Genomic DNA, 96,960 nt, shown 5'->3' with positions numbered 1-96,960 from the left:
ATTAGGCACGCCGCCAGCGTTCGTCCTGAGCCAGGATCAAACTCTCCGATAAAGTACGATGACTAATCATCAAGTTTGATGTCTCTGACATCAAAAAGTTAAAAATTTGTTTCATTGACGGGATATTATAAAATATCCCACTTCGCTTGGCTTTTTGTTTAGTTTTCAAAGGTCACTTAACGAAATTAAGTAAATAAGTTATCGTTTCTAGTCGTTTTTTAGCGACTTACTTATCATAACATGGCGACTTGATGTCGTCAATAGTTATTTTCATAAGTTGTTTTTGCTACATCGCTGTTTTCTTAGCGACAAGTAATAATATATCAAAATAATAAATGTTTTGCAATACTTTTTTCAAAAAAACTATTATTATTTTTTCGCTAATCACTGCGACCTGATCAATTATATCTATCCACTACGTTCAAGTCAACACAAAATTAAAATACCGTTATAAACTATAACGGTACCCAGTGATCCCAAACAAATTTAATTAAACAGAGTATATATGAGGTAGTGGATCTACATCAAAATAGTCTGCAAAATCCCAATCATAAAACGATACTTTATGATTATCTGTATATCTTTCAAAGAGATCGTTGCCCTTAAACCCAATGATAGAAAGTGGCCCTTTTATTGAAAAGACCGTAGACTGGCGTTTTTTTCTTTTAAGGGGGGGTGTGAAATGAAAGTTGTCACCCTCTCGCTCATAAAATACAGGAATGTTTAAAAGCTCCTTTCCTTTGCGTTTAATAGTAGTCATTAATATAATGGAACGAAGTTTTTGGATAGCAACTTCTGATTTTGTCATACTCATTGCTAACCAATGATAGCTTTGACTAACAGAACTAAGCTTTTCATAAAGCTCCTCGATTACACTTTTCAATAATCCCGTCTCTGCGGAAACTTTCTCAAGTGAGTAGTCTTGTAAAAATTGCCTAAAGGCATCAAATGTTCTGTCACCCTCTGTAAGATAGTCCGGAATATATTTTTGTTCATTGATAATAAAGTTCATGTAGCCTAAAGACAACCATCCTTCTGTTCCATTTTTGATATGGTATTCAGAACAGTATCTTATATGAAGCTTTTCTTTACAGCTATTAATTACTATTATTTTCTTACGGTTGCTATACCACGTTTTTATTTTACGTCGAACAGAAGGTATATATTTTTCATCATTAATCCAAACGATCATTTCTTCAGCATCCTCTATCTCTAAACGTTTTGCTCCAGATGGATAAACCATATACATCACTTCATCAATTAATTTGTGTGATGAAGTGCCCTTAGTTGATATAGCGCCCCTATCTCTTAAACAAGTTGACTGATTATCTGATAAATTAATCGGAGAATAGCTTTTATTAATCAAAAGAATTCTCCTCCTCTCTTTTATATTATGTTCATATATTCACATGTGTAGTTTTAGTAAAATGAACTCATTAATAGAACTTCTCCAAACAAATAAACAGTTAATCTTTTTTTAGCAGTTTGGAAAGTCTTACTCATTATCTCCTCAAGGAACACAACACTAGTGTTTATATTGAGGGTAGCTTTGGATTGAAGCTAAAAGAATATATTGATTATCGTAACACGATAATCTTCATTTTCTAGCTCGGAAAATGAACGCTCTGTGAAGATTGAAAAGCCAAATTAAAAACTGGGGTTCAACATTGCGTTGACAATTGAAATAAAGGATCTTATGATAATGTTAACTTGTATTTTATTTTAGTTTACAATCAGAGGAGAGATGAACATGACTAGCAATCAATTTCGAGTGGTGGATTTAACAAAAGGAGCAATATTTATTGCCCTCATGGCAATTGGAGCAAACTTGGCTGCATTTATCTCTTTAGGTCCTGTACCATTAACTTTTCAAACAGTTATCGCTATTTTAGCAGGGATATTACTGGGTAAGAAATTAGGTACTTTTTCCATGATCGGTTACTTTTTCATTGGATTAATAGGTGTACCAGTTTTTGCTGGGTTTACTGGAGGTTTTCAAGTGATTGCCTCTCCCACTTTCGGTTTCATATTATCTTTCATCCTCATTGCCTATGCCACTGGTACTTTAATGGAAAAATCTAATCCAAATAATTTGATCACTTTTTACAAGGCCTGCTATTTAGGACTAATAGTCAATTATGTGGTAGGTGTTCCATATTTATATTTCCATAGTTCCATTATTCTCGGACTCGATGGAATTGAATTCTTTCCTATTGTAGCTGGCATGACTCCATTTTTTATCAAAGACTTCATTTTAGCTACATTTACCGCTGTTTTGGCACCTCAATTAATGAAGGCCGTCTTTAGAACCCCCCAGTATAACCAAGCGTCGTGACACAAGCGTGTTGATCAGTTTAATTTAAAAAAAGTTGCTATAACCGCCCTTACTCCTAAGAGTTGAATACTTAAAAACAATGACCCATACGAAAATAATTGAAATACAAAAAGAGTGAACGCCCATACGTTCACTCTTTTCTATCCGCTTTTATAAAATCATAGCCGCTAACCAACCGAAAATAATTAGTGGAATATTAAAATGCAAGAAGGTAGGTACACAAGTATCCCAAATATGGTTATGTTGTCCATCGGCATTTAAACCAGCTGTAGGACCTAATGTGCTATCCGATGCAGGTGAACCAGCATCCCCAAGAGCACCCGCCGTTCCTATTAACGCAATCGTAGCCATCGGTGATAAACCGATCGCAGCGGCCAACGGAACAAAGATCGCTGCAATAATAGGTATAGTAGCAAACGAAGATCCAATACCCATTGTGATAAATAATCCAATGATAAGCATGACGATGGCAGCTAAGCCATGATTATTACCGATCCAACCAGATGTAGAATCTACGAGTAAATCTACATGACCCGTTTCTCTAATGACCTCAGCAAATCCTCCGGCTGTAATCATGACAAATCCGATAAAAGCTAACATTTTCATTCCGCCGGTCATTAACTCTTCTGATTGATTTAAACTAAATTCTTTCTTTATATGAAGATAACCGAAATAAACATATAAAATAATCAAGCCTGTAAGGGCTCCAAATACCATTGAATCTGTTTGAATTTGTGCGATAAGCACAGTTAAGATCGCAATGATTCCAATAACCACGCCTGGAAGAGTGTAATGATAAGTAGCCGCCTCTTCATTCGAGGTAAATTCTCTATTTTCATAGCGCCGACTTTTCTTGTAACTGATAAAAATGGCAATTATTAACCCTACAACCATCCCGGAAACAGGAATCATTAACGCCTGCGGTACCATGTCCATGTTCACTGACATACCGTTTTCTTCCATATTTGTCACTACAATGTCATGGAAGATGAGTCCATAACCTGCAGGAATAAGAATATAGGGTGCCTTTAACCCGAATGTCAAAGCAGTAGCAGCCGCTCTTCGATCTAACGCCAACTCATTAAACACTTTTAATAAAGGAGGAATTAATATAGGTATAAAAGCAATATGCACCGGGACTAAATTTTGTGAAAATGAAGCCACAATGGCGATTACAAATAGCAATAACACTTTGGTCATCGTTTTCTTTCGATCTTCTCCTTCTCTGCCTACTACTTTAATAGCGAATTTAACTAATAGATTCGGTAACCCTGTATAGCTTATCGCCACAGCAAAGGCTCCGAGCATCGCATAGCTTAATGCCACACTAGCGTTTGCACCTAAACCACTCGTGAATATTTCCACAGTTTCAGTGATCGAAAACCCTGCGGTTATCCCGCCTATCATGGCACCACCGATTAAAGCAATCACAACGTGAACACGCATTAAACTTAAGACAATCATTACTAATACAGCTAAGATGACAGCATTCATTTTACAAACCCCTTTAATTATTATACTTTATTGTGATAAAACTCTAATGTACGAAAACAGTATTTAATCTATCATTTATTTAAACTTGTGTCAACGATATTCGTAAGCCATTAACGATTTTTAATAGGACGATTTATGATTGCTTTATCTTTAATTAAGTAAGGAAAAGAAAAACAAACAGATGCACATAATATTCATCCAACACTAATTGACGCAACAAAAAAGCCAGGAGTAATCTCCTGGCTTTGCAATAACCTCTATTAGTTACCTTGCGCTTCATCAATTTCATCTAAAAGCATATCTAAAATTCTACCTGCGTCTTCTCCATTGTTTTCACGGAAGAAGTCACGTACTGGTAAAGCTAACTCTCGGAATGCTTCACGCTCATCTTCAGAAAGTTCATAAACTTCCGTCGGGTTGTCAGTATCTTCTTCAATAACTGTTAAAAACTCTTCGTTCATCTCGTCTTGTAGATCATAGCCTACTTCACGCATTTCTTCTATTGTTTCATCGATCATTTCTTGAACATCTTCAGGAAGTTCATTATAGAAATCTGTATTTACTACAGTCATGGCAACGTAGTTGTTGTGATTTGAAATGGTCATATGATCTTGAACTTCATGAAAACCAGCGTTTTCAATAAAGAAAATAGGGTTTTCTTGACCGTCAACGACACCTTGGTCTAAACCTGTGTACAACTCTCCCCAGTCCATAGGCGTTGGATCCGCATCATACGCTTCATAAGAAGTGTTGATTAATGGTGAGTTTTGTACACGAATTTGGAATCCATTAAAGTCTTCTGGCGTGCGAAGTGGTTGGTTACCAGTCCACTGCATAGCCCCTTCTGTCCAATAAGCAAGAGGAGTCATTGAATGCTCTTCATACTTTTCTCGAAGTTCTACATTTAAAGCTTCACTTTCATTTAAAATCTGTTGAGTTAATTCAATGTCATCCGGGAACAAGAAGTGTAAGGCAAAGATTTGAGCTTCTTCAACCATTGTTCCTGTGAAACCTGGAGAAACGATACCAAATTCAGTAGAACCCATCATCAGTTGTTCTGCTTGGTCAACCCCATCACCTAAACCACCGTATTCATAGACAGTCATTTCGATGTTTCCATCTGACTTCTCTTGAAGACGCTCAGCGAATTCAGCAGCATATTCATATTGAACTTCACCTTGCATTTCCTCTGTAACGAAATCCCACTGATATTCAGGGTCTCCTCCACCATCAGCACTGTTACCGTTATTACCATTATCATCGTTATTACCGCCGCAAGCTGCTAAAACCAAACTTAAACTCACTGCTCCACTAATTAATAAGCCTTTTTTCTTCAACATATCTAATATTACCCCCAAAGATTTTTTTATTTAAAGGATGACCCTCAATCCCCTTATCTATCTAATTAAGAAAAGAGAGATATCCTCAAACAATATAACTAAAATAGCTACTATCACTAACATTACGATGTAAGGAGGCGTACCTCTAATAACGTCTAAATAAGATTTATTAAAGACCGCACTTGCGGTGAATATATCTACCCCGAATGGAGGCGTAGCCGATCCTAATGCAGCTTGGAACACAATGACGACGCCTAAATGAACAGGGTCTACACCTGCAGCAGTTGCTACTGGTGCAAAAATTGGCGTTAATATTAAAATAACCACAATTGGGTCTACAAACATACAACCGATAAAGAAAAATAGTGCAACAATAAACAATATAGTTAAAGCTGATGGATCAGGTCCTAATACAGCATCAGTTAATGTATGTGGTATTCTTGCTCGGTTAATAGCGACCGAAAAGGCTTGTCCAGCGGCCACTAGTATAAACACAGCGGAAGTTACCAGGCCGGTTGAAAGGGCGATTTTCGGTAAATGAAAGATTTTAATCGACCTAAAAACTAAAACTTCTAGAATAAGTGCATATAGTACGGATACACCAGCGGCCTCAGTAGGTGTGAAATATCCCATATAAATACCGCCAACGATAATGACAGGAAAACCAAGTGGCAATAATGCCTTTCTAGTAAATGTGAATCGTTCTGACCACGACGCCTTTTCCACACGTGGTATATTATGAACCTTGGCATGAATAACTGCATAGACGGCAAAAAATAAGAATATTAGTAGACCAGGTCCAATACCCGCTATAAACAGATCACCTACAGAAGCATCAGCCACTAAGGCATAAATAATCATACCAATACTTGGAGGAATTAATAACGCAATATCACTAGCATTAATAATAAGTGCGATGGCGCTGGAATCTTTGTAACCCATTTTTAGAAGTCGTTGTCGCATCGGAGTCCCTACAGCTACAACCGTCGCTTGAGTGGAACCGGAAATGGAACCAAATAACGTACAAGCCGCTGCAGTCGTGATGGCATATCCTCCACGCATATGACCAACAAAGGAACCTACAAAATCTACGAGGCGATTAGATGTTTTTCCTGTAGACATGATATCAGCTGCAAAAATAAATAAAGGGACAGCTAATAAGGAATACGGAACAATTCCTGTCCTCATTTGCTGAATAAGGATATAAGGGTCTATATTATCAAGGAAGAAAAAAACTAAAATCATTGCCCCTGAAATCAGAGGAATCATCATAGGAAAGCCCATGAGCAAAAGTAGCACCATGGCTACCAATATTATCCATTCCATTATGAAATCCTTTCATTACGTATTTTTATTGTTCATCATAATCTTTTTTCTCTTGTGCTAAATAAACTTCTTTATTAACAATATTGATCCACATATTCCTCAAAAACTGAACTCCGCCTAGAAAAAATCCTATAGGCATGAACATAACCATGACCCAATATGGAATTTCTAATGAAGAGGTTACTCTCGTTTGACCTGCAGTGTACACATAAGCGTAATAACATAAAACAAACAAAATGATCGCTGTTACAAGAGGATTAATGATGGATAAAGCTTTTTTCACTTTTTTAGGCGCCATATCAAAAAATGCCGACATACTAATATGTCTTCCTTTTCTTGCCGCATAACTGATCCCCATGAATGTTGCCATGATAATAGCAATCTCACTTATTTCTGCAGCAAAGCCCCAACTTCGGCCAGTTATTTGTCGAACGACAACATTACCAAATGTCATAATGGAAATAATAATAATCGCCCAACTAAGAACAAGTATCTCAAACTTAATGAGCAAGTAATCAATCCAGCCGATTATTTTTTTAAATAGACTAAGTACGTTCAACGTACATACTCCTCCTTGTTCGGAATACGAACTCTTAACACTGAGTTTCCGGTTTTTAGTAGTCGGACTTAACCCTCTGAGATAGATGAACTGAATTACACAAACCTATGAACTATCTCTTCAATTGAAGTAAAATGTAAAAATAATGAATTGCATTCAGTTTAATTGTTTTTAATCCTCCCCTCTCATGTAATTAATGATATAGTGAGATAGGCATAATAGATCAGAATGCTTTTAAAAGAAATCATAAAGACGCAACAAAACTTTTTCTGAAAAGTAAATTACCAATTTTTTCGTCTTTTGTGCTATTAAATAGCATATCGGAATCCTACTTTTATCACAAAACCGGCAAGAATACGTATCAGCGAATATATACTTATTTAATGCTTTAATATAATATCACCTAACTACAATGGCTTTATCCTTCGACCAACTCTTAGTTAAAGCATTTTTCACAGACTTCAAGTTATTTTACGATTTCCCTTATCTTTAAATACTTAAACACTCATTTTGAGGTTCATTTTGTATTTTTACATACTTGGGCTTTAATATCCTTGATTTATCCAGTTCAAATTAGCTAAGATGACGTCAACTTCCTCTTGCAATCGATAGTGATTTGGATCTTTCGATTTGTTCAATCTAGTGTAGAATACATCAATATGAAGCCACGTCATATGACCTGCTGTATCGCCTAAGCTTACCACTTCTTTTAACTGTCTTCCCACAGGGTGACCATTTCGCTTAAACGGGAGGAACCACCATTTCTGTTCGAATGAATCATTTGATTTCATACGGAGATACTCAAGTTTAGGATCGTTCGTCAATGCGATTTGATATCCCCCCCCTATTTCAAAATGTAAATCCTTCAGAAACGTTCCTAAAGTGATCACAGTATCTGCTTTTTCCTGTTTGGCAAAACTCACACAATCAGATAATTTCATCTTCAGCTGACCGACTGAGTCTTCACTTTGAATGATTTCTTCATTCATTAATCGAACCATTTCTATTGCTTCAGCAGATTTGTCGAACGTTAGAGGACATAAGATCGATAATTTAATGGGAAGTTTCTTTTTAGCAATCTGTTCGAAGATTGACAATGCAAGCAGTGCACCAACTCTGTCTGTGTAAACCCTTTGAGTTTGACCTTGATTGTTTCTAATATATTCGACTTCTTTAGTGATTCTTCCTGCTCCTATAAGAAAAAATCCGGCCCCATCTTTTTCCAACTTACCTGGATTATAATCAAGTTTCACCAGCGACGGCGAGGTGTTTGTCTTTGCCGCAGAGGCGAGAATCCCCCCCATACCTAAAGCATGCAAGTCTTCATGATCAAAAATGTCTGAGTGGACATTCTCATAAGATGATAAACGCTTAAAGACCTCTAACAGTTTCGTTTCATCCATTAATTCGTAAGGAAGTTCTAATAGCTGCTGATTTTTTTTCAACATTTCAGATAAATAACTAGTTTCAGCAAGTTGCTCTTGAAAACCTTTGCCGTCACTTTCTTCATTTAGGACAAATGAAATCTCTGTACGCCAAGATGTTTCATCTAAACAGGAGTAAGACCCTTTTAACATTACTTCAAAAAGCTCAAGCTCTACCTCTTTAGAATGATCATTTATGAACGTTGGCCAGTAAACCGCCGTATAATGTAATCGCTCATGTTTTGACAGTCGGGACAATGTTTTTCCTACATTAAAATAGGCAGTAGCTGAAGAATGTTTCTCTCTTCCCAATCCAATGACATAAATAAATTTTACGGAGCTCTCCTTTTTGTAGACAGGAAGGGAATGCCACTCTCCTTCGTTTCCCCAATGTTGGTAAGTTTGCAGCCAGTCAGATACCGGGACATCAAACGCTTCTTCCATCCACTGATAAAGATCTCGATTCTTTTTACCTCCAGCAAACTTTCCAATCACAAGTACTTTCTTTTCATTATCACTTAACAAATCTGACGTGAATTGAATCACCTTTTCACCTCTTTTACTAACGATAGATAAATGAAGCTAAATCCCTTCGTTTACATTCATACTGAGTAGGGGAATAGTATGATATAATGAGGAATACGCCTATAAACTCTCGGCTTTAAGGTCTACTATTTTCGACTGGCCGATAATATGTATATATTTGATAGTACATGATCAGATCACTCACTACAAAGTTTAATGCAGAAAGGATCTTGACCACACATGGAATTATTTATAAATTTCCCTTTGTGGGCAGCACTTTTTTCCATCGGTTTTGCCCAATTTATTAAAGTACCTTTGCAATTTGTCGCTTCAAGGAAGTTTGACTGGACTCTTCTCACAAGTACAGGTGGTATGCCTAGTTCACATTCAGCTGCCGTTACAGCCCTTTCTACAGCCATTGCGTTAGAACACGGGTTGGAGTCACCATTTTTTGCTATATCTGCTGTGTTTGGAATTATCGTCATGTTTGACGCAACAGGTGTTCGTCGTCATGCCGGCGAGCAAGCAACTGTGATTAATCGACTGGTGACTGATTTCAATAAAGCTGTATCAGAAATGAAGCATTGGCAAGAAAAAAAAGAACAAGAGAAACGAAAAGAGTTAAAAGAATTACTTGGACATCAGCCCATTGAAGTATTTTTTGGAGGGTTGTTAGGAATTATTCTAGCTCTTGCCTTGCATGCCATGTTTATGTAAAAATCACATTATTTAATAAAAATATAAAAAGTTGCTGACTATAGATGTCAGCAACTTTTTATTTTGTCCTATTACGAAGCAGAAGTATATTGATTTCTAAAACTTTGAACTTCTTCAGCTTCATTCAATTCGATGATATCTTCTTCAGTAATTTGACCATTTCCTTCTTCAACTACATAAACTTCAACATTTTTTTTACCCCATAATTCATACACTTCATCCACGGTCTCATAATATAAATCAATTTTATCCCCTTTAATAGCCGAGCCGGTGTCCGCCACAACACCATACCCGTATCCTGGGATAAAAAGAATTGTCCCTATAGGGAAAACATCAGGATCAGCAGCAATCGTAGAATAAAGATCCCGTTTTACTTTTACTCCTGAAAAAGTAATGCCATATTGAGGATGACCTTCTGATTTACCCGTTGATTCAACCCCAGCAGTATACCCTGTTGCCAAAACATTGGTTGAAGGATATTCAGACCAGTCTACAGCCTCTTCTACTGTTTCCGGTTTCGTTTCTTCGGACGAAAACAAGTTAGGTTCAATATTAAGGGCTGTTGCAGTATCATTATCAAGCTCAGCTTTCTCCTGAGAATCAGTCAGTGGAATTCCTGTCCACCATTCTTTTAATTGATCAATACTTACATTAGTTATTGTTGTGTAAGTTGTGAATACAGCTGTAGTTAATAAAAGCAACATACCTATTCGTTGTAATTGCTTCTTTAGTGAAATCATTTCTCACACCCCTCATCCACAAAGGATGTCCAAAAAGAAATCACATTATACTAATGAAGGCTCATAGATATCAAGCAATCTCCTTCTATTTACATGTAAAAAAACTCTTCCCGGAAGAAGAGTTTAAAACATTTGATATCCTCGTGATCTTAACATCCGAATAGCAATACCTGATAATATAGCGCCAACCATTCCTGCAATAAGGATAATCACATCAGCAGTCGTTAGTGCTGTAAGACTATTCCACAGGTCAGAAAACGAACTTGAAGGTTCTCTAAAGTAACTAAAGAAACCCGACTGATCCACAATAAAGAAAATAACAATTGGATATATGACTGCCATCGTCCACGTAGAACGTAGAAGCATATTTAAAATAAAACCAATACCAAAAAACAACACAAAATAAAGAAGTATGGCAATAATTAATTGCGGCAAATTTAACACGTTCTTGTTCACCCCCATAAGATCAAACTTTAGTTTACTCAATTCTGACCATAACGTCAATGACAAGAGCTTATCTTGATGTCGGGAATGTTAGCAAAACAAAAAGACTTCCAGCATGAGCAGAAGTCATAAAAAATGTTTATTTGGCTACGTTAAAGACGGTCGTTGATTCAATAAAACATGCAAGCGTCCCGGATGTATTTCCTATTACATCAAGTATGTGCCCTTGGGACGCAAGCCTGCATCATCACCATATAACAGAGCCATTTATTTTCTCACAGAGCTTTGTTTCACTCAACTATGTTTCCTACCCGAACCTTGGCACTGATAGCACGTTTCAGAGCCACCTAATAACAATTGGTAATACCCTTTTCCAGTACAGTAAGGGCAATCACTCAGTTTTAATTTTTTCTTCGAAAATGTCATGATGACTCCTCCTCCCTCTAATTAAAGATTATTCTGAAGTTTCTGATAATATATCAAATATCTTTCTTTTTGCAAAGTGTTATATTACCTCACAATCGTTCGTGTAAGCGCAAACATTAATGAAATACTCTCTATTTCTGAGGATTCAGGAGACTTTCTTCCTTTTTAATTTCATTCATTTAAAGCGGCAAATTTTTAATTAAAACGGGCAAATTCTTGGTGTTAGCAAACTCAATGAATGGATTCTGCTCCGCGTGAATTCATCCTTGTCGACGAAAAAGTAAGTCTCTTGATTAACCTATGAAGAAGGTAGGAAGAGGACAATCTTCAAAAGTTAACTCAACCTATATAAAAAAAACTAACTCAAGGAGATTACTCCGAGAGTTAGCCGGTTTATTAAAACAAGTTTAATTTACCTTTTTTAAGAACTAATGGCATTCCACCAAGTAAGAAGAGATAACGGTTATCAATTAATTTCTTGACAGCAGAAGCAGAGTTCCCGTAAAGTTTTCTGTCTCCCACAAGTCCGATAGCTTCTTTTCCACCTAGAGATGCGACGGTTCCTTTAATGTCAGGTTTGAATTCTTCAAGCTCTGTCTTACCTTCAATAAGAGCTTTGATGTTATTTGAGCAAGTATATGCTTGCTGAATAGCAATTTGTGCAGTTGGTGGATAAGGACGATTAATTTCTTCGTTAATAATTAGTGCACAGTCTCCAATAATGAACACATCGTCATGATCCGGTGCACGAAGATCCTTGTCTACTTTCACTCGGCCGCGCATTGTTTCAAATCCAGAGTTTTCAATAATAGAACTTCCTCGAATTCCTGTCGTCCAAACGATCGTTTGAGCTTTGATTTCTTCGCCGTCTGCAAGTAAGACTCGACCATCTTGTACTTCTTTAATAGGAGTGTTAATTTTAAATTCCACGCCTCGGCTTTCAAGCAGATTCATGGCATATTCAACAAGTTCTTCGTCAAATCCAGGTAAAGCGCTCGGGGCCGCTTCAACAGAATAAACTTTTACTTTTTCACGAGCAATGTCATACTCTTTGCATAATTCCGGAATCCGCTCAGAAAGTTCTCCAACAAATTCAATTCCAGTGAATCCGGCACCTGCAACGACGAAAGTTAACACGTCTTCGTGTTTTTCATCTTGCTTGTTGTAACTGGCAAACATGTACTCAATATGTTCACGAATTAAACGAACGGAGTTTACACTGCGAATGGAAAACGCGTTCTCGGTTACACCAGGGATTCCGAAAGTTTCTGGTTCTGATCCAAGTCCGATTACAAGGTAATCGTAATCCAACTCACCTTTTTCAAGAATGACTTTTTTCTCATCTTTCTTGATTTCGACAACGGAATCTTTAATAAATTGAATTTTGTTTGTGTCAATGACACTATCAATTTTCATTCGCGTCTTATCATGGTGAAGAGTTCCTGCTGCTGGCTCATGTAACCATGTGGTTTGATAATGATAATTGTGTTTATTAACTAAGGTGATGTCCGCGTCTCGGTGAGCGTTTGACTTTTGTAAACGCGAGGCCGTCATCATTCCACCGTACCCTGCGCCCAATATAACTATTTTTGGCTTTTTTTCCATTCTACTCACTCCAATTTAGTTGTTATTCTCCAGTTTTCCCGACAATCGTCCATGTCAAGCGTGTATTTTCTTACCATCTAAAACATAAGATTGTGATATAATTCACGTATAAGTGCATAAAAATATGATGATTAGATAGATTGTAACATTAACACGGAGAATATGTTTGATTTCCTCTATCATCATATGATTAATGGCATCGTTTTTCAACTGTTTTTTGACGATTTCATGAACTTTTTATCTTATTTTTGAATGAAGACATTTATATAAACTATATTTTTCCTATTATAACGTTTCATACGTTTGTAAACTTGATGAGAGTTATATTGAAAGAATCTTTCGACTTATTCGATTAATTGACGTCGAAACCTTTTCTTAACCAGAGATAATGACTATAATATTAATTGAGACAGCTGTCTAATATAAGAGTGGAGGTGTGGGGTTTGTCACAAGAAAAAGAAATATATGATATTACGATCATTGGGGGAGGACCTGTCGGGTTATTTACGGCCTTTTATGGTGGTTTAAGACAGGCTAAAGTCAAAGTCATTGAAGCAATGCCTCAGCTAGGGGGGCAACTATCAGCGCTCTATCCAGAAAAGTACATATACGATATCGCTGGTTTCCCAAAGATACGCGCTCAAGAATTAGTGGACAATTTAGAAGAACAAGCGAAACAGTTTGATCCTACCATTGTATTGGAACAAGCTGTAGAAAAGGTTGAAAAGGGAGACGACAACATTTTCACCCTGAAAACAGACAAGGAAGAACATTACACAAAAACCGTTATTATTACTGCTGGCGTCGGTGCATTTAAACCTCGTCGTCTTGAGGTTGAAGGCGCTGAACAATTTGAAGGCAAAAATCTTCATTACTTCGTCAGTGACTTGAATAAATTCGCCGGTGATCGCGTCGTATTAGCCGGAGGTGGTGATTCAGCTGTAGACTGGACGTTAATGTTAGAAGATATCGCTGAAGAAATTACTATCGTCCACCGTAGAAATAAATTCCGTGCACATGAGCACAGTGTCGAACAACTAATGAACTCTGAAAAAATCACAGTTCGCACTCCATTCGTAGTAGAAGAACTGCATCATGATGGAAATAAAATTAATGCTGTTACGCTCAAAGAAAAAAATGGAGAAGAAACACATAAAGTGGATATTGACACATTAATTGTTAACTATGGCTTTATTTCAAACCTAGGACCGATTAAAGAATGGGGCTTGGAAATTGAGAAGAATTCAATTGTTGTAAATTCCAGTATGGAAACAAATATTAAAGGGATCTATGCTTGCGGAGATATCGCTACTTATGAAGGAAAAGCAAAACTTATTGCCTCCGGTTTCGGTGAAGCACCAACTGCCATTAATAAAGCAAAAGTTTATATCGATCCAACAGCAAGTGCTACAGCTGGGCACAGCTCTAGCTTGATGTAAGGTCTCTTTCGAACATTTTTCCGAAGCTATTTTTTGGTAAAACAAGGTGAACAATTCAACTAAAAATCAATTGGATAATGATGCTCTGGAGGACAAACTGACAGTTGTTTCGAACGGGGTTAGAAAATATTCAATTCTTTTTGTTTCATAAAGGTCCTTATCATCACTGATGGTAAGGATCTTTTTGTTGACAATTAAATAACCTTTGAAACCTGCGTCAGAACCCTTCAAACCGACTACAGAACGGCTTACGGGCTACAGAACCTCTCAGACCGGACCCAGAACCATCCAAACCGAGTAAAAAAACGCCCTGAGTGCAAAACCTCTTAAACCAACTATATTTCCTCTACAAAAAAACAGCTTCTCATTGAGAAGCTGTTTAACATTTATTCACTTAGCAATCTTCCGGTGTTCCTGCATTGGTAGCTGTTCTAAATGATGATCCACATCCACACGAGGCAATTGCGTTCGGATTATCGAGAGTGAATCCGCCACCCATCATATTTTGCTTATAATCAATTTTCACGCCTTCAAGCATCGGAATGCTTTCTTTATCTACTACAATAGCAATTCCTTCTATTTCCAATGATTTATCATCATCATGGACTTCTGTTTCAAAGCCCATGCCGTAAGATAGACCGCTACATCCCCCACCTTGTACACCAACTCGAAGGTATTTCGCTCCTTCTTCTTGTGCCAGCATTTCTTTCACTTGATTAGCAGCTGCTTCAGTAATAGTTAACATGGTCGTCCCTCCTCACAATTTAGTTCTTACTCTTATTATAACGACTAATATCTTTGCCTTCAAGAATCGTCAATGATTGAACCCAGTTGTCACTTATCATCTTATGCGAAATCTGTAGAATGAGGAATCTTCTGTTTGGCACACTTACCAAAATGATGGTAAGATAAAGGGAGTTTCGAGAAGCGAAATGAGAATGCTCTTCAGTTTTCAACAGAGCTGAATAATAGAGAATATAGACTTTTAAAGGTAGGGGATTGGAATGAGTACGATTTTGCTTGACCAAGATCTACAAGGAATTAAAGACAAAGTAATGAATGGTGAAAGGTTATCTATTGAAGATGGCTTGAAGCTTTATGATACAACCGATTTACTCACAGTGGCTCAATTAGCCAATCACGTGAATGAACAAAAAAATGGGAAGAATGTTTACTTCATTCAAAACATGTACATTAATCCAACGAACGTATGTGAAGCAAGTTGTACTTTCTGTGGTTTTAAGCGTAAGCCAGGCGAAGAAGGCGCGTATACGATGGATGAACAAGAACTCCTTAAGTATGTAGAAGATCGATGGAATGATAACATTCGTGAGTTCCACATTGTTGGAGGTCACAATACAGAAGTTCCATTCGATTACTATTTAGATACGATTCGAGTATTGAAAAAACATTACCCTCAATGTACAGTCAAGGCGTATACAGGAGCTGAAATCGAATTTTTCGCCAGACTTTCTGGTCTATCCATGAAAGAAGTCCTTGAAGAATTGGTGAAAGCTGGACTTGATACATTACCTGGAGGCGGTGCAGAAATATTAACTGAACGCTACCGAGCCAAAATGAGTCCTGAAAAAGCTTCAACTGATGAATGGCTCGAAGCACACGAACTTGCTCACGGTCTTGGGTTAAAAACACATGCCACGATGCTTTACGGTTCCATAGAAAAAAAGGAAGAACGGTTAATACACATGGATCGCCTGAGAAAGCTTCAAGATAAAACAAACGGTTTTATGGTCTTTATTCCATTAGCTATGCAACCAAAAAGTGTAAATGCAGGTCTTAAGCGACGGACATCGGCTTATGACGACTTACGTACGATCGCGATTAGTCGACTAATGTTGGACAACTTCGATCACATTAAAGCTTATTGGATTAACATTGGCCCACAACTTACTCAAATGGCTTTATCATTTGGGAGTTCAGATATTCATGGCACACTCATTGAAGAAAGAATCTCCCATTCAGCTGGCGCTCTTACTTCACAAGGGTTAACACGTGAAGAGCTGATTCACTTAATTAAAGGCGCAGACAAGCAACCAGTAGAACGGGACACTTTCTACAATGTCATTCAAAGATATTAAATAGCAAAAAACGAAGCCGAGGTAACTCTCGGCTTCGTTTTTTCGTTTTACTATTATTTACTTACTGCGATTACCGTAGTCTTTCATTCGTCCAGAAATAATCCTCATCTGCTTCTAAAATCACCATTGTTTTTAGACAACAAGGCATATTAGCTCTCACTTTAAATCCTTCTTTAGCTTTCTCAAGCGACCCCTTTGTCATATGAAGAGAAATATTCTCTTCTGAACAATAAGGACAGCTAGACAAATAGATATCTCCCATTTGCTTTTCATAAGGCCATGTATGATCAAAAGGGATAGGTTTCATAGGAAAAGCCTCCAATTCATTTAATTATGTAACAAGCTATCCCCAATTATTTTCAGGTAAGCTTATAAAAAATAGCCGGCATGAAGCAGGCATGCACGGCTTATTCATTAGAACATTGGATTTTCGTCGAGAAATTTATAAATATTTTCAAGTAAATCATCATTGGTGTCCCCAGTGATCACTTCCCCATTTACTAGAGCAAATCGACTTCTCGAACATTGACCACAAAAGCTTAAGCAACCATACTCGATCACATCAAGATCAGGGTCTTTTTCCAATTCTTCTTTCACTTTCTGCGTTCCACTTGCTAAATTACTCACGCAGAATTCTATTATTGGTTTCATTTCATTTCACCTCGGTTTATTAGAACACTTACCTCGTTAATGCTACCTGCCTGTTTTTTAACTGTCAACAGTTTAACACCGTATCAATTATAGCAATAAATACAAACGCTTTCATTTCCCGTTGTAGAATTCGCCAAAAACTGATATATTTAGATTGTCATCAATTTGTCATAAATACATCGTAGTGAGAAGAGGTAAGCGTTGTAGGAAGCAGTTCGTTTACTCTCCTTTGAACGATTAAAGGGGGTTAATCCCGTGCAAAACCTTGTTATTTTAGGTGGAGGTTACGGAGGGCTAAGAGCCATTCAAAAACTTTTAAACGAGAAAGATGTCAAACAAGTATCCATTACATTAATTGAGAAGGAAGCTTATCACAGTCTAAAGACAGAATTTTACGCTCTGGCGGCTGGAACAGTAGCTGATCGCCACTTAAGAATGTCCTTTCCAAATGATGTTCGCTTGGAATTAAAGTTTGAACCAGTAAAAAGTATTCATTTAGACGACAATAAAGTAGAATTGGAATCAGGTGATTTTATCCCCTATGATGATCTTATTATTGGATTAGGCTGCGAGGATAAATATCACGGCGTACCAGGTGCTAAAGAAAATACTCTCAGTATTCAAAGTATGCGCAGAGCGAGGAAGACTTATCATGTTCTCCAAGGTGTTCGTCCAAATGGCCGAGTAGCCATTGTCGGCGGAGGACTTAGCGGAGTTGAACTTGCTAGTGAACTTAGAGAAAGTAGACCTGATTTAGAGATTCTTTTGTATGACCGAGGTGAAAATATTCTATCCATGTTCCCAGCAAGGTTATACAATTATGTAACGAATTGGTTTAATGAGAATGATGTGACCATTATTAATCGGGCTAACATTACGAAAGTTGAATGGAACGTCTTGTATAATCATGATGAACCGATAGAAACAGATGCCATTATTTGGACGGCGGGCATTCAAGCTAATAAAATTGTCCGTGAACTAGATGTTGACAAAGATCAAATGGGTCGCTTATTCACAACGAAACATCATCATTTGCCTAATTACGAAAACGTCTTCGTGGTTGGTGACTGCGCAGCCTCTACTCATGCTCCTAGTGCTCAGTTAGCTGAAGCACAATCAGAGCGTGTAGCTATGCTTCTAAACAAAAAATGGAAAGGTGAGCCCTATCCAGAGGAAATGCCTAAAATGAAACTAAAAGGAGTCCTTGGTTCATTAGGTAAAAAACACGGTTTCGGTTTGATGGGCGAGAAATCATTAACGGGAAGAGTCCCTCGCGTACTCAAATCCGGGGTCTTATGGATGTATAAGCATCATTCAGGACATTAACACTTCTTCATGTAAAACATTGAAAAAAGTAGCCTTTAACTGAGGCTACTTTTTCGCTGTCTCTTCAATTTTTCTAAAAATAACGGGTAATCGTGGGTTGCCTTCTGCAACGACTTCGCTATTGATTACAACTAGTGGATAAAAGTATTCGTCTTCAAGGATCTTTTCTGAAAAGGACTTTTCTTCTTCCGTCGTTGGTGAGTAAATATCACAATATGTAACCTCGTACTCGTCCTGTGGAAATTTCCGCTGAATTGCTGCATCGAGCCATTCTTTTGTTTCAAGGGCACTCGGCAAATGAATACAACTAGCACATTTGACTTCTGCACCATAAACAGTAATATGAATATTGGTCATCCTCGTCACCTCCTAATTAGTCTTATTTTAACATGGTTTACCGAACAAAGGAGGTTTTCACCTTTCACACATTGGTCACGGTAGCTAGAGAAAAATTAATGCAACATCATGGATTTTTTCTGTCAATGATACTATAATAGATGTAAAGAAAGGAGTGTTTCTATATGACAACAGAAACAATGGAATCACAAGTTCAAGAAGTGCTCGATAAATTACGTCCATTCTTATTAAGAGATGGAGGGGACGTTGAATTAGTTGATATCGAGGATGGCGTCGTTAAGGTACGTCTTATGGGAGCTTGCGGCTCTTGCCCGAGTTCAACAATTACCCTAAAAGCAGGTATTGAACGTGCCCTTTTAGAGGAAGTACCAGGAGTAACAGAACTAGAACAAGTATTTTAAGTTACGATTTAAATGATCAAAGGGAGTTGCAGCCAACTGCAACTCCCTTTTTTTATTTTAATATGTCTCCATTTACGATCGCTTCAGGCCTGTCCCCTTTAATGACATTTACAATATTACGACTGGCAAGAGCCGCCATAGCAAGCCTAGTCTCTATACTAGCACTGCCGATATGTGGAAGAGCGACAACATTTGATAAACTTAACAATGGATGGTCTGTTGTAATCGGTTCTTGCCGAAACACATCAAGCCCCGCTCCTGCAATCTTTTCTTCTTTCAATGCTTTTATTAAATCTTCTTCAACGACAATGCCCCCTCTTGAAGCATTGATAAAGATCGCTGATCGTTTCATCTTCTCAAACACGTCATAAGTAAACAAATCTTTTGTATCATCGGTCATTGGGGCTAAGCAAACAACATAATCGGACCGTTCAATCAATTCATCGAAAGAAACAAAAGTAGCTCCTAACTCTTTTTCTGCTTTCTCATTATGAGACCGGTTGTGATATAGAATCTCCATCTCAAAACCAGTCGCTCTTTTAGCAACAGCAGAACCAATTCTACCCATACCTAAAATTCCAATTGTTTTATGATGAATGTCCGTCCCCGCCAGAAGCAGCGGCGCCCAATTATTCCATTTTCCTTCTTTTATATATTGTGCAGCTTCGACAATCCTTCTACTTGTAGCCATTAATAGGGCAAAGGTTAAATCAGCGGTGGTGTCTGATAATACTTCCGGTGTATTGCAGACAGCAATCCCCTTCTCTGAAGCCATGTCCACATCAATATTATCAAAACCGACAGCTAAATTAGCAATGACTTTTAGATTCGCCGCTCGATTAAGTAATTCTTCATCAATGCTGTCAGTTAGCATGGTATACAATCCAACTGCCTTTTCTGCTTTTTTAAGAAGTATTTCTCTCGGTACAGGTGTTTCTTTTTCAGGCCATACTTCCACTTCTGCCATTTCTTTTAAAGCGGTCAGGCTCACTTCAGGTACTTGTCTCGTTACGAATACAAATGGCTTAGACATATTAACGTAAATTCCCCTCTCCAATGAAATGATAACGCATACACCTATAGTATACATCAGATCATCGGATCATCAATAATTTCCTTTTTAGATCTCTTTTGCTACCCACTTAGGTATAACAGGGTTAGATAAGCTTGCAGGAAAAAAGGTTGAAATGGAATGAATAAAAGTCTCATATTCTTCTGTCTGAGAATAAAGAGTTGTTAATTCATCTTCAATTCCTGCTTTTACTTCTTCATCTACGGTGCGATAATATTTTTCAATTTGATCCAAGTAATGAACTGGAAAGACCAATCTTGCCATAAGTAAATGAATATCTTTCATTTCCAGAGGCCGGACTGTTTGATAACGAGATAAAAAATTTTCAGTTCTCTTTATTTTCCGACGAAAGGAAAGGTCTCCTGCCCCAATATGTCTGACATACTCTGCAAGATCACGTGTGAAGTGATCATAATAAAAATCGGCTGGTACTTTGTATTTTGCTACTTGGTGTTCATCTAAGGTGAGCCAACACCCTTCATGGAATCGATAATGGCAGATCGTATTTCCTCTTTCATCTCGTATAGCAAAGGGATCGTTGATCAACAAATCAGTCATCATTTGAATGGCATTTTCCGTTAGACCTAAAAAGTAGGGGAAACTTAGTAAAAACAGCTCATCCATTTTCCTTTTATACCGTTCGTGCTGGATCTTCACATACCAATTTTCTAGTTGGTCCAACCGTTTTATCCAACGCTGCCTCCAAGAATACCAAGTCCCTTGTGAAAGGTGCTGCTCAAAATACTCTCCTCGTATATGAAATTGGGCTAACCTTCTAGCGATAGACTTTTCCTCTTGGAAAGAAGGTTCACGCAGTTGATCAGATGGTAATTCACAAATGATCACTTCTTGCCCATCCACAACCGAGATCGCCTTGCCCGTACTCGATAAGATAGGAATGACTACATCACGTTCTTGCTGATAGGTTAAATACTCAGCCATCCTTTTTTGTTCTAAAATCCTTTTATCATTTAAAAGGGATCCTTGACGCAATAAATATTTCTTGCCATTTCCATCAATAATAAGGTCATTTCCTAGATGCATGGTCTTTTCTAAATGAATGCGAAAATGTTCGTACAAGTGTCTCTCAAGCACCGAGCATCCCCCCTGAGTCTGTGAAATGAAATCTCCTTTACAAAATAGACTATGAGGAAGGCGCCCAAATTGTTCCACAGCAGGGAATATCTTTGATGGCTATGAATACACTAAATCAAACAAAATACAATCTGAAAGCAGGAGGAAATGATGAAAAATCATCCAGGCATCGTTGAAGAAACAGCTAAAAAGTGGCTTTCTGAACGTGGAGTAGCGTTGGAGGATATAGCAGATTTGGTTTACACACTCCAATCAGGTTATTATCCTAAATTAACAAAAGAGGAATGTTTAGACAACGTCAACCGAGTTCTTAGTAAAAGAGAAGTGCATAATGCCATATTAACAGGGATTCAAATTGACCGACTAGCTGAGGAAGGAAAGTTAGCCTCCCCTCTTCAAGAAATCATTGATCGTGATGAAGGGCTTTACGGCATTGATGAAATCATCGCCTTGTCCATCGTCAATGTTTACGGTTCAATCGGATTTACTAATTACGGATATATCGACAAAGTGAAGCCAGGTATCTTAAAAAAGTTGAACAACAAAAATTACGGTTGCCATACCTTTTTAGATGATATTGTCGGTGCGATTGCTGCCGCCGCCTCAAGCCGATTAGCGCATAAAACAGAAGAATCTTAGATCTTTGTAAAAAAACGTTGTAACAAAACCAAAATAAAAAAAGCTTAAGACGAATGGATCTATCCTTTCTCTCCAGTCGTCTTAAGCTATTTGCGATTCAGCAACACGTTATACTTCCCAGTCATCTAATGACTTAATGGACCAAGTCGGCTGGATATTTTCTTTACTCAACTGTTCTTTTGAAGTGACACCTGTATGAACAATGATTGTGTCCATATTTGCTCGTATACCCGCGAGAATATCCGTCTGATAATTATCTCCAACCATGACTGTTTCATCGCGGCTCATTCCTAATACTTCAAGAGCTTGGTCAACAATGATCGACTCCGGTTTGCCGATAAAGGTTGGTTTAACCCCCGTGGAGACTTGAACAACAGAAGTGAGAGAGCCGTTACCTGGAAGTAGCCCTCGCTCTGAAGGAATGGCTACATCCCCATTTGTCGACAAAAATGCCGCTCCCTTTCTTACCGCAAGACAAGCGGTGGTAAGCTTTTCATAATTAATTTCTCGGTCAATCCCCATAACTATCACATCTGCATGTTGGTTTACCAACTCTAGTCCTTGCTTCACTAAAGCATCTTCTAATCCTCTTTCTCCAATCATATAAACTTTTGCTTTTCCATATGTTTGATCTATGTACTGCGCTGTAGCCATACTCGTAGTGAAAACATGACCCTCAGTAGCAGGAATGTCCATTGAAATAAGCTTATCTGCCACTTCAGCTGGCGTTCTCGAAGAGTTGTTAGTGACAAATAAATAGGGTATGTTTTTATGTTCTAACTTTTTAACAAATCTCGAAGCAGCTTCGATTTTCTCTTCTCCACGGTACATCGTTCCATCTAAATCAATTAAATAGCCTTTATATTGTTTCATAATGAACATCTCCTTACATCATCTCTCTGTAATACTTGGCGGGGTCGCATTAGATAAAATTTTCCAGGGGGATCTTAGTGGAATATTCTTCAACCTGGAAAAAAGAAGCGCCACTCCTATAGAGTGACGTTTACATTGTCTCAGATTGTTTGATTTTATAACAGCAGTGACCTTCTTGTCCAGTAGCCATGCATGTTTGACAATCTACATGGGCGGTTTTTAATAGGTCTTTAAACAATTCCATTTCCGCCTTGCAAACGACGGGAAATTCTTTTGCTACTTCGGCAATTGGACAATTATATTCCTTAAAGGTATAAGTTCCATCTTCATTTTTCTCTACTTCTACCATGTAGCCTTGCTCATTTTGAATGGTTTGTAATTCATGGACACGGCTATCAAAGTCCTTTAAGAACATCCGCTTTTCATAGCGAAGTCTCATCTTTTCTTTCCGTTGATCAAATAGTTCTTGAACTTTTTCTAGTCCCTCAATTTCTTGAATATTTCTCAATAACTCTATCGTTAAGTCGCGATAATTTCTAGGGAATAACTCTTGACCTTCGGCTGATAGTTGATACACATTCGTCGGTCTTCCCATTGCCTGTCTCAACAAGCTCGTTTCAACTATATGATCTCTCTCAAGCGTGTTCAGGTGCCGCCTAACTGCCATCTCTGTGATCGCCAACTCTTTTGCCATACTTGATACTGTCATTTGTTTTTTCTTTTTCAACAAGCTTAGAATTTGGTCTCGTGTTGAGGTGGTTTTCGTGGTCATATCCTCACCTTCCTTTATTCTAGTTTATCGAAGGTTTCCATAACAGTAAATTTAATATCAACAAAGTTTCTAAAATTGACTTAATCCGTTCATAATTTGTTCACTATTTCACTTACTACACACTCAGCCTTTTCTTACTCTTTGTTGGGAAGAAAAGCCGACACTGGACCTAACTCATTTTCAACATACTTACGAATTTTACCCGGAAATTGGAGAAGTGTGCTGGACTGCTTTCTAAAAGAATGGTACAAATCAGCTGTATTTAAATCAATATAATGATGGATCAATTCTTTCCTCCATGGAATGAGTGTTTCAAGTCCTTTACCCTCATCTTTAGAAAGTACTTTTTCATCCACAAGAATATGTATTATGTCTTCGTAACTACCAGGATCTCTCATAATAAAACCATCGATCATTTGGTTACCGATGTCCATCATCACTTCAATCATCATATGACACATTCTTTCGAGAGCCAGTTCTGATTCTGAAGTTTCTGGAAGTTTCATTTTACTAAATTCTTCAATCATGCTTTCCAAATAAGAAAGTCTTTTTTCCATCAATTTACCATCTACAAAGTACATTGAAACCACTCCTATAAAAATTAAATTAGTATAACATATTGAAAGGGCTTTCTTTAAAAAAAGTGCACTAAATATCAAAATAAGATTTATTTTGTATGTATTTTTTGTTATTATGATGAAGGATTTAGAAGCTGTATGTATAGTATAACCCGAATCAAACAAATATTGGAGGAATCATTGTGGATAGAGAACTTGCAATGGAAATTGTACGAGTAACAGAGGCAGCTGCATTGGCTTCTGCCCAGTGGATGGGAAGAGGATTGAAGAACGAAGCGGATGACGCTGCAACAACGGCTATGCGCACGATGTTTGACTCCGTAAATATGAGGGGAACTGTCGTTATTGGTGAAGGCGAATTGGACGAAGCCCCAATGCTTTATATTGGAGAAGAATTAGGGTCCGGTCACGGTCCGGAAGTAGATATTGCTGTGGATCCTCTTGAAGGCACTAGTATTGTAGCCAAAGGACACCCTAACGCTATGGCTGTTATCGCTGTTGCAGACAAAGGGACCCTCCTTCATGCGCCAGACATGTACATGGAGAAACTCGTTGTTGGTCCCGAGTCAGCTGGATTAGTTCGATTAGACGATCCGATAGAAAAAACCATTGATATCGTAGCAAAAATGAATAACAAACGTGTCCGCGACATGACTGTAATCATCCAAGAAAGAGAACGCCATCAAGAATTAGTCGAACGTGTTCAAAAGAAGGGCGCTCGTGTTAAACTATTTGGAGACGGTGATGTAGGCGCATCGATTGCGACTGCTTTGCCACGCACAGGTATTGATTTATTTGTAGGTACTGGTGGAGCACCTGAAGGGGTCATTTCAGCAGCAGCGATCAAAGCTCTTGGAGGAGACATGCAAGCTCGACTCGTTCCAATGAATGATGATGAGTACAATCGTTGTAAAGAAATGGGATTGGATGATCCAACGATGCTCCTTACTTTAGATGATCTTGTGAAAAGTGATGACGCGATTTTTGCTGCAACTGGCGTTTCTTCAGGTGAACTTCTAGAAGGAGTTCGTTTTCTTGGAGGAGATTTAGTTGAAACAGATACTATTGTGATGAGAGCCAAAACAGGGACGGTTCGTTACATTAAAGCCCATCATCAGTTAAACCAGAAACCTCACTTAGTCATGCCCGAGCATACTTAATTAGACAAGGGAGCGATTTCAAATGTCCGAACGTTTTTTTCTATATGATGAAGCAGAAGATACTAAAACACGCTTTGTCAGTTTCATGGGTGAACAGCAGCGATTTGATTTAGCTATCACAACAACCACACGGTATTATGGAAAGAAGCTCGTTCTCAATATGCAATCTAGTCGTTATGCGATTATTGGCACAGATGATTTAGAAGAAGAAGGTTATTTAGAAACCGTTTTTCAGTTAGATGAAGACGACGGACGAGAGTTAAGAGAATTTCTATATGAAGTCATTTAATCGCTAACGTTAACTGAAGACATGAATACATGAAACAGCACCTCGTTATCACATACTAGTGACATGGAGGTGCTGTTTTTGTACTCAAAAGATGAAGAATATGAAGATTTTGCTGCTGTCGAGAAATACCGTCATGAAGTATTGCCTGAAATCACTCCTGAAGGGGCGTACGGTTCCCCTATTGAACCCCCTCTTGGTAAAAGTTCCCCATGGCAACCTGGACAGCGTTCGATTAGTGCTTTCACCTATGAAAATCGCGAGCTTCATGAAGGGTTACAACGTAAAGATCCAGGATCTCACCCACCACATGATGATCCGAAGAAATAAGTAAATATCATTTTATTTATTGCTTATGAATCGTCATGTCACTTTATCCCAAAACCTACCTTATTGAACTTAAAGAAGATGCCCCAAGCTTCAGGGCATCTTCTTTAAGATTTAAGAAGGCTGCTTTTGCTCTTTTACTTTCTTTACAACAAAATAGGCACAACCAAAATTACAATATTCATATAAGTATTCCGGCAAGAAGCTAATCTTCGCATCGGGAGCTGATTTACGATTATTTTCCTCGAAAAATCCTTTTAATCGTAATTGCTCATAGCCCCAATCACCAACAATATAATCGTACTTATTTAATACATCACTATATCTTTCTTTAAAGGCTTCTTCAGACCAACCATCCCGAACTTCTTCAACTACTTCATACGTTTGACCCTGAATTTGAACCATTCACAAACACCTACCTTCACTACTTCTATGTTGCCTTAATTTACGAAAAATTTCAATGTTTACTTCATTTAACTACCCACTATTTACCACAATGTGAGACTCATCAATTGTACATCCTACCATTAAGGAGGTGGATACCAATGATATTAAAAACAAAAATGGCCTTTCTGCTTGTAGTAATCTCACTAGTCTCTGTCGCCTGTGGCAATACAGGTAATACTGACGATCAAACTTTTGATTTTATGAGAGGGTATGGACGGGATGATCAAAGTCAAGCTATCAATAAAGAAGAAGTGCGTAGCAGCGATCCTTACACGCAATATGGCTTTCAACGTAATACGAAAAATTCTGTTAGACAGGAAGGAAGCATCCCAGGATATTCCGTATACGACCGCTCACTTTTAGCTGAGAGCATAAGTGAAATGGCTGCAATGATTAAAGATGTAAATGATGTTGGGGTTCTCGTTACAGATCAACATGTACTTATTGCCTATGCGAGCAATGCTCAAGGTTCGCCTGAACGTGAAAAAGTGGCCGATCAAGTAAAGAAAACAGCCATGTCTGTCGTTCCGTCATACTTCGACATCTACGTAGCCGATTCCCCTGAGTTCATGGATGAAATCGAGCGGTTTAAGGGCAGTTCTTCAAAAAACAACACCCATGCTAAAGCATTAGAACAAACCATTGAACAAATGAAAGAGTTCCCTCAAGGCCAATCAACGGATTCAGAAAATAAAAAGATGCGTAATGAAATGTCATCACACATGAATGATTAGCTATTAATTCATTTGAAAGAAATCGTCACGTATCTGTGACGATTTCTTTCACTTTATCTAGCTTCTGCTGCTGCATTCACTTGCTCATCTGCATGGTAAGAGGAGCGGACAAGAGGACCTGACTCACAGTGCTTAAACCCTTTTTCCATAGCAATTTCTTTTAGTTCAGCGAACTCTTCTGGTGTCCAGTATTTCTTGATTTTCAAATGCGATTTCGTTGGTTGTAAATATTGACCTAGCGTTAAAATATCCACATCAACTGATCGCAAGTCATCCATCGTTTCCATCACTTCTTCTTTCGTTTCTCCCAGTCCAAGCATAAGACTCGATTTAGTTGGAATATTCGGTTTGATTTGTTTAGACCGACGTAATACTTCCAACGTTCTTTCATACGTAGCTCTTGCACGGACGGTTGGAGTGAGTCTGCGAACCGTTTCTACATTATAATTAAATATATTTGGATTGGCTTCGATTAGTGTTCGCAAGTTCTCTTCTTTTCCACCCATGTCTGAAGGAAGAACTTCCACGGAAGTAAATGGACTCTTTCTACGAATTGCTCTCACAGTTTCGGCAAAAACTTTCGCACCGCCGTCTTTTAAATCATCCCTTGCTACCGCAGTGATAACCACATGTTTTAAATCCATTAATTTCACTGAATCAGCCACTCTCTCTGGCTCTTGTTCATCTAATTCTGTGGGGAGCCCTGTTTTCACTGCACAAAATCGGCAGGCTCTTGTGCAAATATCTCCTAAGATCATAAAGGTAGCTGTTTTTCTTTCTGCCCAACATTCATGAATATTTGGACACTTTGCTTCCTCGCATACTGTATGTAAGTTTTTTTCCCTCATCAGCTTTTTTAAGCCTTTATAGGAATCATTTGTATTTAATTTAATTTTTAACCATTCAGGTTTTCGGACATATTCTTCTTGCTTTCCCAATTCACCCACACTCCTTTATCCTCTTTGCATGATTTAAAACGTACGAATCTTTTGTAAGATCATGCTAGTTTTTACTTTAACACGTTATAGAATAGATCTCAAAGGTCTATTTTAGTAGTTATCTTACGTATGAAAACAGCTGTTTTATCAAAGTATAAGGAAAAAGTACTCGAGAGGAGACGATCTTCGTGCCTTTAAGATTGATCATATGTTTTCTAATTTTGATCATATGTCTACCATTTATGCCCTCATCAACCTCAGCGCAAAGTGTTGGGGACATGTCGTCAGAACAACTTGACCAAGAACGGATGGCTTTGTATTTGAAAACAGAAGCTTCCACTTCTCTACCTTGGTATTATTTTGCTGCAGTCGATAGTTATGAACGGGCGCTTCGCCAAGCAAGAAGGGATTTGCCACAAGAAGAAGGCCTAATTGCCATTCATATCTCACCTGAAAAATGGAAAGGGATCACAAATCCTTTGCAAGATGACCAAAACCCTCAGTCGATTGCCTATCATGATGGAATTGGGAAAGACGGTAACGGGGACGGAGTTGCTGACCCAACAAACGACGAAGACCTTTTGTTCACCTTTGCAGATATTCTCTCTTCTTATGGATTTAATGAAAAGGATATTAAAATAGGGCTGTGGGATTATTACCAACGAGATAAAGCTGTAGAGTTGATTCTAGGCCACGCTAAAACTTATCGCACTGCCAACACACTTGATTTAAGAAAACGTGCTTTCCCAGTGCCATTAGGAGCCAATTACAGCTACCGGAGCACGTGGGGGAATGCTCGTGGTTGGGGTGGCAAGAGAATTCATGAAGGAACAGATATATTTGCTGGGCATGGACTTTCAGTCAAAGCAACCACTTATGGCATCGTCGAGCTAAAAGGCTGGAATAAATATGGCGGATGGCGAATTGGCATACGTGACACCAATAACGTTTATCACTATTATGCTCATTTAAGCGGCTTTGAAAAAGGTGTTGAGCGAGGCACTGTTGTTCAACCTGGTGACATCATTGGTTATGTAGGGAGTTCAGGCTATGGAAAAGAAGGAACGCAAGGGAAATTCCCCCCTCATCTCCACTACGGAATGTATAAAGATAATGGGTTTTTTGAATGGTCTTTCGATCCGTACCCATCACTTAGAGCTTGGGAGAAGGCTGAGAGAAGTAGGAAGAGCTCCTGATGCAATAGGTCATTTCCCAGCCAGCACCAACATGATAAGTATTAAAAAATTTCCTATGAAAAGAAATAAGCTCAACGTCTTTAAAGACGTTGAGCTTTCTCTTTGATTTTTTATGAGAAGATATTCAAGAACAGAATCCAAGCAATACCTAATGGTGCTACGATGCGAATAAACCATAACCAAATCATACCTATAACAGAATCTGTAAGTCCTGTTTCTTTCAAGGCATCGACTTGATTCCATCCCCAACCTACGAATAAGGCGATGATCATACCACCGAGAGGTAACGTGTACTTATCTGTGATCGTATCAATCAGATCAAGGAAAGGAAGATCAAAAACGGTAAAAGTTAATGGTCCACCTTGACTGAGTGCTGATGGGACACCAAATAATGTAACAACTACCCCCGCAATGATTGTAGCTTTACGACGTTCCCAATTCATCTTACGCATTAAATAGGATACACTAACTTCCAATAGTGAAATAGCTGAAGATAAAGCTGCAATGGCTACAAGGAAGAAGAAGAAGATCGCGAATATTGTTCCACCCGTACCCATTTGATTAAATACTTCCGGCAACACAATAAAGATCAATCCCGGCCCTGCATCAGGTTCAACATTAGCAAAGGTAAATACTGCAGGGAAGATCATAATCCCGGCAATGATCGCAAACAATGTATCAAGAACAACGACGCCACCTGCTGCACTTGGGAGTCTTGTCTCTTTTGGTAAATAACTACTGTACGTAATCATGGCACCCATACCCAGTGATAAGGTAAAGAATGCTTGACCGACGGCTGCCGCATAGACACTTGGCTCTCCAAATGCACCCCAATCAGGAGTAAATAAGAAGCTTAGCCCTTCTCCCGCACCGTCTAACGTTAAACTATATCCTGCCAAGATGATTAAAATAAGAGCTAGTAAAGGCATGAAAATACGATTTGAAAATTCTATTCCTTTTTTAACACCGAAGAAAACAATGGCTATAACTAACGCCATAAAGAAGAACTGCCAGAATACTGGCCCAACGGAGCCCCCGATAAAGTTCAAGAAGAAATCTGCATAACCACCTTCTTCTACCGCTCCGGCAGAACCGGTTATATAGCTATATAAGAAGTAAACAACCCAACCGGCAATAACACCGTAAAAAGATAAAATTAAGAATGATGTTAATACTCCTAATACACCACCGATCACCCAAGGTTTGCCTGGAGCAATTTTATTAAAGGAGCCAACAACATCTGATTGTCCTCGGCGTCCGATGGAAAATTCAGCGAGTAGTACAGGAAGTCCAACAAGAAAGATACATAATACATAAATTAATAAAAAGGCCGCTCCACCACTATCTCCTGTTACATACGAAAATCGCCAAATATTCCCTAAACCAACTGCGGAACCTACGGCAGCTAATATAAAGCCCATTTTCGTAGCCCATTGTTCCCGTCCTTTATTCATCTCTTTAACCCCTTTCAGTCTCTTTTCCTAGTTACTTGTTAGTAGATCTATTTTTTTATCAATTAGGCCCCTTCTCTTCTTCCCCCCCTTGTCTGAGCCTCTAACTTATATATATTCTGCCTTTACTATCTTATTATAATTATCTGACAATTACTTGTCAAAGTTTTTTCTGAATATTCTATAAAAATTTGAATATATGCACAATAGAGAGACTTTATTCTTGGGTATGTATATTTTTTTCACCATGTCTTTCCACAGCTTAGAAATATTTTCAAGTCATAATTTATACATTCCTTTATACAAAGAAACCCACACCGATAATAGATGTGGGTTCGTAATTATGCTTCTTTATATAACCATTTCGATATAACCAGCTTCAGACCAAATACTGTTAATACAAAGACAACGAGTCCTGTAAGTAAACCGGCCCATACGCTACCAGTAAACCCTAAGACAAGGAAAGACACCGTTGATATAAGCCCTACAATGATCGCATAGGGAAGCTGAGTCAAGACGTGATCAATATGATGACTTCCTGCTCCAGTGGAAGAAAGAATCGTTGTATCAGAAATTGGGGAACAGTGATCACCGAAGATGGCCCCTGCCAAGACCGCGGCTAACACCGGCAACATTAATGTGATATCTGTCACCGCAGCTATTTCACCCGCAATAGGTAACATAATCGCAAATGTGCCCCAAGACGTTCCTGTACTAAATGCCATGAATCCTGCAACGATGAACAACAAAGCAGGCAAATAGCCTAATTGAATGTGTTCATTAACAAGAGAAGCTAAATATTCTCCTGTTCCTAATTCTCCAATGATTTCAATGATTGTCCAGGCAAACACTAAGATATAAATAGCTGGAAGCATAGATTTGATTCCAGCCCATATTCCGATTCCAACATGCTTAACTGGCAAGCTGCGTAAAAAGGAAATGACAATTGTGACGACCAAACTAATTAACCCACCATATAACAATGAAGCAGCAACATCTGTATTTTCAAAGGTAGCAAGTAAAGAGTTCGGGCCCTCTGTTGCTTGCATACCCGTAATGACCATGAACATAACCGTTGCAATAATTAGTGTTGCAATCGGCCATATTAAGTCCATAACGCTTCCTTCTGTCATAGGCTTCGCGTCATCACTTTCACCTGGAACCGGCCCTTTCTCTTTGTCCACAAGTTCTCCAGTTTCTTGAGCGCGTTTCTCGTGCATGCGCATAGGACCGAAATCCAATTTAAAGTAAGCTACAGCAAACACAAGTAAAATAGCAAACACCGCATAGAAATTCATCGGTGCCATTAATAAGAAAGCTTGAAGGGCTTCATATTGCGTAACGCCGTGCGTCACTAAAATACCACCAATGATCGTAATGATATAGGCTCCCCAGCTAGATACTGGAGACACAACACAAATTGGTGCTGCAGTTGAATCTACGACGTAAGCTAGCTTAGCCCTCGAAATACGGTGCCGGTCTGTAAAAGGCCTGCTCACGTTCCCTACTGTCAAACTGTTGAAATAGTCGTCAATAAATATAATTATTCCTAGAAATGCGGAGACAAATTGTGCCCCTACTCTGGACTTCACTTTTGTTAGAGCCCATTCACCAAAGGCGCGGGCACCACCTGTTACCGTAATTAGTGAAGCAATCATTCCAAGAATCAGTAAAAATAAAATAATGTAAAATTCCCACGTGTTCACTCCGCCATCGGTTACGAAAATCCCCGTGACTATTGAAATAATTTGAGCCAACGCTTCGTTTAAGAACAATTCTTCTGATTGATTGACCATCAGAGCTCCTACAATAATCCCAACACCAAGAGATAATAAAACCCTTTTCGTAATCAACACCATAATGAGTGCTAATACAGGTGGTAATAATGATAAAATACCATGTTCCATATGAATCCTCCTTCAAATAATAAATACAAAAAAACGGCAAGAGGAAATCCCTTGCCGCTTCAATATGAAGTCAAGATGATGATTCCCCATCAATAAATCAGTAGTCCTCCACTCAGGTTTCCCTAAAGTGACAGTGTTACACTTATTCAATGTAACCCCAGCTATTGCGTTCTGGACTGAACGCCAATGCTTCGGCAAAACATCCTTTCAAAAACGATCTTCGTCGTCCAACTCCCGTTTTCTACTCTTACGTTTTGCGCCTCTACCTCATCACAGATGAGGTATTCCACCTTTTATTTAATTTTCAAGCCGAAGATTATATTATCAAACCTTCCAGTACTTTTCAACCTTTTAATCCGAAAAATGCTCATCAAATTCTTCTGGACGCTGGATCACCGCCGGAGTCATCCCACCTTCTCCTCCAGAACCACTGTAGAACTCTGGAACTTCTCCTGGGATCCATACCATCGCTACAGGAATCGAAGTCTTTACCACTTCTGTATCTGTTGCAAATGGAATAACGACTTTTACGTCAACTTCTATTTCTACAGAGACACTCATGTACGTATTATTAATCCCTACATGCAGAACGTTTTCTTTTAATTGAGATTTTACATCCCCGATCGCTGATAATCGAACGGGTACTCGTGGACCTAAGTGGGCAAGTAACGCATTATTTGTTGCTTGACCTAGTGGAATCATGTGAATGATCCCATCTTCTGAGAAAGTCGCTCCCTCACTGTGAATATCCACTTCATTAGGAATGCGTATATCCCTTACTCGGCCGTGTTCAATATCGTTCAAGTAATTTTGCACCCGTTTTGTTGTTTCTTGCAATACCCGATTATAAATCACTGGATTGTATTGGACGAACATCACCTTTCCTTGATCATCTTTTTCCACCTCCACTAACTCCTCCATTTCTGTGTCTTCTAAAATATGGCGGGAAATGGCATCATTAATAGCTAGTGTACCGATTCGTTGTGTCTCTGTTTTAGCAATTTCAATTAACGTCGGTCTAATCCCCTTTTCAACAACAACCAGACCATAAATGGTCAAGATCGCAAATATGATTAAAGATATAGAAAAGACATACTTAAAAGGAAGAGGTCCCTTTTTCTTGCGGCGAGGCCGCTTGGTGCGGAAAGTTTTCATGGTCAATTCCCCCTCTACAACACATTCATATGCAAGAGAACAGGGAGATTGTACTAATAAAAAAAGAACTTGAGAAAAACATCTCAAGTCCAGTTCCTAAAAAAAGTTAGAAACTTCAGGATCAAACCTGAAGTGTTCACTTCTTAAATTCGTTCATAAATAATGAACGTGTGAGGATATGGATTTTTTTCGTCTACAATTCCTTTTTCTGAAGAGACAACTTTCCACTCAAGATCAGAGATGGGAGGAAAATGTGTGTCGCCTTCAAAAGTTGCCTCAATTTCTGTGATATACAATCGTTCTGCTTTTTTCATAAGCTGCTCATAGATCGTCGCCCCGCCAATGACGAAAAATTCTTTCTCATCCGCCATGAGAGGATCCACTTCAGAAAAGTCGTGAATGACTTCTATCCCTTGTGAAGTGAAATCTTTATCTCTCGTTAAAACTATGTTTTGTCTCTTCGGCAACGGTCGCCCAATCGATTCAAACGTCTTCCTCCCCATCAATACCGGATGGCCACTTGTCACATTCTTGAAATGTTTCAAGTCTGCTGGGAGATGCCAAGGCATTTCGCCGTCCTTCCCAATCACGCGTCCTTTGGAAAAAGCTGCGATCATGGAGATCATACGGAGACCTCCCCTTTAATATGAGGATGAGGATCATAGTCAATTAATTCAAAATCATCAATCGTAAAGTCCTCAATTTTTTTCTTATCTGGATTTAACTTCATTGTCGGTAAAGACCGTGGTTCTCTCGTCAATTGAAGGTTCACTTGCTCCACATGATTAAGGTAAATATGGGCGTCCCCTAATGTATGAACAAAATCCCCTACTTCCAATCCACATTCTTGAGCAATCATCATCGTTAACAAAGAGTATGATGCAATGTTAAATGGAACTCCTAGGAATACGTCTGCACTACGTTGATAGAGCTGGCAAGATAATTTACCATCCGCTACATAAAACTGAAACAAACAGTGACAAGGAGCCAAAGCCATCTTGTCTAAATCTGCAACATTCCATGCATTTACCACTAACCTTCTAGAGTCAGGGTTCGTTTTAATTTGCTCAATGATTTCTCCAAGTTGATCAATCGTCTCCCCATTACTAGCCGGCCACGAACGCCACTGTTTTCCATATATTGGACCTAAATCGCCGTTTTCATCTGCCCATTCATTCCAAATTCGAACGTTATTTTCTTTTAAATACTCAATGTTCGTCTCACCTTTAATAAACCATAATAGCTCATGAATAATCGCCCGTAACGCCAACTTTTTCGTTGTTAAAACGGGGAAACCTTTTGATAGATCAAACCTCATTTGATATCCAAATGTACTAATCGTTCCTGTTCCTGTACGATCGTCTTTCTCCGTGCCCTCTTGGAGAATATGATTGCATAAATCTAAATACGTTTTCATTTCATCACCTCGAATAATCATTCTCTTTGAACCGATTCTTTACCGAGCCGTAGTGTAGGCTCCTATCGTTGTTTCACATTCTACAATAGTAACATTTAATTCGGTAGCCAAATCCAAGTCGTACTCACATGGTAGCTGATTTTCTTCCATTAGCACTCTGATCACTGGTCTAGAGGGTAAATTCTTATTGTTTTGTGCAACCACACCTTCTCGACCATCACTTAACTTCACTTCTAAACCTACTGGATAAATCGCTACAATTTTAGAAAAAAGATCGACTGCATCTTTATCAAAAAGGGTACCAGCGCCACTGTATAAAAGCTCCATACCTTCATGTGGTAGCATCGCTCGACGATAGACACGATTTGACGTCACCGCATCAAATACATCAGCGATTCCAATGATTTTTGCATAGAAGTGAATGTCATCACCTGATATGTTTCTAGGATAACCAGAACCATCAATACGTTCATGATGCTGGAAAGCACAATGCGCCGTCAACAAGGAAAGTGTGTGCGATTTTCTTAACATTTCAAATCCAACTGTCGCATGGCTTTGAATTTGGTCAAATTCTTCATCCGATAATTTCTCTTGTTTATTCAAAATCTCTATCGGTATGCTCATCTTCCCGATATCATGGAGCATCGCTCCTAAGCCGAGCTCGTGTAGCTGAGGATCCGTTAATCCCATTTTTTGTCCTAATGCTAACGAATAGACGGTCACATTTAATGAATGATGAAACACATAGGAATCATAAGAGATCACGTCTGAGAGCATCGACACGGCTTCTTTATTGGACTGTATTTCGGATAAAATCTCTTTAACAATCGTTGAGAAGGAAGGGGAAAGTCCATCAATATCTACAGCTTTTCCTAAGGCCATTTGTTTCGAAATGGTCGTAAAGTTCTCTTGAATGTCTTTTAATGATTTGGACCGTACTTTTCCATTAATCGTATCTTCTACGTAAATATCGGTAGTTGATGAATCTTCAATATAAATATAAGAAATTCCTTTTTCCTTTAACCGATCTATCATTCGATCTGACAGAACCACACCAATGTTCAAGAGGGTTTGGCCAAGATCATTATAAATTGGCTTGGCTAAACGATCTTGGTTGGATACAGAATATATCGACTTCATTTTCATTTAAATCCCGTTCCTTCCATGACTCCTGCTTTGAATTGCCCTTTTATTTCGGAGAATGTCCTTGATTTAATTTCCATGCTAATAAATCTCTTAAGAACTCGGGCATGAAATACTCTTTCTCCCGAATGGAACTGATTGTAGGATATAAATGACCAAATGTGAACATATCTAATGTAGCTAATTTATAAAGTCGACTCTTTTCAAGAAGTTCTCCGTTTATTAACACATTTCTCTCATTCACATACCTCTGTTTACCAACCACTTCAATATTGTCAAAAATCATCTGTCCCAATACTTTTCCACGGAAGCCGTACCCTTTCAATGGGAAATGAACCATTTCATCTTGCTGTGATTGACGAATCGTTTCCAATAATCTTTCTCCTGAAATCATCACAGTTGCTGGATTAATTGGGTGGGGACAAATTTCATGCAAATCTCCAAGTGTGACCGGTCCTTTCTCTAAACTACGAAGAATAACGCCCGCATTTACCATGGCAATATCAGCATTACACCATTGTCGCAACGTTTCTGATAACAACGAAGCAAATGCACTAGGTTCATACCAATTGACTGTGAGTTCCGATGAAAGTACCGTGACTTCTTTATTAAGCAATTGCTTTCCTTCAGTCATCAGTTTTTCAAGGGAAGCTTCTGATACGGCATCACGGATCTTCTCATTCACTTTCAAAGACTGTACTTGGTCAACCTCTACAGTAAAAGAGCCTGTCTCAGTCTCCTCAAAATTTATTGTAACATCACCTACATAGGTACCTGATCTGCCAGACTGATTGATCCATGTTTGGTTTACTTTCTTACCTGATTCTAATACGTGATGAGTATGAGCCCCTAAGATAAGATCAATACTGGGAAATTCTCTGGCCATTTTTTCGTCTTCGCTCAATCCTAAATGAGACAAACATACAAGGAAGTCAACTTCTGAACGAAGGAAATTTACTGTTTCTTCAAGCGCAGAAAAGGGATCGGTTACCTTCCATCCCAATGTTTCATAGAAAAGCTTGAATGGGATTGTGACACCTGTTACCCCAACTTTCAAGCCCGAATCTAACGTATATATTTGATAAGCTGTGGCCCAAGACGGCCTTTTATCATCAATATTCTTTAAATTGCTAAGAATGATTTTGAATTCAGCTAATTCATACAAGTCATCCAAGTCTTGTTTCGAAAAGGTGATCCCTTCATTATTCCCTATCGTGACAGCATCATAATTCATCTCGTTTAGAAGTTGCACATTCCCTTTTCCTAACAACGCTTCGGTCATAGGATGAACCCTGTCACAGTGATCACCAATATCAAACAACAAGACTTCTTCTTGATTGAGGTGCGCTTCCTCTCGCAACTTGTTTATAAGAGCAGTGACTGCTGGCCATTTCTCCAGTTGACTATGTAAATCATTTGTATGGATAATTCGCAATTTCTCGATCGTCAATAGACACGACATCCTTCCATTCTTCTTCATTTCGAGAAGGTATTAAAGACCCGTTACTCCTTGGTATATCAATCTAACACCAATAATAATCAAGAAAATTCGTAGCATCAATACGACTGTATCACTCGTCATTCTTCTGTTGATCGCAGCACCCAATTGTCCTCCAACCCAAGCACCAGGAATAAGCGCCAGAGCGTAAAACCAATCCACGTTTCCTAAACTAATGTGTGAAATAGAACTGACGGTTGCAGATAAGAACACGAGAAACATGGACGTCGCTACAGCGAGATGAGGTGGAAAGGCAAAGAGCAAAATCATCGCCGGCACCATCAGGGATCCGCCACCAATTCCAAATAACCCGGAAAACATACCGACAAAGAAAGAAATGATAACTGCTACGATAGGTTGAAAACCGTAGTGCATTGTCTGCCCTGTTTCATTCACATATGACCTTTGAATTCCCTTCGCTTTAAGTTGCAAAGGCTTAATGTGTTTTCGAACCATTAATACAAATGAAACGAATACAATGAAAATTCCAAAGGCGATGAGAAAGACATCTACATTGATGTCTTTATTTAACCACACCCCAAACAAAGCCCCCGGACCGCTTCCAATAAAAAAAATAAGTCCACTTTGAATATCTACTTTTTTTTGTTTTACATAGGCAAGTGTCGAGGACAACCCCGTAAAAATCATAATTAAAAGAGAGGTACCAACAGCTATTTGAGGAGTGATCCCATTTAATATGGAGGAGTATTCACTTAATATCATTAACGCAGGAACGATGATGATGCCGCCACCTAATCCCATAATACTACCTAATATTGCTGCCACTAATCCTAATAAGGCTAATACAATCCATTCCATTTATTAATCCTGCTTCCTAAACCGGTTCTAATAATTCATCCTTGTAATAAAGTATACACTGCATATTACGGAAGTTGTCGAACCATTGCAATTATATTTATGAATGTTTTCATAATAACTCCTCTAATAAAGGTTTATTCTTCAAACAAGTTTAATTGCCGAGGAGCTAAACCTTCATACTTAATGGCTAATTTATTCATCAAGGTCTGAGCATTTCCAGCAGCATGCCCTCCTGAATTATTATTAAACACGATATATGTTTGGTTTGCTTGAAGAGACAAGTGATGAATTTCTTTACTTAACTCGTCCAATTCCTTTTCAGAATAATCATATAAATAACGAACGTCCCGCCATTCCTCACCTTTAACTGGTTTATTCCAAGCTGCTTTGTTTCTTCCGTGAAGGCGTACAAATGATTTTTGCTTATGTGTCACGATCGGCACAAACGGAACTGATCTTTCTCCAGCTTGTGGTTCATCACATATGGAATGAATCCAGTTATCCTCCGCCATAAATGCTAATGTTTTCTGTTTATATGTATCGTTATACCAAGACTGATGACGAAACTCCAAAGCTACTTCAAATTCTGCTAATTGTTCTCGAACCATTTTCAAATACTGCACATGTTTTTTTTGACAGTCAAACCACGGAGGAAATTGGCATAAAACCATCGCTAACTTTCCAGCTTTTTTCATCGGTCGGAACGCTTCAGTAAATGCTTGAAACATTTGTTCTTTCGTTTCAAACGGAATTTCTCCTCTTTGGTGACCAGTCATCCCTTGATATGCTTTCACAATAAATTGAAAGGTTTCTGGCGTCTCATGAATCCATTTTTCAATATTTCTCTTAGGAGGAATTGCATAAAAAGATGAATCAAGTTCTACGATTGGAAAATGACCTGCATAGGCATAAAGTTTATTAGACGGTGACTTTACGTCTTCATAAAGAGAATGGTGATCTCCCCAACCTGTCAAACCGATGTTTATTTTACCCATTGTTGATTAGCTCCCTCCAACAAAAAAGAAGAGCGGATCCAGATCATCTAGATCCACTATTCCCTTCTAAAAAATGAGTAGTATAAGATGAATTGTACAGTTAAAATCTTTATGTATTCATTATAATCTCTTCGTCGAGAGTGAGCAAATCGAAAAGATTTTCTTCATTTATTTAATATTACCTTCACTGACCCCTTTAAAAGGCGACTATTATGAGAGTGCAGGGATACGAGCAAAAAGCGAACCCAGTTGAAACTGGATTCGCTGACTTAAAACAATATTAACCGATAGAACCTTCCATTTCAAACTTGATTAAACGGTTCATCTCTACGGCATATTCCATAGGAAGCTCTTTCGTAAATGGCTCAATGAAGCCCATTACGATCATTTCTGTGGCTTCTTGCTCAGAGATTCCGCGACTCATCAAGTAAAAAAGTTGTTCTTCTGAAACTTTAGAGACGGTTGCTTCGTGCTCTAATGTGATGTCATTATTTAAGATCTCATTATATGGGATCGTATCGGACGTGGATTCATTATCCATAATCAGTGTATCACATTCGATATTCGCTTTAGAGCCCTCAGACTTACGACCAAAGTGACAAATACCACGATACGTTACTTTACCACCTTGCTTGGAGATGGATTTAGACACGATCGTTGACGAACAATCAGGTGCTAAGTGATGCATTTTTGCTCCTGCATCCTGATGCTGCCCTTTACCGGCGATGGCGATTGAAAGAACGTTTCCGCGAGCTCCGCGGCCTTTCATTACAACTGCTGGATATTTCATTGTCAATTTAGAGCCGATGTTTCCATCTACCCATTCCATAACGGCATTTTCTTCAGCTACCGCACGCTTTGTTACTAAGTTGAATACGTTTGGTGCCCAGTTTTGAATAGTAGTGTAGCGGCAGTAAGCGTCTTTTTTAACGATAATCTCAACAACGGCACTGTGTAAAGAATTCGTTGTATAGACTGGTGCTGTACAACCTTCCACATAGTGAACAGAGCTGTCTTCATCAGCAATAATAAGCGTACGCTCGAACTGTCCCATGTTTTCAGAGTTAATTCTGAAATATGCTTGAAGAGGTGTATCTGTCTTCACGCCTTTTGGTACATAGATGAATGATCCACCAGACCATACAGCTGAGTTCAACGCTGCGAACTTGTTGTCCGTTGGCGGAATCACTGTACCAAAGTGCTTTCTGAAAATTTCAGGCTCCTCTTTTAGAGCAGTATCTGTGTCCTTGAAAATGACACCCATATCTTCAAGTTCTTCTTGCATGTTGTGGTAGACCACTTCTGACTCGTATTGAGCCGAAACACCAGCAAGGTACTTTTGCTCTGCTTCAGGGATTCCTAATTTATCAAAAGTGTTTTTGATCTCTTCAGGAACTTCATCCCATGAGCGCTCAGATTTCTCAGATGGTTTCACGTAGTACGTGATATCATCGAAATGCAACTCAGCTAAGTTTCCACCCCACTGAGGCATAGGCATTTTATAAAACTGTTCAAGGGACTTTAAACGGAAATCGAGCATCCATTGAGGCTCATCTTTCATGCGGGAAATTTCCTCAACAATTTCACGAGTTAACCCTTTTTTTGAACGGAAAATCGATACGTCTTTATCATGAAAGCCATATTGATATTCACTGATTTCTGGCATTTTCTTAGCCATGTGAAACCCTCCTCTTTTAATTCAAAGATAGCGTAAGCCATCTTTCTCTATACAAAAACGTTTATGAACGGTAGACAACTTCTAGTTAAAAGGCCTTTAACGAAACCCGATTAAAAAACAGTCGGAAACCCTTAGCCTCCTTTGAAAAGGTGTTAACTCTATTTTACACTACATACATAGTAAAAACAAAGTATAGCCAAATCCTTTATTCTGAATCTTCTTTATCTTCTTTATTAAGACCTTGCTCCATAGCCTTCCACGCTAGCGTTGCACATTTAATTCTAGCAGGAAATTTTGCGACACCTTGTAACGCTTCAATGTCACCAAGATCAAAATCTTCTTCATCGTACTCTTTCCCCAGCATCATATCAGAAAAGATCCCAGACAATTTCAATGCATCTTCAACAGGAAGACCTTTCACTGCTTGAGTCATCATCGATGCTGAAGATAAACTAATTGAACACCCTTCGCCAACAAATTTCGCTTCAGAAACCTTTCCATCTTCCACTTTCATTTGTAGCTGAATGCGATCTCCACACGTAGGGTTATTCATATTGATTTTCAAGGAGTCGCCCTCAAGCTCTCCACGATTTCGAGGGTTTTTATAATGATCCATGATCACTTGACGATACAACGTGTCTAGTTGATTACCCAAAGACATCTCCAAAGTACTCCTTTGTTTTTATTAATGCTTTTACAAAAGCATCCACATCTTCTTCTGTATTATACACGTAGAAACTGGCTCTAGCTGTAGCTGTTACTTCAAGCCATTTCATTAATGGCTGTGCACAGTGATGTCCCGCTCTTACAGCCACACCTTCCGCATCTAACACTGTCGCCGTGTCATGAGGGTGAACGTCATCGCAATTAAACGTCAACACACCAGCTCTTTCGTCTGGCCCAGGACCAAAAATCGTGACACCCTCAATTTTCTCAAGTTGAGACATGGCATAGGCGACAAGTTTCTGTTCATGTTTTTCAATGTTGTCTAAACCAATTTCCTCTAAGAAATCAATCGCAGCACCTAATCCAATAGCACCAGCTATGATAGGAGTACCGCCTTCGAATTTCCAAGGAAGCTCTTTCCAAGTAGAGTCATATAAGCCAACGAAATCAATCATTTCTCCGCCAAATTCAATAGGCTCCATGTTCTTCAATAATTTCTTTTTCCCGTATAAAACACCGATACCCGTAGGACCACACATTTTATGACCGGAAAAAGCGTAAAAGTCAGCGTCTAAATCTTGAACATCGACTTTCATATGAGGAACAGCTTGTGCCCCATCAACGACCATAACAGCACCGTGTTTATGAGCAACGGAAGCAATCTCTTTAATCGGGTTGATTGTACCTAATACATTTGAAACTTGCATCACAGAGACAATTTTCGTGTTCTCCGTGACCGTTTCTTCTACGTCGCTAAGGGCGATCGTTCCATTTTTCTGTAATGGGATATACTTCAACGTTGCTCCTGTTGCTTTAGCCAATTGTTGCCAAGGAATAATGTTGCTGTGATGTTCCATAGGCGTGATGACAATCTCGTCTTCAGGTCCAACATTCGCTCTCCCATAACTTGATGCCACAAGATTGATCGCTGTCGTTGTTCCACGAGTAAAGACGATTTCTTCCATGCTTTTGGCGTTAATGAATTTGCGAACTTTTTCTCTTGCACCTTCATATCCATCCGTCGCCATTGAACCGAGGGTATGAACCCCGCGGTGCACATTGGAATTGTATCGCTTGTAATAGTCCTCAATCGCATCGATCACTTGTTTTGGCTTTTGTGAAGTCGCAGCACTATCAAGATACACGAGCGGATGTCCATTGACTTCTTGGTCTAGAATCGGGAACATTTGTCGGACTGATTGGACATTCATTAGTATACTTTCCTTTCGATCACATCATACAATTGTTCCTTTACAGACTCAATTGGTAATGCATTCACAACAGGCGCTAAGAAACCGTGGATGATCAGACGCTCCGCTTCTTTTTTCGTAAGACCTCTGCTCATCAAGTAAAACATTTGAAGAGGATCGATCTTACCTACTGAAGCAGCGTGACCAGCTGTTACGTCATCTTCATCGATAAGAAGAATTGGGTTCGCATCTCCTCTTGCTTTTTCACTTAACATAAGAACTCGTTCAGTCTGCTCACCATTTGCTTTAGTGGCTCCATGTTCGATCTTTGAAACACCATTGAAAATAGAAGTAGCTGAATCTTTCATGACACCGTGCTTTAATATTTGACCATCGGAATGTTTTCCAAAATGGATAATGTTTGTTGTGAAATTTTGAGATTGGTTTCCGCGACCGATAGATACCGTTTTTGTATCACCGTAAGAACCTTCTCCAACTAAATAAGTTGTGTTTTCAGAAACCGTATTGCCATCATTCATTTGACCAAGTGCCCAATAAAGCTTAGCGTCTCGTCCAGTGACTTGGCCGCGACGATTTACATACGTCGTCACTGTATCTGATAAATTGTCTACAGCACCGTAACGAACGGTTGCACCATCTCCTACATACACTTCAGCGACGATATTGGCTACCGCTTCAGAATGAGAACCTTCAGAAAGATAGTTCTCTACATATGTGACAGAGCTGTTCTCTTCGGCAACAATTACTACGTGATTAAATAATCCGAATGTTCCTTCATGGGAATAAACGGCCTGAAGCGGCACCTCTACTTCAACGTTTTTAGGTACATAAAGGAAAGTACCTCCATTTACTAACGCGGCATGAAGAGAAGTCAAACGGTTTTCATTGGCTGAGATTGCATCTTGCATGAAGTATTTCTTCACTAATTCTTCATGATTAGATAAAGCTGTAGTTAGATCAGTAAAAATAACACCTTTATTTTTCAAGTCTTCATGAAGCGCTTGAAACGTAGTGACACCGTTTTTTTGTGCGATCAAGTTTTGAATGTTTTTTTCTTCTCCTACAAGTGATTTTACACTGTCGGACAAATCAGAGAAATTTCCGCTTCCTGACGTTTTAGCGTCAAAATCAAATGATGTGAAATTCCATTTATTAATTCTTGTTTTTTCTGCCTTGGGTAATTCCAAACTAAATGCATTCTCTAAAGACGAAAGACGTAAGTCCGTGAACCACTGAGGCTCTTGTCGGTCTTTAGAGAAGTTCGTAACTTCTTGTTGATTTACTGGAAAAGTGATTTCCGTAGTCATCTTTATTCCTCCTCTTTCAACCGAATCTATTCTTGACCTACTTTTTCGTCTTCAATTCCTAATTCTTCTTTAATCCAGTCATAACCTTTTTCCTCTAGTTTTTTCGCTAATTCAGGTCCACCAGATTTCACAATTCGTCCTTGCATCATTACGTGAACGAAGTCAGGCTGAATGTAATTCAAAAGGCGCTGGTAGTGAGTAATGATGATACAGCCGAAATCATCGCCTCTCATCTCGTTAATACCTTTTGAAACGACTTTAAGTGCATCAATGTCAAGACCTGAATCGATTTCATCAAGGATGGCAATTTCAGGTTTAAGCATAAGAAGTTGAAGAATTTCGTTACGTTTCTTTTCCCCACCTGAGAAACCTTCGTTTAAATAACGGTGCTGGAAAGATTCATCGATTTCCAATGTGTTCATTTTGTCGTCCATTTGACGAATGAATTTCATAAGTGATACTTCGTCGCCTTCTTCACGTCCTGCATTCATTGCTGAACGAATAAAGTCTGCGTTCGTCACTCCTGAGATTTCGCTTGGGTACTGCATTGCAAGAAACAATCCTGCACGAGCACGTTCATCTACGTCCATATCGAAAAGGTCTTCTCCACCGATTGTTGCTTGACCTTCTGTGACCTCAAATTTTGGGTGTCCCATTAGCGCTGAAGCCAATGTAGATTTCCCTGTACCATTTGGTCCCATGATAGCGTGAATTTCTCCGCCGTTTACTTCAATTCCGAAGCCTTTCAGAATTTCTTTCTCTTCAATTGAAACATGAAGATCTTTGACTGTAAGATTTGGTTTCGTCATGATTGTACCTCCATTTATTTTTTGAAAGTTTGTTTGAAAACATGTTAATATGAGAAAAGCGAAAGCAGATCGCATTCTCACTTTATTCTCATTACAATCTTATATCATATGCAAAATCAGTTCAAGGAATATACACAATTCTTTTTATCATTCCCCCATTTTTTCTATTCATGCTCGTTTCATTCTTGAAAAACAAGGATAATTAAAGAATTACATGAGAAGATTCGTAAAAATTTAACAGAAGCTATTTGTCTTTTTTCGTTGATTATTGACTAACTGTTCCATAGGCAGTCTTGCTACCCATGAAGTTAACCACTGAATCATTCTCAATAGATCTGATTAATTCGTTTCTAATTGAGAATGAATATTAATTACAAAACGAATTGAAAAGAAAAAACAGATGGGTATGATTAATCATAGCCATCTGTTTTTTATATTGTAATGATATCATTTCCGCTGTTCATTTTCTTAAACGTGCATTTGTTTTTGGTACTCGTCTACTAATGATAAACTTTTCTGATAATCTTTTTCTCTTTCTTCTTCAACTTTAAGGCGATTGTCTAAACGACGATTGTACTCCTCATAGCCTATTCCATAAGATTGGTACATCGCTTTTTCCATCTCAGTCGTGTGTTTCGTCTGAATCTGATGGATAATAAATCACATTCCTTTCCCGTTTGTATTGATTCATTCATTTGCTAGTATCAGCTCAGCTAAGACTATGTAAATGACGATCATTATTCACAAGATTTATTGTAGCATTCAGAATGTTTCGAACCAATCGCCATTTACTGTGATATTATCTTACAAAGATTAGTGACACTATGTGAAGAAAACTCACCCACTCTTCTTCTAGAATAACCTCTGTTTTCTAGTATTTGCTCCGGATCTGAACAACTACCTCCTAATTGTTTTACAATTTCGCAAATTACCTAAAAAACGTTAATAACCTGTTATTTCATTAATAAGACGAAAAAACAGTGTCATACCTCCTCAATAGAGATATTACGAAAGAAGATCACCTGAAAAATCGTTCATACAGTCTTCCACAAGAGTGACTGCTTGACTCATCGCTGCACCACCGCCAAAGGCGCCTGTTACGGCAACTGCTTCTAAAATTTCATCTCTACTTGCCCCCTGATCTAAACATCCTTTCACATGATAAATGATGCAATATTCATCTTGAGCATTCAAGCTAACAGCTAAAGCGATTAGTTGTTTTTGTTTTTGTGAGAGGTGCCCTTCTTCGAAACAAGCTTCCGTAAAAGCATGATATTTACGGGCTATGTCTGGCATTTGCTCAGTAAATTTTCCCATTCCTTCTTTATAGTGTTGTAAAGCATCTTGAACAAAGGATCCATAGTGCTGTTCGTGTTGCTCCATAATCGTGTCACACTCCTTCATCTGGTTTAGAATTATTGTGCCTGAGCAAGAAGTATTCTATGTATAAGATTCAACATCATAAAGAAAAAGCAAGACCCCTTTAGGTCCTGCTTTAGAAAATAAATTATTCAGTAACTGGTACAACGGCGTTATCGTACGTTTCGATAATATAGTCACGAACTTCTTCAGAGCGAAGGACATCGAGCAACGTTAAAATACGTTCGTCTTCTTCGTCGCCATTATTTACCGCAATGACGTTAACATAAGGATTATCAGTATCTGCTGATTCTGTCGCAATGGCATCTTCAAGTGGATTAAGGCCAGCATCTAGTGCATAGTTTGAGTTAATTAAAACCGCATCCCCTTCACCATTCTCATAAGCAGTTGGTAGAATAGCCGCTTCTACGTTATCGGAAAACTGGAGGTCTTTTGGATTCTCTTCAATATCACTAATTGACGCTCCAATTCCTGCTCCTTCAGCTAAGGTAATTAACCCTTCTTCTTCAAGCATCATAAGGATACGACCGTGGTCAGCCACAGAACTGCTCATAATGATTTCAGCACCATCTGGAAGTTCATCCAAGCTGTCATACTCTTGAGAGTAAATGCCGATAGGTTCAATATGTACGCCACCTGCATTAACGAAATCGTAACCATGCTCTTCTATTTGATCTTCAAGATAAGGAACGTGCTGAAAATAGTTAGCATCTAATTCTCCTTCAGCTAACGCCTCATTTGGTAAGATGTAATCGTTAAAAGACTCAATTTGTAAGTCTACTCCTTCTTCTTCAAGAAGCGGTTGTGCAAACTCCAGAATTTCAGCGTGGGGTATGTTAGACGCCCCTACAACTAAAGTGCCTAGATCTTCACTTGCCTCATTGTTCCCTGACTGATCATTATTATTGTTATCGCCAGTATTCACATTCTCTTCGTTAGCATTAGAATTTTCTTCGTTGTTCCCTTCCCCACATGCGGCAAGGACCGTTAATGATAAAGTGACTGCTGTTAAACTTAGTAAAGATTTTTTCATGATGTTTGTTACCCCCTAATGTTATTATAAGCTTTTATCGCTTATCTAATTTATTTGTCAAATAATCGCCGATAAATTGCAAAATGAAGACGATTATGAGTACAACGATGGTCGCTACTAACGTAATGTCAGGATTATTCCGTTGAAACCCGTCACGGTAAGCTAAGTCACCAAGTCCTCCAGCACCAATCACTCCTGCCATGGCTGTATAGCTGACTAAAGCAATGGCTGTAACAGTAATACCGGATACTAGAGCTGGCATAGATTCTGGAATCAGAACTTTCAAGATAATTTGGCCATTTGTAGCTCCCATTGATTTTGCCGCCTCAATGACACCTTTATCAATTTCTCTTAAAGCAATTTCAACCATTCTTGCATAAAATGGTGCCGCTCCAATAATCAAAGCTGGTAAGGCTGCTGACGGCCCAAGCATCGTTCCAAGTAAAGTTCTTGTAAATGGTATTAGTAAAACAATTAAAATAATGAACGGAATGGAACGAAAGATATTCACATAGGCAGCTGTAATGGCATGAATGAATTTATTCTGCCATAGTTGGCCACGGTCTGTAAGAAACAAGATCAGACCAAGTAAAATCCCGAATAAAAACGTAAAGGCTAAAGCAATAAGAGACATATAAATGGTTTCTTCAGTCGCCTGCCACATATTCTCCCAATTAACATTAGGTAACAACCATGTATTTAAGATGAACCTATTCACCGTGAACCACCTCCACTTCTACTTGTTGCTCACGAATAAATGCAATAACCTCATCGATTAATTCTCTTTCACCATTAATACTAACGAATAATGAGCCATAAGGTCCGTTTCTCGTTTGCGAAATTTTCCCTTGAAGAATACTAATGGAAACATCAAATTTTCGAACAATATCTGTCATTAATGGCTTTTTCGCATCCCCACCAACGAAAGTCAATTGCAATATTTGACCTATTCCATCTTTTTCAAACAAATGTCTAATCGCTTCTTCTGTTTCTTCTGGTTCCGTTACTTGTTTCACGAATTCTTTCGTCATGTTTTCTTTAGGCTGTTTAAAGACATCTAAGACTGGACCTTGCTCTACGATGAGTCCATTTTCCATCACAGCCACTTGATGACAAATCTTCTGAATCACATGCATCTCATGAGTAATGAGAACAATCGTCAAATTTAACTTCTGATTAATATCAACCAATAAATCCAAAATAGAATCTGTTGTTTTCGGGTCTAGGGCGGATGTAGCTTCGTCACAAAGAAGTACTTTAGGGTCGTTAGCCAAAGCTCTCGCAATCCCCACTCGTTGCTTTTGCCCCCCACTAAGCTGTGAAGGGTAAGAGCCTCCACGCCCTTCCAATCCGACAAGCTTTATGAGTTCGTCTACTCGCTTCTTTTGTTCGGCTTTAGGCATCCCTTTTACTTCAAGGGGAAAAGCAATATTATCCGCTACTGTCCGAGACCAAAGAAGATTAAAATGTTGGAAAATCATGCCCATTTCTTGCCGAGCCTGTCGTAATTCCTTTTTTGAAAGCTGGTTCATATTCTTATCAGCGATTGTCACTTCACCAGAAGACGGAGTTTCTAACATATTAAGCAAACGAATTAATGTACTCTTTCCTGCACCGCTGTAACCGATAATACCGAAGATTTCTCCTTTATCAATCGTCAGGTCTACGTGATCTACAGCTGTCACATTCCCGTCTTTTGTTTGAAATGTTTTCGCCAGTTTAGATAAGGTAATCATGTGTATTCCTCACTCTCTTAAGCATTTACTGTTAACATGTCCCGATAGAACTTCCTTGTATTCTATATTTAAGTAAACCTATCTTCTTAGTCTATTTAACGCACGAAAGGATCTACGTAAAAAAAGAGATACGTGCATAAAAAAACCTTTCTACTCTCGAAAGAAGAGCAGAAAGGTTCGTTTCATCACTGAAAAGCCTTCCTCTCATCTTTCAAAACAGTTAACCGTTTTGTTGGATTTGGCACCTTCCAGATTCTTTTTGGAATCTGATGGTTGCCGGGCTTCATAGGGCCAGTCCCTCCGCCACTCTGGATAAGAAGATTTGTATAATTAAATTTATTAAAGTCTGATATGGATATTATCACTATCATTCTATCTTGTCAACAAAGAAGAGTTTAACTATAAAAAACTACTTATTTGCTAAATATAATAAAGATTCCACCCACAATAATTTTCTTAGCGATCCTTTCACACCTAAATCTCTCCTGCGATTCATGGCTAAAAGAAAATCTTCTCCGAGAAACAATTGCTTTAATATATCTTCATCTCCCTCTATCACCACGTCAGGCTGGTCAATGTGCAAGGAAGTTAAATATACGAGGTCTCTTTCAAAAGAAATATTCCACGATTCGTCTTCAGAAATGACACATAGGTGTAGCTGGTGTTTCTTCAATAGCTTTTCCATGTGCTTTGACTGGTTCATTTGATCGATCGTTGATATGAGCAAGGTTCGCATCCTTTTCCTCTCCTAGCTTTTGAGCATCTATTGTGTTGTAACTGGTACATTACATATAGATTCTCTAAAACGAAGCCTTTTTCCTCTATCCCGCCTGAGATTGTTTCCTTATTTTCTCATTTGAGATGGGCTTGCGGAAGACTAAGAAGAAGTAAATGGTTCCTACAATGTATAACATAGCTGTAATGGAAAACACAATGGCATAACCAGAGTAAGCTCCATACATTACCACGATGGTCGTTGATACAGGTCCCATGACGGCCCAACCCAGTTGAAACACTGCTTGCCCTACCGAGTTTGCCAGCCCTTTGATGGAATCATCCACACTTCGCATCATCAAAGACATTTGAATCGGATTACCTGCGTTCATCAACGCTTGCCTGAATAAAAAGCCAAATACAGCGAGCCATAGCGTTTCAGTGAATGCAGTGATTAATAAAAATGGAATAGATAGAAGTTGCAGAATCACCACTGCCCGAACTTCCCCTACTTTTCGAACAACGGCAGGACCAATCATCAAAGCAACAGCCGTCATCGCTTGACCAGATGATAAAATCAATCCCACAAGCGTATGAGAGATATTAAAACGATCAACAAAATACAAATTCAAATAAGGAATAACGAGTCCAGAGCCAAATCCAATTAAAATTTGAGCTACAGCAAATAATAATATGATTTTAAGTCCTGTTCGGTGGGTTTTAAATAACTTTTTGAACGAACGATCTTGAATCGTCTTGCTTCTAATCTTTCTCTTTTCGTTGATTTTCCACATAGGTACTAGGGCGGCAAAGAAGAAAACTGATCCGATGAGCAATGTAATCCTAATACTCCATAGTGAAGACATGCCTCCAAATACTTGAAAAAAGTCACTTAACGTTCCTCCGAGAGTATTGCCGATCACATTGGCTACCATAATCATAGCGAAGTTAAAACTGAATAAATGCACTCTCTGTTTTTCTGTTGAATTTTCCGCTAGTAAAGGAATTGAAGAAACTTGAATAAACGCCATGAACATCCCCGTCATAAATGCACCGGATAATAGAAAAATATCGATGGAAAGGGTCGCGCGAAGAAACAAACTGGTCGCAGCTAACACTGCTCCAACTAATATGATCTTCTTCCTGCCGACACGATCACTTAGAATCCCAGCAGGTAATAAGAACAAAGCTGTTGCTGCTGATTGCATCGCAATAACAGAACCATTCATTTGGTCATCATAACCGAGTTCTCTAATATAGTAATTATAAATAATCATGAATATGCCCATGCCTATGTGAAGCAATATGGAACTAATCATGAATAGACGAATATTTTTATTATAGTGGCGAAATTGCTCTTGCCAATCGCCTAAAATATTTTGCATCTTTCTCTCCTTCCACTCTCAATAACTCATAGACGAGTTATTGAAATTACTTCGACTCTCTAAATAATAATCGATTGTGAGTCTTTTGGAAAGAGAATATTTGAGGATCGCCTGCAAAAGTTAAAGCGGCTGCCCTGATAAACAGGAGCAGCCGCTTAAGGAAGGTTGACGTTTAACACCAACCCATGTCACAACCTTCAACATATGACTTTGGATATTCTCTTTTCTTATTTTGATCCTCTTTATAGAAAGTCTCATTATCAAACTCAAACCCTTCAGACATCTCGTACAAATATCCTCTGCCTTTTGGAAGCACCTGGCCTATTTTTTGTGACTCATAATAGAGGGAAGTCTCACCATTTGGCTCTTTTCTTTTTTCCACTTCATTCGAAATATTCAACCGGGATTTCGGTTCGTGTTTTGAAGAATCGTTTACCAAACTTTTATCAACGGTGGGGTGATCTACATCGTCCCCCATTTCATGGTAAAAATCGTCATTCGTCACCATAAAAAACACCTCCTTATGATCCATAGTATAAGGTGTTAAATGAAGAATATGCATTTTCGATGGAAACCTAGTCGAAATCTAATCAATACTTTCTTATTCCAAAAAAAATCCCCGGATGCTAAGAAGCAACCAGGGACCATGCTATATTAATCTTCTTTCGTCATTTTCTCATAAGCTTCAGCGTCCATCAAGTTATCCATTTCGGACTGATCTGACGGTTCAACAATGACCATCCACGCTTTTTCATGTGGGGATTCATTCACAAATTCAGGAGAATCTTCTAGTTCTTCGTTTACTTCTACAACTTTCCCACTGATTGGCGCATAAAGTTCCGACACTGTTTTAACTGACTCTACACTACCAAACGGCTCATCTGCTTGTAGTTCATCTCCTACTTCAGGAAGTTCAACGAAAACAATATCACCTAGTTCCGATTGTGCAAAATCTGTGATTCCGATCCGGACTTTTTCTCCTTCAACTTTTACCCATTCGTGTTCTTCTGAATACTTAAAATCTTTTGGTAAGCTCATGACTTGTCCCTCCATATTCTCTCGAATAGATTTTTAAAAACGTCATTCGGACGCTTAGATAATGAATTCTTACTTAAGGAAGCTAAAACTGCCGATCCAAACCAACCTATGTACGAAGCAGTTTCATTTCCCCTACTCTAACTATAATACATTTAAAGAAAGGTCGGCAACAAAGATGAAGAGATTTCTTTACTTCGTCCACACTTCATTAAATTGTTCTTCTTTAAATCCTACGGTGATATTTTTTCCATCCGATGTTAACGGCCGCTTGATTAACATACCGTCTGAAGAAAGAAGTTCTAGTAATTCATCTTCAGAAGAAGTTTTCATCTTATCTTTCAAACCAAGTTCGCGATATTTTTTCCCGCTCGTATTAAAAAATTTCTTTAGTTCTAATCCGCTGTTCTTATACATCGTCTGCAGCTCTTCTTTAGAAGGCGGGTCTTCTACGATATGAACGGATTCATATTCAACCCCATTCTCGTCCAACCATTTTTTTGCATTGCGACAAGTCCCACATTTAGGATAATGATAAAAAGTAACACTCATATAATGTCCTCCTCAAGATCAAATTCATACACCTATTCTAACATAAACTCTTTATGATGCATGAATCATGACAATTGCTCATCAATGATTTTCTTGTCAGCGTGAATATAATCATTTACAATATAAATCGTAACAGTTACGTTTTAAACCGAGGAGGAGAGCAGGAATGAAAGAGTGGGTCATTGTTGGCGGAGGTATTCAAGGTATAACGGTAGCCATACACCTAATTGAAAAAAACATCGCAAAAGCGACTAATATCGCCATTATAGATCCTCACGACCAACCACTTGAAAAGTGGAAACGTATGACTACTAGAATCGGAATGCCTTATTTACGATCGCCATTTGTTCATCACCTTTCTTCTTCACCATTTTCGCTAGACCAATTTGGCAAAAAATTTGGCGGTCGCAGTAAAATGTTTTTGGGCCGTTACCATCGTCCAAAGCTTTCCTTGTTTAACGAGCATTGTGAAGAATTATTGGAACATCATCGACTAAAGGAATCTTGGGTTAAAGGCCATGTGAACGGATTAAAAAAGTTACCCAAAGGTTGGTCGATTTCTTTAGAAACAGGCAGGAGTATTCACGCTAAACACGTTGTTCTAGCTATTGGCCTCAGCCACCAGCTATATATCCCAGATATTCTTCTTAACGAAAAGAAAAAAGGAGCTAGGATTTCACACATCTTCGAAGACCAATTAAATATAAATAAGCTTCACTCACAAATCACTGTCATAGGAGGTGGAATCACAGCAGCCCATACAGCTATTACTTTAAGTGAGAGATGTCCAGGACAAGTAACAATGATTAAACGACACCCCTTCAGAGTTCACTCTTTTGATAGTGATCCAGGCTGGCTCGGACCAAAATACATGACCTCTTTTTCTAAATTGACAGATTACAGTGAGAGAAGAGCTTGCATTCACCTAGCTCGCCACCGCGGTTCCATTACGAGAGAGTTACATTTGAAACTGCAAAAACTATCTAACAATCATAAATTAAAGATTAAAACGATGGATATGTCTCAAGTGTCCTCTGAGAAAGATGGAAGCACTTTATTGATAGACGAACAGAGACAAATTCGCCACAAAACTAAAAATATTATTTGCTGTACAGGTTTTAGTCCTTCCCAACCCGGTGGCCGGTGGCTTAAGGCTGTCATTCAAACCTACTCTCTTCCCTGTTCTCAATGCGGATATCCTATCGTAGATCGGTCACTCATGTGGGAAGACCATTTATATGTCAGTGGTGCTCTTGCTGAGTTAGAGATTGGCCCTACTGCAAGAAACATCTCTGGTGCGCAAAAAGCGGCTCAGAGAATCACTTCTAGCTACACAGCCACATCAAGTTAGTTTTTAACTTAAAAAGCGAAGGAGCCTTATGGTTTCATAAGGCTCCTTCGCGAGAGAGGAGAATGCCTTCTTTTAGAAAGAAGGTTTATTATTGTTATTGGGGCAGGGGAGTGCCCCAAAGTTGAAAACTTCATTATGATTCTGCGATTTTTTACAATACGTACTTTTCTTGTGCGATCACTCGTGTTGCTAATTCACGTTTTTTGGCAATCATGTTCAATGGTGTATGTCTAGTCAGTTTCTTTAGGATTGACAACATCGTACGTAAGCTGTCACCATCTTCTAATGCCACTAAAGATTCTTTTGCAATAGCCTCGATACGATCGAAAGCTTCTTGTGAATAAACTTGTGTCATTAGTAATTTTTGATCAGCTTTTTCAAGCCCATCTTTATTCATAGCTTTTTCTGTTCGCAAAATGCAAGATTCAATATTAAAGATCTCATTGACAAGATCTGCAACATTTGCAAGCATTTCTTGTTCTTTTTGCAGTTTTTCACCGTACTTTTGTGCTGCTGTTCCTGCAATCATCAAGAAAATTTTCTTCGCGTTCTCAAGAAGATACTTTTCTTGTTCTAACGGCTCATCGCCAACTTCTTGAGGCATCATCATCATTAATTCTTCCTGAAGTCCACCGGCTTTTTCTAATAGAGCCAGTTCACCTTTCATTGCTTTTCTCATGATTGTTGCAGGTACGAGCATACGATTAATCTCATTTGTCCCTTCAAAAATACGGTTGATTCTTGAGTTACGGTACATGGATTCTACTTCGTACTCAGCCATAAATCCGTATCCACCATGGATTTGAACCGCTTCATCAACGACGAAATCAAGGACTTCAGATCCGAAGAATTTGTTTAGTGAACATTCAATGGCATATTCACCAATCGCCTTACCTACTTTCGCTCCATCTTTTTGTTCTTCATCAGAAAGACTTGCAAAGGCATCTTCAATTAATCCACCTGTTCGATAAATCGTGCTTTCCGCTGCGTATGTCTTTGCAGCCATTTCAGCCAATTTCTTTTGAATCAACGTAAATTTAGAAATCGGTAATTTAAATTGTTTACGCTCATTAGCATATTTTGCTGAAATTTCAATGGCACGTTTCGAACCTCCAACACAACCTACACCTAACTTGTAGCGACCAATATTTAAAATATTGAAAGCAATCACGTGACCTTTACCAATTTCACCAAGAACATTCTCTTTAGGAACGAGAGCGTCTTCTAATATTAACGTACGTGTAGATGAGCCTTTAATACCCATTTTCTTTTCTTCCGGTCCTGTAGAAACACCTTCATAATCTTTTTCCACGATGAAAGCGGAGAACTGCTCTCCGTCAATCTTTGCGTAAACAACAAACACATCAGCAAAACCTGCATTTGTAATCCACTGTTTCTCACCATTTAACACATAATGTGTACCTGCTTCATTTAACTTGGCAGTCGTTTTAGCACTTAAAGCATCAGAACCTGAACTCGGTTCAGTTAAAGCATATGCCGCTAGTTTTTCGCCTGTAGCAAGTTCTGGTAGATACTTTTTCTTTTGCTCTTCCGTTCCAAAAAATACGATTGGAAGGGAACCAATTCCAACATGAGCTCCGTGGGACAATGAGAAAGATCCTGCTAAAGCAAACTTCTCTGTAATTAACGATGAACTGATTTTATCTAAGCCAATTCCGCCATACTCTTCTGGCACATCTGCTCCAAGAAGACCTAATTCTCCTGCCTCTTTTAATAATCTGACAGAACGGTCAAATTCGTGATTTTCAATAAATTCAAGCTCTGGTACCACTTTTTCTTTTACAAAATCTTCTGTCGTCTTTGCGATCATCACATGTTCATCGCTTAAATCCTCTGGGGTAAATACTCGCTCAGGGGAAGTCTCATCTAATAAAAAGCTACCACCTTTAATTGTTTTATCCGCTGTTTCCATCTTACATTCCTCCTCATGGAATCTTTCTCATTTATTGCATTTGCATGATAAAGGTGAAATGAGGAGCTAAATCAGCTCACCTCACCTTTGTTTATTTTCTAAAGTAGTTCGAAAACTCCTGCTGCTCCCATGCCTCCACCGATACACATCGTAACTACACCAAACTGTTCATTACGACGCTTCATCTCATGAATCAAGCTTAACGTGAGCTTTGTACCCGTACATCCTAGTGGATGTCCAATGGCTATCGCACCGCCATTTACATTCACTTTGTCATGGTCTAACCCTAAATGTCGCACCACTTGTAACGCCTGGGAAGCAAAGGCTTCATTAAGTTCATATAAACCAATGTCAGACATTTCTAATCCTGCTAGTCTCACTGCTTTCGGAATCGCTTCTACCGGTCCGATCCCCATAATTTCAGGAGCTACGCCTGCAACAGCAAATGATCTGAATTTAACAAGCGGTGTTAATCCATCTCTTTCTGCCTCTTCGCGATCCATTACAAGTACTGATGCTGCTCCATCACTCATTTGTGAAGCGTTACCTGCAGTCACCGTACCTCCATGAACACTAAAAGCTGGGCGTAACTTTGCCAATCCTTCCATCGTCGTTCCTTCTCGTACCCCTTCGTCTTGCTCCACAGTCACTTGTTTTTCAACTAGTTTGTGCTTCCCATCGACTGACCGGAACGTCACTGGAACGGGAACAATTTCATCTTTGAACTTTCCTTCAGCAATGGCTTTTGCAGCCCGCTTGTGGCTCTCAACTGCAAAGGCGTCCTGATCTTCTCGGCTTACTTCAAATCGTTTTGCTACTTCTTCTGCTGTATGACCCATCCCCATATAGTATTCTGGAGCATTTTCTACTAATGTTGGATTCGGGGCAATCACATGCCCCCCCATTGGAATTAAACTCATGGATTCCGCTCCGCCAGCTATGATAGCTTTCGAATGGCCAAGCATGATTCGTTCAGCTCCATAAGCGATACTTTGCAAACCTGAGGAACAATAACGATTAATCGTAATCGCTGGCACATGATCCGGCATGCCTGCTAAGGCCGAAATGTTTCTCGCCATGTTCATTCCTTGTTCCGCTTCGGGCATTGCACATCCAATAATCACATCTTCAATCCTGCTAGGATCAAAGTTGTTCGCTCTTTTCAACGTTTCTTTGATCGTAATAGCACCTAAATCATCAGGCCTTACGCTAGCAAAACTTCCTCTTTTTGCTTTTCCTACAGGTGTTCTAGCACCTGCAACGATAACGGCTTCTCTCAAGAAATTCCCCTCCTTTAGTCGAATTAATTACGTAATGGCTTGCCTTTCGTCAGCATATGCTGCATTCGCTGTTGCGTTTTCGGTTCTCCAACTAGACTTAAAAATGCTTCCCGCTCTAGATCCAATAAATATTGCTCATCCACTTTTGAACCTTTAGCTACACGCCCACCTGCTAGCACAAAAGCTAATTTTTCAGCAATCTTAAGATCGTGTTCTGAAATATAGCCTCCGAACTGCATTGTCTTCGCTCCTAGAAGCATTGTTCCGTATCCAGTTTCACCTACAACAGGAATTTTCTCTCGTTTAGGAGGCTGATAACCTTGATTAGCTAAATGAAGTGCTTTATGCTTCGCATCGTGCAATAAATGGTCTCCATTGATACTAATGCCATCCTCTGGTCTGATGAAGCCAAGTTGTTCAGCTTCTTGGGCGCTTGTTCCCACTTTAGCCATAGCAATTGTTTCGAAAACTTGGTTGGCAATTGCCTGGTGATCAAGTTGTGCGCCTTCTGGAAGACGTTCGATTTGACGAAGGTAAAGCTCTTTGTTTCCACCTCCACCAGGGATCAAACCTACACCAACTTCTACAAGACCCATATACGTTTCCATAGAAGCTTGAATACTAGCAGATGGCAGACAAATTTCTGTTCCTCCACCAAGTGTCATTGCAAACGGTGCTGCCACAACAGGTTTTGATGAATAGCGAATCTTCGCCATGGAATTCTGGAATTGTCGAACGACGAGGTCGATCTCAGGGAAGTTCATATCTTGCGCTTCCATTAAGATCATCATCAAGTTCGCCCCAACACAGAAGTTTTTCCCTTGGTTATTGATCACAAGTCCTTTGTAATTTTTGTCTACTTCATCTACAGACTTATTAATCATTTGCATAACATCAAGTCCGATGGAATTATTTGGAGAAGTGAACTCAAGACATGCAATATCGTCTCCTAAATCGATAAGAGATGCACCCGTATTTTTCATAATAACCTTGTCATTTTCTTTCAAGGATTTTATATGAATGACTTTAGGGTTCAGATTCGCTTTCTTATATTCACCTTGGTGATAATAGTCGTCAAAGTCTTTGTAGAAACTTGTGAAACCTTTTTCCAACATTTCTTCTACCCAAGTAGGAACGGTTTCTCCTTCTTCTTTCATTCGCTGGACAGATTTTTCAACCCCAATGGCATCCCATGTTTCAAATGGACCTAATTCCCATCCGAAGCCCCACTTCATAGCTTGGTCGATATCCCGGATAGAATCTGACACTTCATAACACTTTTCAGCAGCGTATAACAGAGTCGGTTTCAAAACATTCCATACAAGTTCTCCTGCACGATCATCAGCATATATAAGCGCTTTCAATTTTGCTGATTTTCCTTTGGCCTGTTTGCTCTGCTGAACCGATGGGGCTTTTAATTTCTTACGCTCAACATACTCCATCGTATTGAAATCTAACTCGAGAATTTCACTGCCTTTTTCGCCTTTTTTCTTATAATAGAATCCTTTGCCCGTTTTACTTCCGAGCATTTTATTTTCAGCCATCTCTTTCATGAAAGCGGGAGGATCAAATACTTGTTTCTCATCGCCTTCCACTTGATCGTAAACATTTTTAGCAACATGTAGGAACGTGTCTAACCCGACCACATCAAGAGTTCTGAAAGTAGCGCTCTTCGGTCTTCCTAATGCAGGGCCTGTGACAGAATCTACTTCACCGACGGAATATCCTCGTTCAACCATTTCACGAACAGTGACAAGTAAGCCGTAAGTACCTATTCGGTTCGCAATAAAGTTTGGCGTATCTTTCGCCTCTACAACGCCCTTACCAAGGGTATCTTCGCCAAATTGACGCATAAACTTAAATACTTCTTCTGACGTATCTTTTGTAGGGATAATCTCTAACAATTTTAAATATCTGGGTGGATTGAAAAAGTGTGTTCCAAGGAAATGTGTCCTGAAATCTTCAGATCTTCCTTCAGCCATCGCTTCAATAGAAATACCTGAAGTGTTTGAACTAACAATCGATCCAGGCTTTCTGTATTCATCTACTCGAGCAAATACTTTCTTTTTAATATCGAGGTTCTCTACAACGACCTCCACTACCCAATCTACTTCAGATAGGCGTTTCATATCGTCTTCCATATTTCCAGCTTCAATTAGATCTACATTATCCTTTTTAGCAAGAGGTGCAGGTTTTTGCTTTTTTAATTTTTGGATGGATTCTGCAGCCATTCGGTTTCTTACAGCCTTATCTTCAAGAGTAAGCCCTTTTTTCTTTTCACCCTCTGTCAGTTCTCTAGGAACAATATCCAGTAATAGTGTCGGAATACCGATATTTGCTAGATGAGCCGCAATTCCAGAACCCATAATTCCTGAGCCTAAAACAGCAACTTTACTGATTTTCTTAGTCATGAAGTACCTCCTTCTCCCTATTTGAATGAATACTCATTCATTTTTTGAGCAAAAAATTTTTGCGCGATTTTTGTCACGAAATATCTACATCTATTACTATATTAAATTTTTACCATTTTAGCAATAGTATTGACAGAAAATTTTATTTTTTTTATTATTTCACCCTCGATTTTTTTTCTAAAGCTTTAAACATTCTTCGTTCATGAATGACGCATAGATTTCGGCTAATGGCTAAAACTATTAGCGAAGGTTTTTTTGCAACAAATAATTTAAAAGGAGGGATGCTTTGTGCAACAACAACCGATGAATCAAGGTCAGCCTATGTCACAACCGCCAAATGTCATTACTAACAAGGATCATCTTTATATTAATGATATGCTTTCGTGGAATCTTTTGGCCATGAAAAAAGCCCATGCATTTGCTGAACAATGTTCGGACCAGGATATATCACAAGCTTTGGATCAGGCCGGAAAAATGCATTACGCACATTATCAGAAACTGCTTCAACATCTGCAAACTGCAGGACAACAAGGAACATCTACTCTTCAATAAATGTATGAAAGGAGAAATGCTAAATGGATCAACAAAATCAGCAGCAAAACCAATCGACCATCGCAAATCCAAAAACACAAGTGCCAGAAACACCGCAAATGTCTGACCGGGATTACCTTAACGATATGCTAGCTACGGAAAAATATATGACTAGTTCATATTCAACAGCTTTAAATGAAGCCAGCCATCAAGCCCTTTATCAAGATGTTCAAGGGATATGCAATGAATCTCAGCAATGTCAACGTGATTTGTTTAACCTGATGTTTGAAAAAGGCTGGTACAGCTTTGAAGCATGTGATGCTCAAAAAATAAATCAATCTTATCAACAATTTCAAGGTTACACGAATCAGTTTCCATACTCATAATAACTACTTAGCTGGGGTCTTCCCCAGTTTTTTCTTGTTTTTAAGTAGACTATTTCCGGCTTGTTTAGTCAAAACTAATCTCATGAACTACTCTAACTATATTGTCCTCATTGCAGGTATAAGTGTGATCATAGAATGGCTGTATTATATGAAAAGAAAAGATAATCGAAAGGAGCGTTCGAAGATAAACAAGAGGCAACAAATATTTGTTGTAATAGCATTTATTCTTTCTCTTTTCTTATGCTACTTGCTGAAAGGTCTAGATCCCACAGCGGTTAAAACAGTGGACATGGTCGGCTTGCTTTTTATCACTCATGGTACTCTGATAAGAGGGTGGACTTATCATCTAATTAAGGCTAACAGGAGAGAAGGATCCCTTTCTTCTCAAGGATTTCCTCTATTGAGCCATGGTCCTTATCGCTTCCATCGGCACCCTTTCCATGTAGGAATTTTTCTGACCGTCGTAGGGTGCGGATTCATCATTAGCCACCATTGGTTGGCCTTTCCTTTAATATTCATTTTACTAGGAAGTGCTCTACATCCAGTCATGAAAGAAGAAGAACTTCAATTACAAATAAAATACGGTGAAATATACCCGTATTGGTGCAAACGACGCTTTCGTCTCCTGCCATTTGTGTACTAGTTAAAAGCGTGCACACTCAATAGGGCGTGCTCTCTGCTTTTTGAGGCGGTACTTTCTTGATTTGTGGCATTCACTCTGCTTTTTGTAGCGCTACCTCTGATTTAATAAAAAAAGCTGACTCTCCATTTAAGTAGAGAGTCAGCTTCATTTATTATGAACTTCTTCTTAAAAATCCGGTATACTTGCGATCAATTAGTTGACTTTCAATCCGTTTCATCGTGTCTAAGGCAACACCCACAACAATGAGTAATCCTGTCCCTCCTATTTGAACACTCGGAGGCAATCCAGCAAACTGAGCGGCTATAAGCGGTAAGCATGCAACAGTGGCTAAAAATAGAGCACCCACAAACGTTAATCGATACAACACTTTCGTAATGTATTGTTCCGTTGTTTTCCCTGGGCGAATCCCCGGGATAAATCCGTTTTGCTTCCGGAGATTATCAGCCATTTGCTCTGGATTCATCTGAACAAAGGTGTAGAAATAAGCAAAGCCGATAATAAGAATGGCATAGACAGTCATTCCAAGTGGGTTTGTATAATCAAACGTCTGGACAACCCAACGCCCAACTGTACTTCCTTCACCAAAGAAATTCGCAACCGTCGGCGGAAAGATGAATAAAGACATAGCGAAGATGACTGGGATCACCCCGGCAGTATTTACTTTCAAAGGAATATGTGACGACTGTCCTCCAGCCGGTCTCCCTCCAGATGCCATTTTCTTAGCATATTGAATAGGTACTTTACGCACAGCTTGTTGCACAAAAATAACCCCTATAACAATAAGCAAAATAGCTAATAAAATCAGAATGACTGTAGCAATATTGAGAAACAACTGATCTCCAGCATCAGCCAAATACAAGCTATAAAGTTGGTTGACACCGTTTGGGATTCCTGCAGCGATCCCTGCAAAAATCATGATCGAAATCCCGTTTCCGACTCCTTTAGCGGTAATTTGTTCACCAAGCCAAAGAAGAAAAGCAGTTCCTGCCGTTAATACAAGGGCTATAGTGAAATAGGTCATAACTGATGGATTTGGAACTAACCCCGGCATGATATTATTAAATCCAAAGGACATCCCTAAGGCTTGTACGAAAGCAATACCAATCGTTCCATAGCGAGTGACTTGTGCTAACTTTTTACGGCCCGATTCTCCTTCTTTGGCCCATTCAGCAAACTTTGGGACTACATCCATCCGTAAAAGCTGAACAATGATAGAAGCGGTGATATAAGGCATAATCCCTGTGGCGAAAATGGAGAAGTTTTCTAATGCCCCTCCCCCGAAGGTGTTTAAAAATCCAAGAGCAGCCATTCCATCGAAGTTCAATGCTTCCGCGTTGACCCCTGGTGCAGGAATGTGAGCCCCAATTCTAAAAACAATTAATAATGATAGCGTAAACAAAATTTTATTGCGTAAATCTCCGACTTGAAAAATATTCTTGATAGTCCGAAACATGAAAAGCACCTCTAATCTTCCCGAATTATGTAAAAATCTATACAACTACTGCCTTTATAGAATACCACATAATTCCGTTAATGTTAGAAAATTTTTTCAATTTGACAAAAAAAGTGGTTTAAAAAAGCATTCTCCTGGTATAGGGGAATGCTTCTTCGTTTTATTATTATTGAAAAGCCTTTTTAAATGCAGCTTATGACTGAAAATCCGTCAAACTATTGGTGCCGATAAAAAATGTTAGGGACTACTTCAACCATATCATCTGTTTCTGCTACCTTTAACGGCTGTAACGATCTTCATTATCACTTATTTAAGATGCAGAAATGTTATTTACAGCCTGGATCTGATCCCAATCGGTATCCTCTCCGCAAACAGGGTAGATCCAAACAGAATCATTCAGGGCTGTCATCACTTCTTTCACATCGGTTTCTTTTCCTTTGACCAGGAGCGCTTCCCTGCCATCTCGCTTTTTAATATTTGTGAGAGAGGTGACCGTGTTTTGATTTTCCAGTTGCAAGGCTAACTGTTTGCCTGTTACAAGCCAAGCGTCCGTTTTTGATTCAATTTGAGCGCCGAAGTTGGTTCGTACATTTTGTATGTTCAACCTTGTTTGTTCAAACTCTATTCCTGACAGTGGCGTTTCCTCGCTCGTATCTGTCCAATGGTTAATTAAATCTTCTATTACTGCACTTGCTGTTGGGAACTTCCCAGCACCCGCACCTTGAAATAGAAGAGAACCTACAATGCTTCCTTTTACATGAATCCCATTATTTACTCCTTCAACGCCATAAAGCGAATGTCCGCTTAGAACTAATTTAGGACGAACAGTCGCCTCTATCTTTGTCTCATCTCTCTCTATGGAAGCAACATGTTTGATTCTCCCATTAAATTCACTAGCTAACAAAAGGTCACGAACATCAATCCCTCTGATTCCTGATGGCTTATCAGTAAGCCAGGTCGGAGAGGTACCGAATATCCAGTGACTTAAAATCACCGTTTTGAAGTAGGCATCCCATCCATCTATATCTTTATCAGGAATAGCCTCTGCATATCCTTTTTCTTGTGCTTCTTTTAATGCTCGGTTAAATGCCGCACCTTCATCCCGCATTTTCGTTAAAATAAAATTAGAGGTTCCATTAACGATCCCTTCAATTTTCTCAATGTCATTCGTTTTCAATGTGTGGCGGATACTTGTCAAAATTGGAATTCCTCCTGCGACTGCCGCTTCGAAAAACAACCGACATTGATTTTCAGCTGCCAATTGAAGCAATTCCTCTCCATGATTGGCCATCAATTCTTTATTTGCAGTCACTACAGTAGTTCCATTTTTCAATAGAGTTTTGACATAGGGATAAGCTGTATAAGAATCCGGCGATGCCTCAATTACTGCGTCTAAATCTGACCTAGAACTTAGTTGATCGAATTGGTCGATCACTTCTGTTTCCTCTGGAACGTCTCTTGTCTTATGTAAGTTTTTCACAAGAACTACGGGAACCACGAAATCCCCATTGATCAACTGGTTTATTTTCGTCCGTTTGTTCAAAAGCGTTTCATATACCCCACTGCCCACTGTTCCAAATCCAATAATTCCTACTTTTTTAATCATTTATATTCTCCTCTCGCTAATTATTTGCTAAATCTTTCATTCACTCACAGACAATGAATCACATAGATGGACGAACCTTAACTAAACCAAAAACTCCCCTGCATAGAATGCAAGGGAGCGGTAGTAGTATGAATGGTTGTGGATAGTCAATCATCTCGTCCTCATCTCCCAAAGCATCCATTGTAATGAATCCTTTGCAGGAATTAGCACCTTGCGAAAAAGAATGTTTCTCTTCTTCACGGGTTGCCGGGTTTCATAGGGCCAGTCCCTCCACCACTCATGATAAGTGAAAATTATTAAGTTTTTAGAAGTGTAGCATAAAAGTGATTTTTTTGTCAAATCACTTCCTCAATTTTAACATGAACAAAATCGTTTGTTTAGTTTGCTTTTAAAAAACTATCTATGTGTCTCTATTTCGCTTACTTTCAACCTATTCTAAACCGTCGTCAGTTACCGCACCTTTGGCTGATGATCCAACTAGCTTGGTGTATTTAGCAAGAATACCTCGCTTGTATTTCAAAGCAGGTTGCTTCCATTCCGCTTTTCTGCGAGCCAGTTCCTCCTCACTTACATGCATATTGATTTCTTGCGTACCACTATCGATTGTCACTTTATCTCCGTTTTGAAGTAAGCCGATTGGCCCTCCAACAAATGCTTCTGGAGCAACGTGGCCAATAACAAATCCATGAGATCCACCTGAGAATCGACCATCCGTCATGAGAGCCACTTTTCCATTAAGTCCTTGACCAACAATCATTGCCGTAATGGAAAGCATTTCTGGCATCCCTGGTCCACCTTTTGGACCGACATGACGAACAACCAAAACATCTCCTTCAACAATTTCTCTCGCTTCAATTGCCACCGTTGCTTCCGCTTCGCTATCGTACACTTTAGCAACGCCTTCAAAACGACTGATTTTCTGTCCAGACATTTTAGCAACGGCACCTTCTGGAGCAAGATTTCCTCGTAATACCACTAGAGGACCGTTTGGCTTGATTGGTTCATCAAATGGTTTGATGATGACTTGTCCTTCTTTTAAGGATGGCACTTCTGCTAAGTTTTCGGCAATCGTTTTACCTGTCACCGTTATGCAGTCCCCGTGCAACAATCCTTGTTCATGAAGAAGTTTCATGACAGCAGGAACGCCACCTACTTCGAATAGATCTTGCATGACATACTTCCCGCTTGGCTTTAAATCAGCTAAGTGTGGAACATCTTGACGAACTCGTTCAAAATCGTCAAGGCTTAAATCCACTTCCGCTGAATGTGCCATGGCTAATAAGTGAAGAAATGCGTTCGTAGATCCACCAAGCGCCATGACGACCGTAATCGCATTTTCAAAAGCTTCTTTTGTCATGATGTCACGAGGACGAATATCTTTTTCAAGAAGTCGAACGACTAAATCACCTGCTTGACGACATTCTTGATTTTTATAATCATCAATCGCTGGTGTTGATGAGGAACCTGGAATACTCATTCCAAGGGCTTCCACAGCAGCTGCCATCGTGTTCGCTGTGTACATTCCACCGCATGCTCCAGCTCCAGGACAAGCAGAGCACTCTACTTTATGAAGTTGCTCATCATCAATGGTTCCTTGTTGATGCTGTCCAACCGCTTCAAAGGAAGATACGATATCAATGTCTCGTCCATCTAACTTCCCTGGTTGAATCGTTCCTCCGTATACATAAACGGAAGGCACGTTTAATCGTCCCATAGAAATTAGACATCCTGGTGTTGTTTTATCACAAGCACCGATTGCAACCATTCCATCAAGGGCTTCCCCACCCATTACTGTCTCAATGGAGTCCGCAATGACTTCACGACTGGGTAACGAATAGTTCATACCTTCATGGCCCATTGCAATACCGTCTGCAACCATGATCGTATTGAAAATCATCGGGGCGCCTCCGCCGTCCGTCGCTCCACTTTTCGCTTGACGTGCTAACTCATCAATATGTACATTACATGGCGTAACCTCGCTCCATGTGCTCGCAATACCGATCATCGGTTTCTTAAAATCTTCATCAGTAAAACCAACAGCTCGAAGCATCGAGCGGTTTGGCATCCTGTTCACGCCTTCACTTATTACTTTACTGTTAATTCGCAAATCTTTTTTCTCATCCATTATGTTCATCCTTTCTCTCACAGTTACTTATTTCATTTCTCTATACATTTCCGGAAAAATAAAAGTTATAATTCCTATCATAACGATTTTAGCACATCAACGCAATGAGTTTTCTGAAAACATTATTTTTTCAGATACAGGATCGCTCCTTATATAATTACTAGACTCAAGCATCTAGCGACTAGCAAGTTTCCTGTTTTTTCATATATAATGGCCTTGAGATGAAAGGAGAATGTATATGACTGAAGCTGTATTAAAATACTTAGAAGAGAACCGTGAGTCACTGCTCGGAAAATTGGAAGAATTTTTATCGATCCCTAGTGTCAGCACAGATGGCGCTCACAAACAGGACGTCTTAAAAGCGGGCACGTTTGTCGCTAATTATTTAAAGGAGATTGGATTTCAATCTGTTGAGATAATCGAAACTGGGGGTCATCCTCTTGTTTATGGAGAATGGCTTGAAGCAAAAGACGCTCCTACTGCTTTGTTCTACGGTCACTATGACGTTCAACCGGCTGATCCATATGAACTTTGGGATAGTGAACCATTCGAGCCAACAGTCCGTAATGGCAAACTCTTTGCACGAGGAGCAAGCGACGATAAAGGTCAAGTGTTTATGCACCTTGCTGTTTGTGAAGCCTATATGAAGACTGAAGGACGCCTTCCTGTAAACGTGAAAGTCTGTATTGAAGGAGAAGAAGAAATCGGCAGTGAAAATCTCGTTCCTTTTTTAAAGAATCATAAAGATAAACTAGCAGCTGACTTCGCGCTCATTTCAGATTCTGGTATGGTCGCCAAAGGACAACCTACCATGCTTTACGGACTAAAAGGGTTTACCGGATTAGAAGTAACTGTGAAAGGACCTAATCGTGACCTTCATTCCGGCTTATACGGAGGAGCTGTGAAGAACCCGGCTATGGCTTTAAGCCACATCCTAGCCTCGTTAAAAAATGACCAGGAAGTCGTCACTGTCCCTGGATTTTATGATGATGTTGAAGCATTACCAGCCGAAGAGAGACAACTTATGAACGAAGCTCCCGGCGAAAACTATCCTGAATCAGTGGGGATTCCTCAAACGTCATCAGAACAAGGCTATACTGTAAACGAGCATATCATGGCTCGTCCTACGTTGGAGATCAATGGGATGTACAGCGGTTATCAAGGGGAAGGAACGAAAACGATCATTCCATCGACCGCTACCGCTAAAATCACTTGCCGCTTAGTACCAGGGCAAGACCCACAGACGATCCAAGACAAAATCGTTGATTACATTGAAAGTCACGTTCCCGATGGAGTCGAAGTATCAGTGAAGAGAGAAGCATTATCAGCTAAAGCATATAAAGTAGATCCCGATCATCCACTACTGCAAAAAGCTGCAGATCAGTTATCTGAAGCCTTTGGAAAAGAAACTGTTTTTGTGCGTCTTGGTGGTTCTATACCTGTCGTTGAATCGATTGATCAATTATTCAACATTCCCGTTGTGCTTCTTGGATTTGGGACCCCCGAAGACAACCTGCACTCTCCAAACGAAAGCTTTCCTCTTGATCACTTCCATAAAGGAATGGAAGTGCTCGTGAATTATTATCATGACGTCGCTCAAGTGAAATAATTAGTAAAATGCTGCCGGCCTAAGCGATATGCTTAGGCCGATTTCTATTCTTGTTTATGTAGCTAAGCCACGGCGAATCAAATTGGCTGAAACAGGCTTCTTACCCAGTTCTCTTGCCCAAATAGATAACTGACCAATATGATGAATTTCGTGGGCTATCACATGCCTCATGACTTCTCCATACGTAAATTCATAGAATTTTTTTGACTCTAGTTCCGATGTCCATGCTTCAACAAATTCATTTACGTCACAATGGCATTGCTCTGATAATTGAATGATCTCATCCAAAGTTTGATAATTTTTGTAGTCATAGTGATATTCAGGCTTTCCATTAAGTCCGTTAATCCAGCTTTGTTCTGCATCTATAATGTGGACGAGCGTATGCAAAATACTTCCTACCCCACCTGTCCGAGGCTTGGCTAATTCCTCATGAGATAATTGATTGCACCATTGAAACCATTCCTCACGAACTTGCCAATTGTATTTAAATAACATTTCCATCCTATCGACTCCTCTCGAAAAGGTTCTCCTGACTTATTCTACAGTAAGCTGGTAAAACCTTCTTCAAATATGGAACGGGGTGGATAGCCATACATATAAGAGCGAGAGGAGAGTGTTGTTAGAAGTCGAACTATCTCAACTTATCATTGCACAAACATCCTTTTTTCTCATATCTATCTGTTAGTTAAATCATGATCACCTTTTTTCATTAACGGCAACGTTATAGTGATAGTTGTCCCTTTTCCCACGTTACTCTTTACATCAAACTTTCCTTTTAAATCATCAATCATTTTAAAGCATACCATCGTGCCTAACCCGGTCCCTTGGTCTTTTGTCGTATAAAAGGGAGTTCCAAGCCTCGAGATTTCATCTTCGTTCATTCCTCTACCTGAATCACGTATATCTATTTCTACGTTTTGACCCATCTCTCTAGCACCGATCGTCACATGTCCTTTTCCTTCGATCGCTTCAATACCATTTTTAATCATGTTTAGAAACACTTGTCCAACGTCGCTTCTATTGCCATAAATATAATAAGATCGATCTAATTGGTTGGCAATAATCACATCATTTAATACAGCGTAAGGTTCAATCACTTTCACAGTGTTCGCTAAGATCTCCCTGACGTCTATTGGTTCTTGCTGTTTCGATTCGGACCTAGCCAATGTTAAGTAGTCACTGATAATTTTCTCTGCCCGTACTAGCTCTGAATCCATTAATTCAAGAGAACTTTTTTGCTTGTCCGTTAAGTTCTCGTCATTTCTAAATAATTGCGTGAATCCTTTTACTACCGTAAGTGGATTGCGAATTTCATGCGCTACAGCCGCAGCCATCTCTCCTACAAGTTTTATTTTCTCAATTTTTTGCAAGCGGATTTTATTTTCCTCTTTTTCCTTCAAGGCCTCAATAATAAACACTACGAGCAAAATCGTCACTAAATGAGTAAGTAAAAAATACGGAAACAGTTCAGGTAAGCCGTGTCTGCTATAATCTCCTATTAATAAAAACGCAGCGAGCAAGATTGTAAAATTATTGATCAGTGTAAGGAAAGCACTTATTATCAACCGTTTATTTAAGTCTCCAGCATTAAACCGTTTTAAAAAAATAAGAATAACCGCTCCGGAAAGAAAATAAGAGATGAGGACAATGAGTAAACCTTCGTCGAAGCCAATGAACATCCTATATCCAAATAAGACCACCGTTGATAACAAGCCAATTCTCACGCCACCATATAAAAAAGCCAAAAGCCAAGGGATCGTTCTCATGTCAAATATGTACCCAGGGGTTAACTCAAGGGGATAACTCATAAAAAATACGATCCCACTTATGCAAAACACGGCGATGATAGCAGAATCTTTCTTGAAATAGTCTCGCTTAAAGAAGAATGCAAAATAAATGAACACTGGAACCAATACAACTAATAAAGAAAATAAATAATTATCAAAGCTAAACATAGTACCAGTCCTCTGCATCTGATGTCTTTTTATTTTAGCATAGGATCAGCTTCTTTATGCTGTGTTGGAGGGATTTAAAGTTATGAAATTAAAATTATATCAAAAAAGAGCTGTGGCCTCTCTTTTTGTGGAATAGTTATTTGATGCACATACTAGGACTATAGAAGTCATGATAGCGACCGTTTTTTACCTTATCAATATGACTCATTAATAACGCCTATAACTGAAACATTGGCTTTAACAGTCACTTATAAAATAATTTATTCTTTACATCACTGTACGGAATATGATTAAATAAAGTTAAATCGAAATCATTACGTTTTAAACGTAAGAAGCGTGGAGGAACTTACATGAATCAACAACGTTACGAATTTGTTAGAAGCAGATGTATTAAACAGTTACCACCCCTTGAACGCCGGCTGTTTCAATTCGTAGAAAAAAAAGAACTGATTCTGGCAGACCAGGCTCATACCGAAGATCATTTTGTTAAACTTCTACAAGAACACTCCCCTATCTTTGAAGCGGCAGAGAAGTTTGTTATGGATGCTGCCGAAGTGTATGAGAAAGTGCAAGAAATTGAAAAGTGGCTGGATGATGAAATTCCTAAAAAGCTTCGACAGCTAAAGTTGATTGATTTCACAGATATGATGCAGTTACACGGGAGAAGTTCTGGAGATAGAGAAATGAAGTGCTTCTACCTTTCCGACGAATCATAAAAGAGTTATAGGTGATCCATGATTTCTAAGATCATTTTCTATATTTTGAATCCAGACGTCCCCCTCGTCTGGATTTTTTATATGTATCAGAGAGCTCGCCCCATCAAATAAATGGTTAAAAACCTTTGAGAAGGCTAAATATATGATCAAGGAGGGATAAGCATGAGTAACAAAAAAGAAGAACATTCTATTCATGAACATCATCCTCATCAGCACAATATAGCTTGTGGCCACACGAAAATTCGCCATGAAGACCACATTGATTACGTTCATAATGGTCACTTACATCACGAACATAATGGCCATTGGGATGAGTGTAAAATTCCTGTTAATGAGACTAATCCGGATCACTGTCATGAAATTAGTTGTGGCTGTAATCACGAAGAAGATTGCGGGCATGAAATGGTCCCTCATGGAGATCACATGGACTACTTAGTAAATGGACGACTCCATCATGTCCATGGGGATCATTGCGATGATCACGGGCCTGTAGAATTAGTTAACGTAAAATAGCTTGTAATATGAACGAAGTCCCCAATCAGCATATTTTTGCCGTTTGGGGACTTTTATTAAAATAAAAAAACCACCATAACAGTATGTATGGTGGAGACGGTGGGAATCGAACCCACGTCCAGGGGTAACGCATCATAAGCTTCTACGAGTGTAGTCAGTTTATTGGAATTTCGCCGTCACTTCAGCCAACAGACAGGCTTCTGTGAGGCTAACCTGATTAATCTCTTCCTATTGTCCTCAGGTGGAGAACTCCAGGCGTATCCCACTAGAGTGAGTCCCTGATCCTAACACATGGGCGATGTAGGGAGGAACCGCTAACAGGGTTGTTACGCCGCTGCTAAAGCGAAATCGTTATCTTGTTTGCCAACTATAGGCGATGGGCGTTTTATACGAGGACACCCAGCTCGACTCGCCACTTAAGCACGACCTACCCCTGTCGAATCCAGAACGTCCCCATGTAAGTGAGAACGATAAGGGATAAATCTTATCGGTGGTACATTGATATCTGTGCATAACGACATCTATTATTATAACATATGAGCTTCCCTAGTCAAATGGAAAGCTCCACCAATCTATCGACCTAAATTAGCATCCTTGAATGCCCGCTGAATTTCTCGATTAGCATCTTTACGCTTTAAATCTTCACGCTTATCATGTCTCTTTTTACCTTTACCAAGACCAATAAGTACTTTAGCGACACCATTTCGAATATAGATCTTTAATGGAACAATCGTATACCCTTTTTGTTGTGTTAGTCCGATAAGCTGGTTGATTTGTTTCTTGTGAAGCAGGAGTTTCCTCGTGCGAACGGGATCATGATTGTACCGATTTCCTTGTTCATAAGTACTAATGTGTAAATTATGCAGCCACATCTCTCCTTGCGCCACACGGGCAAAGGAGTCTTTCAAGTTCACTCTGCGATTACGAATGGATTTGATTTCGGTCCCAGTAAGAACCATCCCTGCTTCATATGTTTCTTCTACATGAAAATCGTGTCTGGCTTTTTTATTTTGTGCAATGAGCTTTCCTTCTGTTGCCATGATTCCTGCATCCTCTCTGTCTTCCTCGTGTTCCAATCATACCAAAATTTGTGTTGGTCTTCAATTTGTAAGTTGTCATTTTGTGGTTTCGCTGATAGGATGTTGTTTTTCGCTGATTGAACCCTCAGTTTCGCCGATAGAACCCCCTTTTTCGCCGATTGACCCCTCAGTTTCGCTGATAGACGTCTGATCCCACCAACACTTACCCCAAAATTCAAGAGCTCACCCCACAGGGTGAGCTCCAATCATGCTATTTGTTCTTCTTTTTACCTTTTTTACGCTTACTACTCGGGGCATTCTCATAAAAAGCTTTCTTATTACGTTTTTTCTTGCGTCCGCTGACACTAGCTGAAGTTTTATCGCCTAAGCTTAACCCTTCACCGTTCTTTTTACGCTTTTTACGAGTGCCTCCCTCAATGACACGGGGAGCTTCTTTCTTTCTCGCTTTCCGCGGCTTCATACCGACAATTTCAAAGTCAATAATTCGCTCTTCTACGTTTACTTTCGTTAAACGTACGTCAATTTCATCACCAATACGGAATACGTTACCTGTACGCTCACCGATCATGGCATAGCGCTTTTCATCATAATGGTAGTAATCGTCAGTCAAGTAGCTGACGTGAACGAGACCTTCAATCGTATTCGGTAATTCTACGAACAATCCGAAGTTCGTTACTCCACTTATGATTCCTTCATATTCCTCGCCAACTTTATCTTCCATGTACTGAACTTTTTTCAGTTCATCCGTTTCGCGAGACGCATCTTCCGCACGACGTTCCATTTCAGAAGAGTGACGAGTAATTTCTGGAAGCTTTTCATTCCAGCTCTCAATCGTTTTCTCATCCGTCTTTCCTTCAATTAAATACGTACGAATCAAGCGATGCACGATCAAATCCGGGTACCGGCGGATTGGTGACGTGAAGTGACTGTAGAAATCAGCTGACAAACCGAAGTGACCAATGTTTTCCGGGTCATATTTCGCTTGCTTCATCGAGCGAAGCATGACGGTGCTAATTACCGCTTCTTCCGGCTCACCTTTCACCTCTTCAAGGAGCTCTTGAAGGGCACGTGGATGAATCGTGTTGGACGTTCCTTTCACAACGTAACCAAAGTTCGTGATGAATTCCAAAAAGTTATTCAGTTTTTCTTCGTCTGGATCTTCATGAATACGATATACGAACGGAACTTTCATCCAATGAAAATGTTCCGCAACAGTCTCATTGGCAGCAAGCATGAACTCTTCAATTAACTTCTCCGCTACACTTCGCTCACGGAGCACAATGTCCGTTGGTGTTCCTTCCTCATCAACGACAACGCCGGCTTCTTTAAAATCAAAGTCGATCGCGCCTCGAGAGAAACGCTTCTTCCGTAATATTGCCGCTAACTCTTCCATCCCTTTGAAAAATGGGACGAGAGGCTCGTAACGCTTTGTTACTTCTTCATCTTCTTCTAACAAAATTTTTCGAACGTCCGTGTACGTCATCCGTTCATTTGTGCGAATGACACTCTCGTAAATTTCATGGTTAACAACCTCCCCTTGAGGATTGATTTCCATGTCACAAGATAATGTCAAACGATCAACTTGAGGATTCAATGAACAAATCCCATTTGATAACCGATGCGGGATCATCGGGATCACACGGTCGACTAAGTAACAGCTTGTAGCACGTTCAGCAGCTTCTAAATCAATAGGTGAACCTTCGTTAACATAATGAGTCACATCAGCAATATGAACACCTAATAAGTAGTTCCCGTTATCCAGCTTTTTCACTTGAACCGCATCATCTAAATCTTTGGCATCGGCTCCGTCAATCGTCACAATCGTCTCGTCACGTAAATCTCGTCGGCCTTTGATTTCTTCAGGATCAATCTCATCTGGAACTTGATTTGCCTGGTCTACTACTTCTTGAGCGAAGTCACCAGGTAATCCGTGCTTATGAATTACCGAGAGAATATCCACACCGGGATCATTTTTATGACCAAGAATTTTTGAAACGTGACCTTCAGCATTCATTCTGCCTTCAGGGTATTTCGTAATTTCAACAAGAACTTTATGGCCGTCTACCGCTCCTAGTTCTTGATTTTTAGGGATAAAAATATCTGTCGGAATTCGTTTATCATCTGACACTACAAATCCGTAATGCTTGTCATCTTTGTACGTACCTACCGTCTGGGTCACACCACGCTTTAAAATACGAATAATCGTACCTTCAGGACGCGCTCCACCAGAATTACTTTGCATTCGCACGAGCACTTTATCTTTGTTCATGGCATCATTCAATTCAGATGAGGAGATATAAACATCATCCATGCCTTCTTCTGTTTTCACGAAGGCAAAGCCTTTTGCGTGCATGATCACCTCACCACGAATTAAATCCATTTTCTCTGGGAGGCCGTAACGGTTGGTCCTCGTTCGGACAACATCTCCGTTTTCTTCAAGTTCATTTAATGTTTGAACAAATGCTTTAAATTGACTGGAATCCTCAAGGCCAAAAGCTGCTTCCATTTCTTTAATAGAAAGGGGCTTGTCTGCTTCATGTTTCATATAATGAAGGATTCCGTCCTTTGTCATATCTGTCATTGTTTCTTGCTCCTTTCAATCGGGTCTCACATATTGGAAGTTATTCGTTCCAATCCAATTCTTCTAAGAATTTGTAGATATCCTCATGTAACTGGTCCCGTTCTTTATCTAGTGTAATCACGTGCCCTGATTCCTCATACCATTTTAATTTTTTATGGTCACTTTCTACTTCATTATGGATCATATTGGCACTGTCAGTATTGATCATTTCATCGTGGCGGGCTTGGACGACAAATGTCGGGGTATAAATCATATCAAGGTTTTCTCGTACTTCCCGATTCAACTCTTGTAATGCTTTCAAAGTGTCCATTGGGGTTTCTTTGAACTTTTCCATTTCTTCTGCTATCTGATCCTTGTCTTTGCCTTCCCACTTCTTATATTTTTCAGCATAGGCAAGTACGCCTTTATACATTGCTTCTTCACTCTTAATATACATCGGAGCACACATGGGAATAATACCCTTCACAGGTAGTGTGTACCCAAGCTTCAAAGAAAATACACCACCTAATGATAATCCTGCTACGGCAATCTCATCATAGCCCATCTCTTTTAATTGGTGATACCCTTCTTGAACGTCTTTCCACCAATCTTCTGGCCCTGTGTGGACTAACTCTTCAGGAGGAACTCCATGACCTTTCATGTGAATGGCATGGGAGGTGTACCCTCTTTTTTCTAAATAACGCCCCAGCATACGGACGTCTGCTGAGTTTCCTGTAAATCCGTGAAGAAGGAGAATGGCGCGATTTCCTCCTTTAAATGTAAATGGTTTTGGCTGTGCAACTTTCATCATTGTCAAATCTCCCTTTCATCCTGTATCAACATTCAAATTATTAATAACCCTCGGCTTTTGCCTGGTCATTAGTAGTTGTCTTTTCGAAAAAAGCATCAATCTCTTGAAGCAAATGATCTTTTTGCTCTCCATACCAAATATAATGTTTCGCATCCGGAAAGAAAAACAGTTCTTTCTCTTCTGATTGAATATGTTCATAAATATATTCTGCACTCTTCTGAGGTACAAGGCCGTCACTTTCACCCTGCACTACTAACGTCGGGACCGTAATTTGATCTAAATGTGGTCGAAGCTTTTTAATTAACCGGGCAAATTCAATAGTGGCTGCCATCGGGGTACGCAATATTTTTTTCCGGTAAAATTGATAATACTCATCTTTGTCCAACTCTCCCCTTATTCCTTCAAGGAACCAACCAGTCACGTCTTGAACAATTTGTTTTGGATTAATGTAGTAGGCTGCAGAACTAAGAAGAACCAACTTTTCAACCGGGTACTGCGAAGCTAGAAAACTGGCAATCATCCCACCCATGGAAAAACCGATAAGATACACTTTTTCACACCGCTCCATTAATTCTTCTAACGCCACCTTCGCTTTATAAACCCAATGTTTATAAGTGACGGCCTTGAGCCCTTCTTTCGTTCCGTCATGACCGGGAAGCTCCGGACAATATACAAGCCAATTTTTCTTTTTTAAATGGACTTCAATATCTTCAACCTCTTGAGGCGTTCCTGAAAACCCATGAATAATTAAGCATCCAATCATTGTCATCACTCCTGAGGGTTACATCTAATAGCATATTAAATAAGGGGTATTATTGTCACGCACCGTGCTTTGATAACGTTCCGTCTACGTATTGTATTCCCACAAAGGGGTGAAGTTAATCTCAACGCAAAAAGCAGCAGACAAAGGGTCTGCTGCTTGTATACATTGTATTTACATGAAAAAAGCAACGGCTAAAGTTAACAAGAAAAACAACGTTCCTAACACAACCGTAGCTCTGCTGAGAACTGCTTCTAAACCTCGTGCCTTCTGCTTTCCTACTAACTGCTCAGCACCTCCGGAAATAGCTCCGGATAATCCTGCACTCTTTCCTGACTGTAACAATACTGTTGCAATTAATAAAAGCGATACAATAACAAGCAAAATGGATGCGACTGCTTCCACACTCTCCACCTCCAAACCGACATTAAACCTTCTAAAATAATATCATGAAAGCGTCTGCTACGCAAGGTGTCCAATCATTTAAAAGTAGAATTTATGCATTGTTGAAACGCTCGTATACAAATATTAAAATTCAGCTTAGAAGTAGTATATTTGTGCATAGAACCTTTTTTGTTCATAGCATATTATTTTTTGAGCATTACACCTCGATTTTTGTGCATAGAACACGGTTCACTCATAAGCTCGCACACAAATTGAAAAACCCTCGGCTCCTAACAGCCGAGGGTTCAACAATGTTCATTACTTGTTTAAGTTATAAAACGCGTTCTTACCAGCATACTGGCCGATATATTGAAGTTCATCTTCAATGCGAAGAAGTTGGTTGTACTTCGCTACACGGTCCGTACGTGATGGAGCACCCGTCTTAATTTGTCCAGCGTTTGTTGCAACGGCAATATCAGCGATCGTGCTGTCTTCTGTTTCACCAGAACGGTGAGAGATGACGTTTGTATAGCCGGCACGCTTAGCCATTTCAATCGCATCAAACGTTTCAGAAAGTGTACCAATTTGGTTTACTTTGATTAGGATCGAGTTTCCGATTCCTTCTTTAATTCCACGAGATAATTTTTCTGTGTTCGTAACAAATAGATCGTCACCAACTAATTGGACTTTATCTCCAAGACGCTCTGTGAGAAGTTTGAAACCTTCCCAGTCGTTTTCGTCAAGGCCGTCTTCAATGGATACGATTGGGTACTTATCACAAAGTTCAGCATAGAAATCAACCATTTCAGCAGATGTTTTTACAACACCTTCGCCTTTAAGGTTGTACTTGCCATCTTCGAAAATTTCAGAAGCTGCAACGTCCATAGCCAATTGGATTTGTTCTCCTGGCTTGTAACCAGCCTTTTCAATCGCTTCGATGATTGTAGAAAGAGCTTCTTCGTTTGATCCTAAGTTAGGTGCAAATCCACCTTCATCACCTACGGCAGTGTTGTAGCCTTTAGAACCAAGTACCTTCTTAAGGTTGTGGAAGATTTCCGCTCCCATTTGAAGAGCTTGAGTGAAGCTTTCTGCTCCTACAGGCATGATCATGAATTCTTGGATATCTACGTTGTTATCAGCGTGCTCTCCACCGTTTAAGATGTTCATCATTGGTGTTGGAAGAGTTTTTGCGCTGAATCCGCCAAGATAAACGTATAACGGTAAACCTAGTGCTTCAGCAGCTGCACGCGCAGTTGCCATGGAAACACCTAGGATCGCGTTAGCACCTAATTTTGCTTTGTTCGGAGTTCCGTCAAGTTCGATCATTAACTGGTCAATACCAAGTTGATCTAATGCGTCGAAACCGACAAGTTCAGGGGCAATGACTTCGTTCACATTTTCAACAGCTTTAGAAACGCCTTTACCCATCCACGCGTCGCCACCGTCACGAAGTTCTACTGCTTCATATTCACCAGTAGACGCGCCACTTGGTACGATTGCGCGACCAAATGCTCCGCTTTCTACGTGTACTTCAACCTCAACTGTCGGGTTTCCTCGTGAATCTAATACTTGACGTGCATAAACATCTGTAATTAATGTCATAATCTAAAACACTCCTTCTCATTTTTAAAAAATATGTCGTTCGCTGTAACCATACAGTTCTATTATTACTTCTTAATTAATGTTTTACCAGTCATTTCTTTCGGTTGATCCACTTTTAACAATTCAAGCATCGTTGGCGCCAAATCACCAAGAACACCATCCTCACGAAGTTGAACATCTTTATCCGTGACAATCACCGGTACTGGGTTCGTCGTATGAGCAGTCATCGGTGTGCCTTCTTCAGTGATCAATACATCCGCATTTCCGTGATCAGCAGTGATGATAGACTTTCCGCCCTTTTCTTCGATGAGGTCAACGATTTTTCCTAGACACTCATCTACTGCTTCAATCGCCTTGATCGTCGGTTCTAACATACCAGAGTGTCCAACCATATCCGGGTTAGCAAAGTTCAAGATAATCATATCATGCTTATCCGCACGGATTTCGTCTAGTAAGGCGTCCGTAACCTCATAAGCACTCATTTCTGGCTGCAAGTCATACGTTGCTACTTTCGGAGAATCAATCAGAACTCGTTCCTCACCTGGGAACTTCTCTTCTCGACCTCCACTGAAAAAGAACGTTACATGAGGATACTTCTCTGTCTCAGCAATACGCAATTGGTTAAGTCCTGCATCTGAAACCACTTCACCCAATACTTTATCCAAGCTTGTTGGTTCAAAGGCCACAAACCCTTGCACAGACTCACTAAAGTGCGTTAAGCAAACGTAATGAACATTTTTAGGAAAACGATCGCCACGTTCAAAATCATGAAAATCAGGGTTGGTAAACACTTGAGACATCTGAATCGCACGGTCCGGTCGGAAGTTAAAGAAAATGACCGCATCTTCATCTTCAATCGTGCCAACAGGTGTCTCTCCATCTTCCTTCGTCATAACAGAAGGTAACACGAATTCATCATGGACGCTGTTCTTATAAGAATCTGCTAACGCATCGGCTGCAGAGATGTATTTCAATCCCTCTCCATAAACCATGGCACGGTACGATTTCTCTACTCGATCCCATCGTTTGTCGCGGTCCATTGCATAGTAACGCCCTTGAATAGAAGCCAATTCACCGATTTCAAGCTCCTCCATTTTTTCTTCAAGGAGTTGAATATACTTGTCGGCTGATTGAGGACCTACATCTCTGCCATCTAGAAATCCATGAATATAGACTTTTTCTAAATTAACTTTCTTAGCCATTTCAAGTAGAGCAAAAAGATGCTCGATGTGACTATGAATGCCCCCATCTGATAACAGACCGTAAAGATGAAGGGCTTTGCCTTTTTCCTTCACGTGCTTCATAGCATTTAAAAATGTTTCGTTTTGGAAAAACTCTTTTTCCTTGATCGATAAGTTGACTCGAGTCAGGCTTTGGTAAACGACTCGACCAGCACCTATATTCAAGTGACCTACTTCAGAGTTTCCCATTTGACCTTCTGGAAGCCCTACAGCTAATCCACACGCTTGCAACGTAGAGTGTGGGTATTTGTTCCAGTATCGATCAAAGTTAGGGGTATTTGCCTGTGCAACGGCATTCCCTTTTGTTTCATCTCGAAGGGCAAACCCATCAAGAATAATTAATGCTTTTGGTTGCTTACTCATTTCCTGCCTCCACAAGTTGTAAAAATGATTGAGCTTCTAAGCTAGCTCCACCTACAAGGGCCCCATCAATATCTGATTGGCTAAGTAATTCCTTGATGTTAGCTGGCTTAACGCTGCCTCCGTATTGGATACGAACAGCTTCTGAAGCATCCGTTGAGAATGTTGTGCTTACGACTCCGCGGATGACTCCACACGTTTCATTGGCATCTTTAGATGAAGCTGTTTTACCTGTTCCAATTGCCCAGATTGGCTCATAAGCGATCACTGTTTCTTTTACCTGATCTTCAGTTAACCCTTTTAGGCCTTCATTGACTTGTTTCGTAACAACGTCAGCCGTTTTGTCCGCTTCACGATCTTCTAGCGTTTCTCCTACACAAACAATCGGTACTAATCCGTGCTTGAAAGCCGCATGAACTTTTTGATTAACACTTTCGTCCGTTTCACCGAACAATTCCCGACGTTCAGAATGGCCAATGACAACGTATGAAACACCAAGGTCACTTAACGCAACAGGACTTACTTCCCCTGTAAACGCACCACTTTCTTCAGCGTGCATGTTTTGAGCACCGATTTTAACATCTGTTCCTTTAGCTTCTTGGACAAGAGCGTCAAGAAATAAATGAGGTGAACAAATAACGGAATCCACAGTCTCTTTTGAAGGAATAACCCCTTTTACTTCTTGAATAAAATCTAGTGCTTCAGCCTTCGTTTTATTCATTTTCCAGTTTCCTGCAATAATTGGTTTACGCATGAAAATGCCTCCTTCAAAAATTTATTTATCGTTTAATGCTACTACACCAGGAAGATCTTTTCCTTCGATAAACTCAAGGGATGCTCCTCCACCGGTTGAAATATGATCCATCTTATCGGCAAATCCGAACTTCTCCACAGCAGCTGCAGAGTCGCCCCCACCAATAACTGTGTAAGTGTTCGTCGCTTCTGCTAATGCTTCTGCTACGCCCGTTGTTCCTTTAGCAAACTTCTCAAGTTCGAACACGCCCATTGGTCCATTCCAAATCACTAACTTGGATTCTTTAATGACGTTTGAGAATGTCTTTAACGTTTCCGGTCCGATATCAAGTGCTTCCCAATCAGCTGGAATGTCTTCGATGCTGACGACTTTTGTATTTGCGTCTTCACCAAACTTATCAGCGACGATTGCATCTACAGGCATATAGAAATTCACGCCTTTTTCTTTTGCTTTATTCATAAACTGTTTCGCAAGATCAATTTTATCTTCTTCTAACAATGATTTACCAATTTCGTGGCCTTGTGCTTTAACAAACGTATAAGCTAAGCCGCCACCAATAATTAAGTTATCCACTTTATCAAGAAGGTTGTCGATCACGCCAATTTTGTCTTTTACTTTCGCTCCACCGATAATAGCTGTAAAAGGACGATCAGGGTTAGCCATTGCTTTTCCAAGGACTTCTAATTCTTTTTCCATTAATAGACCTGCAACCGCTGGGAGATGCTTTGCAATACCTTCTGTGGAAGCATGAGCACGGTGCGCCGCTCCAAATGCGTCGTTCACATAGACATCAGCAAGTTCAGCCATATGTCCAGCTAATTCAGCTTCGTTCTTTTCTTCTCCCGCTTCAAAACGAACGTTCTCAAGTAGCAGAACGCCACCTTCTTCAAGCTCAGCAATCGCTTTTTTAGGCTCGTCTCCATAGACTTCATCCGTCTTTAATACAGGCTGGTTTAGTAAGTCGCTCAGACGCTTAGCTACAGGGTCTAAACGAAGATCTTCTACAGCTTCGCCTTTAGGTCTGCCTAAGTGGCTAGCAAGAATAACTTTCGCCCCTTTTTCAATAAGTAATTGAATAGTTGGCAACGCAGCACGAATACGCGTATCGTCCGTTACTTCTCCTTTGCTCATTGGCACGTTAAAGTCTACACGGCAAAATACACGTTGGCCTTTTACATCAATATCTCGAATCGATTTCTTATTCATTAATAAATGCCTCCTTCTGATCGTAAGGATTAAGTATAAAAGGAGGCAGGACACGGCCCCGCCTCCTCGTTAACAGACTTATAAGGATGGTACTATTCGTTCGAACTTATAGTCCTTGTTCAACAATATAATCAACTAAGTTAATAACTTGTGTAGAGTAACCTGTTTCGTTATCGTACCAAGAAATAACTTTCACCATGTTTCCTTCCATAACCATTGTGGAAAGAGCATCAATTGTAGATGCATAAGTATTTCCATTATAGTCACGAGAAACAAGTGGCTCTTCGCTGTAACCTAAAATTCCTTTTAAGTCACCTTCTGAAGCTTCTTTAAATGCTGCATTTACTTCTTCAGCAGTTACGTCTTTACCAAGCTCAGCAGTTAAATCTACAAGAGAAACGTTTGGCGTAGGTACACGCATCGCTCCACCGTTTAATTTCCCTTTAAGTTCAGGAAGTACAAGAGATACCGCTTTTGCAGCACCAGTGCTTGTAGGGATGATTGATTCCGCAGCTGCACGAGCACGACGGTAGTCTTTATGTGGTAAGTCAAGAATAGACTGATCATTTGTATAAGAGTGAACTGTTGTCATCATACCACGCTTAAGTTCGAACTTGTCATTCAATACTTTAGCAAATGGTGCAAGACAGTTTGTTGTACAAGAAGCGTTTGAAATTACATGGTGGTTAGCTGGGTCGTACTTGTCTTCATTTACACCCATTACAACTGTGATGTCTTCATCCGTTGCAGGTGCTGAGATAACAACTTTCTTCGCTCCAGCTTCCAAGTGTTTCGCAGCAGCTTCACGCTTTGTGAAGATACCAGTTGATTCAACAACAACTTCTACTCCAAATTCTCCCCACTTAAGGTTTGCAGGGTCACGCTCAGCTGTAACTTTGATTTCTTTTCCATCTACTACAAGGTTTTCGCCTTTTGCTTCTACTTTCACGTCTAGCTTTCCGTGAACAGAATCATATTGTAATAAATGTGCAAGCATGTTTGCATCTGTAAGGTCATTTACTGCTACGACTTCTACGTTTGGGTTTTGAAGAGCTTGTCTGAAAACGACACGTCCAATACGTCCAAAACCATTAATACCAATCTTTGTTGCCATGATAAAATTCCTCCTTAAGTGTGGTAAAGCATATTATATATTTTCAAAGGGAATCCCCTTGAATAAACGAGTTTATTGTTACCTATTATCTAAAAACAAACTTTTTAAACTTGTTTTCATGTTAAGATTGCTCTCGCTGCGCCTTCATCTGTCACAAGGACTTGACTGGGCCTTTGTTTCATATAAGCTTCTATCGCATCAGCTTTTGAAGAGCCGCCTGCGACTGCGATAATATCTGGGATGTCATTCAAGTCTTCCAATTGAAGTCCAATCGTTAACACTTTATGGATAATGTCCCCAGATTGATCAAAATAATAACCAAAGGCTTCGGCTACAGCTTTTTTTTCGTGAATTTTCTTCAACATTTCTTCAGAAGAATTTCGACGCTTGGCCATTGTTTCTGCTTCACCGATTCCGTGAATGACCATCGTAGCTGAATGAATTAGCTGAAGGATTTCTTTCACGGTTGGCTCATTGATCAATGATTCATATGATTCTTTACTTAATTGATCAGGAACATGAAGTAACCGATAAGACCCCATAGCTTTTCTAGCCATTGTTGCACAGATGGTATTGGCTTGATTCTCAACCTGTTCGCCTAATCCACCTCTTGCGGGGACAAACAACGTTTCCTTTAAGTCTGAATCAGGGACGAGCATTTCTGCCACGGCCGCGATCGATGTTCCTCCTGTCACCGCAATAATGTTCTCTTTGGATGACATCTTTTGTTTAATTAAGCCTACACACGCTCGGCCCATTTCTTTTTGTACCCAAGAATACTCATCACTATCACCGGGGACAATATGGACGTCTTTCACGCCTAGCTTTTTTTCTAGCTCTTCTTCCATCGTTCGTGTTTGAAACACTTCTTTCATAACGACTTCCAATTGACCAAGTAAATTATGCCCCTCATGAGTGAGTGTCATTCCACTTGTTGCAAATTCAACAAGTCCTTGTTCTTTTAGAAATGTCACTTCACTTCTAAGCACTCGTTCAGACATTTCTAGATTGTTGGCTAACGTACGTCTGCCAATCGGTTGCATTAAACGAATAAACCGCAAAATACGAAATCGCAATCCTAGGACGTCTACTAAATCCGGCAATATTTTCTTTTGCAAGTCTAAAAGCATGTTCATGCTTATTCTCCTTTTTGTCGCTCAGTATCAGAGGGACTTACCATGTCCCTTATAGACATATTATGTCCCACCCGCGGCGAAAAAAAAGACCCATTGCCTTAGGTACATTTTGGATAGCAAACTTACTTGCAACCTTATTGTACCAAGGAAGAGTCTTCTTATCAACTACCATCATGTGAACATTTTGTGTTGTAAACGTTTTACTTACCGATTAGCCTAGCTTTGAATAGTTTTGTTTTAATTTTTCATAAGATAAGATCCCCTCATCTAACACTCGATCTTTTTCGTCAGAAACAACTGGAATACGAATTTGATATTTCTCTAACCAGTCATCATTCGTGTATATGTCTCGATGTTCTATTTGAAAGTCGTGCTCTCTTTGCAATCGTTGTAACTCAACTAACCCTTTTTCACACAGCGGGCAATGATCTTTTGTATAGAAATAAAGTACCATGAACAAATCTCCTTTATGAATACCTTTTCCGTTGAGATGATGATGGAATGTGCATTTCTTCTCGGTATTTAGCTACCGTCCGTCTAGATACTGTAATTTTATATTGGTCTTTCAATACGTTTGCCAGCTTCTGGTCGGACATTGGTTTTCGCTTTTCTTCTTCGTCAATCAGACGTTTCAGATAAATTTTCACTCTTTCTGAAGAACTAGATTCTAATGAATCTCGTCCTACAGTCGAGTTAAAGAAATACTTTAATTCATATAACCCTCTTGGGGTTTGAACATATTTCTTCGTTGTAGCCCTCGAAACGGTCGACTCGTGAACCTCTACTTCTTCCGCAATCGTTTTTAACGTGAGGGGTTTTAAATGTGACGGTCCATGAACAAAGAAATCCCGTTGAAAACGTACAATAGCATTCGTTACATTTAAAATGGTTTGTTGTCTTTGCTCAATACTTTTCCTTATCCAATGAAATTGATCATATTTTTGTTTAATGTATCTTTGGGTCTCCTGATCTTTACTTTGCATCATTTGTTCGTATTTCTGATTAACATGCATTTTAGGCAGATGCTGTTCATTAAGTCGGACGATAAACTCGTCTTTGACTTTCACTACCGTGACATCCGGGATGACGTAGCGAGCGGGCTCGTTATGGAACAGAGCACCGGGTTTTGGATTCAACGTCTGAATAAAATCTGCGACAATTTGTACATCCTCAATCGAGACTTCTTCTTGTTTCGCTATTTGCTTAAATTGATTTTTAGCTAAGGAAGATAAATGGTGCTTGACAATCGCTTCCGTTAAATGATCTTTAGTTTCCATGTGCTGAAGTTGGATAAGGAGACATTCTTGTAATGAGTAAGCTCCTACTCCGTAAGGCTCGAATGTTTGTAAAAGATCGACAGCTTCTTTCACAGCCCCTAACGGCTCCTGAAGATCCGCCGATAATTCGTCCGTTGATTGTTTTAAGTATCCGTTCTCATCAACGCTTAAAGCTAAATAAGTGACAATTCTTTTTATTTGCGGTTTCAAATGCAATAGACGAATTTGGTTTAATAAATAGTCTTGTAAGCCTTCTTCCTGTTCACTAAGGTGATCCATAGGAGAATAATCGTTGTCTCCTTCATCTTTAGCCCTATATTCATAGACAGGCGTAGTATCTCCGATTTTCTGTCTTTGTACCTCTTCTTGTACTTCTTGATCTTTTAATTCAATCAGGGGGTTCTCCAATTGCTGTTCGTGTAAATATTGATTCAAGTCAAGGACTGAATATTGCAAAATGGTAATTGCTTGCCGAAGCTCATTTGTCATTACCAGTTTCATTGTCTGTTGTTGAAACAACCCGAAATCCATATTCATTCGGCAAAGCCTCCTAACCGCTCGTGATGCAAAAGGTTCTTTAGTTTATCCAACTACTTCTTCTATATTATACATGAAGTAATCGGCTTATGTTCCGGATATAGAAATCAAATGAATGAATGATTAACGTTGTGATCGACATTCATCAAACTTTTTTACCTGTAATTACCGTTTGAAAAAAAACAATAACGGTTATGATGAACAATGGAGGTTTTTTCTTCCGTTTTTTAAGTGAATAATATTTGACCTTCATTGACCTTTAAGGTTATGATGGAAGCATACTTAAAAGAAATTCCAATTAGAAATTGTTCATCTATTGGTGAGCAAATTCTAAAACACATTCTAGGATAAAGGCAAAGGAGGAACTTAACCATGAACTTAGTCCCAACGGTTATTGAACAAACAAATCGCGGTGAACGTGCTTACGACATCTATTCCCGTCTCTTGAAAGATCGTATTATCATGCTCGGATCTGGAATTGATGACAATGTGTCAAATTCCATTGTAGCTCAACTGCTTTTCCTTGCAGCAGATGATCCAGAAAAAGACATTTCACTTTATATTAACAGCCCAGGTGGATCGATCACCTCAGGAATGGCGATTTACGATACGATGCAGTTTATTAAACCTAAAGTACAGACAATTTGTATTGGGATGGCCGCTTCTATGGGAGCATTCTTATTAGCTGCTGGTGAGCCAGGTAAGCGTTTTGCACTTCCTAATAGTGAAGTAATGATTCACCAACCATTAGGTGGCACGCAAGGCCAAGCATCGGATATTGAAATCCACGCGAAGAGAATTATTGAAATGAAAGAAAAGCTAAATCAAATTTTAGCTGACCGCACAGGTCAACCGATTGAGCAAATTCGTAAAGATACAGACCGTGATAATTTCATGTCTGCTGTAGATGCTAAGAACTACGGCTTAATTGATGAAGTAATGGAGAAAAATTCCGACATTAAAGCATAATAATGATAAGAGGGTGTCCAAAGCTTTTTGGGCGCCCTTTCTTTATGAATGTTCAATCAGTTATAGCAATGAGAGGTGAGAAAGGCGTTTTTCGGCTGTATGATCTCCTCTTCGATAAAGCTACCGATATCCCTGTTTATCGACCTCGATTTTATCTTGGATTACCAAAAAAGCCGATAACATTTGTTATCGACTTCGTTAAGACCATTTCTATGCCCTTAGTCTTCTTTTTGAACAAAAGAGACGAGTGTCTCCAAAGCCACTTGTTCATCAGGGCCGTCTATTTTTAAGTGAATGTCTTTATTAGCACCAACGGCAAGACTCATGATACCCATGATACTTTTTGCGTTCACATTCTTTCCGTTTTTCTCAATAAAAATATCAGAGGCAAAACGATTTGCTTCTTGTACAAATAATGCTGCCGGCCGTGCCTGTAGTCCTGTTTTGCGTTTCACTGTTACTGTTTTTTCGATCATTTTCTTTCTCCTCCTCTTGATATTTTAATCCATCCATCCATCCATACAAACGCTTTCATATAAATTTCATGAAAAGCAGGGGGTTATACCTTTTCCCCTGCGCGAAGTTTGTTGGCAAACTCTTCAATCTTGCGTAATCTGTGATTCACACCTGATTTACTCACTTTCCCACTTTGCACCATTTCACCTAATTCTTTTAACGTCACATCTTGGTGTTCGATCCGAAGTTCGGCGATTTCCTGAATTTTATCAGGCAAAGCTTCTAAGCCTACTTCTTTTTTTATAAACCTTATGTTTTCCACTTGACGCATTGCTGCGCCAACGGTTTTATTCAAGTTAGCTGTTTCACAATTAACTAGACGATTGACGGAATTCCGCATGTCTTTCATAATTCTCACATCTTCAAAGCGAAGGAGAGCTTGGTGAGCACCAATAACATTTAGAAATTCACTGATTTTTTCTCCCTCTTTCAAATAAAGGATAAATCCTTTCTTTCTCTCAATCATTTTTGCACTGAGGCGGAAGTGGTTCATTAGTTCACATAGTGAACGATTATGTTCTTCGTAGAAAGAAAAAATCTCTAAGTGATAAGACGATGTTTCAGGGTGATTGACCGAGCCGCCAGCTAAGAAGGACCCTCGTAAATACGCTCGTTTACAACAATCTTTCTTAATTAAGTCTTTTGAAATTTCTCTTGTAAAGGCAAAACTCTCATCCACGATGTGAAGAGACTCGAGTATTTTTCTTGCGTCTTTTGATATTCTTGCCACGTACACATTGTTTTTCTTCAAACGCATTTTCTTTCTTACAAGCAATTCTACATGAACGTCATAATTTTTTTTTAGTAACGTGTAGATTCTTCTTGCGATCGCTGCATTTTCTGTTTGAATATCCAATGTAATTTTCATATTACGAATAGATATTGCTCCGTTCATTCGAATAAGTGCCGCCAATTCAGCTTTAGAACAACACTTATTCACTTCCATTTGCGTTAACTCTTTTTTCGTTATGGAAGCAAATGACATTGGTCTCACCCCAAACTTCTATATTAACCTGACAGATGATCAGACCATTATAACATGTTGTAGATTATTTTATAATAGCGATACTAATCGTTGCGACAATTTCACCGGATTATGACGAAGTAATTCATCATCAAAGTAAAGTAAATCGTCCCCAATTAACAGTACATCCATATCTTTTAACTCTTCTTCGTCAATCGCCACACCAATCGCTCCATCTTTCTTATATCGTTCTGCATAAGAAAAAGGAATTGGCTGTGTATTTAATAGCACGGCATCTACAATTTTCTCCCCTACGTGTTCATCGATCGCATGAACATGGTCAGACACCGTGTAACCGTCCGTTTCTCCCGGTTGCGTCATGACATTGCAAATATATACTTTCATAGCTGTTGCTTTCATTAAGGCTTCTTTCATCCCGAACACGAGTAAATTAGGAATCACACTCGTATACAGGCTGCCTGGCCCTAGGACAATTAAATCGGCATCTTCAATCGCATGTACCGCCTCAGGCATAGCCTTAGGATTATCAGGTTTTAAAAACACTTGTTTGATTGTTTTTCCCGGTTTAGGAATATTCGATTCGCCCTCTGCGAAACTACCATCCATATACTCTGCATGCAACGTAATATGGTCATGTGAAGCTGGCAATACTTTTCCTTTCACATTTAACACGCGGCTAATTTCCTGAACGCCTTGAGCGAAATCACCAGTAATCGATGTCATTCCAGCGAGTAATAAATTTCCTAAAGAGTGACCAGATAATCCCTCTCCGTTTTCAAAACGATGTTGGAACAACTCCTCTACAAGAGGCTCTACTTCAGATAAAGCTGCCAGCACATTACGAATATCCCCTGGCGGCGGGATATTTAATTCTTTTCTTAACCTGCCTGAACTTCCTCCATCATCTGCTACTGTGACAATAGCGGTAATATCTACCGGGAATTTCTTCAATCCTCTAAGAAGGACAGATAGTCCGGTGCCACCGCCGATCACGACAATTTTTGCTTTTTTCACTATTCTTTTCTTCCTTTTTCCACATCACGATGAGTGACAAAAGTATAGTAATCCAAGTCTTCCAATCGCTTCTTGAAATATTCCGCCAATGTCACAGAGCGATGCTTACCGCCCGTACAACCGATAGCCAAAACGAGTTGGCTCTTTCCTTCTCGCTTATAATGAGGCAGCGTATATTGAAGTAAATCATCAAATTTTTCGATAAATTGTTTTGTTTCTGTCCATTTTAATACATAATCAGACACTTCTTTATCCAACCCTGTTTTCGGTCTCATATGATCAATGTAATGGGGGTTCGGTAAAAATCTTACGTCCAAAACCAGGTCCGCATCAATAGGAATGCCATGCTTGAATCCGAACGATAAGACATGAACGTTAAATGATTCTTGGGTCTCTGATGAAAATCGCTGTAAGATTCGTTCGCGCAGTTCTAGTGGCTTCAAATCACTTGTATCAATGATCATTTGTGCTTGGCCTTTAAGGTCGTTTAATATCTCACGTTCGGCACCAATTCCCTCTAAAGGAGATGTCCCTTCAGATAATGGGTGGGACCTGCGAGTCTCTTTATAACGTCTTACAAGAGCTGAATCTTTAGCATCTAAGAAGACAATTTGTGGTGTCACTTTGCTTTCAGAAGAAATGGCATCAATGGATTCAAATAAATGATCGAAGAATTCACGACCTCGAAGATCAATGACTAAAGCAACTTTTTGCATCTTGCCGCCAGATCCTTCCACTAAATCTATGAATTTTGGAATCAATGCTGGAGGTAAATTATCCACGCAAAAATATCCCATATCTTCAAAACTCTGAACCGCTACCGTTTTACCGGCACCTGACATCCCTGTTATAATCACTAATTCTATATTATTCGATGATGAAGTTGAGTCTGTCATACGACCCTCCCCTTCCTGGTTAAACTTTGAATTGCTTGATTGGCTCGCCTTCCGCTTCTAAACGATAAGACAGAAGATCTAAATTTCCGTTATAAGTAAATGTTCCGTAAATAAGACCATTCTTGTGCAAAACATGTTCAAAAATTTGATAATCACCTACAGCCATTGGTAGCTGGGAAATTTCTTCAACCGATTTCCAAGCTAACTCCCCTTCTGGTGACTGCGGCAGCATTGTCCCTGAACCATTTGTAGCTTGAAAAGTAAACATCATCCATTCATTGATGACTTTGCCTTGGTCTTCGATCACTATTGTGAAAATCCCTCTTAATTGTGGATGATTTATTGATATCCCTGTCTCTTCTTTGAATTCTCTTGTGACACTCTCGACAATCGATTCACGTAGTTCCATTTTTCCACCTGGCGCTACCCACCAGCCACGACTAGGTTTTTTTAGCATCAATACTTGATCGTTCTTGGTTAATATACAGTTGGTAACACGTTGCAAGTTGACCACTCCTGTAAAACAACATTTATAAAATCACTAAAGTGGAAATGAAACAGTTCTACTTATTAGTATACTACATCTATTTTATTGCGAACAACAACTTGAAGTGAAAGTTCCTTTGAGTTTCACATTAGAAAAATTGATAAATCATTGGTCTTAAACAACAGCTTTGTTCATAGGGAAGTGTGATTTAAAGAATGTATGAGACTCCTTGGGGAAAAAGCAAAGGCTGAAGCGTTGCCTGCGGAATTTTTTAAATCAACAACTAACTTTATCACAGCCAAATAAAAAAAAGAGCACGAGCAAATGCTCGTGCCAAAAAGTAATATATAAAAAGGGGGTCAATTACTTAATCCCATCATAACGTTTTATTGTTGCAGCATTGTTACAGATGAGTTAAGTGCCAATGACGTTTAGTGAATTTCTTTGAAAATTATGCTCTGGCCTGGCTATAGTAAGATTTTCATTCCTTAAAACACTATTAGTACAACCCTTTATTTTCCATTGGTACAGTTGACGAAAACGTTTGCATTATTTACTCAAAAGAAACGTGCCGATCTTTATGAATCGACACGTTTCAACCTATATCATTACACCTTTTCGGTGCTTTTCAACTCTTCCATTAAGTTTTCCACATAGTGCTGAGCTGTTTGCGCTGCAATACTACCGTCTCCAGTGGCTGTGACAATTTGACGAAGCATCTTTTCGCGAATGTCACCTGCTGCATAGATCCCTGGAATTTTCGTTTCCATGTCTTCATTCGTTTCCACATAACCATCTTCGTTCGTGATCCCTAGATTTAAAAAGGGCTCATTGATAGGCAGCATACCAATATAGATGAAAGCTCCATCTGTTTTAAATTCTCGCTCGGAACCATCCTCTTTGTTCACAAGGGTGACACTACCTACTTTTCCGTTCTCTTCATTGATTTCTTTGACGACATGGCTCCATATGAAATCAATTTTTTCGTTATTAAATGCTCGATCCTGAAGAATCTTCTGAGCTCGCAATTTATCTCGGCGATGGACAACCGTCACTTTATTCGCAAATCGAGTTAAATAAACCGCTTCTTCAACGGCAGAGTCTCCTCCACCAACGACGACAATTTCTTTGTTTTTAAAGAAGGCACCGTCGCAAACTGCACAGTAAGACACACCTTTACCGCTTAACTCTTTCTCACCTGGTACTCCGAGAGCTTTGTATTTCGCACCCGTAGTAATGATGATCGAACGAGCTTTATATTCACCACTGCCTGTGACGATCCGTTTGAATTCTTTTCCGTCAATAATTTCTTTCACGTCACCATATGCGTATTCCGCACCGAATTTTTTGGCATGTTCAAACATTTTCGTTGATAAATCCGGGCCTAGAATATGGTCATATCCTGGATAGTTCTCTACATCTTCCGTGTTAGCCATTTGCCCGCCTGGCATACCGCGCTCCAGCATCACCGTAGATAGGTTGGCTCGTGACGCATATACAGCTGCTGTCATCCCAGCAGGTCCTGCTCCAATAATTACAACATCATAAATTTTTTCTTCGCTCATTATTTCACTCTCCTAGCGAATAGTTCTTGTTTGTATTGTTCACATGTTTATATTATTCAATTACGACGAAGAAGTCCAAAAACTTGCTCACGGTCCAAATATCATTTTTCCAAGTGATCTTAGTGTAAACGTTTTTCTAAACTTCATCCGCTATCTTTCTGTACTGAATCCCGACAGTAACGCCCAATCAACCAAATGAATCTAGGAATATAGATATTGGAAGAAAAACAGCCCAAAAATACCTATTTATGGTAAACTTACGCAACGAGGAGGAACGTTTATGGAGGAAATTCACCTTGTGACAGCAGCAAACAATAAATACGTGGAGCCTTTGTCAGTGATGTTGTATTCATTACTGATTAACAAAACGAGCAAAATCCCTTTGAAAATTTACATTATTGCTAGTAACTTAACACTTGAAAATAAACATAACATCATAAAGCTAATGCAAAATTTCAATAGCAGTATTGATTTCATATCCATCGGCCATTCTAAGTACAATAAGCTAAAGACCGTAGGCCATTTAACGAAAGAAACCTACTATAGGTTTTCAATCCCTGAGTTATTAGGTGAGCATATTCGCAAAGTTCTCTATTTGGATTGCGATCTAATCATTAAAGATGATATTACAAGATTGTGGAACTACGACGTCAATCACTACACATTAGCTGCAGTGGAAAACCCAGGTTTGACTCACAGGTTCAAAGATCTTTTAATACCTGAAGACTCCAGTTACTTCAATGCAGGAGTTCTATTAATAAACATGGAAAAATGGAAGCAAGAAAACACCACGAACAAACTTTTGAAGTTTATTGAAAAAAACCAATCAAAAATTAAACTATGCAGTCAAGACCCGTTGAATGCTGTTCTCCATAATAAATGGCTAAAATTAGATCCCACATGGAACTATCAAGTTTTCCGGTGTAGTCACCTTGATATTAATCCAAGTATTATTCACTTTACCACGCATAAGAAGCCTTGGAAGGGCTATAAACCTCTCTTTTATGAAGAATATTTCAACTATTTAAAAGAACTAACTTAGAAAAGAAGTATGAATCTCCTACCCTTTCTCACAATGGGTAAGAAGGCTGTCCATTAACCCTAAATTCTACCCGTAAAAATATTTAAAAGGACAAACAGCCAATCCTCTTTGTCCTTTTAAATATTATAAATTTTACAGCGAACGTATATGAGAAAGTTGTTTATATAAACCTTTTTCCAAAGAGTACGCTGGGTTATATTGCAGTTCATTTTGTGCTTTGGTGATATCTGCCCAAGTGTGTTCAGCATCCCCCGGTTGTTTAGAATTGAAAACAATTTTTGCTTTTTTACCTGTGACTCTTTCAATCATTTCGATCAAATCCAACAAGGCAATCTTTGTTCCCCCTCCGACATTATAGACTTCACCTGGTCCCCCCAGTTCCAGCGCTCTCATATTCGCATCGATCACATCACTAATATATGTGAAATCTCTCGTCTGATTTCCTTGCCCGTAGACAGTTATTGGCTTTTCTTCTATTATATTTTTAATAAACCGGTGAATGGCCATGTCAGGCCTTTGCCGTGGGCCGAACACAGTGAAATATCTTAATGATACTACGGGAATACCATAGTTTCGATAATATAATTGACATAAATGTTCTGCAGATAATTTTGTGACGCCATAAGGAGAAAAAGGTGCGGGTATTTTATCCTCTAGTGTAGGCCCGTTCATCGTTCCGTAAATAGAAGAAGAAGAAGCGTAAATCATTTTCTTTACTTCACTATCACGAACAGCTTCAAGTAATTTTTGAGTGGCGTAAATGTTAAGGTTCACATACTCAAAAAACTCATCCCCCCAGCTTTTCCTGACTCCTGGTAATGCCGCTTGGTGAAATACATAATCTTGCTTTTTGATAAGGTCTTTAAGATCGATATCTACTAAATTTTCCTCGATCCATTTAAAATTTTTATCATGTTTGAATCGACTAATATTATGCTGTTTTATCGATTGATCATAGTTATTTGTAAAGCAGTCAACTCCAGTTACGACATATCCTTGTTTTAATAAATGTTCAGTAAGTGTAGAACCAATAAACCCCGCGCATCCTGTAACGAGAGCCCTTCTCTTCTCTCTATGATCCTTTTCAGTAGCAAGAGAACTACTTGGTAAGAGGATAGAAGATTGGTCGCCTAGTATTCCTCGAAAGGTACTATCAGATTTGCCTTTTTTCTCAAGTCTTGTCTCTTCCCCAAATATACTATCCGAAATATCGAAAGGAATATTTTTTATTTTTGAGTCTTTTAATATAATGCTATTTTTAATCGAACATTTTTCTATCGTCGTATTTGAACCTATAGAGACATAAGGACCTAAGACAGCGTCTTTTATTCTACATTCGTCTCCTATTTTTACAGGAGGAATGATTAATGAATTTTGCACGTTCTCATTAAGATCAAGTTCTCCTTCCTCGCTATGCCGCTGAAGCATCCATCGGTTCGCTTCCAACCACCTTTCCACATTTCCTACATCAGAAGTCGGTTGGTCAGTTTTAATATAATTAACATGATAATCATGATCTATCAACCATTGAATTGCATCGGTAATTTCATATTCTCCTCTCGAAGATGGCGCAATAGATTGGATCGCTTTGAATATGTTAGAGTCAAATATATAAGCCCCTATCACAGCTAGATTAGACTTTGGGTTCGCTGGCTTTTCTTCAATATGAATAATCTTATTATTTATTATTTCTGCAATGCCATAATCTTTCGGCTTGTTTACTTCCGTTACTAATACCGTACTATGAACTCCTTCTTTGTTGAACTCTTCCATTAACAGGTTCAAAGGTTCACAGATTAGATTATCTCCTAACAACAAAACGAAGGAATCATTGTTAATAAATGACTCAGCTTGTTGAACCGCGTGAGAAATTCCTTTTTGTTCTTTTTGATAAATATAGGTGATGTTGATATTTTTGTCGTACTTTCGTTTCAACGTTGTTTTAAAGATCTCTTTTTGTTCTTCTTGAATGACTATTCCGATTTCGCTAATCCCTAAATGAACTAAATGGTCTATTCCATAAAGGATCACTGGTTGATTAGCAACAGGTAATAATGGTTTAGGTTTACTAAAAGAAAAAGGCCTTAACCTTTTTCCTTTTCCTGCAGCTAGAATTAAACCTTTCATTTTTTTCTCTCCTTTTATATTAAATGGGGCATATATGAGGAATGTGTCCCGTCAACAGAACCCAATCCCTTCATAATGAAATTGATATTTTTTAATGTCTTCTCCGTTTAGTGTATTTCTCCCATCAAAAATAACAGGGTTAGAAACTACATTGCGTACCTTTAACCAATCAAGGTTTTTATAATGGTTCCAATCTGTACAAATTAATATGACTTCAGCACACTTAGCCGCTTCATAAGCGTCATCGCATTGTACGACCCCCTTGTTTAACCATTGCGACGAAAGCTTCACAATTGGATCGTGGACAACGATCTCGGCTTTTTCTTCAATCAGTTGTTCCAAAATGGAATAGGAGACAGATTCTCGAATATCGTCCGTATTAGGTTTGAATGATAATCCGTATACGACGACTTTTTTCTTTTTTAATGAAGGAATACGTTTTTTAATTTTTCCAATGAAGTAATTCGCTTGGTTTTTGTTTACTTCATCAACTTTTTTCAAAATTTCTAATGGCATCTGATTTTGATCTGCAGTAACCAATAATTCTCTTACATCCTTAGGAAAGCAAGATCCCCCGTAACCTAAGCCAGCTTGTAAAAATTGTGGTCCAATTCGATCATCAAGACCCATTCCCTTGGAAACGTCTTGGATATTCACGTCTATCGTGTCGCACAACTTAGCTATTTCATTTATAAAAGAAATTTTCGTTGCTAAAAAGGAATTGGAAGCATATTTAATCATTTCAGCAGCTTTAGGAGTGGTGTGTAAAAATGGACACGACCAATTTTGATAGAGTTTATTCATTTGACTCGCTGCGTGGACATCGTTACTGCCAATCACAATTCGATC

The 96,960-nt window shown here is 39.3% G+C and carries 95 protein-coding genes, 1 other RNA gene and 3 riboswitches (1 of these 99 cut by a window edge); of the genes, 21 read left to right on the top strand and 75 right to left on the bottom strand.

Annotated elements, in window-relative coordinates:
• Positions 1–490 precede the first annotated feature (490 nt).
• A complete protein-coding gene (locus tag CR194_RS15015) occupies positions 491–1,366 on the bottom strand; it encodes a hypothetical protein (protein WP_110610487.1) in 876 nt (291 codons plus the stop codon).
• 384 nt (positions 1,367–1,750) lie between these two features.
• Between CR194_RS15015 and CR194_RS15010 the strand changes: the two genes are divergently transcribed.
• Positions 1,751–2,335 (top strand): biotin transporter BioY, encoded by a 585-nt coding sequence (locus CR194_RS15010; RefSeq protein WP_158282287.1) that lies wholly within the window; start codon positions 1,751–1,753, stop codon positions 2,333–2,335.
• 150 nt (positions 2,336–2,485) lie between these two features.
• Here the strand turns inward: CR194_RS15010 and CR194_RS15005 are convergent, their stop codons facing one another.
• The 5 genes from CR194_RS15005 to CR194_RS14985 form a co-directional block, all read right to left on the bottom strand.
• Positions 2,486–3,829, bottom strand: a complete 1,344-nt coding sequence (locus CR194_RS15005) for a Na+/H+ antiporter family protein (protein WP_110610485.1) — start codon at positions 3,827–3,829, stop codon at positions 2,486–2,488.
• A 260-nt stretch (positions 3,830–4,089) separates the two neighbouring features.
• Positions 4,090–5,169: a DctP family TRAP transporter solute-binding subunit gene (locus tag CR194_RS15000; protein ID WP_110610484.1), complete on the bottom strand. Its 1,080-nt coding sequence runs from the start codon at positions 5,167–5,169 to the stop codon at positions 4,090–4,092.
• Positions 5,170–5,226: 57 nt separating this feature from the next.
• Positions 5,227–6,495 (bottom strand): TRAP transporter large permease, encoded by a 1,269-nt coding sequence (locus tag CR194_RS14995; RefSeq protein ID WP_110610483.1) that lies wholly within the window; start codon positions 6,493–6,495, stop codon positions 5,227–5,229.
• 25 nt (positions 6,496–6,520) lie between these two features.
• Entirely contained in the window at positions 6,521–7,054 is a 534-nt protein-coding gene (locus tag CR194_RS14990) for a TRAP transporter small permease (protein WP_233254379.1), read from the bottom strand.
• Between the two features lie 545 nt (positions 7,055–7,599).
• Positions 7,600–9,024 (bottom strand): hypothetical protein, encoded by a 1,425-nt coding sequence (locus CR194_RS14985; protein ID WP_110610482.1) that lies wholly within the window; start codon positions 9,022–9,024, stop codon positions 7,600–7,602.
• 219 nt (positions 9,025–9,243) lie between these two features.
• Here CR194_RS14985 and CR194_RS14980 point away from each other — a divergent pair, with 219 nt between their 5' ends.
• The gene (locus CR194_RS14980; RefSeq protein ID WP_110610481.1) at positions 9,244–9,720 is read left to right on the top strand and encodes a divergent PAP2 family protein; all 477 of its coding nucleotides are present in this window, start codon (positions 9,244–9,246) and stop codon (positions 9,718–9,720) included.
• 71 nt (positions 9,721–9,791) lie between these two features.
• Here CR194_RS14980 and CR194_RS14975 read toward each other — a convergent pair whose 3' ends face one another.
• The 4 genes from CR194_RS14975 to CR194_RS14965 all read right to left on the bottom strand — a co-directional run bounded on the left by CR194_RS14975 (position 9,792) and on the right by CR194_RS14965 (position 12,935).
• Positions 9,792–10,460 carry a 3D domain-containing protein gene (locus CR194_RS14975; protein ID WP_110610480.1) on the bottom strand — a complete coding sequence of 223 codons (669 nt, stop codon included), beginning with the start codon at positions 10,458–10,460 and terminating at the stop codon, positions 9,792–9,794.
• Between the two features lie 123 nt (positions 10,461–10,583).
• A complete protein-coding gene (locus CR194_RS14970; protein ID WP_110610479.1) occupies positions 10,584–10,904 on the bottom strand; it encodes a YuiB family protein in 321 nt (106 codons plus the stop codon).
• A 294-nt stretch (positions 10,905–11,198) separates the two neighbouring features.
• Positions 11,199–11,330 carry a YuiA family protein gene (locus CR194_RS20320; protein WP_158282286.1) on the bottom strand — a complete coding sequence of 44 codons (132 nt, stop codon included), beginning with the start codon at positions 11,328–11,330 and terminating at the stop codon, positions 11,199–11,201.
• A gap of 396 nt (positions 11,331–11,726) precedes the next feature.
• Positions 11,727–12,935: an NAD(P)/FAD-dependent oxidoreductase gene (locus tag CR194_RS14965; protein ID WP_110610478.1), complete on the bottom strand. Its 1,209-nt coding sequence runs from the start codon at positions 12,933–12,935 to the stop codon at positions 11,727–11,729.
• Positions 12,936–13,378: 443 nt separating this feature from the next.
• Here CR194_RS14965 and CR194_RS14960 point away from each other — a divergent pair, with 443 nt between their 5' ends.
• A complete protein-coding gene (locus tag CR194_RS14960; RefSeq protein WP_110610477.1) occupies positions 13,379–14,374 on the top strand; it encodes an NAD(P)/FAD-dependent oxidoreductase in 996 nt (331 codons plus the stop codon).
• 394 nt (positions 14,375–14,768) lie between these two features.
• Here CR194_RS14960 and CR194_RS14955 read toward each other — a convergent pair whose 3' ends face one another.
• A complete protein-coding gene (locus CR194_RS14955) occupies positions 14,769–15,119 on the bottom strand; it encodes a HesB/IscA family protein (RefSeq protein ID WP_110610476.1) in 351 nt (116 codons plus the stop codon).
• Positions 15,120–15,378: 259 nt separating this feature from the next.
• Between CR194_RS14955 and mqnE the strand changes: the two genes are divergently transcribed.
• On the top strand, positions 15,379–16,473 hold the full coding sequence (gene mqnE / locus CR194_RS14950; protein WP_110610475.1) for an aminofutalosine synthase MqnE: 1,095 nt from the start codon (positions 15,379–15,381) through the stop codon (positions 16,471–16,473).
• 70 nt (positions 16,474–16,543) lie between these two features.
• Here the strand turns inward: mqnE and CR194_RS14945 are convergent, their stop codons facing one another.
• Complete coding sequence (locus tag CR194_RS14945; RefSeq protein ID WP_110610474.1) at positions 16,544–16,780, bottom strand: hypothetical protein; 237 nt, start codon at positions 16,778–16,780, stop codon at positions 16,544–16,546.
• 107 nt (positions 16,781–16,887) lie between these two features.
• Positions 16,888–17,124: a YuzB family protein gene (locus CR194_RS14940; protein ID WP_110610473.1), complete on the bottom strand. Its 237-nt coding sequence runs from the start codon at positions 17,122–17,124 to the stop codon at positions 16,888–16,890.
• A gap of 255 nt (positions 17,125–17,379) precedes the next feature.
• Here CR194_RS14940 and CR194_RS14935 point away from each other — a divergent pair, with 255 nt between their 5' ends.
• The gene (locus tag CR194_RS14935; RefSeq protein ID WP_110610472.1) at positions 17,380–18,450 is read left to right on the top strand and encodes an NAD(P)/FAD-dependent oxidoreductase; all 1,071 of its coding nucleotides are present in this window, start codon (positions 17,380–17,382) and stop codon (positions 18,448–18,450) included.
• A 45-nt stretch (positions 18,451–18,495) separates the two neighbouring features.
• Here the strand turns inward: CR194_RS14935 and CR194_RS14930 are convergent, their stop codons facing one another.
• On the bottom strand, positions 18,496–18,807 hold the full coding sequence (locus CR194_RS14930) for a YuzD family protein (protein ID WP_110610471.1): 312 nt from the start codon (positions 18,805–18,807) through the stop codon (positions 18,496–18,498).
• Positions 18,808–18,971: 164 nt separating this feature from the next.
• Between CR194_RS14930 and CR194_RS14925 the strand changes: the two genes are divergently transcribed.
• Positions 18,972–19,208 (top strand): NifU family protein, encoded by a 237-nt coding sequence (locus tag CR194_RS14925; protein ID WP_110610470.1) that lies wholly within the window; start codon positions 18,972–18,974, stop codon positions 19,206–19,208.
• A 52-nt stretch (positions 19,209–19,260) separates the two neighbouring features.
• Here CR194_RS14925 and CR194_RS14920 read toward each other — a convergent pair whose 3' ends face one another.
• Positions 19,261–20,241, bottom strand: coding sequence for a 2-hydroxyacid dehydrogenase (locus CR194_RS14920; protein ID WP_110610469.1), 981 nt, complete (start codon positions 20,239–20,241; stop codon positions 19,261–19,263).
• 87 nt (positions 20,242–20,328) lie between these two features.
• The gene (gene yutH / locus CR194_RS14915) at positions 20,329–21,375 is read right to left on the bottom strand and encodes a spore coat putative kinase YutH (protein WP_110610468.1); all 1,047 of its coding nucleotides are present in this window, start codon (positions 21,373–21,375) and stop codon (positions 20,329–20,331) included.
• Positions 21,376–21,525: 150 nt separating this feature from the next.
• On the opposite strand from yutH, the gene CR194_RS14910 reads away from it, so the two are divergent.
• Positions 21,526–22,014, top strand: coding sequence for a phosphatidylglycerophosphatase A family protein (locus CR194_RS14910; protein WP_233254378.1), 489 nt, complete (start codon positions 21,526–21,528; stop codon positions 22,012–22,014).
• A gap of 108 nt (positions 22,015–22,122) precedes the next feature.
• Here the strand turns inward: CR194_RS14910 and CR194_RS14905 are convergent, their stop codons facing one another.
• From CR194_RS14905 to CR194_RS14895, 3 genes are all read right to left on the bottom strand, one after another.
• Positions 22,123–22,887 carry a TIGR01457 family HAD-type hydrolase gene (locus tag CR194_RS14905; RefSeq protein WP_110610466.1) on the bottom strand — a complete coding sequence of 255 codons (765 nt, stop codon included), beginning with the start codon at positions 22,885–22,887 and terminating at the stop codon, positions 22,123–22,125.
• Between the two features lie 130 nt (positions 22,888–23,017).
• Positions 23,018–23,659 carry a helix-turn-helix transcriptional regulator gene (locus CR194_RS14900; protein ID WP_110610465.1) on the bottom strand — a complete coding sequence of 214 codons (642 nt, stop codon included), beginning with the start codon at positions 23,657–23,659 and terminating at the stop codon, positions 23,018–23,020.
• 134 nt (positions 23,660–23,793) lie between these two features.
• Entirely contained in the window at positions 23,794–24,240 is a 447-nt protein-coding gene (locus tag CR194_RS14895; RefSeq protein ID WP_110610464.1) for a DUF86 domain-containing protein, read from the bottom strand.
• Positions 24,241–24,419: 179 nt separating this feature from the next.
• On the opposite strand from CR194_RS14895, the gene glpX reads away from it, so the two are divergent.
• The 3 genes from glpX to CR194_RS14880 all read left to right on the top strand — a co-directional run bounded on the left by glpX (position 24,420) and on the right by CR194_RS14880 (position 26,013).
• Complete coding sequence (gene glpX / locus CR194_RS14890; protein WP_110610463.1) at positions 24,420–25,397, top strand: class II fructose-bisphosphatase; 978 nt, start codon at positions 24,420–24,422, stop codon at positions 25,395–25,397.
• Between the two features lie 22 nt (positions 25,398–25,419).
• Complete coding sequence (locus tag CR194_RS14885) at positions 25,420–25,686, top strand: DUF3055 domain-containing protein (protein ID WP_110610462.1); 267 nt, start codon at positions 25,420–25,422, stop codon at positions 25,684–25,686.
• A gap of 69 nt (positions 25,687–25,755) precedes the next feature.
• A complete protein-coding gene (locus CR194_RS14880) occupies positions 25,756–26,013 on the top strand; it encodes a hypothetical protein (protein ID WP_332888675.1) in 258 nt (85 codons plus the stop codon).
• 111 nt (positions 26,014–26,124) lie between these two features.
• Here the strand turns inward: CR194_RS14880 and CR194_RS14875 are convergent, their stop codons facing one another.
• On the bottom strand, positions 26,125–26,415 hold the full coding sequence (locus CR194_RS14875; protein WP_110610460.1) for a YutD family protein: 291 nt from the start codon (positions 26,413–26,415) through the stop codon (positions 26,125–26,127).
• Positions 26,416–26,555: 140 nt separating this feature from the next.
• On the opposite strand from CR194_RS14875, the gene CR194_RS14870 reads away from it, so the two are divergent.
• Positions 26,556–27,191 carry a YhcN/YlaJ family sporulation lipoprotein gene (locus CR194_RS14870; protein WP_110610459.1) on the top strand — a complete coding sequence of 212 codons (636 nt, stop codon included), beginning with the start codon at positions 26,556–26,558 and terminating at the stop codon, positions 27,189–27,191.
• A gap of 53 nt (positions 27,192–27,244) precedes the next feature.
• On the opposite strand, the gene lipA is transcribed toward CR194_RS14870, so the two are convergent.
• Complete coding sequence (gene lipA / locus CR194_RS14865) at positions 27,245–28,129, bottom strand: lipoyl synthase (protein ID WP_110610528.1); 885 nt, start codon at positions 28,127–28,129, stop codon at positions 27,245–27,247.
• Between the two features lie 242 nt (positions 28,130–28,371).
• Here lipA and CR194_RS14860 point away from each other — a divergent pair, with 242 nt between their 5' ends.
• Positions 28,372–29,325, top strand: a complete 954-nt coding sequence (locus CR194_RS14860) for a M23 family metallopeptidase (RefSeq protein ID WP_110610527.1) — start codon at positions 28,372–28,374, stop codon at positions 29,323–29,325.
• Between the two features lie 110 nt (positions 29,326–29,435).
• Here the strand turns inward: CR194_RS14860 and CR194_RS14855 are convergent, their stop codons facing one another.
• From CR194_RS14855 to CR194_RS14745, 24 genes are all read right to left on the bottom strand, one after another.
• A complete protein-coding gene (locus CR194_RS14855; RefSeq protein ID WP_110610458.1) occupies positions 29,436–30,779 on the bottom strand; it encodes a sodium-dependent transporter in 1,344 nt (447 codons plus the stop codon).
• Between the two features lie 338 nt (positions 30,780–31,117).
• Complete coding sequence (locus tag CR194_RS14850; protein WP_110610457.1) at positions 31,118–32,683, bottom strand: Na+/H+ antiporter NhaC family protein; 1,566 nt, start codon at positions 32,681–32,683, stop codon at positions 31,118–31,120.
• A gap of 93 nt (positions 32,684–32,776) precedes the next feature.
• Positions 32,777–32,956, bottom strand: a riboswitch (Lysine riboswitch).
• A gap of 78 nt (positions 32,957–33,034) precedes the next feature.
• Positions 33,035–33,838, bottom strand: a complete 804-nt coding sequence (gene yunB / locus CR194_RS14845; RefSeq protein ID WP_110610456.1) for a sporulation protein YunB — start codon at positions 33,836–33,838, stop codon at positions 33,035–33,037.
• 143 nt (positions 33,839–33,981) lie between these two features.
• Complete coding sequence (locus CR194_RS14840) at positions 33,982–34,464, bottom strand: dihydrofolate reductase (protein ID WP_110610455.1); 483 nt, start codon at positions 34,462–34,464, stop codon at positions 33,982–33,984.
• Entirely contained in the window at positions 34,461–35,255 is a 795-nt protein-coding gene (locus CR194_RS14835; RefSeq protein WP_110610526.1) for a thymidylate synthase, read from the bottom strand. The genes CR194_RS14840 and CR194_RS14835 overlap by 4 nt, the downstream gene beginning before the upstream one ends.
• A gap of 39 nt (positions 35,256–35,294) precedes the next feature.
• Complete coding sequence (locus CR194_RS14830) at positions 35,295–36,395, bottom strand: HD-GYP domain-containing protein (RefSeq protein ID WP_332888672.1); 1,101 nt, start codon at positions 36,393–36,395, stop codon at positions 35,295–35,297.
• A 49-nt stretch (positions 36,396–36,444) separates the two neighbouring features.
• The gene (locus CR194_RS14825) at positions 36,445–37,848 is read right to left on the bottom strand and encodes a bifunctional metallophosphatase/5'-nucleotidase (protein ID WP_110610453.1); all 1,404 of its coding nucleotides are present in this window, start codon (positions 37,846–37,848) and stop codon (positions 36,445–36,447) included.
• A gap of 42 nt (positions 37,849–37,890) precedes the next feature.
• Positions 37,891–38,715: a sulfite exporter TauE/SafE family protein gene (locus CR194_RS14820; RefSeq protein ID WP_110610452.1), complete on the bottom strand. Its 825-nt coding sequence runs from the start codon at positions 38,713–38,715 to the stop codon at positions 37,891–37,893.
• Positions 38,716–38,849: 134 nt separating this feature from the next.
• On the bottom strand, positions 38,850–39,710 hold the full coding sequence (locus CR194_RS14815) for a DUF72 domain-containing protein (RefSeq protein WP_110610451.1): 861 nt from the start codon (positions 39,708–39,710) through the stop codon (positions 38,850–38,852).
• A 280-nt stretch (positions 39,711–39,990) separates the two neighbouring features.
• A complete protein-coding gene (sufB, locus tag CR194_RS14810) occupies positions 39,991–41,388 on the bottom strand; it encodes a Fe-S cluster assembly protein SufB (protein WP_110610450.1) in 1,398 nt (465 codons plus the stop codon).
• Between the two features lie 205 nt (positions 41,389–41,593).
• On the bottom strand, positions 41,594–42,049 hold the full coding sequence (sufU, locus tag CR194_RS14805; RefSeq protein ID WP_110610449.1) for a Fe-S cluster assembly sulfur transfer protein SufU: 456 nt from the start codon (positions 42,047–42,049) through the stop codon (positions 41,594–41,596).
• On the bottom strand, positions 42,036–43,265 hold the full coding sequence (locus tag CR194_RS14800) for a cysteine desulfurase (protein ID WP_110610448.1): 1,230 nt from the start codon (positions 43,263–43,265) through the stop codon (positions 42,036–42,038). Before CR194_RS14800 ends, sufU begins: the two co-directional genes overlap by 14 nt.
• On the bottom strand, positions 43,265–44,572 hold the full coding sequence (gene sufD, locus CR194_RS14795) for a Fe-S cluster assembly protein SufD (RefSeq protein WP_110610447.1): 1,308 nt from the start codon (positions 44,570–44,572) through the stop codon (positions 43,265–43,267). The genes CR194_RS14800 and sufD overlap by 1 nt, the downstream gene beginning before the upstream one ends.
• 26 nt (positions 44,573–44,598) lie before the next feature.
• Entirely contained in the window at positions 44,599–45,381 is a 783-nt protein-coding gene (gene sufC / locus CR194_RS14790) for a Fe-S cluster assembly ATPase SufC (protein WP_110610446.1), read from the bottom strand.
• A gap of 468 nt (positions 45,382–45,849) precedes the next feature.
• Positions 45,850–46,002, bottom strand: coding sequence for a hypothetical protein (locus CR194_RS20435; protein WP_199228181.1), 153 nt, complete (start codon positions 46,000–46,002; stop codon positions 45,850–45,852).
• Between the two features lie 384 nt (positions 46,003–46,386).
• Complete coding sequence (locus tag CR194_RS14785; protein WP_110610445.1) at positions 46,387–46,764, bottom strand: carboxymuconolactone decarboxylase family protein; 378 nt, start codon at positions 46,762–46,764, stop codon at positions 46,387–46,389.
• 124 nt (positions 46,765–46,888) lie between these two features.
• Complete coding sequence (locus tag CR194_RS14780) at positions 46,889–47,794, bottom strand: MetQ/NlpA family ABC transporter substrate-binding protein (RefSeq protein ID WP_110610444.1); 906 nt, start codon at positions 47,792–47,794, stop codon at positions 46,889–46,891.
• A gap of 34 nt (positions 47,795–47,828) precedes the next feature.
• A complete protein-coding gene (locus CR194_RS14775) occupies positions 47,829–48,458 on the bottom strand; it encodes a methionine ABC transporter permease (RefSeq protein WP_199228187.1) in 630 nt (209 codons plus the stop codon).
• A 46-nt stretch (positions 48,459–48,504) separates the two neighbouring features.
• Complete coding sequence (locus CR194_RS14770; protein WP_110610443.1) at positions 48,505–49,530, bottom strand: methionine ABC transporter ATP-binding protein; 1,026 nt, start codon at positions 49,528–49,530, stop codon at positions 48,505–48,507.
• A gap of 201 nt (positions 49,531–49,731) precedes the next feature.
• Positions 49,732–49,849: riboswitch (SAM riboswitch) on the bottom strand.
• 90 nt (positions 49,850–49,939) lie between these two features.
• Positions 49,940–50,266: a hypothetical protein gene (locus CR194_RS14765; protein WP_110610442.1), complete on the bottom strand. Its 327-nt coding sequence runs from the start codon at positions 50,264–50,266 to the stop codon at positions 49,940–49,942.
• An 85-nt stretch (positions 50,267–50,351) separates the two neighbouring features.
• Positions 50,352–51,629 (bottom strand): MFS transporter, encoded by a 1,278-nt coding sequence (locus CR194_RS14760; RefSeq protein ID WP_110610441.1) that lies wholly within the window; start codon positions 51,627–51,629, stop codon positions 50,352–50,354.
• Positions 51,630–51,801: 172 nt separating this feature from the next.
• Positions 51,802–52,137: a DUF2553 family protein gene (locus CR194_RS14755; RefSeq protein ID WP_158282285.1), complete on the bottom strand. Its 336-nt coding sequence runs from the start codon at positions 52,135–52,137 to the stop codon at positions 51,802–51,804.
• 146 nt (positions 52,138–52,283) lie between these two features.
• Positions 52,284–52,667: a glycine cleavage system protein GcvH gene (gene gcvH, locus CR194_RS14750; protein ID WP_110610439.1), complete on the bottom strand. Its 384-nt coding sequence runs from the start codon at positions 52,665–52,667 to the stop codon at positions 52,284–52,286.
• Between the two features lie 189 nt (positions 52,668–52,856).
• Positions 52,857–53,216 (bottom strand): arsenate reductase family protein, encoded by a 360-nt coding sequence (locus tag CR194_RS14745; RefSeq protein ID WP_110610438.1) that lies wholly within the window; start codon positions 53,214–53,216, stop codon positions 52,857–52,859.
• Between the two features lie 166 nt (positions 53,217–53,382).
• Between CR194_RS14745 and CR194_RS14740 the strand changes: the two genes are divergently transcribed.
• Positions 53,383–54,567 (top strand): FAD/NAD(P)-binding protein, encoded by a 1,185-nt coding sequence (locus CR194_RS14740; RefSeq protein ID WP_110610437.1) that lies wholly within the window; start codon positions 53,383–53,385, stop codon positions 54,565–54,567.
• Between the two features lie 151 nt (positions 54,568–54,718).
• On the opposite strand, the gene CR194_RS14735 is transcribed toward CR194_RS14740, so the two are convergent.
• From CR194_RS14735 to CR194_RS14725, 3 genes are all read right to left on the bottom strand, one after another.
• Complete coding sequence (locus CR194_RS14735) at positions 54,719–56,500, bottom strand: acyl-CoA dehydrogenase family protein (RefSeq protein WP_110610436.1); 1,782 nt, start codon at positions 56,498–56,500, stop codon at positions 54,719–54,721.
• Positions 56,501–56,598: 98 nt separating this feature from the next.
• Positions 56,599–57,780 (bottom strand): acetyl-CoA C-acetyltransferase, encoded by a 1,182-nt coding sequence (locus CR194_RS14730; RefSeq protein ID WP_110610435.1) that lies wholly within the window; start codon positions 57,778–57,780, stop codon positions 56,599–56,601.
• Between the two features lie 23 nt (positions 57,781–57,803).
• On the bottom strand, positions 57,804–60,191 hold the full coding sequence (locus CR194_RS14725; RefSeq protein WP_110610434.1) for a 3-hydroxyacyl-CoA dehydrogenase/enoyl-CoA hydratase family protein: 2,388 nt from the start codon (positions 60,189–60,191) through the stop codon (positions 57,804–57,806).
• Between the two features lie 303 nt (positions 60,192–60,494).
• On the opposite strand from CR194_RS14725, the gene CR194_RS14720 reads away from it, so the two are divergent.
• From CR194_RS14720 to CR194_RS14710, 3 genes are all read left to right on the top strand, one after another.
• The gene (locus CR194_RS14720; RefSeq protein ID WP_110610524.1) at positions 60,495–60,743 is read left to right on the top strand and encodes a hypothetical protein; all 249 of its coding nucleotides are present in this window, start codon (positions 60,495–60,497) and stop codon (positions 60,741–60,743) included.
• Positions 60,744–60,766: 23 nt separating this feature from the next.
• Positions 60,767–61,108, top strand: coding sequence for a spore coat protein (locus CR194_RS14715; RefSeq protein ID WP_110610433.1), 342 nt, complete (start codon positions 60,767–60,769; stop codon positions 61,106–61,108).
• Positions 61,109–61,190: 82 nt separating this feature from the next.
• Positions 61,191–61,751: a methyltransferase family protein gene (locus CR194_RS14710; protein WP_146035963.1), complete on the top strand. Its 561-nt coding sequence runs from the start codon at positions 61,191–61,193 to the stop codon at positions 61,749–61,751.
• Positions 61,752–61,902: 151 nt separating this feature from the next.
• Here CR194_RS14710 and secY read toward each other — a convergent pair whose 3' ends face one another.
• The 3 genes from secY to ilvD all read right to left on the bottom strand — a co-directional run bounded on the left by secY (position 61,903) and on the right by ilvD (position 66,935).
• The gene (gene secY, locus CR194_RS14705) at positions 61,903–63,204 is read right to left on the bottom strand and encodes a preprotein translocase subunit SecY (RefSeq protein WP_110610431.1); all 1,302 of its coding nucleotides are present in this window, start codon (positions 63,202–63,204) and stop codon (positions 61,903–61,905) included.
• A gap of 310 nt (positions 63,205–63,514) precedes the next feature.
• Positions 63,515–64,810: a homoserine dehydrogenase gene (locus CR194_RS14700; RefSeq protein WP_110610430.1), complete on the bottom strand. Its 1,296-nt coding sequence runs from the start codon at positions 64,808–64,810 to the stop codon at positions 63,515–63,517.
• 158 nt (positions 64,811–64,968) lie between these two features.
• Positions 64,969–65,099, bottom strand: a riboswitch (SAM riboswitch).
• A gap of 141 nt (positions 65,100–65,240) precedes the next feature.
• On the bottom strand, positions 65,241–66,935 hold the full coding sequence (gene ilvD / locus CR194_RS14695) for a dihydroxy-acid dehydratase (RefSeq protein ID WP_110610429.1): 1,695 nt from the start codon (positions 66,933–66,935) through the stop codon (positions 65,241–65,243).
• 238 nt (positions 66,936–67,173) lie between these two features.
• Here ilvD and CR194_RS14690 point away from each other — a divergent pair, with 238 nt between their 5' ends.
• Positions 67,174–68,544, top strand: coding sequence for a dipeptidase (locus tag CR194_RS14690; protein ID WP_110610428.1), 1,371 nt, complete (start codon positions 67,174–67,176; stop codon positions 68,542–68,544).
• A 54-nt stretch (positions 68,545–68,598) separates the two neighbouring features.
• Here the strand turns inward: CR194_RS14690 and CR194_RS14685 are convergent, their stop codons facing one another.
• Positions 68,599–69,045, bottom strand: a complete 447-nt coding sequence (locus CR194_RS14685) for a DinB family protein (RefSeq protein WP_110610427.1) — start codon at positions 69,043–69,045, stop codon at positions 68,599–68,601.
• Between the two features lie 173 nt (positions 69,046–69,218).
• Positions 69,219–70,517, bottom strand: coding sequence for a sensor histidine kinase (locus tag CR194_RS14680; RefSeq protein WP_110610426.1), 1,299 nt, complete (start codon positions 70,515–70,517; stop codon positions 69,219–69,221).
• A gap of 332 nt (positions 70,518–70,849) precedes the next feature.
• Between CR194_RS14680 and CR194_RS14675 the strand changes: the two genes are divergently transcribed.
• Entirely contained in the window at positions 70,850–71,215 is a 366-nt protein-coding gene (locus CR194_RS14675) for a hypothetical protein (RefSeq protein WP_110610425.1), read from the top strand.
• A 162-nt stretch (positions 71,216–71,377) separates the two neighbouring features.
• A complete protein-coding gene (locus CR194_RS14665) occupies positions 71,378–71,728 on the top strand; it encodes a hypothetical protein (RefSeq protein WP_110610423.1) in 351 nt (116 codons plus the stop codon).
• Positions 71,729–71,816: 88 nt separating this feature from the next.
• Here CR194_RS14665 and ssrA read toward each other — a convergent pair.
• The 14 genes from ssrA to rpoN all read right to left on the bottom strand — a co-directional run bounded on the left by ssrA (position 71,817) and on the right by rpoN (position 86,510).
• Positions 71,817–72,183: a transfer-messenger RNA gene (gene ssrA / locus CR194_RS14660) on the bottom strand.
• Between the two features lie 117 nt (positions 72,184–72,300).
• Positions 72,301–72,768 (bottom strand): SsrA-binding protein SmpB, encoded by a 468-nt coding sequence (smpB, locus tag CR194_RS14655; protein WP_110610422.1) that lies wholly within the window; start codon positions 72,766–72,768, stop codon positions 72,301–72,303.
• Positions 72,769–73,018: 250 nt separating this feature from the next.
• On the bottom strand, positions 73,019–75,349 hold the full coding sequence (rnr, locus tag CR194_RS14650) for a ribonuclease R (RefSeq protein ID WP_110610421.1): 2,331 nt from the start codon (positions 75,347–75,349) through the stop codon (positions 73,019–73,021).
• A 40-nt stretch (positions 75,350–75,389) separates the two neighbouring features.
• Complete coding sequence (locus tag CR194_RS14645; RefSeq protein WP_110610523.1) at positions 75,390–76,136, bottom strand: alpha/beta hydrolase; 747 nt, start codon at positions 76,134–76,136, stop codon at positions 75,390–75,392.
• A gap of 43 nt (positions 76,137–76,179) precedes the next feature.
• Complete coding sequence (locus CR194_RS14640; protein ID WP_110610420.1) at positions 76,180–76,902, bottom strand: alpha/beta hydrolase; 723 nt, start codon at positions 76,900–76,902, stop codon at positions 76,180–76,182.
• A 171-nt stretch (positions 76,903–77,073) separates the two neighbouring features.
• The gene (secG, locus tag CR194_RS14635) at positions 77,074–77,304 is read right to left on the bottom strand and encodes a preprotein translocase subunit SecG (RefSeq protein ID WP_110610419.1); all 231 of its coding nucleotides are present in this window, start codon (positions 77,302–77,304) and stop codon (positions 77,074–77,076) included.
• Between the two features lie 297 nt (positions 77,305–77,601).
• The gene (gene eno / locus CR194_RS14630) at positions 77,602–78,885 is read right to left on the bottom strand and encodes a phosphopyruvate hydratase (RefSeq protein ID WP_110610418.1); all 1,284 of its coding nucleotides are present in this window, start codon (positions 78,883–78,885) and stop codon (positions 77,602–77,604) included.
• 65 nt (positions 78,886–78,950) lie between these two features.
• A complete protein-coding gene (gene gpmI / locus CR194_RS14625; RefSeq protein WP_110610417.1) occupies positions 78,951–80,489 on the bottom strand; it encodes a 2,3-bisphosphoglycerate-independent phosphoglycerate mutase in 1,539 nt (512 codons plus the stop codon).
• Entirely contained in the window at positions 80,482–81,240 is a 759-nt protein-coding gene (gene tpiA, locus CR194_RS14620; RefSeq protein ID WP_110610416.1) for a triose-phosphate isomerase, read from the bottom strand. The genes gpmI and tpiA overlap by 8 nt, the downstream gene beginning before the upstream one ends.
• Positions 81,241–81,261: 21 nt before the next feature.
• Complete coding sequence (locus tag CR194_RS14615) at positions 81,262–82,446, bottom strand: phosphoglycerate kinase (protein ID WP_110610415.1); 1,185 nt, start codon at positions 82,444–82,446, stop codon at positions 81,262–81,264.
• A gap of 106 nt (positions 82,447–82,552) precedes the next feature.
• On the bottom strand, positions 82,553–83,560 hold the full coding sequence (gene gap, locus CR194_RS14610) for a type I glyceraldehyde-3-phosphate dehydrogenase (protein ID WP_110610414.1): 1,008 nt from the start codon (positions 83,558–83,560) through the stop codon (positions 82,553–82,555).
• A gap of 116 nt (positions 83,561–83,676) precedes the next feature.
• Positions 83,677–84,696: a sugar-binding transcriptional regulator gene (locus CR194_RS14605; RefSeq protein ID WP_110610413.1), complete on the bottom strand. Its 1,020-nt coding sequence runs from the start codon at positions 84,694–84,696 to the stop codon at positions 83,677–83,679.
• A gap of 211 nt (positions 84,697–84,907) precedes the next feature.
• Positions 84,908–85,150 carry a glutaredoxin family protein gene (locus CR194_RS14600; protein WP_110610412.1) on the bottom strand — a complete coding sequence of 81 codons (243 nt, stop codon included), beginning with the start codon at positions 85,148–85,150 and terminating at the stop codon, positions 84,908–84,910.
• Positions 85,151–85,163: 13 nt separating this feature from the next.
• Positions 85,164–86,510 (bottom strand): RNA polymerase factor sigma-54, encoded by a 1,347-nt coding sequence (rpoN, locus tag CR194_RS14595; protein WP_110610411.1) that lies wholly within the window; start codon positions 86,508–86,510, stop codon positions 85,164–85,166.
• A 372-nt stretch (positions 86,511–86,882) separates the two neighbouring features.
• Here rpoN and clpP point away from each other — a divergent pair, with 372 nt between their 5' ends.
• On the top strand, positions 86,883–87,479 hold the full coding sequence (clpP, locus tag CR194_RS14590; RefSeq protein WP_110610410.1) for an ATP-dependent Clp endopeptidase proteolytic subunit ClpP: 597 nt from the start codon (positions 86,883–86,885) through the stop codon (positions 87,477–87,479).
• A gap of 218 nt (positions 87,480–87,697) precedes the next feature.
• Here clpP and CR194_RS14585 read toward each other — a convergent pair whose 3' ends face one another.
• The 6 genes from CR194_RS14585 to trxB form a co-directional block, all read right to left on the bottom strand.
• On the bottom strand, positions 87,698–87,955 hold the full coding sequence (locus CR194_RS14585; protein ID WP_110610409.1) for an HPr family phosphocarrier protein: 258 nt from the start codon (positions 87,953–87,955) through the stop codon (positions 87,698–87,700).
• An 83-nt stretch (positions 87,956–88,038) separates the two neighbouring features.
• Positions 88,039–88,980: a DNA-binding protein WhiA gene (gene whiA / locus CR194_RS14580; protein ID WP_110610408.1), complete on the bottom strand. Its 942-nt coding sequence runs from the start codon at positions 88,978–88,980 to the stop codon at positions 88,039–88,041.
• A gap of 69 nt (positions 88,981–89,049) precedes the next feature.
• Positions 89,050–89,994: a gluconeogenesis factor YvcK family protein gene (locus CR194_RS14575; RefSeq protein ID WP_110610407.1), complete on the bottom strand. Its 945-nt coding sequence runs from the start codon at positions 89,992–89,994 to the stop codon at positions 89,050–89,052.
• The gene (gene rapZ, locus CR194_RS14570) at positions 89,994–90,890 is read right to left on the bottom strand and encodes an RNase adapter RapZ (RefSeq protein ID WP_110610406.1); all 897 of its coding nucleotides are present in this window, start codon (positions 90,888–90,890) and stop codon (positions 89,994–89,996) included. Before rapZ ends, CR194_RS14575 begins: the two co-directional genes overlap by 1 nt.
• 19 nt (positions 90,891–90,909) lie before the next feature.
• Entirely contained in the window at positions 90,910–91,395 is a 486-nt protein-coding gene (locus CR194_RS14565) for an NUDIX hydrolase (RefSeq protein WP_110610405.1), read from the bottom strand.
• A 590-nt stretch (positions 91,396–91,985) separates the two neighbouring features.
• Positions 91,986–92,942 carry a thioredoxin-disulfide reductase gene (gene trxB / locus CR194_RS14560; RefSeq protein WP_110610404.1) on the bottom strand — a complete coding sequence of 319 codons (957 nt, stop codon included), beginning with the start codon at positions 92,940–92,942 and terminating at the stop codon, positions 91,986–91,988.
• A 280-nt stretch (positions 92,943–93,222) separates the two neighbouring features.
• Here trxB and CR194_RS14555 point away from each other — a divergent pair, with 280 nt between their 5' ends.
• Positions 93,223–93,984, top strand: a complete 762-nt coding sequence (locus CR194_RS14555) for a glycosyltransferase family 8 protein (protein ID WP_110610403.1) — start codon at positions 93,223–93,225, stop codon at positions 93,982–93,984.
• A gap of 132 nt (positions 93,985–94,116) precedes the next feature.
• Here CR194_RS14555 and CR194_RS14550 read toward each other — a convergent pair whose 3' ends face one another.
• Together CR194_RS14550 and CR194_RS14545 are read right to left on the bottom strand one after the other, a co-directional pair.
• The gene (locus tag CR194_RS14550) at positions 94,117–96,111 is read right to left on the bottom strand and encodes a glucose-1-phosphate thymidylyltransferase (RefSeq protein WP_110610402.1); all 1,995 of its coding nucleotides are present in this window, start codon (positions 96,109–96,111) and stop codon (positions 94,117–94,119) included.
• Positions 96,112–96,162: 51 nt separating this feature from the next.
• Positions 96,163–96,960: the 3' portion of a UDP-glucose dehydrogenase family protein gene (locus CR194_RS14545; protein ID WP_110610401.1), read on the bottom strand. The gene runs 492 nt beyond the window's last position; only the last 798 of its 1,290 coding nucleotides appear in the window; the start codon falls outside the window, past its right edge; it ends in the stop codon at positions 96,163–96,165.

This window comes from Salipaludibacillus keqinensis, assembly GCF_003226325.1.
Taxonomy (GTDB): domain Bacteria; phylum Bacillota; class Bacilli; order Bacillales; family Salisediminibacteriaceae; genus Salipaludibacillus; species Salipaludibacillus keqinensis.
Note: the sequence above shows the minus strand (reverse complement) of the source record. Positions and strands in the feature narration are given on the sequence as shown.

Excerpts from the sequence above, each read along its gene's own strand:
- CR194_RS15010 (WP_158282287.1), top strand. The coding sequence starts at position 1,751 with ATGACTAGCAATCAATTTCGAGTGGTGGATTTAACAAAAGGAGCAATA.
- CR194_RS15005 (WP_110610485.1), bottom strand. The coding sequence starts at position 3,829 with ATGAATGCTGTCATCTTAGCTGTATTAGTAATGATTGTCTTAAGTTTA.
- CR194_RS15000 (WP_110610484.1), bottom strand. The coding sequence starts at position 5,169 with ATGTTGAAGAAAAAAGGCTTATTAATTAGTGGAGCAGTGAGTTTAAGT.
- CR194_RS14995 (WP_110610483.1), bottom strand. The coding sequence starts at position 6,495 with ATGGAATGGATAATATTGGTAGCCATGGTGCTACTTTTGCTCATGGGC.
- CR194_RS14980 (WP_110610481.1), top strand. The coding sequence starts at position 9,244 with ATGGAATTATTTATAAATTTCCCTTTGTGGGCAGCACTTTTTTCCATC.
- CR194_RS14975 (WP_110610480.1), bottom strand. The coding sequence starts at position 10,460 with ATGATTTCACTAAAGAAGCAATTACAACGAATAGGTATGTTGCTTTTA.
- CR194_RS20320 (WP_158282286.1), bottom strand. The coding sequence starts at position 11,330 with ATGACATTTTCGAAGAAAAAATTAAAACTGAGTGATTGCCCTTACTGT.
- CR194_RS14965 (WP_110610478.1), bottom strand. The coding sequence starts at position 12,935 with ATGGAAAAAAAGCCAAAAATAGTTATATTGGGCGCAGGGTACGGTGGA.
- CR194_RS14955 (WP_110610476.1), bottom strand. The coding sequence starts at position 15,119 with ATGTTAACTATTACTGAAGCAGCTGCTAATCAAGTGAAAGAAATGCTG.
- mqnE (WP_110610475.1), top strand. The coding sequence starts at position 15,379 with ATGAGTACGATTTTGCTTGACCAAGATCTACAAGGAATTAAAGACAAA.
- CR194_RS14945 (WP_110610474.1), bottom strand. The coding sequence starts at position 16,780 with ATGAAACCTATCCCTTTTGATCATACATGGCCTTATGAAAAGCAAATG.
- CR194_RS14940 (WP_110610473.1), bottom strand. The coding sequence starts at position 17,124 with ATGAAACCAATAATAGAATTCTGCGTGAGTAATTTAGCAAGTGGAACG.
- CR194_RS14930 (WP_110610471.1), bottom strand. The coding sequence starts at position 18,807 with ATGACCAATATTCATATTACTGTTTATGGTGCAGAAGTCAAATGTGCT.
- CR194_RS14925 (WP_110610470.1), top strand. The coding sequence starts at position 18,972 with ATGACAACAGAAACAATGGAATCACAAGTTCAAGAAGTGCTCGATAAA.
- CR194_RS14920 (WP_110610469.1), bottom strand. The coding sequence starts at position 20,241 with ATGTCTAAGCCATTTGTATTCGTAACGAGACAAGTACCTGAAGTGAGC.
- CR194_RS14910 (WP_233254378.1), top strand. The coding sequence starts at position 21,526 with ATGAAAAATCATCCAGGCATCGTTGAAGAAACAGCTAAAAAGTGGCTT.
- CR194_RS14905 (WP_110610466.1), bottom strand. The coding sequence starts at position 22,887 with ATGAAACAATATAAAGGCTATTTAATTGATTTAGATGGAACGATGTAC.
- CR194_RS14900 (WP_110610465.1), bottom strand. The coding sequence starts at position 23,659 with ATGACCACGAAAACCACCTCAACACGAGACCAAATTCTAAGCTTGTTG.
- CR194_RS14895 (WP_110610464.1), bottom strand. The coding sequence starts at position 24,240 with ATGTACTTTGTAGATGGTAAATTGATGGAAAAAAGACTTTCTTATTTG.
- CR194_RS14885 (WP_110610462.1), top strand. The coding sequence starts at position 25,420 with ATGTCCGAACGTTTTTTTCTATATGATGAAGCAGAAGATACTAAAACA.
- CR194_RS14875 (WP_110610460.1), bottom strand. The coding sequence starts at position 26,415 with ATGGTTCAAATTCAGGGTCAAACGTATGAAGTAGTTGAAGAAGTTCGG.
- CR194_RS14870 (WP_110610459.1), top strand. The coding sequence starts at position 26,556 with ATGATATTAAAAACAAAAATGGCCTTTCTGCTTGTAGTAATCTCACTA.
- CR194_RS14860 (WP_110610527.1), top strand. The coding sequence starts at position 28,372 with ATGCCCTCATCAACCTCAGCGCAAAGTGTTGGGGACATGTCGTCAGAA.
- CR194_RS14855 (WP_110610458.1), bottom strand. The coding sequence starts at position 30,779 with ATGAATAAAGGACGGGAACAATGGGCTACGAAAATGGGCTTTATATTA.
- CR194_RS14850 (WP_110610457.1), bottom strand. The coding sequence starts at position 32,683 with ATGGAACATGGTATTTTATCATTATTACCACCTGTATTAGCACTCATT.
- yunB (WP_110610456.1), bottom strand. The coding sequence starts at position 33,838 with ATGAAAACTTTCCGCACCAAGCGGCCTCGCCGCAAGAAAAAGGGACCT.
- CR194_RS14840 (WP_110610455.1), bottom strand. The coding sequence starts at position 34,464 with ATGATCTCCATGATCGCAGCTTTTTCCAAAGGACGCGTGATTGGGAAG.
- CR194_RS14835 (WP_110610526.1), bottom strand. The coding sequence starts at position 35,255 with ATGAAAACGTATTTAGATTTATGCAATCATATTCTCCAAGAGGGCACG.
- CR194_RS14830 (WP_332888672.1), bottom strand. The coding sequence starts at position 36,395 with ATGAAGTCGATATATTCTGTATCCAACCAAGATCGTTTAGCCAAGCCA.
- CR194_RS14820 (WP_110610452.1), bottom strand. The coding sequence starts at position 38,715 with ATGGAATGGATTGTATTAGCCTTATTAGGATTAGTGGCAGCAATATTA.
- CR194_RS14815 (WP_110610451.1), bottom strand. The coding sequence starts at position 39,710 with ATGGGTAAAATAAACATCGGTTTGACAGGTTGGGGAGATCACCATTCT.
- sufB (WP_110610450.1), bottom strand. The coding sequence starts at position 41,388 with ATGGCTAAGAAAATGCCAGAAATCAGTGAATATCAATATGGCTTTCAT.
- sufU (WP_110610449.1), bottom strand. The coding sequence starts at position 42,049 with ATGTCTTTGGGTAATCAACTAGACACGTTGTATCGTCAAGTGATCATG.
- CR194_RS14800 (WP_110610448.1), bottom strand. The coding sequence starts at position 43,265 with ATGAATGTCCAATCAGTCCGACAAATGTTCCCGATTCTAGACCAAGAA.
- sufD (WP_110610447.1), bottom strand. The coding sequence starts at position 44,572 with ATGACTACGGAAATCACTTTTCCAGTAAATCAACAAGAAGTTACGAAC.
- sufC (WP_110610446.1), bottom strand. The coding sequence starts at position 45,381 with ATGACGAAACCAAATCTTACAGTCAAAGATCTTCATGTTTCAATTGAA.
- CR194_RS20435 (WP_199228181.1), bottom strand. The coding sequence starts at position 46,002 with ATGGAAAAAGCGATGTACCAATCTTATGGAATAGGCTATGAGGAGTAC.
- CR194_RS14785 (WP_110610445.1), bottom strand. The coding sequence starts at position 46,764 with ATGGAGCAACACGAACAGCACTATGGATCCTTTGTTCAAGATGCTTTA.
- CR194_RS14780 (WP_110610444.1), bottom strand. The coding sequence starts at position 47,794 with ATGAAAAAATCTTTACTAAGTTTAACAGCAGTCACTTTATCATTAACG.
- CR194_RS14775 (WP_199228187.1), bottom strand. The coding sequence starts at position 48,458 with ATGTGGCAGGCGACTGAAGAAACCATTTATATGTCTCTTATTGCTTTA.
- CR194_RS14770 (WP_110610443.1), bottom strand. The coding sequence starts at position 49,530 with ATGATTACCTTATCTAAACTGGCGAAAACATTTCAAACAAAAGACGGG.
- CR194_RS14765 (WP_110610442.1), bottom strand. The coding sequence starts at position 50,266 with ATGCGAACCTTGCTCATATCAACGATCGATCAAATGAACCAGTCAAAG.
- CR194_RS14760 (WP_110610441.1), bottom strand. The coding sequence starts at position 51,629 with ATGCAAAATATTTTAGGCGATTGGCAAGAGCAATTTCGCCACTATAAT.
- CR194_RS14755 (WP_158282285.1), bottom strand. The coding sequence starts at position 52,137 with ATGGTGACGAATGACGATTTTTACCATGAAATGGGGGACGATGTAGAT.
- gcvH (WP_110610439.1), bottom strand. The coding sequence starts at position 52,667 with ATGAGCTTACCAAAAGATTTTAAGTATTCAGAAGAACACGAATGGGTA.
- CR194_RS14745 (WP_110610438.1), bottom strand. The coding sequence starts at position 53,216 with ATGAGTGTTACTTTTTATCATTATCCTAAATGTGGGACTTGTCGCAAT.
- CR194_RS14740 (WP_110610437.1), top strand. The coding sequence starts at position 53,383 with ATGAAAGAGTGGGTCATTGTTGGCGGAGGTATTCAAGGTATAACGGTA.
- CR194_RS14735 (WP_110610436.1), bottom strand. The coding sequence starts at position 56,500 with ATGGAAACAGCGGATAAAACAATTAAAGGTGGTAGCTTTTTATTAGAT.
- CR194_RS14725 (WP_110610434.1), bottom strand. The coding sequence starts at position 60,191 with ATGACTAAGAAAATCAGTAAAGTTGCTGTTTTAGGCTCAGGAATTATG.
- CR194_RS14720 (WP_110610524.1), top strand. The coding sequence starts at position 60,495 with ATGAATCAAGGTCAGCCTATGTCACAACCGCCAAATGTCATTACTAAC.
- CR194_RS14715 (WP_110610433.1), top strand. The coding sequence starts at position 60,767 with ATGGATCAACAAAATCAGCAGCAAAACCAATCGACCATCGCAAATCCA.
- CR194_RS14710 (WP_146035963.1), top strand. The coding sequence starts at position 61,191 with ATGAACTACTCTAACTATATTGTCCTCATTGCAGGTATAAGTGTGATC.
- secY (WP_110610431.1), bottom strand. The coding sequence starts at position 63,204 with ATGTTTCGGACTATCAAGAATATTTTTCAAGTCGGAGATTTACGCAAT.
- CR194_RS14700 (WP_110610430.1), bottom strand. The coding sequence starts at position 64,810 with ATGATTAAAAAAGTAGGAATTATTGGATTTGGAACAGTGGGCAGTGGG.
- ilvD (WP_110610429.1), bottom strand. The coding sequence starts at position 66,935 with ATGGATGAGAAAAAAGATTTGCGAATTAACAGTAAAGTAATAAGTGAA.
- CR194_RS14690 (WP_110610428.1), top strand. The coding sequence starts at position 67,174 with ATGACTGAAGCTGTATTAAAATACTTAGAAGAGAACCGTGAGTCACTG.
- CR194_RS14685 (WP_110610427.1), bottom strand. The coding sequence starts at position 69,045 with ATGGAAATGTTATTTAAATACAATTGGCAAGTTCGTGAGGAATGGTTT.
- CR194_RS14680 (WP_110610426.1), bottom strand. The coding sequence starts at position 70,517 with ATGCAGAGGACTGGTACTATGTTTAGCTTTGATAATTATTTATTTTCT.
- CR194_RS14675 (WP_110610425.1), top strand. The coding sequence starts at position 70,850 with ATGAATCAACAACGTTACGAATTTGTTAGAAGCAGATGTATTAAACAG.
- CR194_RS14665 (WP_110610423.1), top strand. The coding sequence starts at position 71,378 with ATGAGTAACAAAAAAGAAGAACATTCTATTCATGAACATCATCCTCAT.
- smpB (WP_110610422.1), bottom strand. The coding sequence starts at position 72,768 with ATGGCAACAGAAGGAAAGCTCATTGCACAAAATAAAAAAGCCAGACAC.
- rnr (WP_110610421.1), bottom strand. The coding sequence starts at position 75,349 with ATGACAGATATGACAAAGGACGGAATCCTTCATTATATGAAACATGAA.
- CR194_RS14645 (WP_110610523.1), bottom strand. The coding sequence starts at position 76,136 with ATGAAAGTTGCACAGCCAAAACCATTTACATTTAAAGGAGGAAATCGC.
- CR194_RS14640 (WP_110610420.1), bottom strand. The coding sequence starts at position 76,902 with ATGATTGGATGCTTAATTATTCATGGGTTTTCAGGAACGCCTCAAGAG.
- eno (WP_110610418.1), bottom strand. The coding sequence starts at position 78,885 with ATGACATTAATTACAGATGTTTATGCACGTCAAGTATTAGATTCACGA.
- gpmI (WP_110610417.1), bottom strand. The coding sequence starts at position 80,489 with ATGAGTAAGCAACCAAAAGCATTAATTATTCTTGATGGGTTTGCCCTT.
- tpiA (WP_110610416.1), bottom strand. The coding sequence starts at position 81,240 with ATGCGTAAACCAATTATTGCAGGAAACTGGAAAATGAATAAAACGAAG.
- CR194_RS14615 (WP_110610415.1), bottom strand. The coding sequence starts at position 82,446 with ATGAATAAGAAATCGATTCGAGATATTGATGTAAAAGGCCAACGTGTA.
- gap (WP_110610414.1), bottom strand. The coding sequence starts at position 83,560 with ATGGCAACAAAGATTGGTATTAATGGTTTTGGACGTATTGGACGTGTC.
- CR194_RS14605 (WP_110610413.1), bottom strand. The coding sequence starts at position 84,696 with ATGAACATGCTTTTAGACTTGCAAAAGAAAATATTGCCGGATTTAGTA.
- CR194_RS14600 (WP_110610412.1), bottom strand. The coding sequence starts at position 85,150 with ATGGTACTTTATTTCTATACAAAAGATCATTGCCCGCTGTGTGAAAAA.
- rpoN (WP_110610411.1), bottom strand. The coding sequence starts at position 86,510 with ATGAATATGGATTTCGGGTTGTTTCAACAACAGACAATGAAACTGGTA.
- clpP (WP_110610410.1), top strand. The coding sequence starts at position 86,883 with ATGAACTTAGTCCCAACGGTTATTGAACAAACAAATCGCGGTGAACGT.
- CR194_RS14585 (WP_110610409.1), bottom strand. The coding sequence starts at position 87,955 with ATGATCGAAAAAACAGTAACAGTGAAACGCAAAACAGGACTACAGGCA.
- whiA (WP_110610408.1), bottom strand. The coding sequence starts at position 88,980 with ATGTCATTTGCTTCCATAACGAAAAAAGAGTTAACGCAAATGGAAGTG.
- rapZ (WP_110610406.1), bottom strand. The coding sequence starts at position 90,890 with ATGACAGACTCAACTTCATCATCGAATAATATAGAATTAGTGATTATA.
- trxB (WP_110610404.1), bottom strand. The coding sequence starts at position 92,942 with ATGAGCGAAGAAAAAATTTATGATGTTGTAATTATTGGAGCAGGACCT.
- CR194_RS14555 (WP_110610403.1), top strand. The coding sequence starts at position 93,223 with ATGGAGGAAATTCACCTTGTGACAGCAGCAAACAATAAATACGTGGAG.
- CR194_RS14550 (WP_110610402.1), bottom strand. The coding sequence starts at position 96,111 with ATGAAAGGTTTAATTCTAGCTGCAGGAAAAGGAAAAAGGTTAAGGCCT.